Source organism: Acidobacteriota bacterium (assembly GCA_016196035.1).
In the GTDB taxonomy this organism is placed as follows: domain Bacteria; phylum Acidobacteriota; class Blastocatellia; order RBC074; family RBC074; genus JACPYM01.
On sequence record JACPYM010000123.1, the window covers coordinates 57,672 to 139,620 of the forward strand.

66 protein-coding genes (1 of these 66 running past the window's edge) are annotated in these 81,949 nt (G+C 56.4%); 17 read left to right on the forward strand and 49 right to left on the reverse strand.

Annotated elements, in window-relative coordinates; all coding sequences use genetic code 11:
- Together HY011_34215 and HY011_34220 are read left to right on the forward strand one after the other, a co-directional pair.
- Window positions 1–720, forward strand: partial view of a hypothetical protein gene (locus HY011_34215; GenBank protein MBI3428007.1) — the 3' portion only. It extends 93 nt beyond the left edge of the window; 720 of the gene's 813 nt are visible here — the last part of the coding sequence; its start codon lies beyond the left edge, outside the window; its stop codon occupies window positions 718–720.
- Window positions 721–881: 161 nt separating this feature from the next.
- Entirely contained in the window at window positions 882–1,106 is a 225-nt protein-coding gene (locus HY011_34220; GenBank protein MBI3428008.1) for a hypothetical protein, read from the forward strand.
- Between the two features lie 64 nt (window positions 1,107–1,170).
- On the opposite strand, the gene HY011_34225 is transcribed toward HY011_34220, so the two are convergent.
- From HY011_34225 to HY011_34285, 13 genes are all read right to left on the reverse strand, one after another.
- The gene (locus HY011_34225) at window positions 1,171–1,893 is read right to left on the reverse strand and encodes a zinc ribbon domain-containing protein (protein ID MBI3428009.1); all 723 of its coding nucleotides are present in this window, start codon (window positions 1,891–1,893) and stop codon (window positions 1,171–1,173) included.
- A 617-nt stretch (window positions 1,894–2,510) separates the two neighbouring features.
- Window positions 2,511–2,894: a hypothetical protein gene (locus HY011_34230; protein ID MBI3428010.1), complete on the reverse strand. Its 384-nt coding sequence runs from the start codon at window positions 2,892–2,894 to the stop codon at window positions 2,511–2,513.
- 35 nt (window positions 2,895–2,929) lie between these two features.
- The gene (locus HY011_34235) at window positions 2,930–3,274 is read right to left on the reverse strand and encodes a hypothetical protein (GenBank protein MBI3428011.1); all 345 of its coding nucleotides are present in this window, start codon (window positions 3,272–3,274) and stop codon (window positions 2,930–2,932) included.
- Window positions 3,275–3,352: 78 nt separating this feature from the next.
- The gene (locus tag HY011_34240) at window positions 3,353–3,697 is read right to left on the reverse strand and encodes a hypothetical protein (GenBank protein ID MBI3428012.1); all 345 of its coding nucleotides are present in this window, start codon (window positions 3,695–3,697) and stop codon (window positions 3,353–3,355) included.
- Window positions 3,698–3,785: 88 nt separating this feature from the next.
- Entirely contained in the window at window positions 3,786–4,226 is a 441-nt protein-coding gene (locus HY011_34245; GenBank protein ID MBI3428013.1) for a hypothetical protein, read from the reverse strand.
- Between the two features lie 28 nt (window positions 4,227–4,254).
- The gene (locus HY011_34250) at window positions 4,255–8,247 is read right to left on the reverse strand and encodes a hypothetical protein (protein ID MBI3428014.1); all 3,993 of its coding nucleotides are present in this window, start codon (window positions 8,245–8,247) and stop codon (window positions 4,255–4,257) included.
- 115 nt (window positions 8,248–8,362) lie between these two features.
- The gene (locus HY011_34255; GenBank protein MBI3428015.1) at window positions 8,363–8,854 is read right to left on the reverse strand and encodes a hypothetical protein; all 492 of its coding nucleotides are present in this window, start codon (window positions 8,852–8,854) and stop codon (window positions 8,363–8,365) included.
- A 231-nt stretch (window positions 8,855–9,085) separates the two neighbouring features.
- Window positions 9,086–9,565, reverse strand: coding sequence for a single-stranded DNA-binding protein (locus HY011_34260; GenBank protein ID MBI3428016.1), 480 nt, complete (start codon window positions 9,563–9,565; stop codon window positions 9,086–9,088).
- Window positions 9,566–9,820: 255 nt separating this feature from the next.
- Entirely contained in the window at window positions 9,821–9,961 is a 141-nt protein-coding gene (locus HY011_34265) for a hypothetical protein (GenBank protein MBI3428017.1), read from the reverse strand.
- Window positions 9,962–9,964: 3 nt separating this feature from the next.
- A complete protein-coding gene (locus HY011_34270) occupies window positions 9,965–12,784 on the reverse strand; it encodes a bifunctional DNA primase/polymerase (GenBank protein MBI3428018.1) in 2,820 nt (939 codons plus the stop codon).
- Window positions 12,785–13,070: 286 nt separating this feature from the next.
- Window positions 13,071–13,316 carry a hypothetical protein gene (locus HY011_34275; GenBank protein MBI3428019.1) on the reverse strand — a complete coding sequence of 82 codons (246 nt, stop codon included), beginning with the start codon at window positions 13,314–13,316 and terminating at the stop codon, window positions 13,071–13,073.
- Between the two features lie 211 nt (window positions 13,317–13,527).
- Entirely contained in the window at window positions 13,528–14,436 is a 909-nt protein-coding gene (locus HY011_34280) for a hypothetical protein (protein MBI3428020.1), read from the reverse strand.
- A gap of 30 nt (window positions 14,437–14,466) precedes the next feature.
- On the reverse strand, window positions 14,467–15,597 hold the full coding sequence (locus HY011_34285) for a tyrosine-type recombinase/integrase (GenBank protein MBI3428021.1): 1,131 nt from the start codon (window positions 15,595–15,597) through the stop codon (window positions 14,467–14,469).
- 546 nt (window positions 15,598–16,143) lie between these two features.
- On the opposite strand from HY011_34285, the gene HY011_34290 reads away from it, so the two are divergent.
- The gene (locus HY011_34290) at window positions 16,144–16,698 is read left to right on the forward strand and encodes a BON domain-containing protein (GenBank protein MBI3428022.1); all 555 of its coding nucleotides are present in this window, start codon (window positions 16,144–16,146) and stop codon (window positions 16,696–16,698) included.
- A gap of 387 nt (window positions 16,699–17,085) precedes the next feature.
- Window positions 17,086–17,667: a hypothetical protein gene (locus tag HY011_34295; protein ID MBI3428023.1), complete on the forward strand. Its 582-nt coding sequence runs from the start codon at window positions 17,086–17,088 to the stop codon at window positions 17,665–17,667.
- Window positions 17,668–17,769: 102 nt separating this feature from the next.
- On the opposite strand, the gene HY011_34300 is transcribed toward HY011_34295, so the two are convergent.
- The 7 genes from HY011_34300 to HY011_34330 form a co-directional block, all read right to left on the reverse strand.
- Window positions 17,770–18,816 carry a dihydrodipicolinate synthase family protein gene (locus HY011_34300; GenBank protein MBI3428024.1) on the reverse strand — a complete coding sequence of 349 codons (1,047 nt, stop codon included), beginning with the start codon at window positions 18,814–18,816 and terminating at the stop codon, window positions 17,770–17,772.
- The gene (locus HY011_34305; GenBank protein MBI3428025.1) at window positions 18,816–19,832 is read right to left on the reverse strand and encodes an NAD(P)-dependent oxidoreductase; all 1,017 of its coding nucleotides are present in this window, start codon (window positions 19,830–19,832) and stop codon (window positions 18,816–18,818) included. Before HY011_34305 ends, HY011_34300 begins: the two co-directional genes overlap by 1 nt.
- Window positions 19,833–19,901: 69 nt before the next feature.
- Window positions 19,902–20,756, reverse strand: a complete 855-nt coding sequence (locus tag HY011_34310) for a GNAT family N-acetyltransferase (GenBank protein MBI3428026.1) — start codon at window positions 20,754–20,756, stop codon at window positions 19,902–19,904.
- A gap of 117 nt (window positions 20,757–20,873) precedes the next feature.
- Complete coding sequence (locus HY011_34315) at window positions 20,874–22,157, reverse strand: MFS transporter (protein ID MBI3428027.1); 1,284 nt, start codon at window positions 22,155–22,157, stop codon at window positions 20,874–20,876.
- 41 nt (window positions 22,158–22,198) lie between these two features.
- A complete protein-coding gene (locus HY011_34320; GenBank protein MBI3428028.1) occupies window positions 22,199–23,350 on the reverse strand; it encodes a hypothetical protein in 1,152 nt (383 codons plus the stop codon).
- A gap of 29 nt (window positions 23,351–23,379) precedes the next feature.
- A complete protein-coding gene (locus tag HY011_34325; protein ID MBI3428029.1) occupies window positions 23,380–23,769 on the reverse strand; it encodes a four helix bundle protein in 390 nt (129 codons plus the stop codon).
- Between the two features lie 28 nt (window positions 23,770–23,797).
- Entirely contained in the window at window positions 23,798–26,044 is a 2,247-nt protein-coding gene (locus tag HY011_34330; GenBank protein MBI3428030.1) for a response regulator, read from the reverse strand.
- 186 nt (window positions 26,045–26,230) lie between these two features.
- Here HY011_34330 and HY011_34335 point away from each other — a divergent pair, with 186 nt between their 5' ends.
- Window positions 26,231–26,902, forward strand: a complete 672-nt coding sequence (locus HY011_34335) for a Uma2 family endonuclease (GenBank protein MBI3428031.1) — start codon at window positions 26,231–26,233, stop codon at window positions 26,900–26,902.
- A 255-nt stretch (window positions 26,903–27,157) separates the two neighbouring features.
- Here HY011_34335 and pdxH read toward each other — a convergent pair whose 3' ends face one another.
- Window positions 27,158–27,799 carry a pyridoxamine 5'-phosphate oxidase gene (gene pdxH, locus HY011_34340; GenBank protein MBI3428032.1) on the reverse strand — a complete coding sequence of 214 codons (642 nt, stop codon included), beginning with the start codon at window positions 27,797–27,799 and terminating at the stop codon, window positions 27,158–27,160.
- 127 nt (window positions 27,800–27,926) lie between these two features.
- Window positions 27,927–28,346, reverse strand: a complete 420-nt coding sequence (locus HY011_34345; GenBank protein MBI3428033.1) for an RNA-binding protein — start codon at window positions 28,344–28,346, stop codon at window positions 27,927–27,929.
- A gap of 454 nt (window positions 28,347–28,800) precedes the next feature.
- On the opposite strand from HY011_34345, the gene HY011_34350 reads away from it, so the two are divergent.
- On the forward strand, window positions 28,801–30,255 hold the full coding sequence (locus HY011_34350) for an amidase (GenBank protein ID MBI3428034.1): 1,455 nt from the start codon (window positions 28,801–28,803) through the stop codon (window positions 30,253–30,255).
- 36 nt (window positions 30,256–30,291) lie between these two features.
- The gene (locus tag HY011_34355; protein ID MBI3428035.1) at window positions 30,292–32,232 is read left to right on the forward strand and encodes a S9 family peptidase; all 1,941 of its coding nucleotides are present in this window, start codon (window positions 30,292–30,294) and stop codon (window positions 32,230–32,232) included.
- Between the two features lie 11 nt (window positions 32,233–32,243).
- On the opposite strand, the gene HY011_34360 is transcribed toward HY011_34355, so the two are convergent.
- Both HY011_34360 and HY011_34365 read right to left on the reverse strand, forming a co-directional pair.
- Window positions 32,244–33,536, reverse strand: a complete 1,293-nt coding sequence (locus HY011_34360; GenBank protein ID MBI3428036.1) for an MFS transporter — start codon at window positions 33,534–33,536, stop codon at window positions 32,244–32,246.
- A gap of 78 nt (window positions 33,537–33,614) precedes the next feature.
- Complete coding sequence (locus HY011_34365) at window positions 33,615–34,901, reverse strand: hypothetical protein (protein MBI3428037.1); 1,287 nt, start codon at window positions 34,899–34,901, stop codon at window positions 33,615–33,617.
- 151 nt (window positions 34,902–35,052) lie between these two features.
- Between HY011_34365 and HY011_34370 the strand changes: the two genes are divergently transcribed.
- Both HY011_34370 and HY011_34375 read left to right on the forward strand, forming a co-directional pair.
- Window positions 35,053–35,877 (forward strand): glucosamine-6-phosphate deaminase, encoded by an 825-nt coding sequence (locus HY011_34370; GenBank protein ID MBI3428038.1) that lies wholly within the window; start codon window positions 35,053–35,055, stop codon window positions 35,875–35,877.
- Window positions 35,874–36,869 carry a Gfo/Idh/MocA family oxidoreductase gene (locus tag HY011_34375; GenBank protein MBI3428039.1) on the forward strand — a complete coding sequence of 332 codons (996 nt, stop codon included), beginning with the start codon at window positions 35,874–35,876 and terminating at the stop codon, window positions 36,867–36,869. The genes HY011_34370 and HY011_34375 overlap by 4 nt, the downstream gene beginning before the upstream one ends.
- A gap of 136 nt (window positions 36,870–37,005) precedes the next feature.
- Here the strand turns inward: HY011_34375 and HY011_34380 are convergent, their stop codons facing one another.
- Window positions 37,006–37,524: a hypothetical protein gene (locus HY011_34380; protein MBI3428040.1), complete on the reverse strand. Its 519-nt coding sequence runs from the start codon at window positions 37,522–37,524 to the stop codon at window positions 37,006–37,008.
- A gap of 202 nt (window positions 37,525–37,726) precedes the next feature.
- Between HY011_34380 and HY011_34385 the strand changes: the two genes are divergently transcribed.
- From HY011_34385 to HY011_34400, 4 genes are all read left to right on the forward strand, one after another.
- On the forward strand, window positions 37,727–39,589 hold the full coding sequence (locus HY011_34385; protein MBI3428041.1) for a trypsin-like peptidase domain-containing protein: 1,863 nt from the start codon (window positions 37,727–37,729) through the stop codon (window positions 39,587–39,589).
- A gap of 63 nt (window positions 39,590–39,652) precedes the next feature.
- Entirely contained in the window at window positions 39,653–40,903 is a 1,251-nt protein-coding gene (locus HY011_34390) for a serine/threonine protein kinase (protein MBI3428042.1), read from the forward strand.
- Window positions 40,904–41,233: 330 nt separating this feature from the next.
- Complete coding sequence (locus HY011_34395; GenBank protein ID MBI3428043.1) at window positions 41,234–42,055, forward strand: hypothetical protein; 822 nt, start codon at window positions 41,234–41,236, stop codon at window positions 42,053–42,055.
- A 419-nt stretch (window positions 42,056–42,474) separates the two neighbouring features.
- Window positions 42,475–44,133, forward strand: coding sequence for a protein kinase (locus tag HY011_34400; GenBank protein MBI3428044.1), 1,659 nt, complete (start codon window positions 42,475–42,477; stop codon window positions 44,131–44,133).
- Between the two features lie 56 nt (window positions 44,134–44,189).
- Here HY011_34400 and HY011_34405 read toward each other — a convergent pair whose 3' ends face one another.
- The 22 genes from HY011_34405 to HY011_34510 form a co-directional block, all read right to left on the reverse strand.
- Window positions 44,190–45,479 carry a glycosyltransferase family 4 protein gene (locus tag HY011_34405; GenBank protein MBI3428045.1) on the reverse strand — a complete coding sequence of 430 codons (1,290 nt, stop codon included), beginning with the start codon at window positions 45,477–45,479 and terminating at the stop codon, window positions 44,190–44,192.
- A 32-nt stretch (window positions 45,480–45,511) separates the two neighbouring features.
- Window positions 45,512–47,107: an alginate lyase family protein gene (locus HY011_34410; protein ID MBI3428046.1), complete on the reverse strand. Its 1,596-nt coding sequence runs from the start codon at window positions 47,105–47,107 to the stop codon at window positions 45,512–45,514.
- 209 nt (window positions 47,108–47,316) lie between these two features.
- A complete protein-coding gene (locus HY011_34415) occupies window positions 47,317–49,452 on the reverse strand; it encodes a bi-domain-containing oxidoreductase (protein MBI3428047.1) in 2,136 nt (711 codons plus the stop codon).
- Between the two features lie 7 nt (window positions 49,453–49,459).
- Window positions 49,460–51,412, reverse strand: coding sequence for an asparagine synthase (glutamine-hydrolyzing) (gene asnB / locus HY011_34420; GenBank protein MBI3428048.1), 1,953 nt, complete (start codon window positions 51,410–51,412; stop codon window positions 49,460–49,462).
- An 8-nt stretch (window positions 51,413–51,420) separates the two neighbouring features.
- A complete protein-coding gene (locus tag HY011_34425; GenBank protein MBI3428049.1) occupies window positions 51,421–52,353 on the reverse strand; it encodes a glycosyltransferase family 2 protein in 933 nt (310 codons plus the stop codon).
- Entirely contained in the window at window positions 52,350–53,537 is a 1,188-nt protein-coding gene (locus HY011_34430; GenBank protein ID MBI3428050.1) for a glycosyltransferase family 4 protein, read from the reverse strand. The genes HY011_34425 and HY011_34430 overlap by 4 nt, the downstream gene beginning before the upstream one ends.
- Window positions 53,538–53,566: 29 nt before the next feature.
- On the reverse strand, window positions 53,567–55,159 hold the full coding sequence (locus tag HY011_34435; protein ID MBI3428051.1) for a glycosyltransferase family 39 protein: 1,593 nt from the start codon (window positions 55,157–55,159) through the stop codon (window positions 53,567–53,569).
- Entirely contained in the window at window positions 55,152–56,552 is a 1,401-nt protein-coding gene (locus tag HY011_34440; GenBank protein MBI3428052.1) for an O-antigen ligase family protein, read from the reverse strand. Before HY011_34440 ends, HY011_34435 begins: the two co-directional genes overlap by 8 nt.
- Window positions 56,549–57,748, reverse strand: a complete 1,200-nt coding sequence (locus HY011_34445; GenBank protein ID MBI3428053.1) for a glycosyltransferase family 4 protein — start codon at window positions 57,746–57,748, stop codon at window positions 56,549–56,551. Before HY011_34445 ends, HY011_34440 begins: the two co-directional genes overlap by 4 nt.
- 33 nt (window positions 57,749–57,781) lie before the next feature.
- The gene (locus HY011_34450; protein MBI3428054.1) at window positions 57,782–59,359 is read right to left on the reverse strand and encodes a hypothetical protein; all 1,578 of its coding nucleotides are present in this window, start codon (window positions 59,357–59,359) and stop codon (window positions 57,782–57,784) included.
- A 30-nt stretch (window positions 59,360–59,389) separates the two neighbouring features.
- Complete coding sequence (locus tag HY011_34455) at window positions 59,390–60,346, reverse strand: glycosyltransferase family 2 protein (GenBank protein ID MBI3428055.1); 957 nt, start codon at window positions 60,344–60,346, stop codon at window positions 59,390–59,392.
- The gene (locus tag HY011_34460; protein ID MBI3428056.1) at window positions 60,339–61,295 is read right to left on the reverse strand and encodes a glycosyltransferase family 2 protein; all 957 of its coding nucleotides are present in this window, start codon (window positions 61,293–61,295) and stop codon (window positions 60,339–60,341) included. The genes HY011_34455 and HY011_34460 overlap by 8 nt, the downstream gene beginning before the upstream one ends.
- Window positions 61,292–62,200 carry a glycosyltransferase family 2 protein gene (locus tag HY011_34465; protein ID MBI3428057.1) on the reverse strand — a complete coding sequence of 303 codons (909 nt, stop codon included), beginning with the start codon at window positions 62,198–62,200 and terminating at the stop codon, window positions 61,292–61,294. Before HY011_34465 ends, HY011_34460 begins: the two co-directional genes overlap by 4 nt.
- A 9-nt stretch (window positions 62,201–62,209) precedes the next feature.
- Window positions 62,210–63,295, reverse strand: coding sequence for a glycosyltransferase family 4 protein (locus HY011_34470; GenBank protein ID MBI3428058.1), 1,086 nt, complete (start codon window positions 63,293–63,295; stop codon window positions 62,210–62,212).
- Window positions 63,296–63,298: 3 nt separating this feature from the next.
- A complete protein-coding gene (locus HY011_34475; protein ID MBI3428059.1) occupies window positions 63,299–64,195 on the reverse strand; it encodes a glycosyltransferase in 897 nt (298 codons plus the stop codon).
- A gap of 11 nt (window positions 64,196–64,206) precedes the next feature.
- Window positions 64,207–65,115: a glycosyltransferase gene (locus HY011_34480; GenBank protein MBI3428060.1), complete on the reverse strand. Its 909-nt coding sequence runs from the start codon at window positions 65,113–65,115 to the stop codon at window positions 64,207–64,209.
- A complete protein-coding gene (locus HY011_34485; GenBank protein MBI3428061.1) occupies window positions 65,082–66,377 on the reverse strand; it encodes an ABC transporter ATP-binding protein in 1,296 nt (431 codons plus the stop codon). Before HY011_34485 ends, HY011_34480 begins: the two co-directional genes overlap by 34 nt.
- Entirely contained in the window at window positions 66,377–68,284 is a 1,908-nt protein-coding gene (asnB, locus tag HY011_34490; protein MBI3428062.1) for an asparagine synthase (glutamine-hydrolyzing), read from the reverse strand. The genes HY011_34485 and asnB (HY011_34490) overlap by 1 nt, the downstream gene beginning before the upstream one ends.
- A gap of 280 nt (window positions 68,285–68,564) precedes the next feature.
- Complete coding sequence (locus tag HY011_34495) at window positions 68,565–70,901, reverse strand: polysaccharide biosynthesis tyrosine autokinase (GenBank protein MBI3428063.1); 2,337 nt, start codon at window positions 70,899–70,901, stop codon at window positions 68,565–68,567.
- A gap of 154 nt (window positions 70,902–71,055) precedes the next feature.
- Window positions 71,056–72,153 carry a polysaccharide biosynthesis/export family protein gene (locus HY011_34500; protein MBI3428064.1) on the reverse strand — a complete coding sequence of 366 codons (1,098 nt, stop codon included), beginning with the start codon at window positions 72,151–72,153 and terminating at the stop codon, window positions 71,056–71,058.
- A gap of 384 nt (window positions 72,154–72,537) precedes the next feature.
- Complete coding sequence (locus HY011_34505; protein MBI3428065.1) at window positions 72,538–72,939, reverse strand: group II truncated hemoglobin; 402 nt, start codon at window positions 72,937–72,939, stop codon at window positions 72,538–72,540.
- Between the two features lie 234 nt (window positions 72,940–73,173).
- Window positions 73,174–75,132 (reverse strand): acetylxylan esterase, encoded by a 1,959-nt coding sequence (locus tag HY011_34510; protein MBI3428066.1) that lies wholly within the window; start codon window positions 75,130–75,132, stop codon window positions 73,174–73,176.
- Window positions 75,133–75,843: 711 nt separating this feature from the next.
- Between HY011_34510 and HY011_34515 the strand changes: the two genes are divergently transcribed.
- The 3 genes from HY011_34515 (at window position 75,844) to HY011_34525 (ending at window position 79,349) form a co-directional block, all read left to right on the forward strand.
- Complete coding sequence (locus tag HY011_34515) at window positions 75,844–77,151, forward strand: serine/threonine-protein phosphatase (GenBank protein MBI3428067.1); 1,308 nt, start codon at window positions 75,844–75,846, stop codon at window positions 77,149–77,151.
- 165 nt (window positions 77,152–77,316) lie between these two features.
- Window positions 77,317–78,390 carry a tRNA (adenosine(37)-N6)-threonylcarbamoyltransferase complex transferase subunit TsaD gene (gene tsaD, locus HY011_34520; GenBank protein ID MBI3428068.1) on the forward strand — a complete coding sequence of 358 codons (1,074 nt, stop codon included), beginning with the start codon at window positions 77,317–77,319 and terminating at the stop codon, window positions 78,388–78,390.
- A 119-nt stretch (window positions 78,391–78,509) separates the two neighbouring features.
- The gene (locus HY011_34525; protein MBI3428069.1) at window positions 78,510–79,349 is read left to right on the forward strand and encodes an ABC transporter substrate-binding protein; all 840 of its coding nucleotides are present in this window, start codon (window positions 78,510–78,512) and stop codon (window positions 79,347–79,349) included.
- 25 nt (window positions 79,350–79,374) lie between these two features.
- Here the strand turns inward: HY011_34525 and HY011_34530 are convergent, their stop codons facing one another.
- Both HY011_34530 and HY011_34535 read right to left on the reverse strand, forming a co-directional pair.
- On the reverse strand, window positions 79,375–80,433 hold the full coding sequence (locus HY011_34530) for an acyltransferase (GenBank protein ID MBI3428070.1): 1,059 nt from the start codon (window positions 80,431–80,433) through the stop codon (window positions 79,375–79,377).
- A gap of 585 nt (window positions 80,434–81,018) precedes the next feature.
- A complete protein-coding gene (locus tag HY011_34535; protein ID MBI3428071.1) occupies window positions 81,019–81,504 on the reverse strand; it encodes a hypothetical protein in 486 nt (161 codons plus the stop codon).
- Here HY011_34535 and HY011_34540 point away from each other — a divergent pair.
- On the forward strand, window positions 81,486–81,949 hold a 464-nt coding region (locus HY011_34540), incomplete at its 3' end, for a transposase family protein (protein MBI3428072.1). The genes HY011_34535 and HY011_34540 overlap by 19 nt on opposite strands.

The following is an 81,949-nucleotide window of genomic DNA, read 5'->3' on the forward strand; positions in this document are numbered from 1 at the left end:
CTTTTTCTTCTCATTGGCGCGGCGATCAGCGCGGGCGCGAGCTACTTCATTGGCCACAAGGGCATGGCGGGCAATGATTTCTACGAAAGCACCATCGGCGCGAAGAATGCAGCTTGGCTGGTCGTGTTTGCGTTGGATGGCTCATTTCTCGCGCTGGTCTATGGGATGGCCTCGTTTCTCAAAAGCAGCGAGCAACGCGAACTGGCTGGCCGTGCGTTGGTCGTGTTGAAGGTTATCTTGTGCCTGAACATCCTCGCCGCTTTCCTGCTGATTCAGCGCGCCAACGTCTTACCGTGGATTGAGAACTATACGGTCTACGGTTCCCCGCTGGTGATCGGCGCGGTGCTTTGGTTGTGGTCATCGCTCTACGCGAAACGACGCCAGAACGTGATGATGGCGAACGCGCTCGACACGCAAGCCACGCGCGACGCGGCATGGGCGCAACAGTATCTGAATGATCAGGCCCGCAACCGCGAAGCCTACGATCTGGCTGCCAATTCACCCGCGATGAACGCGCTCCGCAATGCCGCTGCTCGACGGAAAGCCATTGAGGCTGTCGCGGCTGAATTCGCGCTGCCCTTTGCCGAAGCGGAGCGGATATACAGCGAGGCCGAACACGCGCGCATCACGCCGCAGTCAACAGCGAAGCCTACAGCCGTCTGGCGCGGTGGCCAGCAAGTAGGCAACGGCGTGGATTGGGACTCAGCCCCAAAAGTCTAAGGCCGGTGATGGATGCCCCGCCGCCTTCACCCGGTGGCGCATCACTGGCGCTAATCTCGACAACGGCCGCGCCTGTCCGAAAAGCCGAGACGAAGGCTCCAACGGAAAAACGTGGCGGTAGCGGGTCAACGAAAAAACGTGGCGGTAGCGGGTCTGATTCGTTGCCGCCGCTGCCTGCGATCCAGTGGGAGAAGAGAACCGACCGGCCCGGCTTCAGTTGCTGGCACGCGCCAGACGGCGCACAGGCGCACCGCCAGACCAAAACCTACTTGGGATATGTCAGCAGGAAATTGCTGGCTGAATGGCTGGCGTTGCCGAAAGCTGAACTACTGGGCACCGTCACCGCATGGGTGGCGGATCGGCGCACAGAGAAGGGGATGGACTAACTGTTAGATCGTTGGCGAGGCTGAGCACCAATCCGTCCTCGTATTGAGTTCATACGTATTTAGATCAAGAAGAGGCTTTCACGACTTGATTGTTCTGAATCAGAAAAGTGTAGGCTTTAATGACCTTAGCGCCAAAACCATTCTTTGCTCGCAGAGTCAACTGGACTGTCCAATAGGTGATTCCTTTTTTCTTTATCTTGGCAGGACCACGCCACTCAAGATATTCGGCGCTGTCGTAGTCGTTGAGAACTCGTTTCAGATAATAATCCACGCAATAAACTTTGCCATCATAGTTCCTCCGGGCAGGGATTGGTCCGGCAGCTTCTTCGTATAAAAAGGTCTGTCCTGCTTGTTTCAAAAGCCGCCCGGCTTCTCTGTATTCACGGGCCTTTTCGGGGATAACAGACAAATGCTTCATAGCCAATTCGTAATTCTCTTTGTCATAAGAGCGGCCAATTAAAGTCTTGGCTTCTGCGAGATGGTCATTTGAAGAAAGTTCCGGCATTGGACTTGGTGAGGGGGGAGGCGTGGTTGCTGTGGTAGGGGTGAAAGCAGTATCAGTTGCTGGATAGGAATTACTCTGAATGGAATGGTTTAGCGGCCAGTTAGAAATGAAGACGATAATCCGGAGTCCTAGAAATAACAGTAAGAAGGCAACAATAACTTTCGCAGAACTGAATTTCGGTTTGCTTGGGGCCGCCTCCAAGATGAACGAGAGTGGCTGGCCGCAGTTACTACAGAACTTTGCTTGTTTGCTATTTTCAAACTGGCAATGAGTACAAATCACGGGTCGAACCTTTCCGGGGCACGGCGAAGTTTGATAGTGCTGTGTTTCTATTCAGGGCTTTCCAGTGAGTCACACAGGACGTGCGGCGGCGGGAAATTACGCCTGACCACGAGAAAGGTCAAGTGCGAGATGCTAACTGTAACCCATTCTGGAAGCACGAGATTCTACCGGTCAACCGGTCGGTCAACCGGTCGGTCAACCGGTCGGTCAACCGGTCGGCTAACAAACCGGCAAAACGACAAAACGACCGACGTTACAACTGGTAATCAGGCTTTCAGGCCATCTGGCAATTTGGCAAGCCAGCTAGCTGGCTTGCCAGCTAGCTGGCTCCAACCGGCTTTGCAAGAGCCCAGGCCAGGGCACTGCTGGCTGTTGGGGCCTCGATCAAAGTTACCGTCTGGCGTTCGATCAGCTTGCCGTCTGCGTCATAGAGCGCGCCGCATCTGCCACAGAAGTACGCGCCACGATCCACCTGAAACGCACACTCGCGTGCCGGGTGCAACGGATAGCAGCGAAGCCATTGCGCTGGCTGGGCGGTTTCGATTCGGAGCAAGTTTGATGACGGGCGACGTGGCATGATTGAAATCCTGAAATCGCGAAAGCCTTTAACCTCAAAATCACGTGGTTTTCTTTCCAGCCAATAGGACCTCTTCCAGCGCTGACAAACGATCATCCAACTCCAGTGCCTCCCGTGCTTTTAACGAGAATTCAAGGATGGTGCGTGCGGCTGAAACGCGCGCTGGCGCTTGTGCGAGTGGGTCCGTGAGTGTTTCGTGGAGAGTTTTGACCGCATCAGAAGATACGTGCTGCAAACGGGTCAACGTGGTTTCGAGTAAGCGCGATCGAGCTGACTTATATGCCTTGTCGAAGGCGGGGTCGTTTAGCCAACGATAGAGCGATGCCTCGCCCACCCCTGCCGCGACAGCCGCATCTGCAATAGTTCTTTCAGACAGAAGCGCTTCAATTGCGCGAACTTGTTTTGCGGTGAGTTTTATTCCCATTAGCTCGAAAGCCTCTCAAAAACTCTCAAAAACTCTCAAACCTTGTCACCAGAAATCGCCAACCATTGATCGAATAGGCGGACTGAGATGATGCGCTTGGCGTCTTCACCAACAGGAAGGTCCTTTATTTTTCCGGGCAATGCTTTCACGTATGCCGCAAATTTATTATGTGATTTGTCCCTTAATTCTATGATGTTTTTGTAGCCTGATGGCAGCGGCGGCGCGACTCCCAATTTGATGAAGTTTTCAAGCAGAAATGCAGCAAAGGCGAAGCTCTTTTTCGCAGGTAGCGCATGTGTTTGCTTCAAATACGCGATTAATTCTTGCTCTCTTTTTTTGAAGTAGGCATCAAGCCTGTTTGCTCGTGTGCTCAGGTTCATAATTTTACTCCTTTGGTTATTTGTCTAGCTTGCTTCTTGGTTGGCTTTTTCTTTTGTGTCGGCACTCGTTACCTCAAATCAAAGTTTCTCACCAGTGTGCAATAGCCACTCTTCAAAAAGCCCAACCAGGATGGCGCCTTCCGCATTTTTGCCACCTACCGGCTTGCTTACTATTTTTTGAAAGTTGCTCAAATACGTTTTGCACTCCTGCACTGACCGATCCCGCAGCTCCCCCATCGTTCGGCACCCAAAGGGGAACGGGGGGAGGTAACCCAGTCGGATCAAGCTCTCAACCATGAAGGCTCCAAGGCCGAACTGCCTTTCGGTTGACCAGGCAGCGGATTGATCAAGGTATGTCAGCCACTGAGATTCACGAGCTGACAGGTAGTCAGGAAATTGAGATATTTGGGTATTGGAAAGCATAGATTCGCCTCAGAATCGCCCCAGATTGCATAGGCTGCGCCGCCGCCAAAACGTTTAACAGCGGCAGCGCAACGTAGGCCATAGGCCATCAGAATCTGGCGACGTGTTGCTCATAAAGACCGGGATTCTGGCGCACGGCCAAACCCAAGGCTTCGGTGTACTCCATCGCCCCGCCACTTTCGCTCATCAGCTTGCGGGCCTTAGCGTCGAGCAGGCCAGTGGCTGTACCTGCCGCCGCCGTTGGATTGCCGAAGCCGATTGAAGGGAAGGGATTGGGATGGACGCCGTGTTTAGCCAGCGTTTTCTGGTCGGCAATATAGGTATCAACCTCTACCGAATTTTCGCCAAAGAGTTTGGCGAGTTTTTCCAAGTGCTCCAGGTGCTTGGCGTGGTTGCCAACCCAGCGGACACCGCCAATCCGGTTGCCCTGAATCTCATCCGTAAACCGCTGTTTGCGCAGGGAATTGTTCGAAGCAACAATTTGTTCTTGGGCGCGCTTCAAAATGAGTTGGTTTTCGATTGATGACATGGTTCAAATCCTCCGTGGTTGTCAGTGGTTAAAGTTGATCTCGAAACAAAGCTCGCTTTGCGTCGGGGTTATTCCGCAGGTTTTCTGCGATGGTTTGCGCGCTCTCTCGACCCGATTCCCGAAGTCCGGTCATCACCACGTGCCCGGCAGGCCGGGTTTCCAAGCTTTCGAGCGCCGCCGTGTTTCGCTCAATTGCGGCGGCAACAATTCGCTCGCCCATTGTTGGCGCACCGCTCGCGCGTGTTGATGTGGTTGCGGGGATTCGTTGGGCTAAGCTCGTGGTGAGACGTTCAAAGAAGTCATCAAAGGGGAAGATGTTGCCATTTGTTTGGGGCACAAAAATTTCAGCCCCGCTGCCGACGTTGATTCCGCGCAGGCCGTCGAATACTTGGTCTCCGGCGCTGACCGGGCCGCCAAACAGCCTCCGGGTAAAGCGATTGGCAGAATTGAATTGATCTTGGAGTTGCTGAGTTTCGCGCAGTTGCTTGACCAAGCGGCTGTTGGTTTGGCCGGTGGACTCTGCGTAGGCGGCGAGCAGTTCTTTGGCCTGTTCGTTGCGGATCGTGGTGAGCATGTTGTTTTTGAATTGGCCTTTGCCATACAACGATTCGCCAAGTTGTTTAATCTGCTCGAACACAGCCTTACCTGACTTGCCATCCACGCTGACATCGTATTCGTCTTTGACGGTTTTTTTGAACTTGCGAAAGTCCTTGCCGCCAAAATAGTTAAAAAGCAGCGCACCACCGACCAGTCCACCCGCCACAATCGCCGTGATTGGATTGCTGAACAGCGCCGGCAAGGCCGACCCGAACGCGCCACCAAAGATGCCCGCGCCCGCCGCCGTGCCGCCCAGCGCGCCCGCCAGCACACCAGCGCCCAACGTCCCGCCGAGGCCACCAAGCAGTTGACCAATCTGTGAACTGCCGCCTGCCTTTTGGCCCAACAGTCCGCCGCCCAACAATGCACCGGCTGCGCCCAGTCCGCCCACTGCCGAACCAGCCGCCGCCACGCCGCCACCTAACTGCGGGATCGCTACGCCAGGTATCTTCGGTAAGTCGCCCAATGCGCTTGTGGCCGTCCCCGCATAACTGCCAAATCCACTGCGGCCAAATAATCTACCCAAGGCGGGAATGCGTTGCAGGATGCCGCGAATGTTGAAGCCACCATTGCTTACTGCACTGCCACCACTGCCCGCACCCGGAATTGGTGCGCCAGAATAGGAAGGGGTCAGAAACCCGCCGTATCCGCCACCGCTGCCAGTCAAAAAATTGGAGGCTGAGTTCAAAAGCCCGCCGCCCGTTGTGCCAGTTGGCGAGGTGGTGCCGGTGGACGTGGCTTTTGGGTTAAAGAGATTGCGCAAAACCTTGATCAATTCAGACGTGAGCAAGTCCGCTGCCAACCGCTTCAGCAATTTGCCGAACGAGAGGGAAGCGCCCGCAAAGCCGTCGTCAAAGCCTTGTCGGATCGTGTCGCGCAGGCCACCACCAAGCCCCTCAAAGAAATCGCCCGTGGTAAATTCGCTGCCCAGTCCTTTGGCGAACCGGCCAGTGTTGTTGAGTTCTTTGCCAAGGGTTTTGAGTTGCTCGATCTCAACATCCAAGTTTGCTAGTCCGATTTCTTTGGTGAGCGGGGCTTTGCACAAAAAGTCCCGTTTGCACAAAAAGTCGAGTGATTGCGTAGAAGCGCGCGCAAATCCAAATGACTTATCGCCGCTTTTTTTCAACCTGCACAAAAAGTCCGTCATTTTTAGAGGTTTTTGTGCAAAGCCGGTGAGCGGGTCGAGTTGTGTGGCGCGCACCAGTTCCTTTTGGGCTTGGTAGGCTTCGATCAGTTTGTCGCGATATTTCGTTTGCACGCCCAAGAGTTCGCGGCGACCTTGCGTCTCACTCACGACGCCTTGTGTGGTGCGCGCTTGTACCTGCTCCTCGTCACGACGCAATTGTGCCTGCAACAATTCCGCTGCCGCACCTCGTTGCCGCAATCCAGCTAAGGGGTCTGGAACTTCACCCAGTTTTAACTCTGGCGGCTTACTGGCCAACTCTTTGAAGTAGTCAAGATTGATGATGGGCTTGAGTAGCTTCTCGCGTTCGTGAGCGCGCAGACGCTCAATCTCAAGCAAGTCGCGCTGCTTGATGGTTTGCTCAGTCAGCAGGTCGTTCAGCTTTTCTTCCAGCTTCAACCGTTCGGGAGTCTCTTTCCTGATCAGGGCAATCTGTTTTCGGGTTTCTTCCGCCAGGACTTTCTGGCTGGCGATTTCAGCCTCAACGCTGGCTGTCTTGATGGCGGCACGCTGCTGAATGTACTCGTACTCGGAAGTCAACCCTTCTTTGTGTGATTCATCCAGTAAATCTTGCTGGCGTTTGTATTGGTCTTCGAGCAACTTTAGTTCATTGTCACGTTCGGAGCGCAACAACGAGAGACGGGCTTCCGCCAGTTGCTGGGCCGCGTGCAATGCGCTCTTACTGGCCGATGGACGCGCTGGCGTATGCCCGCTCAGCGTGGCGGGCTTACCGGTGCGCGGGTCTACTTCCACCGCATTCCCAGCATCAAACACGCGCGCCTTGTAGGCACGTAAATCTTCCAGATTGCGTGAATTGATAAAACCCTGATCAAGCCGGTTCACTTGAAAGGCGTTGTTTTGCCGCAGACTGTCCAACGCCTTTTGTATGCCGGGAACTTCCTGGCCCAACAACTTTAACGGCTCATTGATGAGGTTGAGCACGGCGATCCCGATACCATCCATTGCCGCCGCGCCCGCCGCGCCCAATAGTTCAAACCAGTCGCGCAACTCAGTCACCGCTGACGTGGTGTCTTGCAAAGTAATTTTTATTTCCTGCAACAACCGTTCTTTACTGGGCAGGATGTCAAGCGAACCGCCGAACCCGACCACCGAATCAATCAACTGATCAAACTCGCCGACAATCTCAGTCAATAACTTCTTCTGCTCGCCAATCTCTTTGAGTTGGCGAATGAAACCGTCTGCCGCGTCAAAAAGCCGACCGGAAATAAGCGTGGCGATGTCATCAATAAAGGCCAACAGCGGTTTCAGTTTGGCGTCAATGTCCAGCGCTTTCGGGTCGAACAGCGATTTGGTCAACTTGTCTAAGCGCTGCGTAAATCCGGTAGTCAGCTTTTCCGATGCGCCCCCGCCCAGCACTTCAACTGCTTCCTGAAAGTTCGAGGTCACGCCATCAAACGTCTTCGCTACTTCCGCGCCCGATGCCCGAAAAACCGCTAGACGTTTATTGAGTTCGTCAGCCAGCTTGTTCTGCTCGCGCCAGCTCTTGACCATTGGATTGGTCAGGCCCAACGCCTTGGCCACACGCGCATTCTGGTCAATATCACCGGAAAGGATGGCGCGCGTTTCCTGCCCAATCTCGCGCAAGGGCACGCCCAACGCGCTGGCCGCTTGCGTCAGGTCAATCGTGATCTGGCGAATTTGATCGAGGTTGAGCCCAGCAGACAGACCTGGCCCTAAACTGGTTTGAAAGCCTTCGATGAGTTGGCGTGTGGCGGCGGCCGTCTCAAGACCCGCGATGCGCAACTTTTTGATTTGGTCATTCGCCAGCGGGATGGCTGCTTTCAAGGCGTCTGCGCCCAAGAGCTTTTGCCCAGATGCGTTTTTAAGTTCGCCCAGCGTGGCAATCAGCGAGGCGATGCCCAGCTTTGAAGTTTGAATCGTGGCGTTGAATTCGACACCTTGCTTGAGGAAGGCGGCAAACAGGCCCGCGCCACCGGCCAGCGCAGCCAACGCGGCCAATTGAACGTAGAGCGATTTGACCAGCCCCGTGAGTTTTCCAACTATCCCGTCTGCGCCTTTGAAGAAGCTGCCAAAGCTGGCAGCAGATGCAGCCGGGCCTTTCTGGAATCGGCCTAGTTCGTCACGTAATCGTTCAACTTGTTTTTGGGATTCTTTGCCACGCTCAAGGATTTCCTTGAAGGCTGAGACGACGCGCTTCGCGCCAGCGGCAAAATTGCTGTCATCCAAGGCATACCCAACAACGGCGTTATCTACAAACATTTGCGGCCTCTCAGTTTGGCAATTACCGAGAAGGCTGTTGCAGGGCTGGCCTGCGGCGAGTCGGTGGGATAATTTCAGGGGGAGTTTACGGTTTTTACTGATAAAAGCCAGTGAATTATATGGCGGCAGTGGTTGGCGTCAGCGATTCTCGCGCCTTTTGGAGTCGCCATTTGACCGCCGCAATTTCGCCCAGCGTCGCTGGCAATTCGCCGGAGCGCTCACCCTTCTTTCGCAACCGCTCAAGCTCGGCTTCTGCATCCTGAACTCGTTTTTCGAGCGTCGGACGGTTACGTTCAATCTCCAACACTTGGCTGGCTTCTATCGCCTCACCTTTTGCGTGCTCACAGGCTGCTTCAGCTTCCCGAAACTGCGCGACTGCGGTATCGCTGGTTTCACAGACTGTTACAAAACGCGGATCGTTTTTTGCGAGCAGTCCCAATTGCACGACAAATTCAAAATCACGTTTATTGATGACCGCGTTAATTGCTGCGGATTGAATCGGTCCCAGTGCTTTGGTCAATGCTGTTTCTTTGTCCTGCGTTTCGGCCAGTCGCGCTTGGGCGGCTACCAGCCGGTCGTCAACAAGTTGCGTTTGTGCTGCTGCCATAATTTCCTTTCAGTTTTTCAGTTAATTCCACGGGTGCCCCACAAGGAGTAAGCGAGGCACCCGCCTAGCCAAGCACCGCCGCGCCTGGCCTTTACCGCTCGCCTCACTGCTGGTCTGCGGCAAAGTTTTCAAGAAGCGAGCGCGGCACCAAAGAAAGCTGCTAAAAAGTGCTCTGCGCCCGCTTCATTGCCCTCACGTCTATGCCAGCGAACCGTGAGGACAAACTCAAAATTAAAACGGTATTTCGTCATCACCCAGGCTTGGCGGTGCTTGCGCTTTCAACGCAGCACGGGCCGCAGCTTTGTTCGCGCCAGCATTGCCGGTCTTCGTCTGCGATGGTGCCGCTGTTTCCGTCTGGCTTCGCTCGTCTCCGCCTTCGCCCTTGGCTCCCAAGAATTGGATGTCTGAGGCCGTCACCTCCAAAGCTGTGCGGCGGTTGCCATCACGGTCCGTATATTCAGTCTGGCGCAGCCGGCCTTCGACGTAGACCTGTTTGCCTTTTGAAAGGTACTCGTTGGCAATCTCAGCTTGCCGCCGCCAGACGGTGATCTTGAACCAGGTCGTTAAATCCTGGAACTCGCCGGTGACGTCTTTGCGCCGTTCTGTTGTTGCAACTGAGAAATTGCAGACGGCTTCGCCGCTTGGCGTGTAGCGGATTTCGGGGTCGCGGCCCAAATATCCGACGATGATGATTTTGTTGAAGCTTGCCATGATGATTTCTCCTTTTTGCTCAATGTCGGGAATGTCGGGTTTTATCCACGAGAGCAACCCGGAGCATTTCGCATTGCTGAATTCATTCGACTTTCGTTCTCCAACCGCTCCATTTGCCCGCCCAATGTCGGGAAATGTCGGGTTTTGATGTCGGGTTTTTGCGCGGCTTTTGAAAAACCCGACATCAGAAAAGCCTGGAAAACTCTCTGAGCCTCTCTAGTGCGGATAAAACCCGACATTCCCGACATTGGGCACTTAACCCATTGATTCCACTGGGCAAGTTGATGTCGAAAAACCCGACATCGGCCCAAAAAACCCGACATCAAAACCCGACATTAGCACCCGCAATTCGCCCTCGATGTCGGGAATGTCGGGAATGTCGGGTTTTCTCCACAAGACCTACCCTCCCCATTTTTTCGCGCTCAGGTGAATGACCGACTGAGACCGGTCGCCGATCACCCGGCGCACCTTCAGCGTGTCGCGTTTTTCATCCACCGAAGCCAGCAATCCGGCTTCCTTCAAACGCTTCCACAGCGTCTGCGCTGTGATCGTCAGCCCCTCACCATTGCCGCCCATCGCCTGCGCCAGTCTGAACGCAGCATCGGGTTGGAGGTAAAGATTGTCACCCTCCAACCAACCGATCCGGTCGCCTTGCGCTTCGCCGCTACGCCAGCCCCAGGCTTCCCGATCTTCCGGTTGCCCACCGTCCAGCGCCGTCAGATGCGCGCGTCCGCTGGCAAGCGCCGCTTGCAACAACTCGACAAAGCGCGTGGCCGGATTCTCACTCGCGCAAAAGCCCTCTTGCGCACGGCCCAGCGTATCCAGCGCGGTCATCACGGCCTCGCGCAAACCGGTAATCTCTTCGCCGTCCAGCGCGCCGCATTCCGCCACGAATTCAAGCCACACATTCCAGGCCCTTTGCAGATAGGCCAGCGTCGTAGCTGAGCGTTTGTGCGCGTTCACGCCGCTGCTCAACCATTCTTCGCGCAGTTGGCCGATGTGGCCCGAAGCCCCTGCACGCAGCTTGCCGATGCGTGCATCCGTCGCCAGCCACCGCAAGAAGGCGCTCATGGCTTCGGCGTACAGTCCCGCGCGGGCCTGGTGTTGGCATTTGGTCAACTGTTCCCACCTCACCGCATCTTTCTCGACTTGCAGGATTGCCAGCCGCGCCCGCAACGATTGGCCGCGCGGCAAATCCTCGCCCGTGCCGACTGCTAGGCCGCGCGGCGGTTTGGGCGGCCGCACGCTACCATCCGTCCGGCAACGCGCCCGACCCGAATGGTTGCCCTGCGCGCGAAAAACGCGGTCAGCCGCGACGTGCAACCGGGCTTGCTCTTGCGCCGAACCGAGCGGGCAAAAGTCGTCAATCACCAACACGCAATCCTTCGCGGTGTGGGCAATAGCTTCCAGCGCATTGGCCGAAGAAGACCACGCGGCAGGCAGCGTCTTGGCGTTGAAGCCGCTGCCAAAAAACGCTTGCACCAACGCCGCCAGTTCGCTTTTGCCACTACCCGTGTAGCCGACCAGGAACAGCGAGAAATCCGGGTCTGTGAGCACCGCCGCGAACGCTCCGCCCAACAGCGATAACGTCACAACTTCCGGCGCGACTTGCGGCAAATCGAACGCCACCGCGCGCACAACCTCACGCAACCGCGCGCCTGTTGGCGGCGGGGGCAAGCGGCAAAGTGCGAATTGTGGCGACAACTCAACTTCAGCTTCGATCAACCCTTCGGAGCTGATGGCACCGCCCGCGTGGTAATAGCGCCAACCCTCGCCGTCGTCGCGCCAACCCGTGTGCGCAATCACACGCCGTGCCTGAATGCCAGCCGACAGCAACCGAATCGCCACGCGCGTATGCTCGCCCTTCGCCGGATAGACCACGGCCCGCGCTCCCAGAATCGTGTTGAGCCAGCGCAGCGAATCGAATTCCTCTGCGTTGACCATGCCTTTGCGCGGCTGGCCGTCTCCCGCCAGATTGGCAGTGATTTCGTAAACGCGGTTGCTCTCCGTGCCATCGTCGCGCTCGATGTCCGCCGTAATCGTGGCATTGAAATTCGTGAGCAGCACTTCCGTTTTGTTGTCGTTACGGCTGTCTCTGTCGAAGACCGGCTTGAGCCAGATCAACCCACGCCCATTGGCTTTGTATGGACAATCGCCCGCATCGTCAGCAACGGCTTCTGCTTCAGTGGTGGGTTCGGAACTGATGATCGCCTGCTGTTTTGCTTTCGGCTGGCTCTTCAGTTTGGCTGGCTCGCCGTAGCCCTCCGCCGCCAGCGCCTTCGCTGCCGCCTGGAAATCGCCACCGTATTCAAGCAGCGCGCAGACTGCGAAAGGCGAATAGGCGCGGTCAAACTCAAACGGCGCGGCATTGGTGCTGAACAGGTAGAGGTGGCCATCATTAAATAGTGTGGCGCTTGGTCTGGCGCCGCCTGGCCGCTGCCAGCGTTCGCCCGCGCTGCTCTTGCCGCGTTGCCGCCAACCATGCTTTTCAAGCAAGGCGCGCACATCACCACGTTGATTGAAGTCCTCGCCGGGTTTCAATCCTTTCGCCTTCGGCTGGAGTTCAGGCGCGACGTGCTGCGACGGTTTGACGTATTGATTGAATGAGCGGGCACAACTCAACAGGATGTCGCGTTCCTGCGGCGTAATCATCGGGATCGCTTTCAAATCGCCGTTGATTAACTTGTAGGGCTTACCAGATGAATGGCAGGCCACAGGACTGCCCGCCGTCACCACATAACCGCCCTCGCCGCGCGTCTCGATCAGGGTTTCGATTTTCCAGTGCTTAAAGTTGCGCTTGATGCTGCCTTTGACATCCGACGCGATTTCAACTTCATGAGTCGCAAGTTTCTGATTGGCTCCAATCGTCTCGCAACGATAGAAGACGTGCAACCCGCCTGCTGGCGTCTCGACCTGTGGTAACCGGCCGAGCAAGCCGGGCGCAGCAGCATCAACCAATTCGCGCCATTCGGGGACAAGTTCTGGCGCATCGTGGTCCAGGATTTCCAGGCCCCCGCTGACTGCGCCACCGATGATCGCAATGCCCGGACGCTGGCCGTTGCCAAAGGCTTTGCGCAGCTCAGCATCGTTGGCCTGGCGTCGCTCGAACTGTTTCCAAGTAGGGAGCGCAGGCGCTTTCGAACCGTCTGTCTTTATAGGAATGAGTGAGAGTCCGGCGTCGCGCAAACGCCGGACTCCTTCAAAAAGTGAGAGGCTCATGCTGCCCTCCTCTCGCCCGCCTCTGCGCGCAACACACAAAACACATTTCGAATGCGCTCAAAACAGTGAGTGCAGAGCGGGCGAAAATCGTCGCCGCTGCTGGCCAGATTGCGCACGGCCAGCAGTATGACCGCACGCGCGGTAGAGTGGTGAGCACAGAAAAAATTGCGTTGGGTAGTTGGTAACGACTGAGACCGTGATACTATTGGCGCGTTCAAAAATTCGATAGATTCGGAATCGGCCCGTGAGTGTTGCAAGCGCTCGCGGGTCGCGTTGTTTTTGGAGTTCACTGGCCACCTCCCTCAATCCAATTTTTGACTGCCGCGCCCTTCAGGAGCACCTTGCGCCCCACGTAGTTGGCGACTAACGCACCAGATTTCAGTGCCCGAAAAATTGTCGCCGGACTCACTGTGTAGTGAGGCGAGGTGCGATCAGTCAGCTCGCGGATCGTGTAGTAGGTGTCTGGGTTGAGCGGTTGTTTGTCGGTGTTGATTTGCGGTTTGCGCACGCGAGTAATATTGCGCGTGCGCAATTTGTGTTGCGTAGAAAGCGCAGTCATAATTTATACGATCCCTTTCCTGCCAATTGGCAGAGTTAGTGATTAACCCAGCCCGTCGCGTCGGCTCCAATCGTTGCGGCGGGCCTCTCTCTTGCTGACTCAGGCTATCAATAATTTTTGGTCTGAACTACTCCCGAAACGCGAGATATTTTTAACCTGGGTTGTTTTCGTTTTTGATTTCACCCTAGGTTGGCTCAGACTCAATGGTAATGAGCGGATCAAGTGGAAACAGCCCTTCCCTCAATAGATAGCTGAAAAAAATCCCAGCCTCACTCACATGTCTCACCTTTAGAAATTCACGTACTAAGGGCTCAAGCGTAGCCACCGGAATTGGCTTGATACTCTTCTGCTGTGCTTGTTTTGCGTAAATTCGCTCTGCCATTCTCTGGAGCGTGTTCATTTTTCCTTTAAGCATATTGGCCTCTGCAAATTTGGCGAGCGCGGCATTATCAAAACTGTTGTCATCCCTGAGCACAACCGACTCATTGTGTTCGATCCCGAAGAAGGCAAATGCCTTCTGACCTGGAGCCACCTCCACAAGATGCTGTCCATATCTTTTTTTGGCTTTGGGCCGAACAACACTTTCAAGTTGCTCAATCACGAAGTAGATAAAAAAGGCGTGTGCTCGCTTCTGAATCTGTTTGCCTTCGAGTTTTAGCTTGGCCAGCTTTTTCAGTGTGGTTGTCTCGACCTCCAACTCATCGCTTTCCAAGATTCGCTGAATTGCTTGTAACTTTAACTTTGCACGCGCATCGCCACCTCCTGCCATCGCCATCAACTCGCTCATGTCATCTATGATTTGGAGCAATGCTGGAAGTGCTGTTTTCGGTAAATAACCTAAAACGACTCCTGGGTAGGTAGCGAAAGCTGCCGTTAAGTTGCGAAAATTCTGTCTTGCCCGAATACCACCTGGCTCAATTTTCAAACCAAAACAATCAACCAAATCCTGGATCAGTTGGGTCAGTTCACCAGAGTCGAAGGACATACCTTCTGACTTGCTTTTCCTGCGCATATTGGGCCTCTCTGTAAGCCTCTCTGGTTGTTTTCCGGCTTGCCCTGCTGCACCAGAGAAATTGCAGCCTACGCGGTTCATGAGGCCGCGCAGTGGGCAAGCCGAACTCGATCAATTTACATACTCATTCAACGTGGGCACCTCTGGCATATACAGATTATCCAGTGCTTGGGCCGCACGCCGCGCTGTCTGCTGGTCTACATTCATGTACCGCAAGAAAGTTGAAATCTGCTTGTGCCCTGTGATCTTCATCACTTCCATTGGCGGCATTCCGGCACGAATCATGCGCGTGGTGCCAACGTGCCGCAGGTCGTGGAAATGCAGATCATCAAGCTGAGCTAAGTTGCGCGCCGTTGTGAAAGAATGCTTGACGTTGTTGGTCAAGCCAAACACCAACTCATCCCGGTTACCAGTTCCCCGCTCCCAAAGACGTTGCAGTTCAGTACTCAAACGCGTAGTCAAGCCAATGGTACGAGACTCCCAAGTCTTCGTCGTGGTCTTCCGCACGCGGATCACGTTGGCCTCAAAATTAACATCAGACCATTTAAGCTGGAGCAATTCACCGTGACGCATCGCTGTGTCAATCGCTGCGATGATCAGCGGACGAAGATGAGCACGACGGCCATCACACACCGACAAAAGCCGCGCTTCCTCGTCTTCTGTCAGGATGCGGTCGCGGCGGTTTTCGTCAGCGTGGCTGATAAGTGACTCGCCTTGTTCAAATGGGTTACGCGTAATCCACCCGTTGCGCCGCGCGAAATTCATCATCGCTCGCATCAATGACAGTTCCCGGTTGACGCCGGTGATGGTGCGCTCTTTTCCTCTGATTGTGTTTGTCTGAAGCCGCGCAGCGCGGTATTTTTCCAGGTCGGAATGGGTTATGGATTGAATGCGTTGTTTGCCGAAAAAGGCAGAGAGGTTTTTGAGATAACCAAGCTGACATTGCCATGAACGCAATCCGGCGATGCGCGTCTCACCTTTATAAACGGGCGGGATCAATTTTTTGTCAGTGTATTTCTTGGCGAGTTCGTTGAAGGTCAGACGTGCTCCATCAACGCTGCGGCCACCATGATCATCAAGGGTTCGTAAAAGCCGCTTGAGTTCCCTGCTCGCATCGGTTTTGGAAGCTGCTCGCCGCCTGAGGTCATGTCGCTTCCCTTGCTCATCGTGGTAGGTTACCCTTACCACGAAATCATTTTGATCTTTATTGAACTTTATACTGCCGGAACGTTCTCTAGCCATTGCCAAAATCCTCCGCTGTGCAAGTGCCACATTCGACGCCACATTGCTTTGAGAGCAAGAGAGCGTAAGCGATAGCACAAGACAGCAATAAGCCCTTTATTTCCAGGATTTTAGCAGAAAGGCGAGAGACTGAGAAGGGGGCAGATAGTACGGTTGCCAAGACTCCTAAGCAGTAGGCCGCTGGTTCGAGTCCAGCCAAGCGCATCCCTTCAAAACGGGCATCTTTGTTGATGCCCGTTTTGTTTTGTGCGGAGACACCTCCATAACGCATTTGCCTGCAACGACAGTATCCTTTCAATTTTCACCCAACTTGCACGCCGTCAATACTCACCACGTAATGTGCCGGTACACAAAATTCTTTTGTTTGCCTAACGTACTTACTCGGCCACGGTCGCGAACCGCTTGCTGCTTCTCCGTAAGTAACTCAATAAAAAGGACGAAGCCCGCCGCCGCTGGTTCTTGCTTTCATGGTTGGCGTCAAACTTGCTTATTTGGGTGCAGCTTGGCGGTTAACCAACCAAGCTCATTACAAGAGGAGAACTAAGTATGAAAGTGATACCGACAATATTGCTGACGATTATGGCTTTGGTGTTTGTTGGCTGTAATGCGCCACAACCGGCGGACGATTCCGGGATCACCACCAAAGTAAAAACCAAGCTTTTCGCTGACACGCGCACCAGTGCGGTCAAGATCAGTGTTGAAACCGTAAACGGAGTGGTGACGCTGACGGGAACGGTGCCCACCCAGGCCGAAAAAGCGGCGGCGGGAGAGATCGCCAAAAATACTGAAGGCGTGCAAAGAGTTGATAATCAGGTCACCGTCAATCCGAATTCCCTGGGTGCCAGCAACGCCGGTGAAAAGGCTGGCGAAGCAGTCAGTGAGGCCGAACAAATGGTCGGAGACGCGGGAACCACGGCGAAGATCAAGGCCAAGTTCATCGCGGCGGGCATCATTGGAACCAATGTTGATACGGTCAACGGCGCGGTCACGCTGCGCGGTCATGTGGACAACGCCAAGGAAAAGGCGTTGGCTGAAATGCTGGCTAAAGAGACTGAAGACGTTAAGCGTGTGAAGAACGAATTGGTGATCGAAAAGAAATAATTGATTCAGCAAGGTAAGATCCTGCCTTAACGACTACAACTGGCGAACGTTTGGTCGCTGGTAGGCCCGCAAACCCAAAAATAACCTGGGAGCCTGTGTTGAAGGCCGCTAATGTTAGCGGCCTTTATTCATGGCAGCATATTATTTTGCCCTCGCTAGAGCGCGAAGAGTTCTTGTCACTGGTATGGTGTTACGGCTAAACGTTTCCGTATGAGAATTGCTCTGGTTTCGCCCCGCTCTCGCGCCGGTAAATGTGCATGCTGAATGAGCGCAGCACTTAGCGTTTTAACCAAGGTGTGGCCCGCCAAATGCACTACTGACCACCCGAAAGGGAACAGGTTATCAGTTGCAATGACGCAGGCTGATATACTGACGGGTAGAAAGAAAATGAACATCCAAAATCTAAAAAGCTTCGCGTTTACCACGGCGTTTGGTCTGGGCCTCATCATTGCACCTGGCCTGTCTAACCTGTCCAGCGTGCAGGCCCAAGACCGGCGTCACGAGCAAGACGAACGTCGCGATCAAAACCGCAGGAACGACGATGATCAAAATGATCGTTGGCATCAACGGCGTGATGTCCGCGTGGATCGCAACCGGGACGGCGTGGATGACCGTTACGAACGCAACAGAAATGTTGACCGCAATCGTGATGGCGTGAATGACCGCTATGAAAACAACGGCCGTTATGACAATCGCGGCTACCGGAACGATGGCTATTACGGCAATGACGGCTATTACCGGAATGATGGCTATTACGGGAATAACGGCAACTCCGGCTATCGCAACGAAGAGCAAAAAGGCTATCGCGACGGGCTGCAACGCGGCCGCGAAGATGCCCAAAGCCAGCGGCGCGCTGACCCGAACAATTCCAGCCACTTCCAGAATGGCAGTCAGGCGTATCGGGAAGGCTTTCGCCGGGGTTTCTTTGAAAGCTATCGGCAATACAGTGGTGGCCGCAACCGCTGGTAAGATTCGGCGCAGCTAAGCCGCTCAACATAAAAAAAGCCATCCGGTAAAACGGATGGCTTTTTTTGCGTCAGCAGAAATCTTGGTTGCTGCGCCATCAGGCAGCTACGCCAGCCAGCTTTCCAAATGCTCGGCCACAAACGCATCATCATTCAACTGCGGATATTGCGCATACAGTCGGTCAATCTCTTCCATCTGCCCGGGCGAAAGGTCTTCGCGCGGATCCAAGCACCAGCGCCCGACAAGCAATCCTTGCCGCCGCAAGACTTCGTGCAAACCGGCGATGCAGCCCGCGAAGTTGTGCGCGGCGTCGAAAAGTACCGCATTCGCATCGGTGATTTCCGCTGCACGGGCCAGCAGTTCAAACACTTGTCCGTTGATGCGCGCGGCTTTGATTTCGGCCAGCAATTCAACGGCACGGCGCGTCCAGACGGCCCAGTGGCCGAGCAGGCCGCCCGCAAAATGTAACCGTTGCCCGGCGACGCGGAATTCGGTCAGCAGGTCAGCGACGATGTTGTCGTCGTTGCCGGTGTAAAGCGCGACTTCGGTGTGCCGCCCGCTCTCGGCCAGCGCGCGCACGACATCCAGCGTTTGATAGCGGTTGAAGGGCGCGACTTTGATGGCGACGACGTTTTCGATTTCGAGGATGGCGCGCCAGAAATGGTAATCGAGCAGGCGTCCGCCCACCGCCGGTTGCAGGTAAAACCCGAAGAGCGGAATGATCTCGGCGACGGCGCGGCAATGGGCGATCAATTCTGCGGTTGTCGCGAGAGGTAATGCAGCCAGGCTCAGCAAGCCGAGGTCATAACCCAAGCCGCGCGCGAAACCGGCCTCGGCACAGGCTTGCGGCGTTGGGCCGCAAACACCCGCAACTTTGATCAACGCCTGGCCTCTGCGTTGTTCGTGCTCGCGCATGGTTTCGAGCGCCAGTTGCAGCACGGGTTCAAACAGGGCGACGCGTGGATCGCGAATGGCGAATTGAGTAGTGTGCACGCCGACGGCAAGACCGCCCGCGCCCGCCGCGCAGTAATAGCGCGTCAATGCCCGCTGGCGGCGTTCATCAAGTTTGCGTTCAGCAGTCAGCGCCAGCGGATGCGCGGGGATGACTGCGCCGTCGAGCAGGCGTGTGCGCAAGGCGGAATCCATCATCATCAGAAACTTCCATCTGTGACTTCAAATTTCGTCGGCTTGTTCAGACTGACGCCACCGCGCTCAACCCAGTGCGCCACCAGTTCCAGCAATTCGCCCAAGGTGACTTCAGGATAGCCGAACAGACGATGGCAGAAGGTCGCATTGTTCAGCAGCGCCACTTCGCCTTCCGCGCCTGCAAAGATAGCCGGGCGGTTGAAGCGAGTCGCAAAGAATTCAGCCGTGTGCCGCACCGACACGGTTTCCGGCCCGGTCACGTTCAGAATGCGCGGCGGCGCTTCGCACAGTTCCAACGCACGTACTGCATACGCATTCGCGTCGCCTTGCCAGATCACGTTGAAATTGCCCATCGTCAAATCAATCGGCTGACCTGTGTGTACCTTGCGCGCGATGTCCACCAACACCCCATAACGCAAATCCAAGGCGTAATTCAGGCGCAGCAGCAAACAGCGCGTGCCATCTTCGCGCGCAAAAAATTCAAACAGGCGTTCGCGGCCCAGACACGATTGCGCATATTCGCCAACCGGCGCGGGAGCATCCGTTTCCACCGCTCCGCCTCGTTTGATGTTGACCAGGGGATACACATTGCCGGTCGAATAGACCACGATGCGCGCGTGGCGATGGCGCTGGGCAACCAAGGCGGGCGCCAGCGTATTGCTGGCCCAGGTCAAATCGCTGCGTTCGGTCGAGCCGAATTTGCGGCCCGCCAGATAGAAGACGTTTTCGGCTTCGGGCAATTGATCAACCTCATCACGCCGCAACAGATCGCAGACAAGCGTTTCGATACCCACACGCTCGAGTTCGGCACGCACGGCGGCATCATTGAACCGCGAAACAGCAATCACACGTTTGTATAAACCGGCGGCCTCGACCGCGCGCTTGACGCGGCGCGCCAGCGATGGCCCGATCTTGCCGCCCGCGCCCAGCAAAATGATGTCTCCCGACAAACGGCCCAGCACCGCGATTTCGTTTGGCGTGGGCGCGGAAAGCGCGTCTTCGAGTTGGGCTTCGGTTTCGATGAGTTGCATAGCTTTCGTTGTAGAGCTTTTGTTGCAGAGCTTGCAAGGAGTCGGCAGACAGCTCTCGTTTCAGCCGAACTCCGGCCCCAGAATCGCGAATTGATTTTCCAGCGCACCATAACCGGACGCGCGGCCCGGCTGCTGCCGAAACCACATGCGAATGAGCGGCCGTTGTTCACGAAAACCTGCCGCGCTCAGCCATTGCAGCCAATTTATTTGCTGCTGCGGCACATCCAAAATGACCGGCGCGCCCATGTGGCGATGCAAACAAGCCGCGACCAATTGGCGCGCGGTTTCCTCATCCACCGCAACCAGCGGGCCAAGGTGCGTGAAATTGAAACCGTGCCGCCCGCAAACGAACCCGGCCAGCGCCGCGCCACGCCGCACAATCCAGGCCAGTTCCGGCGCGCCTGCCCACAACCATTCCAGCAACACGCGCCGCGGCGCGCCAAAGGCAGGTTCATCCAGCGCGCAGACCTCAGCGAAATCAGCGGCCCGCAGTGGTTGTGCTGGGTTCTTTCCAACTTCGGGTTTGAATTGCGCGGCTTCCAGCCGACTCAAACGATACTCTTCCACGAAATTGAGTTTGCGATAAACGGGATACCCGGCGGGCGTGGCGTCTAGGCGCAGGCACGGTTCAGCGTGCAAGACGGCAAAGGCCTCGCGCAAGAGCTGCGTGCCGATGCCCTGCCCACGCTCCGCCGGATCAACCAGCACCATCCCGATCCAACTGAATCGTTGTGGATAGCGCACGGTCGTCACGGTGCCGATGACGCGTTCGTCCCGCACGGCGACGCGGCAACCTTGCGGGCTGAGGCGCAAAAACAATTCCCAATCGCGGCGCACCTGATTCCAGCGGCTGGCGCGGCAGAGTTGCAGCCCGGCTTCAATGTCGGCGGAATTCATGGCGCGGTATCGAATCATTGCTCACAGCTACCAGTAAAATCCCGCCGCAGATAACCGCTGATGGACACGGATCACGCTGCTTTCTATCTGCGCTAGTCCGCGTCTATCTGCGGCGAAATCTATTCGCATATTCATTTAAATCGGATTGACTATGCCCGCCTCGGTCGCGCGATTGTTGCGCACCAGCATCAAGACAGCGACGACGGCCAGCAGCGGAATCAAACTCGCCGCGATCAAAATCGGTTCAAACGAATAACGATCCGAAACCACGCCAGTCAGGTAAATCGCGGTGATCGTGCCCAGTCCCGCACCCGTGCCGCTCAGGCCGCTGACTGAAGCGACCGAGCCAGTCGGATAGATGTCCGCAGGCAGATTCAGCACCATCGTCGAGAGCGCCGCATACGCCAGCGTCGAAATCGCAAAGCAGGCGACCAGCCAGAAATACGAAGTCGTATAAACAGTCGGTATCAGCAAGGTCATGCCCAGGCCGCTGATCACGACGACAAATTTGCGCGCCGTGCCGACTGACCAGCCACGGTTGATCAGCCAACTCGACAAGCCGCCACCCGCAAAGTTGCCAATGTCGGCGGCCAGAAACGGCACCCAAAACGCGAGCAGGCTTTCTTCCAGTTTGTAGCCTTTGCTGACCAGATAGATCGCAAACCAATCGGTGATGAAAAACCAGACCGGATCGGTCAGCGTCTTGCCGATGATGATGCCCCAGGTTTGCGGCAAGCGAAGTAATGTGTTGTAGCTGAGCCGCTGCCCTTCTGTAGTCTGGCCGGTGTCGGCGCGATTTTTCAAAATGTCGGCGCGCTCTTTCGCCGACAAACGCGGATGGTCTTCGGGCCGCTGATAAAAGGCGCGGAACAGCAGCAGCCACAAAAAGCCGAGCACGCCGGTCACGATGAAGGCGGGCCGCCAACTGCCAAAGATGCGATAGGCCCGCAACACGATGAACGGCGCGAGCGCGCCGCCAATCGAAGAGCCGCTGTCGAACAACGCCACGGCCCAGCCGCTTTCGCGTTTGGGGAACCATTCGCTAACGGCCTTGGTCGCGCCGGGCCAGTTGGCCGATTCGCCCGCGCCCAGCAGGAAGCGGAACAACTGAAAGCTGCGCAAGCCTGTCGCCAGCGAAGTCAACAATGCTGCAATCGAATAAAACGTCACCGCCAAGCTCAACCCGCGCCGCGTGCCGATGCGATCCAGCCAGCGGCCCGACGCCGTCTGGCCCAGCGCATACGCGATGCGAAAGGCGATCAGCAACTGCGCGTAATCGGTGTTCGTCCAGTGGTATTCGGTCTTGATGTACGGCGCGAGCACGCTCAGCGTCTGGCGGTCAATGTAATTGATGACCGTCGAAAGAAAGAGCAAGCCGCCGATATACCAGCGCAGGTGTTTGAGCGGTGTAGCTTTCATTGAAGTTGTTACGGTGATGCGGCGGAGAGTGTAAACCAGCCTTAAGCCGGTTGTGTCTGTTGCTTGTATTCCTTGCGAATCAACTGCGCCAGGGGATTCCACGGGCGCAGTTGCGAGATGAAATCCAGCGCTTGCTCGATGCCTTTTTCGTGCACGAGTTTCTGCAATTCGCTGGCTTGCGGATCATTGGCTGGATTGAACGCAAACGCCGCGGCGCACCCTTTGATCAGGTGGGTTGATTCGATGCCGTAACGATAGGCCAGTTTGACCGGGCCGATCAGCCGGTCATCGGCTTGTAATTTGCGCACCGGATCGCGGCCCACGCGGGCGATGGTGTCCATCAAGGCGGCGTTGCAGAAGCTGGCCAGAATCTCGTTGATCATCCCGGCGTAATGCAGCGAGCGCCCGTGTTTCATATGCAGCGCGCGTTGCGATTCGAGCATCGCGCCGACCACCGCGCGATTGATCGCCTCATCCGCCATCGCTTCATGAATGTAGGTATAGCCTTTCAGATGGCCGAGATAGGCGCACACGGCGTGGCCGCAATTCAGGATATAGAGTTTCTCTTCAATGGAAGCGGGAAAGTTATCCAGCCCTTTGAAGGGCGGCAGCACGTCGAAATGCTGTTTGAGTTGCAAGGTGTCGAACAGCACATCGCCTGACACATCCGCCGTGATGACCTGCCGCCCGTGTTCATCGGCTTCCTGCGAAGAAACGATGCGGTCGGAAATCGCCGCGTTGAAGCCGACACGATCCTGCACATCCTGGGCGTACTGGAACGGCAGGTTGGTGAAGATCAGCCGTTCGAGTTGCGAACCGGCGTTTTTCAAATTCTCGCAACAGAACACATCCAACGGCTGTTTGACGCCCGACTTGATGCGATAGAGCAAAGCTTCGGCCAATTGCGGCGCGACCCACGGCAAGTTGTCCGGGCGGACTGAGGTGTAAATCTGATCGGCGCTGCCAACTTCCTGCACGAATTCCTGACTCGGCGTTTTGACCGCGCGCACGCCACGCACTTCCAAGCGCGTCTCAATCGCGCCTTTGGTCAGCACATCGAAGCCCAGCCGCGCGAGCGAATTGACCAGTTCATCACGCCGCGCCGCAAAGACAAGCTCGTGCCCCTGCAACGCCAGCGCAATGCCCAGCGCACCCAATCCAACGCGGCCTGCTCCGATGATGATTATTTTCATAGCTTTTTGAAGTAGTCAGTAGTCAGTAGTCAGCATTGATTCGCCGCCAGCATTGAGCGCATGTATGCATCAAGCAGGCGTCCGATTTCGTCTAGGTCTGCGGCCAGTTGTCGCGTATCGGCGTAACCTAAATCTTTAGCCAAAATAAGGTAATAACGGCATTCTTCGAGCGAACCTTGGGCAATGTTATAAAACCTGGCTTTGTCAGCCGGGCCTTTCTTCCTAAACCCTTCGGCGATATTGGCTGGTACCGACACTGCTGCCCGCCGCAATTGCGAGGTTAAACCAAAAAGCTCGTGCTTCGGAAATGTTTCAGTCATACGATAAATCCCAAGCACCCAAGCGTGAGCCTTCTTCCAAACGTCAAGGTCTTGAAAGCTTCTCGACTTGTTCGTCTTGGCTGCTACTTGGTCATTCATCATAGACCTACTGACTACTGACTACTGACTACCTTAACAACGCTTCCATCTTTGCCAGCAATTCCTCGAAGACCAGATTCCGTTTGCTCAGGAAATCATCAGCACCGGCTTGCAGCGCTTCGATTTTGTCTTCGATGCCCTGGCGGCCGCCGAGCAGGATGACAGGCGTTTCGAGTTTCGCTTTACGCAGATCGCGGCAAACATCGAAGCCGGATTTGTGCGCCAGCAAGGCATCCAGCACCAGCATGCCGAAGTCGCGCTCTTTGTTGAGCACCTGTTCGTATGCAGTCTTGCCATCCTGCGTTTGTTCGACGACGTAGTTTTCGGCTTCCAACCCGCGCGCCAGCAAACTGGCGAGTTCACCGTTGCCGATCGCCAGCAACACGATCTGCGGCGCGGCCAGCATCGTCGTTGCGCCCATTTTCGCCAGCGGGCGCGACATGGTCAGATAGGCCGTTTTGGAAATGCCCGGCCCTGCCGCAGTCATGGCACCTTGCACGCTGGCGAGCGCCCCGGCAGCCAGGCGGACTTCAATGCGGCGCATTTCGCCAGTCGCGCCGAGTTTGGCGAAGATGCTTTGCGCCTGTTCCAAATGCGCGCGCGCTGATTCCAGGCGTCCGACGTGCGTGCGCAAATCGCCGAGCGCCGCTTCGCACAAGGCGGTGCGGAATTGATCGCCGATGCTTTGAAAGATCGAAAGGCTCTGCGCAAAGCTGCGATTGGCTTCGGCCACCTGCTGTTGCGCGGCGTGCACGCTGCCGCGCACATAAAGCACACGGCCCGCCAGACCCAGTTCAGGATCGAGCGCGGTGATGGCTTCGGCGGCTTCGAGCCGAGTTTGCGCTTTGGCGAGATCGCCCTTTTCCAAATGCACCAGCGCCAGTTCCAGTTCGAGCAGAATCTGCTCTTCAAAGGCCCCCTTTTCGCGGGCGACTTGCACGCCTTTCTCCAACGCTTCAATCGCTTCGGCGCGTTGCCCGCGCGACATCAGCACGCGGCCCAGGATGCGCTGCGTGCGCGCATACACTGACTGCCCGTGGCGCTGGACGGCGGCCTGAATCGCATTCCAGGCCGTCATCAAATCGCCCTGATACAGTTTCAATTCCGCCAGATCAGTCAGCGCGACGGCTTCGGCCTTGACCAGCTTGTGCTGCTGGGCCAATTGCAAGCGCTCTTCAAACAAGCGCAACGCCGCGCCCCACGAACCCAGCCGCGTCAGCACGCGCGAAAGCCCGCTTTGCGCCTTGAGCAGCAAGCGCGTGTTACCGATGGCTTGAATCTGCTGGATAGCTTCTTGATAGACAGGCACGGCGTCTTTCAACTTGGCTTCGGCATAGAGCACGAAGGCTTCCTGCACTTTGACGCGCGCGCGTAAGACCTGATCGGTCGTCGTTTCAGCCAGCCGCGAAGCGCGCAACCAGTGATAGCGCGCGCCTTCAAAATCGCCTTCCTTCCAATCCACCCGGCCCAGCATGTAATGCAATTCGGCCAGCAAGCGCGTATTGCCCGCGCGCCGCGTAGCCAGCAAAGACCGTTGCAAATGCTGGCGCGCCTCAAACAGTTCGCCGCTGCCGATCAGGGCGCGCGCCCACGCGGCGTGCGCGTCGGCGCTGCCGGCTTCATCGGCGGACTGGGCATAGCAATTCAGGCTCTGTTGCAAGGCCTCCAATGCCATGTCGGTTTGCTTGCCCTCGCAATAGGTGCGCCCGAGCGTCAACAGCACTGAAGCGCGAAACGGCAACGACAAGGCGCTGAGCGTCGCCGGATCGGTGTATTTGTTGAGCAATTCCATCGCGCGCGCTGCCTGGCCCTGGTTGAGATGCTGCTCGGCCAGCACACAGCGCAAGTTGGCCTCTTCGCGCGGGTCAGCCGGCATCGCATCGAGCATGCGGCCTGACAGCGATTGAATCAGGCTTTGCGTCGTGCTGCGCGGATGTTTGGGAGCACCGTCAGTCGGCGCATCGCTGGCGACGGCGCTGAGAATTTTGAAATTGACTTCCGGCCCGCCGTGGCCGAAGCGCAGATGGTCGCCGTCGTTGAGCATCTGTTCGGCGACGCGCACGTTGTTGACATAACTGCCGTTGGTCGAACCCAGATCGCGCAACAGGAAATCATCGCCCAGCCGGATGATTTCGGCGTGGGCGCGCGACACGACGCCGTGCGGCAGGCAGAGCGAATTTTCCGTCCCGCGCCCCACGGTGAAGCGCGGCGTTTCGAGCGGAAAGATTTTGACATCATTGTCGGTCAGCAGGTGCAACTCGCCACGCGTATCCATCGGCGGTGTGTCTCCTCAACGGGATGCATTGGGGGTGTAAAACGGCGGGGAGTATAGCAGAGATACCGCGCGGCGGGTATGGTCAGCATCGTGACTTTGGCTGACGGCTACGCTTGACACAACCCCGGCTTGCATTGCCTAACTGCGGCGCGGCGTAGAAAATGACGGGCAAGTAAGGAGGAAATTATGAGTACACAATCAGGTTCCGCACTCGCCGTGCCCATCCTATTGGAACGTGCCGAAGCACAGCTTCAGCCAACACCATTCTATCTGCCAAAAGGTTTTGACTATCTGCTGCTGCGGCTCGCTGAGGGCCGCTTTACACCCGCCGACTTCGCGGCCTTTGCCGCAGAAAATCCCGATCTCAGACTCGAAATGAATAAGGAGGGGGAAATGATTGTGATGATGCCCGTTGGCCCCGTGGGGTCAAACCGCAACGGTAGACTTACGGCACGGTTGTTTAACTGGGCCGACCTGGATGCCACCGGAATCGCCTTTGACGCCACGGCTGGGTTCAAGCTGCCCAACGGCGCGGAACGTTCGCCCGATGCCTCGTGGATTCGGTTGGAGCGCTGGGAGGCGTTGACGCTGGAAGAGCAGGAAACCTTTTCGCCCATCTGCCCGGACTTCGTCGTCGAGTTGCGCTCGCGCAGCGACCGCTTGAAAACGCTGCGTGCGAAAATGGAGGAATACCTTGAGAACGGCGCGCAACTCGGCTGGCTGCTTGATCCGCTTAAAAAGAAAGTCCATGTTTATCGCCCCGGCGCGCCCGTCGAGATACTCGACAACCCCAGCGAGGTTTCGGGCGAACCGTTATTGCCGGGCTTTATGCTGAAGCTGGCGGGGATTATTGATTGAGGCAGCACAACCGCAATTGAGACAGCTAACCCTGCGAGAAGCTTTCAACTATGTTTCGCTGGTAGTGGCTCAAAGAGGAGCGGTCTTGCCGCGGGTGAACGCTGGAAAACGCGGATCAGTCCTGTTAGCCAATTGAATTGCTCTGCGTCGGTCGGCGTTGATCTGCGGCGTGGCTCTCTCCCCATTGCCCCACTACCGGATTTCAATCACCTTTTGCGTCTCTTGCGCTTTTTTGCGGCTGAACTTGTTATTGTTTTAGGGCGCGAGCCGCAGCCTGCGCCACTCCCTGCCTTGCAATGAATAAACAATGCGGTCGTGCAAGCGACTCTCGCGGCCCTGCCAAAATTCGAGGTAATCGGGGCGCAGCAAATAGCCGCCCCAGAAAGGCGGGCACTGCATCGGCGCGGTTTCAAACCGCTCGGTGAACTCGGCCACGCGCTGTTCCAATGAGGCGCGGTTTTCCAATTCCCTGCTTTGCGGCGAAGCCCAAGCGCCGATCTGACTGCCGCGCGGGCGCGTTTGAAAGTAATTTTCGGACTCTAGGCGCGCGACCTGTTCGACTTTGCCTTCAATGCGTACCTGCCGGTTGAGCGTGTGCCAATAAAACGTCAACGAAGCAAACGGCTGTTGCGCCAACTCTTGCCCTTTGCGGCTTTCGTAATTGGTAAAGAAGACAAAACCGCGCGCATCGCATCCTTTCAATAGCACAATCCGGCCTGAGACGCGTCCGTCATTGGCCGCCGTCGCCAAGGTCATCGCTTCGACATCCGGTTGTTCCGCTGTTAAGGCGTCGTGAAACCAGTGGTTGAATTGTTCGAGTGGATCAGCGGCGACTGAATCTTCCGTCAACGGTTGCGAAACATAATCGCGGCGGCGTGCCAACAAGGCTTGGGTGATATTTTCCATGGCGCAAATTATAAGCCTGCCCACTAACTAAAAAACAATGGGCTGAAAAACAAACGGGCCGAGAAAACTCAGCGTCTTCTCAGCCCGTTTGTTTGGCTCACTGGGGAGTGAAATTGAGTTAGTAGCGATTGCCGCCGCGATCGCCGCCACGGCCGCCACCGCCGCCGAAGCCGCCGCCACGACCGCCGCCGCCGCCACGACCGCCGCCGCCACCACGACCGCCGCCGCCGCCGCCAAAGCCGCCACGACCGCCGCCCCCCCCGCCGCCGAAGCCGCCGCCACCGCGGCTTTCACGCGGGCGGGCTTCGTTGACGGTCAAGGCGCGGCCACCGACTTCGCGGCCATTGAACTGGTCAATCGCGGCCTCGGCGGCCTCTTTCGAGTCCATCTCGACGAAACCGAAGCCGCGGGAACGGCCCGTGTCGCGATCAGTCACGATGTTGGCCGAAGTAACGGTACCAGCTTGCGAGAACAAGTCTTCAAGCTCGCCTTCTGAAACGTTGAAAGACAGGTTGCCGACATACAATCTAACGGACATAGAATCTCCAAAAAGCAAAAGAAGCAGGCAAGCTGTGTCGGGAACGGTTTCCGACCGGCGCAATCAAGCAATAGCAAGTAACAGAGCTGCTTCCGTGGTCTAACATTAACCTGCTCTCGAACAACTGATCGCGCAAGCCGGAACTACTGACTAACAGCGCATCACCGTTGATGCTCACAGAGTAGGGATTGCTGGAAGGAGAATTTCGCGCTCCGGATCTAGGGGACGGGAATCACGCAGGTTCGAGCCAGCGAAGTGAGCGCCGTTTCCAATCAAGAGGTGACCTTCCATCGGCGCGCACTATAGCACAGCAATTTCCAATTTATGTCCCGGTTTTTTTTCGGTAACGCCAACTTTTCGCTGTATTGGCGGGACATTTTTCACATTGCCTTACCATTCCGGCGGCCCCTGTGCATAATGCCGCTGCACACAAATCCTTCAGGAGCTACTCAACATGGCGCCCTTCAACGAACTCACCTGGCTCGATGCCACCGCGCAAGCCGCACTCGTGCGACGCGGCGAAGTCACACCGCTGGAATTGGTGGATGCCGCCATCCGCCGCATCGAACAGATCAACCCACAACTCAACGCCGTCATCACGCCGATGTTTGATTTGGCGCGCGCGGCGGCGCAACAACCCCCGTCGGTGATGCCGCAAGGCCCTTTTACCGGCGTGCCGTTTTTGCTGAAAGATTTGCAGGCCGCCTACGAAGGCGTGCCCATGAGCGCTGGTTCACGCTGGTTGCGCAACTTCAAACCGAACGGCGACAGCGAACTCGTCAAACGCTACAAACGCGCTGGCCTGCTTGTCGTCGGCAAAACCAATACGCCCGAATTCGGTTTGTTGCCGACGACCGAGCCGGAAGCCTTTGGCGCGACGCGCAATCCCTGGGATGTGACGCGCACGCCCGGCGGTTCGAGCGGCGGTTCAGCGGCGGCAGTCGCGGCGGGCATGACTGCGTTTGCGCATGCCAATGACGGCGGGGGTTCAATTCGCATTCCGGCGGCTTGTTGTGGCCTGTTCGGCTTGAAACCGACGCGCGGGCGCAATCCGTTGGGGCCGCATTTCGGCGACATATTCGGCGGGCTGGTGGTCGAACACGCGGTCACGCGTTCGGTGCGCGACAGCGCCGCCTTGCTCGACGCCACCGCTGGCTATGATCCCGGCGATCCTTACATTGCGCCCGTGCCCGCGCGTCCGTTCCTGCACGAAGCCGGTGCGCCGCCCGGCCAGTTGCGCATTGCCTTCAGCACGCAAGCCTACACCGGCGCGCCCGTGCATCCCGCTTGCGTCGCCGCCGTGCAGGACGCCGCCAAACTCTGCACTGATCTGGGCCACGAAGTCACCGAAGCCGCGCCGCAGTTGCATGGCGAGATGTTGTCGAAAGCTTTCTTCACGGTTTGGGCGGCGGGTTGCGCGTGGACAATTGACAGCTATTCCTTCGCCGTGGGCGGCAAACCAACGGCGGAAGACATCGAACCGCTGACGCGCGTGATAATCGAACTCGGGCGCAAGCGCACGGCACCCGAATATCTGCTGGCCGTGCAAACGCTGCAAATCTTCGCCCGGCGCGTGGCGCAGTTTATGGCATCGTATGATGTTTTCCTGACACCCGTGCTGGCCGAACCGCCGTTGCCGTTGGGCACGCTCGCGCCAACAGCAGAGGACGCAATGGCCGGGATGAAACGGTCGGGTTTATTCACGCCCTTCACCGCCCTGCAAAACATGACCGGGCAACCGGCGATGTCGGTGCCGCTTTATTGGCCCTCGGACGGGGACGCCGCAGGCTTGCCGTTAGGCGTGCAATTCGCCGGACGTTACGGCGACGAAGCGACGCTCTTCCGCTTGGCCGCGCAATTGGAAGCAGCGCGACCGTGGGCGGATAAGCATCCGCCCGTTTCTGCCTGAGCACTAGAAAACTGGTTTCTATTCCCCGTAAAAGCTATGGCTACGACCTCCTCCTTCGGTTCTTGGAAATCCTCTGTCACGGCGGACTTGATCGTTTCAGAAAGCATCGGCCTTAGCGCTATCGCGCTCGATGGCGCCGATGTTTACTGGGTCGAGATGCGCCCGGCGGAAAAAGGCCGCTACGTCATCGTGCGCCGCACGCCGGATGGCCGCTGTGCTGATTTCACGCCGCCCGAATACAATGTGCGCACGCGCGTGCACGAATACGGCGGCGGTTCTTATGTTGTCAGCGAGGGCACGGTTTACTTTTCCAGCTTCACCGACCAGCGACTTTACGGCCAGCGTCAGCCAACCTCGCCGCCCGTGCCTTTCACGCAAAAGACCGCGTTGCGCTTTGCCGATGCCGTCATTGATCGTCGCCGCAATCATTTGATCTGTATTTGCGAAGACCATCGCACCGCCGGCAGTGAGCCGATCAATTCGATCATTGCCTTCTCACTCGATCATCCGATTTCCAGCCTGACGCCGCCCAGCAAGATCATCACACTCGCCGCCGAACATGATTTCTTTTCGTCGCCGCGTCTAAGTCCGGCGGGCGATCAATTGGTTTGGCTAACCTGGAATCATCCGCACATGCCGTGGGATGGCACGGAACTGTGGCTGGCTGACGTCAACGCCGACGGCGCGCTCAGCAATCAGCGTGTGATTGCGGGCGGCGTGAATGAGGCCATCTTTCAGCCGCAATGGTCGCCCGATGGCACGCTCTATTTTGTGTCTGACCGCACCGGCTGGTGGAATCTGTATCGCTGGCGCAACGGCCAAGCCGAAGCTCTTTGCCCAATGGAAGCCGAATTCGGTTTGCCGCATTGGGTCTTCGGCATGTCCACCTATGCTTTTGCCTCGGCGGAGCAAATCGTTTGCTCGTACATGAAAGACGGCTTCGCGCATTTAGCCTTGCTGGACACAAACACCCAGCAGCTTGAAAACATCGCCACGCCGTACTCGCGCATTGACAACGTGCGCGCCAATGCGCAACGTGCTGTCTTTCTCGCCGGTTCGCCAACCGAGAGCACCGCCATCGTCAGCTTCGATCTGGCGACGCGGCAGTTCACGACCTTGCAACAGGCGAACAAGCTGGCGCTCGATCCTGGTTACATCTCCGCGCCGCAAGCCATCGAATTCCCCACCACGAATGGCCTGACCGCGCACGCCTTCTTTTATCCGCCAAAAAACAAAGATTGCGCCGCGCCCGCTGGCGAACATCCGCCGCTGTTGGTGATGAGCCACGGCGGGCCGACCGCGATGGCTTCGCCGACGCTCGATCTCGAAACGCAATTCTGGACGAGTCGCGGCATCGCTGTGCTCGACGTGAATTATGGCGGCAGCACCGGCTTCGGACGCGCTTACCGCGAACGCCTGAACGGCAATTGGGGCGTCGTGGATGTGGATGATTGTGTGAACGGCGCGCGCTATCTGGCCGAACAAGGATTAGTGGATGGCGAGCGTCTGGCGATCACGGGCGGCAGCGCGGGCGGTTACACGACGCTCTGCGCGCTGACCTTCCGCGACGCCTTCAAAGCAGGTGCGAGCCATTACGGCGTCAGCGATCTGATCGCGCTCGACGAAGACACGCACAAATTCGAATCACGCTACACGCAAGGGCTGGTCGGCACGAGCCGTGAACTTTACATCGCACGCTCGCCGATTCATCACGTAGACAAACTCAACGTGCCCGTCATTTTCTTTCAAGGCTTGGAAGACAAGATCGTCCCGCCCAATCAGGCTGAAAAGATGGTCGAGGCATTGCGGCGCAAAGGACTGCCCGTGGCGTATGTGGCGTTTGAAGGCGAGCAGCACGGCTTCCGGCAGGCGGCGAATATCAAACGGGCGTTGGAGGGCGAGTTGTATTTTTATGCGCGCGTGTTCGGCTTTGCGCTGGCGGATCAGATCGAGCCAGTACCGATTGAGAATATGTAGCAATCGTTTGCTCACCCGCGCGTTGCAACGCTTGCTGGCACTTGCCGAATCGTCCCCAACCGGCCAATTAACAAATGCACCAACAACAGCGCTAGCAAATACATTCCCGCGCACGCCGCAAAGATCGGCGCGAATGATAGCGTATCCACTACGCGCCCGATGTACTTTTGCGTCAATGCGCCCATCAACGCGCCCAATGCGCCGCCCAAGCCCGTCACTGTCCCGATGGCGTGACGCGGAAAGATCTCGGCGGGCAACGTGATGTTTCCCCAAGCCGCGTGACCAAACATCATCCCCGTCACGACCGCCAACGCCAACGCCGGACTCGCCACCCGCGTCACCAGCAAACACAACACCGGCATCGCCAATGACACAAAGAGCATGGTGGTCTTGCGCGCGCGATTCAGTTCCCAGCCCCGCGCAATCAACCAGCGCGGCATTGCCCCGCTAAACAGATTGCCCAGCGCCAACGCGGCGAACGGAATCCAGACGAACAGGCCGATCTGCTTCAAATCAAAGCCGCGCTCTTTTTGAAAGTAGAGCGGAATCCAGAAATTCAAGAAGTAACTGATCGGATCGGTCAGCACGCGCGCCAGCACGCAGCCCCACGTTTCTTTCATCCGCAGCAACACCCACAACGACGCGGGCGCATTGTGCTCGCCTTCGGCCTGCTGGTCGGCCTGAATCAACTCGCGCTCCTCTGCGCTCAAACGCGGATGATCTTTGGGTAGAAAGTAAATCACCGTCCACGCCGCGACCCACACGAAGCCCAATGAACCCGTGAACACAAACGCCGCACGCCAGCCGAATTGCAGCGCGATAAACGAAACAATCGGCGCGGCCACCATCGAACCCAGCGCTGTGCCCGCGTTGAAAATGCCCACAGCCATTGCGCGTTCTTTGATTGGGAACCATTCAGCGACGGCACGCACGCCACCGGGGAAGCTGCCCGGTTCGAAGACGCCCAGCAACCCGCGAAAGAATGAAAACTGCCCGACCGTGCGCGCCAACACATGCAAGACATTCGCTAGCGACCAGCCCGAAACAAAAAACATGAAGCCGCGTCGCGTACCAATAGTGTCAATGACACGCCCGCTGACCAGATACATCACGCCGTAACTCAACAAAAACCACGCATTGATGTCCCCGTAATTGGCCGAACTGAGGTGGAGTTCTTCCTTGATCGTACCGATCAACACCGCCAGCGTCTGCCGGTCGAGATAATTCAACTCCGACGCCAGACAGAGCATGATGGCGATGTACCAGCGCAAATGTTTGATGGGCGGTTTGGGTGAAGTGGGCATTGGATGTGCTCCTGATTATGAAGGATAAACTGCGGTGCGGCGCACGTTGAATCGCTTGACGGCAGCGTGACGCTCGCATCACCGCGTCAGCAAGACACCGCTGCCATCGCTAAAAATCCCCGCCACACAACCTGTCATCAATGTCGCCAACGTTGCGGCCAATAAAGCGCGCAAACCAAGACTTGCCAGATCATCGCGCCGCGTCGGAGCCAGCGCCGCTGTGCCGCCCACGAAGATCGCCAGCGAAGCCACGTGCGCAAACCCGCACAGCGCATAACTCAAAATCACCACCGTGCGCGGATCAACCAATACGCCGTGCGCGGCCATCTGCGCCATGTCCTGATACGACACGACCTCGGTCAGCAACACACGCTCGCCCAACAGACGTCCGGCTTCGGCCCAATCGGGTCGCGCGATGCCCAGCAGCATGGCGAAGGGATAGAAAACCCAACCGAAAAGTTTGACCAGCGTTAACGGCTCGCTCATTCCCAGCCAATGCGTCGGGAAGAGTGAGAGCGCTTTGTCGAACAGCGCCACGATGCCGAGACCGGCGATGAGCAAGGCCGCGATGCCCGCAGCCAGTCGCAGCCCGTCCATCGCGCCCGCAATGATCGCGCTCATTAGATTGCCCGCGCGTTCCTCTTCGTTATCGGGCGGCAGCGTGCCTGCTGTTTCAGGCGCGCCGGTTTCGGGCAACAGCAATTTGACCATCACGACGGCGGCGGGAATCGAGATGATCGAGGCCGACAGCAAATGCCCGGCAATTTGCGGAAAGCTCTTGCTCAGCATGAACACGTAAATCCCCAGCGTGGTCGAGGCCACCGTCGCCATCCCGCTCGTCAGCACCATCAGCAATTCCGATTGCGTCATGCGATCTAAATAGGGCCGGATGACCAGCGCCGATTCGACGCCGACGAAGATGTTGGCGGAGCTGCACAATGCCTCAGCGCCGCTCAAACCCAGCGTGCGGTGGAAGAGGCGCGCGAAGAGCCGCACCACCGGTTGCAACAAGCGCAAATGATAAAGCGCCGCCGCAAACGCCGAGACGAAGATCGCAATCGGCAAGGCCTGAAAGGCCAGCACGAACCCAATCGAACCGGGTTCACCAGGCGCGGCGGCCAACGGGCCGAGCAGAAAGTTCGTCCCGCTTTTTGAAGCGTCGAGCACTGCCATCACGACGTCGTTGAGCCAGACGAAAGCCTGCCGCGCGCCGGGCAAACGAAAGACCAGCAACCCGATGGCCAATTGCAACCCCAGCCCCCAGGCGATTGGTCGCCAGCGAACTTGGCGGCGGTTGGCGGAAAGCAGCCAAGCCAGCGCGGCGAGCACAAAGAAGCCGAGCAGGGAGGTCAGATGTTGCAGCATGCGAATGCTCCTCGTGATGACAGATGTACAGCAAGCTGCCAGCTTGCTGCGGCATTGAACTGAGACGCAACCGCTTTGACTGCGTCTTTTGCTACAGCGCAGCAGGCTGGCAGCCTGCTGTACAATGAGATGATTTCTTGCAATGTGATTGATGACTGTGGGAAGCTACGGCGCATTCGCAATACCGCTTAACTCTACAAACACACCGAGGCAAACGCGCGTGATTCTAAAGGTCTTCCACGACAAAAGCCAATTGGGCCAAGCTGCCGCTGCACAGGCCGCCGCCAGCCTCAACAACGCCATCGCGGCGCGCGGGCAAGCGCGCCTCATCGCCGCAACCGGCATGTCGCAATTCGAATTCTTGCAAGCGTTGACGCAAATGCCGGGCATTGATTGGTCGCGCGTCGAGCTGTTTCACCTGGATGAATACGTCGGCTTGCCGCTCACGCATCCGGCCAGCTTTCGCAAGTACCTGCTCGAACGGTTCATCGAACCCACCGGAATGACGAACCATCACTTGCTGGATGGCGAGGCCGATGCTGAAGCAGTTTGCCGCGCAGTCGGCGCGTTGATTCAAGCCGCGCCGATTGACGTCGCCTTTGTTGGCATTGGCGAAAACGGGCATCTGGCCTTTAACGATCCGCCCGCCGATTTTGAAACGGAAGCGGCTTACATCGTCGTCAACCTCGACGAAGCCTGCCGCCGCCAGCAAGTCGGCGAAGGCTGGTTCGCCGGGCTGGATGACGTACCCAAGCAAGCCATCTCGATGACGATCAAACAGATTTTGAACGCCGCCGAGATCATCTGCATCGTGCCCGATGCGCGCAAAGCACAGGCGGTGAAGGACTGTTTGGAAGGCGAGATTTCGCCGCTCGCGCCAGCTTCGGCGTTGCGCCCGCACGGCAACGTGACCGTCTATCTCGATCAACATTCATCCGCCTTGCTCAACCCCGACTCCATCAACGAGACACTATGAAAACCATCATCCGCTGCACGCTGCTCTTGGCGCTGTCCGGTTTCTTTGCCGTACACGCCGCCGCCCAGACTGCTGAAATCAAAATCGGCATCATCGGCACCGACACCTCGCACGTCCCCGCCTTCACCAAACTGCTCAACGACAAGAACGACCCGAACCACATCCCCGGCGCGCGCGTCGTCGCGGCCTTCAAAGGCGGCAGCGCCGATGTCGAATCGAGCCGCACGCGCGTTGATAATTACGCGGCAGAGATCAAAGAGAAATACGGCGTCGAGCTGGTCAATTCGATTGAAGAGCTTTGCCAGCGCGTGGACGCGGTGTTGCTTGAAAGTGTGGACGGACGGCCCCACTTGAATCAGGTGCGGCCTGTGCTTAAAGCGGGCAAGCGCGTGTTCCTTGATAAGCCCTTCGCCGCCAGTTACGCCGATGCGCGCGAGATTGTGCGCTTGGCGCGGGCTGCGAATGTGGCGTTTTTCAGTTCATCGAGTTTGCGTTACAGCGCCGATGTGCAGGCCATCCGCAACAGCGACAAACACGGCGGCATCACGGGCGCGTTTGCTTACGGGCCGGAAAATTTCGAGCCGCATCACCCAGATTTATTTTGGTATGGCATCCACGCCGTCGAGATGCTTTACACGCTGATGGGGCCGGGCTGCGAAACGGTCACGCGCGTCAAATCAGAAGGCGGCGATACCGTCACCGGCAAATGGAAAGACGGACGCCTCGGCACCATGCGCGGCATCACGCAGGGCAAACAGGATTACGGCGCGGTGGCATTTGGAGTGAAAGCGACGCTGACGACGCCATCGCCACTGAAGGTGGATTACCGCCCGCTACTGGTCGAGATCATCAAGTTCTTCCAAACGGGCGTACCACCAATTCAGCCGGAAGAGACGCTGGAAGTCATGGCGTTTATGGAGGCGGCGGATTTGAGCAAGGCGCGCGGCGGTGTGCCGGTGCTGTTAAAAGAAGTGACGGAGCAAAAGAAATAAATCTGGGTACGCACCGCTTCCAGCGTGCAGGCGTGGCGGAGAACAGGCAAAGGCCGAAAGGAAATCCCTTCGGCCTTTTTCATTTCTTTGACATGCCTGCACGCTGGAAGCGGTGCGTACCCAGGTGGCCTGATTCCTATTTAGGTTGCTTGCGTGTCGGCTGATGTAGTCTTTCAGGTAAAACTGATTTCCCCATCTCCCCTATCGGCAAAGACTCCGGTTCCACCTGCCGTTCCGCTGGATTGGCTCCAATGCCGCCCATCACCACAGGCTTGGGACTGACCACCTCCACCAATCTCAGCACGGGCTTCAAACTGCCCAATCCCAATCCACCCAACAACGCCAAGCCCATACCCAGCAATACCTGTCCGGCCCACGCGACCCGGCGTTTGAGCGCGCGCAATCCGACCGGGCAATTTTGGGTCAAGACCGTCCCATCCGCCCGGCGATAAAACCGCACGCACAAGCGGCCCTCGGTGCGCGCGAGCAAGGCGCTGGCCTCGGTGCGCGTCATGCCCGACAGGTTATAAACGTTCAGCTTGCACTGCGAACAGAAGCGCACGCGCTCGCCTTCAAACGAAAACATCTCATCCCAATTGGCCTGACAAGGGGCGGCAATTTTCACGCGGTCGAGGGTGTCATTGAATTTAGCCATAGCTACTCCTAGCTGATTTCATCGCTGATTCCGTGAATAGGCGTCAGGGGTTGAACGCCACAATCCGCTGGCCGTTGCATTAAATCCCCGGCGGCCCGCCGCAAAAAAAATTCTCCAAAGCTGAGCCAATCCTACCGCGCTTTGCGCATTGCTGAGTGAAGGTCGAAACACAACGCTTTCTCTGCACCGTTAAGGAGGCCCTATGTCGCACATTATGCTGAAACATCTGAGCGGTTCGCGCGCCGGACAAACATCCGAATTCCCCCTGCCCCAAACAACCGAAATCACGCTGGGCCGCGATCCGGCTTCGAGCGTCTCGTTCGATCCGGCCAAGGATGATCTGGTCGGGCGGTATCACGCCAAAATCACGCCCGATCATTTGTTGCCAGGCCAATTCACTGTCAGCGACCTGAACAGTCGCAATGGCACCTTCATCAACAAACAGCGCATCAGCGGCAGCGCGCGCGTCACGCCGGGCGATGTGATTCAGTTGGGCGCGGGCGGGCCGGAGTTTGAATTTGAAGTGTTGCCGCGTCCGGCGCCATACCTGCAACCAACCCGCGAAGCCTCAGCCGTGGGCGCTGTTGGTGCAACGCCCAGCGCCACCGTGCCGTTTCCGCTGCCGCCCACCACGACGGCGCCCACGGTGGATGCGTTTTCAACCAATCAAAACAACGGCAATCGCAAAGTCGCCACCAACGCGACGCCGCCGCCGTTGGGGCATTTGAATGCGCCGCGCCAAGCGTCCTACCAGCCGCTTAACAATCAAGCGGTGCCGCCCTCTCCGTTTAATGCGCCCTCAACCAATGCGGCCCCGCTGCCGCCGCGTCCGGCGGGCGTAGGCCAAGCCACGGTCGAACGCCTGATCACGCAAACGCGGCGCGACATGGGCAAGCTCATGCTCATTGGCGGCGGCGCGCTCGTCTTGGTGCTGGCGCTGGCCGCTTGGAAGTTCTGGCCGAATGCACCGGCGGCGAGCCTGTTGCCGCTGGGCGATCCGACCTTGCTGACGCCGGGCCAGGTTGCCGAGAAATACAGCGGCGCGGTCGTTTCGATTGATGTGCGCTGGAAACTGATCAACACGAACACGGGCCGCCAGATTTCGCACGTCTACGTGCCTAATCGTTGGAAAGACAAAGAAGGCGTCGAACGCCCGATCATCAACGATGGGCGGCGCGAAGTGGCGACGTATATCGTGCTGGATGGCGGCGCGTATGAACCGACGCTGGATGACCGGGGTGGCGCGCACGCCATCGGCGGCGGCGGCGGCGGTTCGGGTTTCGTCGTCAGCAGCGATGGTTTCATTTTGACCGCGCGCCACGTGGGCGCAGGCTGGATGAGCCGTTATCAATACCCGGCGGACGCTTCGCCAGGTGTGGTTTGGACGCAGGGTGCGAATGGCTGGACGTTGCGCACCAACCCCGAAACCGGCATGCCTGTGACCTATTCCATCCCCGCCAATTGGGCGCCGTCTGAAACGCGGCAATTCGGGCGCGACGGCTATCGCTGGGCTGTCGAAGGTCGCCTGGACTTTCTCAACGTCACCTTCCCGCAAAACAAAACTTCGATCCCGGGCAAGCTGGCGCGCGTGTCCGACCGGCACGACGTGGCGATGCTCAAGATTGATATGCCCGAAGCCGTGCCTAAAACCGAGTTGAATGACAATTACGACACGATCAAAGTCGGCGACCCAATCACGGTGCTCGGCTACCCGGCGGCTTCGCCGATTTCCTGGGGATTGGTCAATTCGATGGACGCCTTCAACCGCGAATCGCAGATGAAAGTCGTGCCCGATCCCAGCCTCACCACCGGCAACATCGGGCGTGTCTTGCGCAGCCAGGAAAGCGGCAAAGACAAAACGACCAATGAATTCGGCGACGCGTATCAGGTCACGGCCAATCCCGGCGCTGGCAATAGCGGCGGCCCGGTCTTCGACGATCACGGGCGCGTGGTCGGGATTTATTACGCCGGGCGCGCGATTGGAGCGGGTGGCGCGCAAGGGCAGGTTTCGTTCGCCGTGCCGATTCGCTTTGCGCGCGAGTTGATGACGACGACGCCGAAGTAATGGCAGTTGGCAGTTGGCAGTTGGCAGTTGGCAGTTGGGGATTCAACCCTGGCGAGACAAATCATGCAAAACAATCCGCAATCCGCAATCCGCAATCCGCAATCCATCGGTGAATACCAGGTGGCCGAACTGCTGGGGACAGGCGGGATGGGCGAGGTCTATCGCGCCGTGCACGTCAAGATCAAGCGCGTGGTGGCGATCAAGCTGCTAAAAAACGTCAGCGGGCCGCTGGTCGAGCGTTCAATCAATGAGGCGCGCATTCAAGCGGGGTTGCAGCATCCGAATATCGCCACGCTTTACGATTTCCTCGAATGGCAGGGCAAGCCCTGTCTGATTCTGGAATACGTGGATGGCCAAACGCTGGCCGAACACCTGGAAGCGCGCGGCAGGCTCGCTCCGGCGGAAGCGCTCGGCATCTTTCAAGCCGTCGTCGAAGCCGTGGCTTATTTGCATCGTCACGGCATCATTCACCGCGACATCAAGGCCAACAACATCAAACTCAGTTCGGCGGGCGCAGTGAAGCTGCTCGATTTCGGCATCGCCAAAGACGGCACCGCACCGCAACTGACGCTGGCCGGACACGTCATCGGCACGCTGGTCTGTCTGGCGCCCGAACAATTGCAAGGGCACGCCGACGCGCGTTCGGATGTCTGGGCGCTGGGCGTGCTGTTGTATCAAATGGTCACCGGGCGCATGCCTTTTGCCGCGCCGACGCTCGACAAACTTTACGAACAGATCAAGCAAGCCAGGTTCGACGCGCCAACAACCTTGAATCCCGCCATGCCGCGCGAACTCGAAGCCGTCATCGCGCGCTGTTTGAAAAAGCATCCGGCGGATCGTTACGCCTCGGCGGTTGAGTTGTTGTCAGCGGTCAAAGACTTGACGACACCTGCCGCTGAAGCGCGCCCAGCCAACCCCGCCGCGTCTGTGCGCGCGGCCAAGTCCGCCTCATCCGTCACGCCACGTTGGCGTTCGGTTTATGCCCTTGCCGCTGTCGCACTGGCGCTCGTCATCGGCGCGATTCTTTTTTGGCCGCTGCCCGCGCCCGATGCGCTTCAAATCAAATACATAGCGCCCACACCGGCGGCGAGCGGCAGCACCACGCCGGAGCTTTGGCGCACGATTCAAATTGATGCCGTGGATGGACGTGCTGAGGTTTATCAGGCAGGCCAACGGCTCGGTACCACGCCGCACGAGTTGCGCGCCCGCGTGGGCGAATCGGTCACGCTCGAATTACGGCGCGACGGCGCGGCGCGGCAGGTCGAATTCGCGGTGACGGAAAACCGCAAGGGCTATACCTATTCGGTGAAGTGAATGGCCCCAGGCCAAAGCCTATGACGCGCAAGTGAAAGACAGCCTGATTTTCAGGAACGCTGGCAGGGTCTGCCTGAACTGCTGAGCGCGCGTAGCGTAACCTGCCGAGGTGGCGCGGTTCGGCCAGTCCGACACTCGCCGAACCGGAAGCCGCGTGCGAGCAATTGATCGCCTTAGCCAAACAGCGCGGCGGCCACGACAACATCACGGTCGGCTTGGTGCGCTTAGCGCCCGCAATCTGAGCCTGCAATTTTTCCTGAGCCAATCCCCCGCCGCTTTGCGCATTACCAGGTGAGGCGACAAATTCAAATGCTAACCAAGGGGGAAACAATGAAAACACAATCGCAAAGCCACGTTGAACAGGAATGGCGCGGAATGGCGCGCCGCAATTTCATCTGGCAAGGCAGCGCCGGGCTGCTGGGTCTGACGCTCTGCCCGTCCCAAACTGTGCTGGCCGCACCCGCGTGGCAAGGCAATCTGTTTCTGAAATTCGTCGGACGGTTTGCCGAGAACGTGGGCTTCAACCTGATCAGCAGCTACATCTACGATCACATCAAAGAGTATTTGAACCGGGAGCAGGGCGCGTATGTCGCGCCGAAGATTCGCGAGAAGGAAGACAAGGGTTTATTCACCAGCCCTGATTGGAGCAAGGTTTACGGCCCGTGGCAGCCGCAGCCGCCTGTGTTCACTAGGCCAATCCCTTTTCCGCAACCCACACCAACGCCCACGCCCACCCCGGCGCCATATTTTTTCACGCCGCTGCTCAAGCGGGATGGAACCAATGGGGCCGCGCAATTTTTCGATCTCCGCCAACCGCAGCGGCAGCAGTATTGGGCCGGGACATTGGCCGCGCCAAGCTTGGTGGGCTTGGGCAAAGCCGCGCCGGAAATGTTGCAGAGAAGAATTGTCACCTCGCGCGAAGCCTTGCAAGCCGCGCTGTTGCCCATCAGCGGCGGGCAATATGCAATGTCCTGCGGCTGCTTCGAGAATTCGTATGACGCGCCCGACAGCTATTACTCGGCCCTGGGCCGAGTCCAGCTTGATTACGAACGAACCAGCCGCAACAGCGGCGTCGTCAACATCAAGGTATACGACCGAAACGGACGCCAGCGCTTTGCGGCGGAGTATTGCACCTGCCCTGAGATGTATTAACGGCAGGGGCCTTGGGCGCGCGCTCGCGGGCTGGCCCGCTTTATAGCGGTTTGCAGTTGAATGCGACCGCACAACGTAGGGGCAGACCTGTGTGTCTGCCCCGATCGCGTCAGACGGAATCGAAGGCTACAGATGCCACCGGGGCAGACACACAGGTCTGCCCCTACGTTGCGTGTGGTTGCCGCAGGTCGCATTCAACTGCAAGCCGCTTTAAGGCGCACGCGATAGACCTAAACTGCTGGACGCGCGTAGCGCAACCTCGGCGGGTTGCGCTACGCGCCTGAAGCGCATTTCATTTTCGCAGCGGTCTTTTTTCAAAATGTCCAGACATCTGCTTCCCCCCATTTTTGCTGAGCCGATTCAGCGCCGCTTTGCGCATTACCGATTGAGTGAACAATTCAACCCTGCGAGGTGACCCTATGAACGAAAACGTCATCGGCAACTACCAGATTCAAATGCTCATCGGCGAAGGCGGCATGGGGACGGTCTTCAAAGGCCTCGACCTGATGCTCGAGCGCGAAGTGGCGATCAAAGTCTTGCGCCCTGAACTCGCACGCCAGCCGCAACTGGTTGAACGCTTCCGCGCCGAAGCCATCGCGCTGGCGCGGCTCAATCATCCCTTCGTCGCCACGCTGCACACCCTGCTGCGCCACGACGAAGACTTTTTGATGGTGATGGAATATGTGCGCGGCGAAACGCTGGAGGGCATCCTGCGTCGCAGCGGCGCGTTAACGCTCAGTCAGGGGCTGCGCCTGTTCGGGCAAGTGCTGGAAGGTATTGCCCACGCGCATCAGCTCGGCATCGTGCACCGCGATCTGAAACCCGCCAATCTGATGCTGACCGAGGGTGGCACGATCAAAGTGATGGATTTCGGCATCGCGCGCTTGCTGGGCAGCCACCGCATGACGCGCACCGGGCGCATCGTGGGCACGCTGGAATACATGTCGCCCGAACAGGTGCGCGGGCTGGAAACCGATGGCCGCAGCGACATCTATGCGCTGGGCATCGTGCTCTATGAAATGCTGACGGGACGCGCGCCGTTTCGCAGCGACAGCGAATACGAAGTGATGCACGCGCACCTGGAAATGCCGCCGCCACCGCCGCGCCAGTTTGCCCAGCACCTGCCGCCAGTCATCGAACAAATCATCTTGCGCGCCCTGGCGAAAGACCCGGCAGAGCGCTTTCAATCGGCGCTGGACTTTCACGCGGCGTTGATTGACGCGACGCGCACGGCGGGCTTGACGCCCGCCACGCTGCCTTCTGATGTGACGCCTGTGGTGATAACGCCTCAGCTTACAATCACGCCTTCACGCCCTTCTGCCCCATCGCAACCCGGCGCGGGTAGAGGCAGACAGTCCACCGGTTCGCGCATCACCCCGCCCGCAGGCTTGGCCGCGCAATTGATTCAAGCCACGCGCGTGGCGCAAGCGTCCGGTGCGCCAAGTTCGCCCGCGCTGGCCGCAGCAATACCTCTGCGGCAACGATTCAACTGGAAGCAGGCAGCGGCGGTAGCGGCAGCGTTAATCATCGGCGGCGGCGGCATCTGGTTGAATGGCAGGCGCACGAGCGTCACACCCAGCACTCCACCGGTTGCGCTACAAGCAACACCCACTCCGAACGCCGCGCCGGCAGAAGCACTTGTGGCGCCGTCCTTCACGACACCGCCACAACCGGGCGGGCCAATTCCCTCCAGTCCGGCAGACGCGCTGAATCTGCCGACGCTGGCGCAACCAACACCGGCCAGCGCCGCCGCCAATTCAGTGCCGGTGCAACGAACGGCTCCCAAACGCCGCACGCCCAATCCTGTGGCACCCGCGCCCGTCTTTGTGCCCGCCAATCCGCCTCCGGCTTATGTCAACCGCCCGCCCGTCATCACGCGCTCCGCGCCTGTCAATACAGCCGCCGTGCTCGAAGAAGAGCGCCGGCAGGAGAAAGAACGTCTGAAGCGCGAAGAGAAGGAACGGCAGGATGAGCGCGTGCTCAAAAACGTGGGCGGCATTCTGAGCGGCGCCAAAGACATTTGGGGTGCGCTCAAAGGCGGCGAGAAGAAAAAGGAAAAAGAGAAGAAGCGGCAGTGAGGCTGAACAAGGCGGCCACTGGTCGTAGCCAGTCGGCAGGACGTTGGTTGCTGCCGTTAGTTGCTAATGGTGGGTTGTTGTTCGGCGGCTTTGGGCCGTTGTTTCGCCGTTGCCAAAGGCCGGTTTTTCACTTCGGCCAGGGCTGTCAAAAAATTATCCGCCAGCATCGAACGCAGGTAGTAAGTGGTGACGAATCGTTTGCCGTTCTCGCCCAGGCGTTGCCGCAAGGGCGCATCGGCGTGCAATTGGCGAATGGCTGCGAGCAAGGCTTCGACGCTTTCCGGTTCGATGCACACACCGGCTTGAGCGCGTTTGACCAGAGCGGCGGCTTCGCCCTCGACGCTGCAAATGATCGGGCAACCATTGCCCATCAGTTCAAACAGTTTTGAGGGCAGCACTTTTTGAAAGACCGGCAGGCGGCGCAAAGGCACCAGGCTGACATCGCTGGCGCGATAGAACGAGAGCAGGCGTTCGCGCGGCTGGGCATCCATAAACGTCACATTCGGCAATTTCAACCGCGCCGCCAACTGTTTGAGGTCGTCTTTGTCAGCGCCTTCGCCAATCAGCAGAAAATGAAAGTGCGGCTCGTGGCGCAATTTGTCCGCCGCGTGCAAGGCGACGCTCAAGGCATGCGAGATGCCGTGCGTGCCGATGTAAGAGATGATGAATTTGTCTTCCAGCCCCAATTCGGCGCGCGCCTGCGCCGAGGTCGCACTGGGCAGCGCCAGATATTTGGCGTCAATGCCGTTGGGCACGATTTTGATCTTTTCGGCTGGAATCCCTTTTTCGATCAGATAGGGTTTGGTGGATTCAGCCACCGGAATAATCACGTCGGCTTGGCGATAAAGAAACATCTCAATCGCTTCCAACGCGCGAATCAGCCAGCGGTTTTTCAAGACGCCCAACTCAATCGCCGATTCCGGCCAGATGTCGCGCACTTCAAACACAAAGGGCACCCGCTTGATGCGGCTTAAAATCCACGCCGCCACCGCACAGAAAAATTGCGGCGAAGTGCCCACCACCAAATCCGGTCGTTCGGTTTTGAAGACACCAAAAAACAGCGACGAGGCAAAAAATGAAAGGAAGTTGAGAATGCGTTTGGCGAAGCCTTTGTTCGGCGTGACGTAAATGCGCGTGCGCAACAGTTCGATGCCCTCGACCGTCTCGCGTTTGAACCATTGATTGCGGTAAGCGGGATGAATGACGCCGGTCGGATGATTGGGGAAACCGGTGATGACCGTGACTTCGTGGCCGTTCTCGACCCAGTACCGGGCATGTTCATAAGTGCGCGCGGCGGGTGCGCCCATCTCGGGCGGAAAGTATTGGCAAAGAAACGTGACTTTCATGGAATTGCAAGGACGCGAAACGCCTGGCCCGGTCACGTGACCGTTCTGATCCTGTACCCGAAAGCCGTTCCCATTGGTGGCCGGTAGCGGAAGCAAATGACCGGATTCGGCTGTGCGCTGCCGAAGGTCGGGAAGTACCACCCCTGAGCCTGTTGCTGCGCGCGCCGGGTCGCTGGAATGGTGCTGCCCCGCGTCAGCGAGACGCTGGTGACGTCGCCGAACGGTTCGATCAGGATGCTGCGCGTATCGGTTTGGCATTCGATCACAAAGCCATCAGCGTGCCCTTGCCGCACCTGTATGGCTGGGTGGATATGGATAAAACTCTCCGCTTCGTGCACCACGCTTCCCTGCGCAGTGTCGGTCACAACCCATTCGCCAGTTCCCCGCCGTTGAATGAGCCGTTGATGTGTCAAGTTGCGGTCGTAATAAGGACGGTAGGCGCCCCGAAACTGCCAGGCCGTAGCGTCCCCCTGGGCTGCGGCGGCAAGTACTTCGGCACGTCTTGCCAGCCGGAAAGTGCCCCACAATTCGGACTGTTCACGCTGGTCGAATTGTACCGTATTGTGGGCGCGCGTCGCACGGCAATAAGCGCGGAAAGGGTCGCCGCCATAACCGTGAACACCTGTGTCCACAATAAACGGCTTGCCGTCAAAGCGCAATTCGTAGCTCAACAAATCACAATGCGCATGCGCCGTGTTATAGGCCACTGACGGCGGCCCCGCATCCACGATCAGCTTCTCGCGGGCATCACTGGACTGCCAGACGAAATAGCCCGTTTGCGGAAACGCCGTGGGCGCGGAACCCGCCGCGTAACCACAAACACGGGCAGCCGTCGCCAGCAACGGCTGTGGCCGCGTCTCGGCTGTATTCGCCGAATCGTTGAAGAGCGCCAGCGTATTGTCGGTGTAACTGGCAGCCTCTAAAAACTCCGCCATCGCGCGCAAACGCTGGGCAATCTCAGCTTTGTCTTTTGCCAAAGAGCCAAACGCCTGTAATAAGGCGAAACACTCCAGCCAGTCGCCCAGTGTTTGCGCGTGATACATCGGCGCGCGTTCATAATGCCCGCCATCCGGCAACACCTGTTCATCGAATTCGCGCCAGAGCAACTGTTGCCCCGTTTCCAACCAATGCTGGCCTTGCCGGTCATGCGCGAAAAACAGTCCGCCAAGCACCAAGGCTTTTGCGTTTTTTAGCAAATGGTTCGCGAGCAAATGATGTTCCAGGTGGCGGCTCAGAAAGTCCAGTTGCTGATAGATGCTCGTGCGCCAGCGCGTCTGAAACTCGGTTCCGGCTTCGTGTTCCGCCAGCAGGCAGTAGGCATAGATCCAATTGACGATGCGCAGCGAAGTCGGATAGGCGTCCCAGCCATCGCTTTGCCCGGGCCGCGCCTGCGCCAGCCAGCTTTCAATCAAGGCGCGGCAGGCTTGCCAATAGCGTGGCTCGCCGCGTTCGACCCAAACCCGCGCGCACCAAACCGCAAACTCAAAATAATGAAGCTGGTAGTTCCACAGATGGCTTTCGTAACGCCGGTTCCAATCGGGCGCTGGCAAATGCAGCGTGCGATTCAGAAAGGTAAAGCGGTTTTCCGGCAGCCCGGCCCAACGCACCGCCGCCGTGTCTAGCGGCACGCACAGATGCGCTAAAGCTGTTTCAAAGACCTGTCGGAATGTTGCAATCGTTGGTGGGGGAAGAAAAGGTGCGTCTTTATCGGCTGTTGTCCACCTTGCTGTCAAGTGCGGCCAGACGCGGTACAGGGAAAATTGCACCGCGCGCCAAGGCCGGTACAACACCTGTTCCCAGCGCAAATACGGCAGCGTGCGTAAGGCCAGCGCCAGATTCAATGAAGCTGTTCCGGTTGCCCGCTGCGCAACGCGGCCTCGATTTTCAACGTTGCCAGCGTTGTTAGATACAAACTGCGCCATGCAATTGGCATCGCGGTGCCGACGCGCACGGCAGCCACAAAAGCCGCCAATTCCTGGTCAAATCCCTTGTCCTGCGCCAGCCGCTTCGTGACCTTGCGCTGGCCGTCGCGCCAGCATTCCAGCACGCGGAAATCATCCAGTACCGCTGCCCGCCCGCCGCCATAGACTTCGATACGCTCTTTCGGGAAGCTGCGGTCGCCGGTCGCAAAGTAGTTGATGTTACCGACCGAGCCATCACTGAGTTTGAGAATAATGCTCAAGGTGTCTGCGCTTGCCGCATAAGCAAATACTTCGACCGGTTCGGCATCGGTCAGAAATTGCAGGGTATCCACGAAATGGCAAACCTCGCCGACGATGCGCCCGCCGCCCTCTTCGTTTTGAATCCAACTCTCTTTCGGCACCGCGCCCGCGTTGATGCGGTACGTGATCGCCAGCGGCCCGGCATGCTCAAAGTGTTGTTTCAGCGCGACCGACAAGGCTGAAAAGCGCCGATTGAAGCCGACCAGCAATTGTCCGCCCGTTTGCATCACCGCCTCGGCGACTTCCTGCAACCCTTCCTCGTTGATGGCGAGCGGTTTCTCGACATAAACCACTTTGCCCGCCCGCAAAGCCTCCGCTGCCATCCGCGCGTGCGTGTCGTGCCGCGTGGCGATCAGCACCGTGTTGATCTCGGCGCGCTCCAGCAACTCGCGGTAATCGGTCGTGCAAAATCCGAAGCCATACTGTTCGCCAATTGCTTTGGCATTCCGCCCCGTCGCCGTCACCAAACCAACCAAGCTCACCCCCTCAGCCTTTGCCAGGCGCGGCAACAACACGCTCTTGGCGAAATTGCCCGCCCCAATTACGCCTAAGCCCACGCCCAGATTGACGGCGGCAGCGTTGCGCGTCGTTTGTTTCAATGTCATCAGCCGCGTACTGGGCGCGACACTTTCGGGATACGTCAGCAGGATGCCCATGTACGGCCGCGGGGTCTTGCCGGTGATGATGTCGTAAGCCTGCCCGGCCTGCGCAATCGGGAAGCGATGCGTGATGAGCGGTTCCAGCCGCACAACTTTGACCGCCACCAGCCGCAAAAACTCCTGCATATTGCGGCGTTCCGTCCAACGCACATAGCCGATGGGATAATCCACGCCCTGTTCTTCGTATTGCGCGTCGTAACGCCCCGGCCCATATGACCGCGAGAGCCGCAGTTGCAATTCCTTTTCGTAATAAACCTTGCGCGGCACGTTCATCCCGACCGCGCCCACCATCGAAACAATCGCCCGGTCGCGCGCGATCACGCCCGCCAATTCAAGCGGATCGTTCGTCGCTGCCGCCGCCGTGATGATGACTGCATCCACACCATAACCGCCGCTGAATTGCGCTACCGCCAATTCGACATCATCACCGCGCAACACCGCCGCATCCGCCCCCAATTGCTGCGCCAACGCCAGCTTGCCTGCATCCAGATCAATGCCCAACACACGGCAACCCGCCGCCTTCAAAATCTGAATCGTCAACTGCCCGAGCAAGCCCAAGCCGATCACCGCCACCGCATCACCCAGCTTCACGTCCGCCGTGCGCACGCCCTGCAACGCAATCGCACCCAAGGTCACGCAAGCCGCTTCGTCAAAGCTCACTCCTTCCGGCAGTTTGACCGTCAAATTCTTCGGCACAAACACAGTCTCGGCGTGCGAGGCATAGTTCATCCCCGCACACGCCACCCGATCACCAACCTGAAACTCTTCGGCCCCCTGCCCCACTTCGCACACCACGCCCGCGCAACTGTAACCAAGCGCTAACGGCGCATCGAGCCGCGCCTTGACCGCGTTCAACGTAGCCAGCAATCCATCGCGCCGCAGCTTGCCCAACACTTGCTTGACCAGATCGGGCCGCTCTTTGGCTTTGCCGACCAGCGAACGTTGCGCCAGATCCACCGCCATCTTTTCGGTGCCCGCGCTGATCAAGGAAGCCACGTTGCGCACCAGCACGCCGCCGCGTTTGACCATCGTCTCAGGCACCTCGTCTATCTTGAGCACGCCGGAGCGGAAATTTTGAATTACCTGTTTCATTCGTTTGCTAGCCAGCAACTCGCGCCACGCGTACCCTGTCGCCTGTCGGATTTAACTTGCGTGACAGCGTTCCAGTCACATACCGCCGATACCAGGCATCAAACATCAAGATCGCAAATAGCTCATATCCATTATCACGCCGCCCCCGTTGATGCTCTGCGCGAAGTAACTGAATGCAATCGTAATTAAAGACGCCTTCGCGCTCGACATAGCTACGCGGTAGCAATTCGTCGAAATAACGATCCAGCTTGGTGCGCATCCAGTTTCCCAGCGGCACGTTAAAACCTTTTTTCGGCGCGCGTTGATGTTCCGCCGGAATTAAGTCTGCGAATGCTTCCCGCAAGATCACCTTGCTGCCGCGCCGGTTCAGCTTGGTTGCAAAGGGCAAGCGGAATGCAAATTCAACAACGCGCGGATCAAGATAGGGCACGCGTAATTCCAGCGCCCAGGCCATGCTCATCTTGTCCGAATACTCCAACAGGTTGTCGGGCAAAAAGGTTTGGACATCCAACAGCGAAAAGCGGTTCCCGTCTTCCAGTTCACGCGGCATCTCGCGCAGATGCTCTGTCAGGATGCGTGCCGCCGGTCGCATCCCGCCTGGGTGCGATTTCAGCAACTGATCTTTGCGCTCTTCACTTAAGTAATAAACCCATTGCAAATATTGGGTCGCCTCATCGTCATCCAATCCACCCAGCAAGGCGCGGATACGATGCAAGCGCCGGTCGGCAAAGTGGTCAGGCAAATGCGTCAGCGCTGCCAATGCGGTTTGCGCTACACCGCGCGGCAAAAACCGCAGCCAACGCGCAGCCTGGACGGCGCGGTAACGCGGATACCCAGCAAATAACTCATCGCCACCCGCGCCAGACAGGGCCACCGTGACGTGTTCGCGCGTGTATCTGGATAACAAATAAGTTAGATAAAACGTAGTGTTACCAAACGGCTGGTCGAAATACTCGACTAACTCAAGCATTTCTTCCGGGTGCGACAGGTCAACCGATAACTCGTGATGTTCCGTTCCAAACTTATCGGCGATGCGGCGCGCTTCAACGCGCTCATCGTAATAATCCAACTCCGCACCTTCAAATAACACGGTAAAGGTCTTAACGGGCCGTTGTGCCTGGCTCGCCATCAGTCCGACAATGATGTTTGAATCCACGCCGCCCGACAAAAACGCGCCCAATGGCACATCACTCACCATCTGTTGCGTCACTGCCTCAGACAGCAGCCCGCGTAACTCCGCGCGTAACTCACTTATATCCGGTTGATGGGCAGGCGTGCTGCTGACGGCTGGTTGCCAATAGCGTTCGATGCGCACGACCCGGCAGCCGCGCAGGTCATATTCCAGCCAGTGCGCGGGCGGCAGTTGAAAGATGCCGCGCCAGATCGTGTTCGGCGCGGGCACAAACAAGAAAGAAAAGTAATCGCGGGCAGACTGCCAATCCACTTCCGGTGTGAAGCTGTTGGCCGCCAGTAAAGCTTTGATCTCAGAACCGAACAGCAGTTTGCCATCAGTCTCGGTGTAATAAAGTGGCTTGACGCCCAACTGATCGCGCACCAGAAACAAGCGCGACCGTTCAGCATCATATAAGGCCAGCGCGAACATGCCATTGAGCGCCTTAAACGCCGCCGGGCCGCGCTCTTCGTACAAGTGCAAAATAACTTCGCTATCAGTTTCAGAAACAAACTGATGACGGGCAGGATCAAGCGCAGCTTTTAACTCGCGGAAGTTATAAACCTCGCCGTTAAAACTTAGCCAAACCGTGCCATCCTCATTACTCATCGGCTGACGACCTTTAGGTGATAGATCCATCACGCTCAAGCGCCGATGGCCCAGCGCTAATTTATGCAGTGGGAACAGAGCCACACCGCTATCATCCGGGCCGCGATGCGCCAAGCTAAGCGTCATCCGCTCGACCACCTCGTGCTCACTGGTTCCGACGATACCGCAAATTCCACACATAAACTGCTTCAACGCTCCAACGACGTCTCAACCTTGTTACGCGATGCTTGTAATTTATCTTGGGCCGGCAATAACGTTTGCTCATAAAGTTTCGCCCCAATCACGGCCTCATGCATCGTCATTAACGTGCAAAAGATCAGGCCTGGCTTGCCATCGAGAAAGCCCAGACGAAAAACATACATCCACAAAAATCTGAGTATGGGGCGGCAGGGCAGCCGCGCCCACCATTGTTTGATCAACCGTTTGCGCTCTAAAGGAGAGCCAAGCAGAGCAGCTCCGATGCTACTTTCGCCACGCTGCCCGCGCGCAAAGTTGGCGTATACCCGCGCTTCCCAATTCGAATACCGGTTATGCCGTTCAATGAAATGAAAGATGCTTTTGAAATCTTCGTGCAATAAGTCATGTTTCAAATAAGCAGCGCGACCAGCTAAAACCACATGCTCGTGTACCTCTACATCGCCTGCCTGTTCAACATCCTCGGCAGCAAGTTTTTCGTAGCGGCCCAACCTGTGTTTGAATAGCCGCATGTTCCAGCTTGGATACCAGCCACAATGCTTAATCCAACGTTCTAAAAAAATCAGCTTGCGATTGATGTAATAGCCATCGGCGATGTTTGGGCCATTAAGTAACGCGCGTATCTCAGTTTCCAACGCCGGTGTTACACGCTCATCCGCATCGAGTAATAACACCCATTCATTCCGCAAAGCTAAATTCGCTAAAGCCCAGTTCTTCTTCTTGGGAAAGCCGCCTGCATATTCAAATTGCGCCACCTGCGCACCAAGTTGTTTGGCTAATTCCACCGTCCCGTCAGTGCTATGCGAATCCACTACCCAGATTTCGTCGGCCCAGGCCACGCTGATTAGGCAAGCAGCAAGGTTCTGCGCTTCATTTTTGACCGGTACGATAACTGAAAGGGGCAGTTTGTTCGTCTGCTCGTTCACGTCACACAATCCCGAATCAATGCTGTCAATTGCTGGCAATGCTTGTCCCAGGAAAATTCCTGAGCGCGCCGCCTCCCTCTTTCAACTAGCACGGCACACAATCGAATATCTGTCAGCAGGCGGGTGCATTGTTCAGCCAACGCCCGCGCATCAAAAACGTCGAAGTAAAGCGCGGCAGTGCCACATATTTCCTGATGAACTGGTAAATCAGCCGTAGCCACGGGCAACCCCGAGGCCATTGCCTCGACCAATGGATGACCAAAACTTTCGGCATAGGACGGACAAACATAGGCATCACACAATTGGTAAAGCTGATGCAGTTGTTCGTAAGGCACACCGCCCAACATCGCAATGTCAGCGCGCACGCCTAACTGATCAATCAAACTCGAAGCCGCAGACGCATCATATCCGCCATAAATTGCGCCCTGCTTCAATTCAGTTGTTAGCACAAGTTGCAATTGCAACCCGGCACGCTCACGCAGCGTGCGCTTCAATTCCGGCAAGGCGCGCAACAGGGTTTCGAAATTGCGAAAATAGTTATAGTGACTGACGTACAACAATCGGCGGCAATTCGGTTGAAAGTTGAGTTTGTCAGTTATTTGAGCAGCGAGCGGTTGCGAATCGGCAGTAAATTGTTGCTGATCGAAGCCGAAAGGAAGTACGGCAAACTGAGGCGGCTGGGAGCCTAACAAGGCTTGAAGCTGATTGAGGAGGGCAGCAGACGGCGCGACATTAATGTCCGCCGTTTTGATAGAAAGTCGCGCCAACCAGCTTTTAACCTGGTGGTTGAGCCAAGCGCTATATTCGCCGCGCGCCTGCAAATCGCGCGCAAACTCAGGCGAAAAATACAGCGCATTACGGTTAAAAAGAATCTGTGGTATCGCCGAAGTCAATAACGCGAAGTTGCCGAGCGAAACCAGCACATCGATTTGCCAGGTCTCGATAAAATCTCGCAGGCGGGTCTGTTCCCACCAAATCCGCGCCCATGTTCCGCTGGAAACAGAGACCTTTTCGATCTTCAGGCATGGGCCCGCTAAACGCCGATAATTTTCCGACTGTTCGGGCGGCGTCAAAACATAGTATTGATGTTCATGGCTGTGGCTTAAACGTGGCAATACATTTCGTAAGTAAGTCAATCCGCCGCCTGCCGTCGAAGCCAAGGCGTTCAACAAGACATTTGCCACCGTTCAAATCCCAAACATCAAATTGCCTGTTACGGTGTGGTGTTACTCACGTTGATACGAAAGATGGCGATGGTATTCTCCGCCGAGGCAAGGCGCTTCACCACAGAGCAACGTTTGAGCGAAAACGCGCGCGCCGCGCGCACTTCATCCGCGCGACTGCGCCACGGTTCGACGGCCAGCATCTCTTCCAGCGGGAATTCAGGGTCTAAAGCGCGCTGCAAATTCCCGTGCGCTACGATGTATTGCCAGCCCAGCTTTTGCTGCTCAACCTCCCAGCCGGTCGGCCCGGTTTCGGGATAGAGTTTCGCTTCCAATGCACGAAATGAAAGATAAGGCTCGTGCGTAAAATTGCGATCCCAATAGGCAAACCACAAATCGGCGCTAGCCAACACTGGCGCACCAGCCGGGATGGCCGCGCGTAACTCGGACAACCGCATTGACAACGGTATTTCCTGCCGGGCTTTCCAATGCCACAAACCAAGATTGAATAGATAGGCCACGATCAACAATCCGACAGCACAATCAGCCAGCCAACGCGGTTTAAGCAATTCAATCGCTCTAGCCAGCCAGAGCGCGAACAACGGCCAGGCAAAGATCAAATACCAGCCAAACACATTGCTCATCAAAGCCGCGGCAATCAAAAACAATACCAACCAAACTCCGACTAACATACGTCCCGTCCGCCTATCACGCCGCCATAACAACACCCCGCTTAGTAAGACGGCCACCCCTTCGGGCAAATGGCGATGTCCGCGCGCATACCAGAACCAGTTCAAATACCGTTGCAACTCCGCGCCAATAGCGCCCCACAATCCATGATCGAGAAGCTTCACGCCGTGTGTGGCTAAACCATGCAGTGTATTTTGCCTGCGAAAATCGGCAGGTTGTGGCAAGTAATGACTGGCTAACCAATAGGCAATCCCGATCAGCCCACCCAACCCATAAAGCAAAGTAACACGCCAAAATAAACTCCAAGTTGGCCTGCGTAACAACACCCAGCCAACCCACGGCAGCGGTGCCAGCAGAAACCCGTTGGGATGCACGTCTCCGCTCATCCCCATCACCAACCCGGCTAATAACAATCGTAAGTATGGCCGCTCAACAGGCGCCGAGACCGTCAACCACATCGCCGTTAGCAAGAAAAGCGTCACTAACAGATCCGGGCGCGCTGAATGCGCCGCGCTGAAAAAAACTCCTGACAAACTGAGCAACAAGGCAGCGAGCAATCCGGTTTGCTCGCTCCATAGCTCTCGCCCTAGCAGAAAGACCATAACTAACACAGCCATACCAACCAACACCGAGGGTAACAACGCAGTAACTACTCCGACCCCGGCCAATTTCATAAATACGCCTTGCACCCAGGCTCCAATATGACCAAGCAGGTAAATGTCACGACCCATACCGACAACGTCTTTGTACCCTGCCACACCTGGCTTGCCCGTTTGCCAGATTTGATAGCCAGCGGCGGCATAAGCCCCGTCATCATCAGTGGCATAAGCCGGGACACGCCCGATAGCAAATAACTGGTACCCCATTACCAACACAATGATTGCCAGTAATTTCCGCTTGACTGACAGGTTCGTCCGGCCTATCTCGCGCTCACCGTCGGCCAACTTATTCATGGCCAAGTTGTGGCCGCAATCCGCCACTCGCATAATCGCCTTTCAGGCCCATAACAAGCTCCGGTTCAATGACATTTCGTTCGCGCCCGACCCACTGCGCCACGATACCAGCCAAAGGCCCCCAAAAGATCAGCGAAATCAGGTTGCCAACTGAAAACATCCAACTCTCAAAAAAAGCATTCACTGCGCCTGCCGCAAAGATCGAAATAAAGACAGCATTGATATTTCGTTGTAATTCGTAGTCGCGGCGATGCAATAAGGTAAGGCCGTGCGCAGCGACCCGGTATAAAATCAGTAACAAGAGCAGAATGCCCGGCAAACCCAGGTCACCAAATAATTCTAAATAACTGTTATGGACATGCCGGCCTGCTTCTTTGTCAGTCGTAAAAGCAAACGTCAACAAATGCGAAGAAGCAAAGCCATAACCAGTCATCTTCTCTTTCCAGTAAAGCGGTAACACACCAGTCCACATGCCGTAGCGACGTTCCTCAACAAGTTGTTCACCGACATTTTTCACCTCGGCGCGTTGAACCGTATCTTTGCGAATGAACGAAGTGACCGTACTTTGCAATTTCGGGAAAACTGCAAAAATCACTATAGCGCAAAACACAAGTGCGAAGATTTTCAAGCGGCTCTCAAGATTCACCGTAAAAAAGTAGCTAGCAACAGCGATTAGCGTCGACAATAAACCACCACGCGAATTAGACAGCCAGACGCCAGAGAAAATCACCGCCAACAACCCCGCGTCTAACCACCACTGCCAGCGCTTGGTCGCTTCCATCTTCCAGTGAAACAATACATACGGCGTGATTAAAGCGGAAAAAATCCCGAATAAGTTCTGATTGCTAAAAGGCCCTGCATACTGACTCATCAATACTCCCGCGCCGTATTGGCTGAGCCCTGTCAGGTACAGAATCATGGCCGTGGGTAGCAAACAGAGCGCGGTGTAATAATGCAGGCGAATAAAAGACAGGCAATTCGCCCGCCAATACAGATAGAAAACAAATCCGATCATTATGGCAACAGCCATTAACACAAAACTTAAAGCCCGCATTAAAGCATAGCTTTTGTCTTCCGCATAAGTTGTCGAAACGAGGATATCGAGTAGAAACACCCCAACGATTGCGCCTGACATGACATCCGTGCGCATTGCTTGTGGCCTACGAGCACGTAACGACACCACTACTAAAATGCCCAGGGTGAGCCAGCGCAAGAGGCTCATAGGGCTGCTAATATCTGTCGAAAAGAATGATGTCTCAGCAAGCGAGCCTTTGTTCACCACAAAAAATAACAAAACCAGAAAGAAGGCTCCATAAGCGCGGATGAATCGGTCCTTTAACCGAAAAACGAGCAACCAGCATATTGTGCCCAACAGAACACCAGCAACGATCATCGCGTTTTCTCCAAATCGCTTGCTACGGGCGAGGGTTGCACAGCAACTCCTTTTGGTTGCCCGGTTAACTCGACGGCTTGCCGGATGGCTAACGCCGCGTGCTCAAAGGACCAATGAACGATCTTCTCGCGTGAACATGCTTGCATTGCTCTTACTTTTTCCTGCGCGCTGGTGAGTTCATTGATCGCCCTGGTTAGTTCCTCCACAGTAAAGCTGTGCAATACAACGCCATTGTCGTCGCCAACTAAATCAACTGCCGCACCGCATTGCCAATGCGCAATAATAGCCAGACCACATGCCATCGCTTCATTAATAACCAATCCCCAAGGCTCCGTTTGCGAAGCTAGTACCAACACCTCCGCTAAGGCGTAGTAAAAAGCTAATTCCTGCTGGCTGGCGTTACCAACAAATGTGATACGCGGGTCGCCTTCAGCTAACGTTTCTAAACCTGCGCGCTCATCCCCATCCCCAACAATCAGTAAGACAGCTCGATCCGATCTTACCTGTTGCACCGCACTAACCAACAAATCTACATTTTTTCGCTTGATCAGGCGGCCGACATACAAAAAAACCAGCTTGTCCTGCCATCCTTTTTGCCTTCGAAAAGCCTCTGCCTTGGCATGTTGCCGCCGGCTTTCTGCGGCAAACCAATCATTGTCTACGGCAAACAGCGCCTCAAAAATTTGTTCTGGCCGGGCTCCATAAGCTTCCCAAAACATGCGGCTGGCTTTGCCCACGACTAAAACCGCCGCAGCTTGTCGCGCAATGAAGCCAAGCCAGCCTGCTTTAAAAAATCGCCGCGCTCCTCGTGCATTATCAGCGTAATAAGTCGCATCTCCGGCAATCGCAAAAGGGCAGCGAGTAAGGAAACACCAAGCCAAAGCGGCAAGTTGCGGCACCCGGGTATAGCCATAAATTACTAAATAGTCAGGCCGTTGTTGCCAGAGTTTTTGCAATAAAGCTAATGCGGCCGCCCATTGTGAACTGAAGCGTCTGAGCCATTGCCTTTCTTCATCCAGCACCATCTCGCCATTCATTACGTAACCACAGGCTTGCGTTTCAGACCAACCAACATTTCTGTTCCAGCGCGAAACGTAACAAATCAGCAACTTCCAGCCAGCGTCATGAGCAAGTTTATTGAAAAGTGGTGTTAGATAAGGTGAGGGGACATTGCTTAGCAACAATACTTTTTTCATTGGCTAACAAAAGTGAGGAGATGTTTGTGACAGCTATCGCACAGGTGCAACGCGTTGCCATTTTTCGTCAACTAGGTAAAACGACCCGCCAACGCTAACATCTATTTTTACTGAGCGATAATCTGGGACACGTATCGCTACCTGTTGCTGCTCGCCTAACGGCGCGTGGGCATAAATCAACCATTGCCGTTGCGGCACTTTTCCCTGGGTTAGCGCGAGCGCATAAACCGGTAGCTGAGTGCCTAATTGCCAGGGGCGCGCTGGATCAAGCGAGGTATCCAGCAGAAACCAACGATCAACACTCTCATACTCTACCGGTACTATGCTTTGATAGGGGTGTTTGTTAGCCTTATTTGCAACAAGCTTACCCTTTTGCCAGAAATCCCGTAACACCACCTGATTATGGACACGTTCGACGGATTCGACCAGGGGCAGAAAATATGACTCAAAATCCGTTACTGTCTCAAGCCAGCTCCGAAACTCCCTCACCAGGCGTGGGCGTAATAACCACATACCAAATTGGGCCATACCTTTATACCGTTCTGGCGAGTAACTCTGCCCTTGCTTCAAATAACCCGCCAGTTTATCACTGGCATCCCCTGGCATGTTCCCATTCCACACCGACATTTCAAACCAAAACTCCGGGTTCTGACGCCGAGCCTCAGCTTGCATAAAAACCCAGTTCATCGCTTCGATTTGCGGGCTAAAAACGGTGTAATCAGTAATTGCGCTCCAATTAAAAACATAATACGGCACTGAGCATCCATCCCAAGCTAAAGCGGCAGGGTCAATTCGGCCTCTGTTATAAAGCGAATACTCTTGCCAACCTGCCCAACGCGCAAAATGCGCCGGCCCAAAGGCGTTGTAACCGATAAAGATGGCTTTGGCCCGCCAGTTTTCGTTGCTTAGGCCTTCTCTTAACCCTTCTTGAATCGCTCTGTAACGCTCGATCCAGCCCTCAGCAGTAACTTGCCGCTTAAGTTCATCGCTCCGATCTGCGCCGTATTTTTCAACATAACGTCTATCTTCTTGCAAACGATTCCAAGGCAGCTTAACGTGCTCATTATTCGACACGAACAGAATGTAGGGAGGATCAGGGTATAGCTCTTGCAACTTCTTCATTATCCGGCTATCAGTCCAACGCCGCCCCAGGTCACGCCAAGCTCTAACCCCTCCCACAGGCGAAACTTCGCGGCTAATTTTCCCATCCAGAGTAACTACATTTGGATTTTCATTGGCAGGTAAGGACAGATAACGGTCTTCGACTGAGAGCCAGATTTCCCATTGCGTGCTAACGAGAGCAATCGGAAGTTTTAACACCGCAGCTTTCTTGATGGCCGCTTCGTAATACTCGACCCAATAAGGATTGTCCGGCTGAATATTCCAATTCGCCAGCAGAAACCAGGGGAGAATATGCTTGCCCTGCTCCATCAATTTAATTTGATATGTAGGGCTGAATCCGTTTGGCGCTTCCCCGAGGTTCCAATGCCCCACCAGAGGCAATGGATAACCTACCCCCTCATTCGTTTGCGCCGAGGCTGTAAGCACCCGCGTACCCGGCAATGCCAAGCAGCCAAATACTATCAAAATATTGATAACACACTTTTTCATCTAACACCTTTCCGGGGCACCAGCCAATCACTACCATTCACTATAAGGAGGCCCAAACGAGCGTCCCAGCTTTTGCCCGAACAAAATCTGGCAGTAGGCAGCCACCAAACGCCTGCAAAAACGCGTGTATTCACCGGTTTTCTCCGAATTAAAACTCAAATAAGCACGTAAGTACAAAATCGCCAGCGAAAATGCTGCGTATGCCCAAGCCTCAAAGCGTTTACCGATCTTATAAAGATAGTACACTGAGTTCCTGCGCAATAAAAAGCTAACCATACTTGTCATATGGTATCCGTTCATTTGCTGCTCATGCACAATACTATCAATCGGCAAATATTGTACTTTCCAGCCCGCAGAGCGCGCACGATAATCAAAATCAGCATCTTCGATATACATGAAGATTGCTTCATCAAACAAACCGACTGCGCGTAAACAGGAACCGCGCAAAAGCACGCATACGCCATTCAAGACTTCCGCGTCCACTATGCTATCCTGCGACTTCATGAATGCTGCCGGCGCCAAACGGTAAGCAAACCAGTTCCATAAATTCCGCCAAAAACCCGGCGCGTAGAGCACTGTGTTTTGCACGTTATCGCTAGCCCGCAAATAAACTCGCGGCCCAGCCACGCCTATCTGTGGATGCAACTCACAATAGGCAACAACATCCCCGATAAAATCGGGATTAAGCACGACAGTGTCAGGGTTGAGTATCAGGACATATTCGGCTTTTTGCGCTAATGCATAAGTGATACCCAAATTATTTCCGCCGGTATAGCCCAAATTTGCCCCCGACTGAATAAAAATCGCCTGCGGAAATTCAACCGTCACTTTAGTTTCAACATCGTCCGCCGACTTATTATCTACTACAATTACTTGGTAATTTGAGTAGCTCAGCTTATTCAGGGAAGTTAGGCAGCGAACCACTTTCTTGGTGCAATTGTAAGCAAGCACAACAATTGCAACCAAAGGCTCGGCAGATTCACCCATTCAAGTCACCCAAATAATTATTACGAATAACTCGGCTAGCATAATTCGCAAAGAGTGCTTTAGGAGTCACCCAAATTATCGCACCAACAGCTTCCACCAATCCATAGAACGCTAACACACACGAAGCAATTGGTCTCACGCGGAACCATGACAAAGCTTTTCTGAATTTAGCCGTAGGCAATACCAGACTAGCCAAGAGCGCAACTCGTAACCGTGGATGATTAACTGGGTATTGACGCCACGCCAAATACCCATATCGAAATCCCATGATCAGAACATATTCCCAATGACGTAATTTTTTTAGCACCCCTTGCATAGTCAAAGGCCGTTCGGGGTGAATCACAACAGCCTCTGGTTGCCAGACAATTGACCCGAATTGTTGTACCCGTGCCGCCAATTCCGTATCTTCATAAGCAGCATATGGAAAGGTTTCATCAAACCCGCCAGCCTTTAACAACACATGACGGCGATAAGCACAATTGCAGGTTAAGTATACACCGCCAACTTTATTTGTCGGCCCCTCACCCAAGGGGCCAAACTCACCTTCGTTTTGGGCATATACCCGGCCTTCTACGGCAATGGCCTCTGGGTGATTAAGTAATGCTTCCCAGATTTTGGTCAGCCACTTAGGGTCTGGCACCGTATCGCTATCGGTCATGGCAACAATTTTTCCGCGCGCCTGCCGGATTCCAAGATTGCGTGCAGCGCCCGGCCCTTTTGCGGGTTGCTTAAGGTACACCCAATTGCCACCGGCTTGACTAAACTCGCTTACCAAGCCTCCTACATCCTCCACAGAACCATCATCGCAAACGATGATTTCATAGCTTTGTACTGGAAACTCTTGCTGACAAAGCGCAACCAAACATGTTTTCAATGCGCTCAGGCGGTCACGCGTAGGGATCACGACAGAAATCTGAACTGATTGTTCTGAAATTTGCGGGATATTCATGCGATCAATACCTGATCACGCTTCCATTTGTTATAAACATTTAGGCCGTTGGCAACCAGAAATACTTGTATCTGAACCAAAGTAACAAGTCGGTCAATATTAGGCGGCCAGAGTAACTCTTTCATTTTTGTACCAAGAGTAATTAGCCACCACTTCAGATTTCCCCAGATAGTACGGCGCGGATCAGTCATGCTGTAGATGAATTGGCCCCGATCACACAAATAATCTCGCTGCCGATTCTTCTGTATGTTCCAAGTTCCACCTCGGTGATGATGGATACGGCACTTAGGTACCAAAGCGATTTGATAACCGGCGCAAGCAGCACGGCGGCAGAAATCAATCTCTTCGTAAAAGGAGAAATAAATGGGGTCAAGATAACCTAGCCGCAGGAAAATTTCGCGTTTCACCGCAAAACATGATCCTTCTACCCAATCCATCGCCAACCAAGCAGGGCACGCATTTGCTTGTTCAGATTCAATTAAATGCGGTGGAACAGCGCTCTTTGTCCAAGTATTAAACTCGTTACTCGCATAGTCATATTGGAGCGGGCCTAAAATCCCCACCAAGGGTTCATTCTCACCAATTTCGACAATTTCAGCTAGCCAATTTGCAGTAACTTTCGTGTCCGGGTTTAACAAAACAACATAGTCGGCCCCGGCGTTTAAGGCACGCTTAATCCCGACATTATTGCCTTCCGAGAATCCTAGATTAACTTCATTTTCAATAATTTCGACTTGCGAGAAAGCTGCCCGTACCATGTGCACACTGTCATCCTGAGATCCATTGTCTACTAAAATCACCCGAAAATTGCCATAAGTTGTATCGCGTAATGAAGCAAGGCAGGTGTTTAACCAGCCTGCCCCATTATAATTCAGCACAATCACATACACTAAAGGTACATTCATAACGACCGACTATTCGATGTCAGTTATAGCTTGTGTTAGTAATAGCCTTTCAAATGCGTTTGCCGCCCGTTCCCAGGTATACCCCGCTATTGTGATGCGGCCTGCTTCCGCTAATCGCTGGCGAAGTCGTGGATTTTTTAGAACGGCCAGCAATTGGCTGGCTAAGGCTAAAGGGTTCTTCACTTCAGCCATTAATGCGGTCATGCCATTTTCAGCATAATCCAAAACGCCGGGATTGGCCGCCGCCACTAATGCGCAACCGCACGCCATGGATTCTGCTGGCGGCAACGGCCAGCCTTCGGCCCAACTCGGATGCAAAAAAACCGCACAGGAATTATAAAGCTCAAGCAATTCTGCCGGCGTTGGTTTCTGCTTGTACTTAATCCAGCTTGGCACCTCGACGGGACGTGGATGCGTTCCAAATAAAGTGGCTTGTAACCTGGGTAGATGTTTGTGCACTTCAGTTAAGGCAGTAATACCATCTAAAGTTCCCTTCCATGCGAATGGGTGCGCGAGCATCCCTACGCGTAAAGGGCGGCTGGCGGGCGGGGTCAGAACACGAAAATGCGAAAAATCCAGGCCATTAGGAATATAGGTAGTACGCTCTTTTTCACCAAAGCCTTTGGCGATTTCCCAGAGCCATTTCGCAATGACAATTTTATGCAAGGGTAACTTCCAGGTGTGGTTCACTTCGACTTCGTTGCCGTCCCAAGTCTCATAATGTTGAATCAAATAGTATTTCCGCCCTTTCTGTAGGGCGTAGCGGGCGACCCAAAACGCCGTGCTATAACCTGTTGCCACAATCGCATCACCAGCAGGGATATTTTTTTCTCTGAGGTCAGTCACCAGTAAAACCCGAACACCAGGTTGTAAGCGAAACCAGGGAACGAGTGTGCCGTCGCGCCAGTGCATGCGCAGAGGCCATAGATGACTTTTCATTTGCTCGATGGCTCCAACAGCAGGTTCGATGTTGCGCGGATGCACAAGCGTTACGTGATGACCGCGCGCCTGTAAGCAATTCGCATATTCATAAACAACTTTGAATCCACCTGCCGGATAGTTCAAGTAAAGCGGCAAGACGAAGGTAATCCGCATATCTTATGACCAGCGTGGCAACATAGCCGCAGCTACCATCCAACGCCAAACACGCGGGTGCCAGCTTTCATTTAAGGCCGCTTTGTATTGGCCGAAACAGCGCAGCCAGGCTCCACGTTGTTTCCAGGCAAACCCTGCCCGGATATGCATACGAGCGAAGAGTAAATCCCGCTTCACTTCACATTCAGCCCAAACATCGGGGTATTGCCGCTCAAACTCTAACAGCGCCGCCAGCGCATACTTCAAACCCTTTTCAATATCGTGTCCGCCACCCAGTAAGTTATTTTCGTGAATGCGGTAGTAGGCCAATGTCCGATTGATTCCAGCCAACGGGTAGTTTTTGGCAAATCGTAGCCAGAACTCAAAATCTTCCGCCACCGGCAATGCGGCGCTTTCTTTCATGTAGCCTATTTCTTCCACACATTTCCGCCGGAATAACACGGTCTGAGCTGGGATAAAATTGCCGAATAACAAAGCTTCTAACGTTGGCGACTGTGTGTGTCCAATTGTATTTCCATATTGGCGGGCGCGGCCTATCTGTTGATACATTATCGCTTTTCCATAAACCAGTCCGATGGCTGGATTATTGTCTAACAATTCAACTTGCTCTGCCAGCTTATCTTCGACCCAGGCGTCATCACTATCCAGAAAGGCAATGTATTCACCGCCGGCTTGTCGCATGCCAGCATTCCGCGCTGAAGCAGGGCCACCGTTGCTCTGTGCGATCAGCTTGACGCGCGGCGTATGGCTTAATGCCACTTGATGCGAGTTATCCGTCGAGCCATCATCAACGACCAAAATTTCGAAATCCCGATAGGTCTGCTGTAGCACGCTTTCAATTGCTTCGGGCAAATAGTACGCGGTGTTATAAACTGGAATAACAACTGACACTTTAGGCATAAGGTGGGTAACTATTTCAGTCTCAGTTTCTCTAAAATGGGGCGGATCGTCCGATACTTAATGGCCGAAGCCTGCATTTCCCAGAAGTCTGGCTTCCAGATCTGGCCCCAGTAAGAAAACCGGTGATCCCACATGTTTTGCTGCGCTTTTACACAATTATCGCTGGTTTTGGCGGCTGGATGCCAGGTACAGTAAGACAAAACCTGATCTACATTGGTAAATGAAAAGTGCTCGGCGATGCGCGCCCAGTAATCAAAATCCATAATCAGATGTAAGTCCTCGCGTAAAAGGCCGGTCTTCTCAAACACCTCACGCCGCCAAAAAATAGACGCTTGATGCATTTGATAGCCTTTCCAAAACTTCAATAATCTCAGGCGGTTTTCATACCAGCCCTTTACTATTGCCGGCGATCTGCCATCACAAAACACAACCACGGCGTGCCCGGCCACAGCCGTATGGCCTGTCGAGGCTCCCAGTAATTTTGACACTGTCCAGAGCGTATTCGGGGCAAAATAATCATCGCTATTCAGCCAACACATAATCTCGCCAGTACTGCGAGCAAAACCTTTATTAATGGCGTGGCTTTGCCCACGATCCGTTTCGCTCACCCAAAAAGTAAGCCAGGGTTCGTATTTGCGTATAACCTCGACGCTACAGTCCTGACTGCCGCCATCAATGACGATGTATTCGAGGTTCGGGTAACTTTGCAGTAACACCGAGCGGATTGTTTGTTCTAGAAATGCACCTTGATTATAAGATGGAGTAACTACACTAATTTTCGGCAGCCCATTTTTTTCTCGATCAGAAACCGATGAAGTAATATGCCAGGGCCAGCCTTGTTTGTCCGGTGGCGGCGCTGGTAATTCAAGTTGCGACAAAATCACTGTCAAGACTCTCGGCTCTCCGCCGCCATCAACCATTGATGTGGTACTAAAACACCCTTGCCATGCCAGCCGGGAGGGTAAAGCCTGCCGGTGCCATAAAAATCGCCGTCAATTACTTCTAGTTCAATGGCATTTTCGATCCAGTCCTCAATTTCGTGGTTGACCTGTAAAAACAAGGTCAACAAATACTGACCTCGGCTAAGCGGTAACCGTGGGATCACACAACGCAATTCTCCCCGGGGCGCGAGCGTGACCGGGTTTTGAATGACCAGTTCGCTGGAACAATTGAAGAGCGGTTGGCCCAGTAGGTCGAAAAACGTCACAGCGGCACGGCAATTCGGTAACGATTGCGTTTGGCCCAGATGTTCGCATTGATATTTCAACTTAACCACCAGCGGTTGACCCGACATACCTTGCTCAACCGGATTGCCATCTTCATCCTCAAAAAACACTGCGGTAAAGCGCACCCGGCCCTGGCCTTGCCGTTCCTGGTGGTTTGATAAATCCCAAGGTGTAGTTACTCGCAAGTTACTCAAGTAGCGTTGAATTACTGTTTCGATCTGAGCGTCGGCCATAATCTGCCCATGCTCAAGCAAGATGCCGCGCTGACAGAAAGCCAACAGCGCGGCGGTGTTATGACTGACAAATAACACCGTGCGGCCATCCCGCGCGACAGCGGACATTTTGCCAAGGCATTTTTTTTGAAAGGCCGCATCACCGACGGCTAAGACTTCATCCACTAACAAGATTTCCGGCTCCAGATGCGCCGCCACGGCAAAAGCGAGGCGCACATACATGCCGCTGCTGTAATGTTTGACGGGTGTATCGAGAAAGCGCTCCAGTTCGGCAAACGCGACGATTTCATCGAATTTGCGCTCGATGTCGCGGCGCGTCATGCCCAGGATTGAGCCATTGAGATAAATATTTTCGCGTCCGGTCAGATCAGGGTGAAAGCCCGTACCGACTTCCAACAAACTGCCCAGCCGGCCAAAGACTTCGGCGTGTCCGTGGGTGGGTTCGGTGATGCGGGCAAGTATTTTCAGCAACGTGCTTTTGCCGGCACCGTTGCGCCCGATGATGCCGACAATCTCGCCGGGTTGAATGCTGAAACTGACATCTTTAAGCGCCCAGAATTCTGTTCCGGCTGGCGTGTGCCCGCCATTGCGGCCATTCGCCAGCGGGTTGAACCGGCGCGCGGCGGCCATCAGCGTTTCGCCGAGCGTGCGGTTGAGTGTTTCGCGCGCGCCCAGCCGGTAGCGTTTCGACAAACCTGCGGCTTTGAGTGCAAAAGATGGCATCAGAGATTGCGGCGCAGCCATTCGCCGAGCACGAATACGCTCCAGACGCGCGACCAGGTAACGCGGCCTTGCAAAAAATCCTGCCAGAGCGCCTGCACGCCTTGCGGCTGGAAGAGACTGTCGAAGCCGGGAGCGGTAAAGGACTGCTCAACCTGTTCGCGCAGTTCACCCAACAGCCAGTGTTTGAAGGGCAATTCAAAACCGCGTTTGGGGCGATTGACAATTTCTGGTGGCAGATTGCCCACCGCGTCCACCAATAATTTTTTGGGTTCGTGCGGGCGCATTTTCAAGGCGCCGGGCAGCGCCAGCATCCGTTCGACCAGCTTGTGATCAATCAAAGGAACGCGTACTTCCAGGCTATGCGCCATGCTCATCGTATCGGTATCGCGCAACAGGGTATTACTGAGATAGCCGCACATTTCCATGATCGAAGCCTGGTTGACGGCATCCGCCGTCGCGCAACCGGCGCGCTGGTGCGATGTCCAATCCGCCAACAGCGTCCAGTCACGTTGATAGGTCTCGCTGGCGTAACCGTTGGCGGCCAGCAAGCGTTGTTGTTGTTCCCGCGTGAAAAGCCGGCGATGCAATTGCACCGAATGTTCATGCAGATGTTCGCTGCGCAATAACAGGCTGAGTTTGTTGGCGCGATGGTTATGGGAAAGCGTACCGAGCGCGCCAATCGCCGTCGAAGCGGCGCGGCGCAAACCTGTCGGCACCATCTGCACCTGGGTGCGGCGGCGTTCGCTTTGCTCCACGGTGCGAAAGAAATCGTAGCCCGCGAAGACCTCGTCGCCGCCCAACCCTGAGAGCGCCACTTTCAGCCCGGCCCCGACAGCCGCTTCAGAAACGATGAAGGAGTTGAGGCCATCCACCGCCGGTTGATCCAACGCATTCAATGCGCGCGGCAGCTTGGTCAGGACTTCGCGCTCCGAAAGAAAGACCGAATGATGATCGGTCTCGTAAGCTTGTGCGACCCGTTCAGCATAGACGCGCTCATTGAAATCGAGTTCTTTGAAAAAGACCGAAAAGGTTTTGACCTCGCTGGCCGTCGCCCGCCGCAGCAACGACACGAGCGCGCTGGAATCAATGCCGCCACTCAAAAACACGCCGACGGGCACATCAGAAACCAAGCGCAACCGCACGGCTTCGAGCAACAAGGCGGCAATCTCTTCGGTAACGGCAGCTTTATCCTGAGGGGCGGCGAGCAGCGCGGGAGCACTTAATCGCCAATAGGGTTCGGTGCGAAGCTGGCCGTTGGCGAAGGTCAATAGATGCCCCGGCAGCACCGCGTAAACGTTCTCGATGATTGTCAGCGGCTGCTGGACTGAACCATAGGCCAAGTAACTCTCGACCGCCACGCGCGACAGTTTGCGCGGCACCAGCCCCGTCGCCAGCAAGGCGCGCACTTCCGAGGCGAAGAGAAAGTTTTGGCCGTCGTAATAGTAATAGAGCGGTTTGATGCCGAGCCGGTCGCGCACCAGCACCAATCGTTGCGCGGCGGCTTCCCAAAAGCCGAGCGCGAACATGCCGCGCCAACTCTCAATGGCAGCCTGGCCTAACAGCCCATAGCTTTTCAGCAAGACTTCGGTGTCACTGTTGGATTGGAAGTGGAGACCACGCGCTTCAAGTGTTCGCCGCACTTCCTGAAAGTTGAAGACTTCGCCGTTGTAGGTAATCCAATTCCCGGTGGCGGCTTCGTGCATGGGCTGATGCCCGGCAGAGGAAAGATCCAGGATGCTCAGGCGGCGATGTCCGAAGGCGGCGGTGAGCGGCGCAGAGTCGGGCGTGAGGAAATCCAGCCCTTCGTCATCAGGGCCGCGGTGCGTCAGGGCGCGCGTGGCGCGGGTGAGCGGGGGCAGGATTTCGTGTTTTGGCAGCGGCGCGATGATGCCGCAGATTCCGCACATGCTTACTTGTAGCGTTTTGATTGAATGTACAGCAGGCCGCCAACCCACTGTAGCAATGGCCTGAGGCATGGTTGGTTCAACTCTGTCACCACCTCAATCGCAGCAAACTAGCAGATTGCCATACTGCGCGCGTCTTAAACACACCACGACCCATTGACCAACCGTAAAGGAAACCTCATGACGAGGCAGCATTCGATTGTCGCCTGCAATTGGTGGGAAGAGAGAGGAGCCGGAACCGGGGCCAGAGCCTGAGACGCCGCGCTAACACCAATCGCAACAATTAACCATCTTGCGCCGCGTCCTGCTTTTCACCATCGCCCGAACCGTAGTAATAGCGGCTGTAATACGTCGAATAGTAATAATAATCGTGGGGTTGCAATTTGATCTGGTTGACGACGACGCCCAGAATTTTAGCGCCGACCGATTGCAAATGGGTTTTGGTGCGTTGCGCCATTTCGCGCGGGGTAAAGCCGCTGCGAATGACGATGATCACGCCTTCGACGAGCGCCGAGAGGATCAGACTATCGGCAAAGGACGAGACGGGCGGCGAATCAATGATGACGTAATCGAAATTAGCCGAAAGCGTTTCCACGACTTGCTTCATCTTGACCGAGCCAAGTAATTCGGCAGGATTGGGCGGCAACGGGCCGACCGGCAACACATACAAATTGGGCATCGCAATCTGGATCAGCGAAGCCAGTTCGCAATCGCCCGCCAGGTAATTGCACAGACCGGCGTTGTTTTTCAGGCCGAAAATCTTGTGCACACGCGGGCGGCGCAAATCGGCATCCACGATCAGGACAGCCGCGCCCGTTTGGGCCAATGAAATCGCCGTGTTGACGCTGGTGGTGGTCTTGCCTTCGGCGGGCTGGCTGCTGGTGATCAGCAGCGTGCGCGGCGCGTGTCCCGCCGACGACAACAGCAACGAAGTGCGCAACTGCCGGTAGCTTTCGGCGATAGACGAATTGGCTTCGACCTGGGTCAAGATCACGCTGCCATCGCCGCTCATGACGCCGTTTGTCGGTACCAACTCCTGGCCGGTCAAGCTGCCGTCAACGAGCGACTTGCGCGTTTTGTTTGTCTCGAAAATGGGTATGACGCCCAGCGCCGGCAATTTCAAATGCCGGTCAATGTCTTCGACCGATTCGACCTTGTTGTTGATGTAATCGAGGAAGAGCACCAGCCCGATGCCGCCCATCAGACCGAGCAACAAGCTGAGCAGGATGTTCTGCGCGCGTTTGGGCGCGACTGGTGAACGCGGCATGGGCGAATATTCCGTGACGCGCAAATTGGGTTTGATCAACCCAGCGGCTGAGACTTCGACGCTGCTCTGGCTTTGCAGCAATTTGTCGAGCATCTGCCGGTTCGTGTCCACTTCCTGCTGCAACATCTTGGCCGAAATCGCGCCTTCGTTCTGTTGCATGGTTTCAGAACGCTGCTGGGCAAACGAAGCTTTGAGTTGATTTTCTTTCTCCACAGCGGCGCGGTATTGATTTTCCAGCGAGCCGAGAATGCGTTGCTGGGCGGCGCGCAATTCGCCTTCGACCTGCGAGACCTCCTGATTGATCTTTTTGACTTCGGGCCACTCTTCGGTAAATTCCACCAGCAATTGCTCGCGCTTCTGTTTCAGATCGCCCAGCTTTTTGATCAACTCCTGCACGAGCGAGTCTTTTTGAATTTGGGGCAGCATGAAAGGGTCGTTGGCGGCCTTGCTCATCTCATAAGCCGTCTGCAAAGTCTTCCGTTCATTTTCAGCCGTCAGCAGCAAGCTGTTGATCGCATTCAGACGATCCGTCACCGTATTTTGCCGTTCGCCAAAATCCAGCACCTGATGCGAGACACGATAGTTTTGCAGCTTTTCCTCAGCCTCGCGCAATTTCACCCGGTAATCGGCAATGCTGCGTTCGAGGAATTCACCCGATTTTTTGTTCGCGTCGTAGCGACGATCAAGGTCGCTTTTGATAAAGACATCGGCCCAGGTGTCGGCAACCTTGCGCGCCAAATCTTTGTCCTGATGCTGATAGCGAATCTCGACCAGGCGCGTGTCGCGCACAGGCCGCACATCCACATTGCCTTGCAGGATGTCGGTGTACCGAATCAACCGCTGCATCTCAAGCTTTTCGTCACTCTCGCCATTGCTGACGGCGAGGCGGCCTTCTGTTTGCGAGCCGGACTGGGGCTTGTCTTTACTCGTGGGCAGGAACGCGCCGTTGTGTTCCAGATCAAGCGCCTTCACGACCAGATAGGCGATGCGCGGGCTTTGCAGGATTTTGAGTTGGGTGTTGATGTAAGCCGAATCGTCGCCGCCGCCGACATTGATTTGCAGGTCTTTGAGATTGACGACGTGGTCTTCGCGTTCGACTTCGATCTTGGTGACGCCTTCATAAATCGAAGGCAGGCGCAGGTTGTAAATCGTCGTCAACGTGACCGCCAGAATCACGACGCTGAGGGGCACCCACAAACGGCGGCGAATAATGCGCCAGTAATCGCGCAAATGCGTTTCTTCGGTTTCCGCCGCGCCGCCGCGTCCGTAGCCATAATCGCGCCGCAGCATATCCAGCGCCGCCGCCGCCTCATCAACGGTCATTAGCTTGTTGTTGCGATTCTCTTCTTGCATTTAGGGATGAATCCGCGCTGCGAACGAGGCAGGCTAGCTTGTTTGGCGCTCATTTGCAGCTTCATTTTCCTTCAATACACGAGAAACTAAGTTATCTCGTGTATTGAAAATTGTTTTTGCCGCGTTAGCGGCGGTTGAATTTAGCCGTGGGTTTTCAACCCACGGTATCCGCGCCACAAACCCGCGTCGCGTCAGCGACGCTTGAATGGTCGCGTGTTTCAAGCGTCGCTGACGCGACGCGCAACCCCATGCTTTTGGCGGTCGAACTGGGCACTTCGATCAAATCATTCGCCAGCAAAACCACGTCTTTCGCTTTGCGCTTTTCGATGGCCTCGTAATCGTAAATTTCTTCCTTGCGCTCTTGTGAACCGGGAAGCTGGCGCAAGATGCGGATACGTTTTTTGGCCGCATCGGGATAAAACCCGCCCGCGATGCCAATGGCCTGTAACAGCGTCGTCGCCTGGCGCAGCGGAATCGGCCCCGGTCGCATCACGCCCCCCGTCAAAAAAACCTGATCGGCTTCCGGCACAGTGATGATGTCCCCCGGTTCGATGTAGATATTCGCGGCATTGGCGGAGGGTGTCCCACCCAACAGATCGTGCAGGTTGATCGTCACAAATGAACCGTCAAACAACTTTTCGGAGTCATCCCCCGCTGCGCCTGCCTGCGCCGCGTCTTTGCTCGGGCCGGGCGTTTTATCCACTGACCCAGTTGCCATCGCGGTGGCCGGATTGGCGCAGAAATCGTAATCCTTGCCGCGAATCAAATTCAGACTGCCGCCGGCATTCGTATTCGCGCCGCCCGCCAGCGCCAGCAATTCCAGCAAGCGCACGCGCCGTTGCAGTAAAAACCGCCCCGGATGCGAAACCGCACCCATCACGGCGACAGGCTGGCTTTGATAATCCTTGATCAGCACGTCTACCTGCGGGGCGCGCAAGTATTTCTTCAGCTTATCTTCGATGACTTTTGAGAGTTCGACCTCGGTCAAACAGGCGGCCCGAATCTCATCCATAAAGGGGATGCGAATGCGCCCGCCATTGTCCACGCGCGCCTCGCGGCCCATTTCAGGATGGCCAAACACGCGAATGTCCAGCAGATCGCCCGGCCCGATGCGATAGCGTTGCTCGCCCGCCGCGCTGGCCCGCAAGTCGCCCGCAACTTCAGCACTCGGTTGCTGCGCCCGCAACCCGCCCGCCAAAACACACAGCGCCACGCTCGCGCGCAACGCCGACCACGTCACTTTCTGCCACATAAACGACCTCTGGTTTTCTCGGCCTGTCGGCCGGGTTTCGCTTCAAGAAACCGGAAAACACCTCTTGCAAACGGCACTGGCAAACGACACTGGCAAACGACACTTGTAGGAGATGGAAGGAACTTGAATTCGCCTGCACCAGCAACGCCAGCTTGGGGCCAATTTGGGGGAAAAGCCCAGCCGCGCGGACGGGCACCCATCCGTCCTGCTCACCCTAAAAATCACTGCGCAGCCCAGGCCCTGAATATCCCTGACCAACACGACTTAACTGTAATGAACGATTGGCTAAACAAGGTGAGTCAGTATCGCTGAACGGCCTGGGAGTGTCAATTAATGCGGTGCGGCGAAGAGGCTCGGCAGAACCGCGGCACTCAGCCTTCCCGCTCAACCTTCTTGATTGCGCATGAAATCGGCTGTCTGGGCCAATGAATGCGCCAACTGCTCGCGCAAGCCGACGTCTGGCACAAATTCGTCGAGCGCTTTGAACATGCACCACAACCATTCATCGCGCTCGCGCTCGGCAATCGGAAACGGCAAATGCCGCGCCCGTAAGCGCGGATGCCCGAAGCGTTGCACATACAGCGGCGGGCCGCCCATCCAGCCGGCCAGGAACAAAAACAGCTTCTCGCGTGACGCGCTCAAATCTGCCGGATGCAAGGCGCGGATGCCCGCCGCCAGCGGTTCCACCTCCATCAAATCGTAAAAACGATCCACCAGTTGCCGAATGACTGTTTCGCCGCCAATGCGCTCGTAAAGAGAGGTCGTTGGTTGTTTCGTGATTTCCATTGTGCGTTTCGTTTGAAGTCCTGAACAAGCTGCCCGCGCGTTCCTTGCTCAAATTATCACTCCAAATTCAGAAGTCCAAACACTCACAAGGTTCGGTAGTGTCCTAAAGCTGTGTCGCTGACACTCCGAGAAAGTTCATCCACGCAGACACACGCAGGGGCACGAAGAAAAACCTCATTCTCTTCGTGCCCCTGCGTGTGCCTGCGTGTGCCTGCGTGGATGAAGTGCGGGGGGTTATTGCAAATACCGAAAGCCAAACCACACGCCGATATGCCGGAACAACGTCCAGTTATTCGGGCTGTAGGTTGTGCTATCGGTTTGCCAGGTCGTATCGCCCAGGCTGCTGGGCGTAATGCGCGCAGGCACGCGCAACCAAGCTTCGGGCGCGTTCAAATCGCCGACGCGGAAGTAATGGCCATCGTTGTGCAGGTAATGCAGCAGAAACCGCGCGTCGGCGCCATAGGCCGCGCGCGCGCGTCGCGCCACCTGTTTATCACCGGCAAAAAACGCCGGTGAACAGGCGTAGATCGGATCGAGCTTACCCGTTTCGATAATCATCGGGCGCGGCGCGACCAGGGCGAGCAGGTCTGAGGCATCAATGTATTCGCGGATGTCGGCGTAAGACCAGTTCCAGCAGCCGTGGCTGAAGTTGTATTTCAACACGTTCAAATCGGGCGAAAAGCCCGCGCTGATGCCCACCGTCACGCGCGGATCGAGCGCCGCGATGTAACTGGAAATTTCGCCGCCCAGCGAAAGTCCCGCCACGACGACGCGCGCGGCATCCACGTCGGGGCGCTTCAAGGCGTAATCCAGCGCCCGCATCGCGTCCCAGGCGCGTTCGCCGTCTTCTTCCCAATCGGTATAGAGCGGCGCGTCTTGCGCGACCGGCGGCAGGGCGGGTTTGATCGAAGGCTTCACGACATTGCCATGCGCCGGGTCATCGCCCTGCTCATAGCCGCCGTCGTAACCGAGGCTTTCGCTGAGCACCGTGCCGTAACGGATGCGATCCTGTTTCGGGCGATGTGAAATGTCCACGGCCAACACGATGTACCCCTGCCGCGCAAAAGCATCGCCGTACCAGAAAAGCTGCGAACTCGGATCAAAGGCTTGCCAGGCGCTGCCGGTGTGACCGTTGACGACCAGCGCCAGCGGATACTTGGCCGTGTCACGGCCCCCGCCGCGCGTGCCGTTGGTCGGCTTGGCCAGATAACCGTGCCCCAGGCGTTCGAGCTGCGCGCCGCCGTTCGGGTTGGGCAAAGTCCAGCGGAAGGAGAGTTCGGTCAGCGTGTAGGTTTGCGGATAGGATGACGCATTGTCATCGCGTTTTTTGTCCGGCACGCCCAACAACGGCGGCAACTGCGCGCGCGTCTCGCGCACTTCGCTCGTCAGCGCCGCCGGGTTGCCCGCGAGCGCCAGATGATAAAGTTGCTTGCGCGCCCGCAGTTGCCAGCGGCTGCGTTCTTCCATCGTTTTTCCGGCAAACCCGTAACTCAAGACTTCGGCCCGCGCGCCGCGAAACTGATAGACCGGTGCGCCGGTTTGTTGCAGGGTGCCGGTAATCGTGCGCCCGCTGACCGTGCCTTCATACGTTTGCCCTTTGACCGTGAACCGCAAGAGCGTGCCGTTCCAGCGCTCGATCACAAAGTCTTCTTCGAGTTGTTCGCTGCACGATTCGTTCACGGCATAGACTTTCAGGCGGCCCTCAAACCCGCTGGGCGAACTGGTTGACCGGTCAATGTGCAGGCGCGCCCGCACGCCGGTTTGCACAATCTGTAGATCAAAGGCTTGCGGAGCCAGCGCGGGCGTGAGGTATTCGTGATTCCAGCCGGTGAGGTGCCATTTGTACGCCAGCCAATCAGTGGGTTTGCTGGCCAGCGTGGTGGTGCTGGAATAGCGCATATTCAACAGCCCCTCGACGATGCGCCCGCGATACCATTGCCAGTTGTTGCCGAGGGTGCGGCGAAATTCCAGCGTGCGCGTGCTCGCCGTCCAGCTTACGTTATCGAACTGCTCGATCACTTTGTTCGCATCGTCCAGCCGCACTCCCAGATACGCGGCGCCTTGCTGGTCAAAGCGGAAGGTCATACGCTGACTGCCCGACAGCACATACCAGCGGCCCGCCGGATTGCTGGTGTCTTGCGCCCAGGCGGCGCCGCACAGCCACAAGCACGCCACGACAAGTTGCGCCGCCACCACGGCGCACCGTTTCCCACAAGCATTCATAGTGTAAATAACCTTTGGCGAGTCTCACGGCACGGCTAAATTGCACGCCGCGCGGAGATATTAAGTACAGGAAGCTAACGGGGAGCTGCGAGTTTTGAGGAAACTCAAGTGTGGGTGCTGCGCTTACGCGGGATGCGTCAAGGTACGGGGCTAAGCATCTAAAAGCGACCAGATCAACAGCCAGGAAAGTCGGTTCGCGCGCGGCACCAAAGACAAGAGCACTGTCTTCGGCGCTAAAGATGGCGTATTTCAGGGGCGCAATGCAAGCAGAAAATTTGGCGAGGAAGGTAACGCAATTGTGTTTATAAAGGAACGGGCGGCTTACGCGCGGGTAGCGCAACCCTGCTGAGGTTGCGCGGCTTCAGGCACTCCAGCCTGGGTTGCCAGTGATGCGATGACGAAAGCCGCGCAACCTTGGCAGGGTTGCGCTACCCGCGCTTCGCTGGCTTTTGCCCCGTTGTATCGCCGCCCCACGTAAAATTTACGGCCACCCTCGGCCCGACCGCGTTTTGCGCAACCTCAGCCTGCTGCGGTATCTTACGCTATCAAATTTTCACAGAATCAATTCACCCAACGGCAAGCAGGCAAGTGCATCAACCCCGCGCCTGTTGCGGTTCGACGCGCGCCGTTTGCCGCTTGATTTCACACTGGACAGCATCGTCCGCTAAAAAAAACCGCCCTATGAAAAAACTGAAAGACAGTCTGCCGCCGCAAGCAGATCAACTCTTAAACCAGCACGCCGCCGAAACCGAAAGCCTGGCGCGTCAAGTGCGGCTCGGCTTGGCGGTCACATCACTCGCCGCCGCGCTCTGGACATGGCAATACGCGCCGCGCGTCACCCGCATGTATCTGTTCATCACCGCGCTCTGGGGCGTCGCCTATTTCGCCGGGAAGTTGCGCGCGAAAAATGGCGCACAAGACATGATGACGCTGATTGACATCACGCTCGTGCACGTCTGTCTGTTGGCCTTCATCGTGCAGGGCTTTTTTCCGTATTACGGTGGCGGCCTGGTGCTCTTTTATTTTCCGCTGCTCGTGGCTGCCGCGGCGCGCTACAACGCCGGGTTGGTGCTGAAGGCCGGCACTTACGCCGCGTTGGGTTGCTTGGCCTTGTCGCTTTATGGCGGCAGTCCACCCTGGTTCAAAGTCGCCACGCTCGCACTCTCCACCTTTGTCGGCTTCAACACCGCGTTCAGCCCCAAAACCTTGCTGACAAAACTGGCGCAGCAAGCCGCCGAGCAGGGCTTCGCGCTCGGCACGCAGCAAAAAGAATATGAACTGACGGCGCAGATTCACCAGCTTTTCATGCCGCCGCCGATTGTGGATTTGCCGCAGGTTTGGTTCTCGTCCAAACACGGCGCGGGCACTGAGACGGTCGGCGATTACTTCCACATCTTCAACACGCCGCGCGGCCCGTTGCTGATCGTCGGCGACCTGCCGGGCCGAGGCGTCGAAGCGTTGGGCCACGTCGCGCGCATTCACCAGCAACTGCTGCTGGTCGTCAATCGTGAACCCGCCTTGCCGAAAATCGCCGCCGAATTGAACAACATCGTGTACGAACTTTACGGCGGCCAGCGCCCATTCACCTGCGTGCTGGCCGAGTGGGCAGGCGAAGAGATGCGCTATCTGAACGCCGGGCACTTGCCGATCATCCAGCGCACCAAGTCGGAACAAATTCAATTACCGGTCAACAACGCCCCGCTCGGCCTCAGTCCCGACGCAACGTTCACGGAAAGCACTGTGCCCTGTGCCGCGCGCGACCTGCTGCTGTTTTTCACGGACGGGCTGTACAGCAAAGTCACCAGCGACCGCGAAAAAGGCATCGCCGAAGTCGCACGCCTGGCCAACGAATTCCAGAGCGCCGAAGTCACCACGCTGTGTCATCGCATCTTTGATTGTGCCCAACCAGGTTACGACCCGTTGAAAGACGACGCGACGATGGTCGTAATTCGGCGGCAACCGGCAGCGGTGGCGGCAGCGGCGGGGTAACAAAGTCTGAATGGCGACAAGCAAGAGGAGCAACCATGAAGAGACGAAGAGCATGAAGTAGGCAGGAAGCAATGCTGGGAACCTTATTTACCTTCTTCATCTTCTTCGTACCCTTCGTCTCTTCGTGGTTGCTTTTTTCTTGGCGTCTAAAGTTTGGATTGATGAATGCTGATTTTAGGAATTGAAAGCTCCTGCGATGAAACCGCCGCCGCCGTCATCGAAGACGGCACGCGCGTGCGGTCAAACGTCATCTATTCGCAGATCGCCACACATCAACGCTACGGCGGCGTCGTGCCCGAACTTGCCTCGCGCGAGCATCTCGAAAAGATTGATGGTGTCGTCCTCGAAGCGTTGCAACAGGCGGGCGTCACGCACCAAACCATTGACGCCATCGCTGTCACCCAAGGGCCAGGGCTGGTCGGTTCCCTGCTCGTCGGCATCAACTTCGCCAAAGGCGTAGCCTTCGCCGCCGAAAAACCCTTTCTCGGCGTCAACCACATCGAAGGCCACGTCTATTCGGTCGCGTTTGAATATCCGCCCGTCGAATATCCGGCGCTGGCGCTGGTTGTCTCAGGCGGACATACGAATCTGTTCCTGCTGCCCGAACCCGAGCGCTACAAGCTAGTCGCGCGCACCCGCGATGATGCGGCGGGCGAAGCCTTCGATAAAGTCTCAAAACTGATCGGCCTCGGCTACCCCGGCGGCCCGGTGATTGACCGGCTGGCCGCGCGCGGCAACAAACGCGCGATCATCTTTCCGCTGGCCGAGATCAAAGACCAGCCGCTCGACTATTCGTTCAGCGGCTTGAAAACCGCCGTCTTGCGCTACGTGCGCGAGCACGGCATCGAACCGGTCGCCGATCCGTCCAATGCGTCCGCACAAATCCTCGACCTCTGCGCCTCGTTCCAAAACGCCGTCGTGCGCGCACTGGTGCGCAGCGTGCGCAAGGCCGCGCAGATTTATCATCCGCGCACCTTGCTGCTGGCGGGCGGCGTCGCCTGCAACAGCGAACTGCGCGCGGCCATGCGTGGGTTGGCTGAAGAGTCACACGTACCCGCCTACATCCCTTCACCGATATACACCACCGACAACGCGGCGATGATCGCGGCGGCGGCCTATCCGAAGCTGTTGCGCGGCGAACATTCCGGCTGGGAGATGTCGGCGGATGTGAGCATGCGCTTGCCCAATGTGGACGTAGAAGCGGCACGGACGGGCAAGAAGGTACGGTATCGGCTCTAACGAATCGCTACGGACACGCGCGCAGCCATTTATCAACCAACGGCCTCTCGTGCTAAGGTAATGACCCGAAGGCGCAGCAAACGGCGCGTTCACATCCTGAAATCCATACATCACCAATTATGACCAAACGCGAAATCAAAGTTGCACATAGTCCCGATTCGGACGACGCTTTTATGTTTTACGGCCTCGCCACCGACAAGCTCGATACCGGCGAATTGAACTTCACGCACGTGCTCAAAGACATCCAGTCGCTCAATCAGATTGCGATGACGACGCGCGATTTTGACGTGACCGCCGTCTCGTTCCACGCCTACGCCTACATCGCTGAGCATTACGCGCTGTTGCCGCACGGCGCGAGCATCGGCGACGGGTACGGCCCGCTGGTCGTGGCGCGCGAACCGTTCCCGGCCAGCGAACTCAAAAACAAACGCATCGCCATTCCAGGCGAATTGACCAGCGCCTTTCTGGCCTTGCGGCTGCATACGCCGGAATTTGAATACGTGGTCGAACCCTTTGACGGCATCATCGAACTCGTGGCCGAGGGCAAATACGACGCGGGCCTGCTGATTCACGAAGGCCAATTGACCTTTCACGAGCAGGGCCTGGACAAGATCGTAGACCTGGGCGCGTGGTGGCTGAAAGAAACAGGTTTGCCGTTGCCGATGGGCGGCAATGCGATCAAACGCGACCTTGGGCCGGAGTTGCAAAAACAGGTTTCGTACTGGCTGCACCGCTCGATCCAGTTTTCGATGGACAACCGCGAGGACGCGCTCAATTACGCCATGCAATTCGCCCGCGACATGCCCGTCGAGACGGCGGACAAGTTCGTCGCGATGTGGGTCAACAAGAGCACGCTCGGTTACACCGACCGTGACCGGCAAGGTGTGCAGTTGTTGCTCGATGAAGGGTACCGCAAGGGTGTGATTCCACGGCAGGTGACGATTGAGTTCGTAGGCTAGGGCGTCTGCCAAGTGTGGTGGAAGGTTAGTATTTGGCCCGATGCCCAATCCGTTGGAGCGGGAGTTCAAACCACTGCAATGAAAGCCACGCCAGCGACACGCTGAGAGCAAATGCAATTAGAGAAATGGCTGCATCTTTCAGCCGGTACACAGCAGGTGGCTCTTTGCGCACCCAGTAATAGACCAGCCCGATCACTGCCTGGTGCACCATGTACAACCCATAAGAGATTGCACCAAACCAGCGCAAGACCGAACTTTGCAAAACTGCCCGAAACCAGCCTTGATTGAGTAATGCGAGTAGTAACGCCAGCACATAAAATGCCGCCAACCAAAGAGGCGTAAGCGGACCAAGAAGCGGCTCTACTGACAAATACACGGTCCCAAGCCCAAGTATTAATGCGACCACCATCAGTCCAAGTTGGCGCTGCTGGTAAATTTCAAGAAAGCCTGGCTGCCGAATCAACAGCGCCAGCAGTACCCCGCTCATCAACGCATCGCCGCGCCACGGAGTAAGCACAAGCGCGTGAAAGCCTGGCCAGAGCCAGCGCAGCAAGGGCGCGGCAGCGATGAGCGCAACCACAATCGCCATTAGTGCGCGGCGCGGCAGCCAGTAAACCAACAAGGGCACGGCGAAATAGAACTGTTCCTCAACCGCAAGCGACCAGGTGATGCCCAGCCAGTTCGCGCCGTGCGTTTCGCGCAAGGACATGGCGATGTTTTGTGTGAATGTGGCGTAACTCCAGAGCGGCATGGGGCGCGCAAAAAGCCAATCGGATGCAATTACCGCTTGGAAAATAGGGAAAAGCGCGAGCAAGAGGAAATATAGTGGGAAGATGCGAAAGATACGACGCGTGTAAAACGCGCGAAAGTAGCGTTCAGAGTCCCGGTTATCTAAAAGGATCCCGCCAATCAGAAAGCCACTCAACACAAAGAAAAGATCCACGCCACTCTGACTGAAAAATAACAGGCGAATGCTGTAGGCCGGTAAGATCGTGACTTGGCAGACAACATAATGCCAAACGACCACCATCAGCACGGCGATGCCGCGCAGACCGTCAAGTTGGGGGATTCGTTGCTGAGACATGGCCGCGAATGCTACGCACACCTTTTTTATTTGGCAAGCCTCTGCGGGCGGTTGGCAGCGTTGAAAAGAAAAAGCTCTTTCCAATCTGTTGCGTTGGCGCGCCTCCATAAGTAACGACGCCCGTGCTTCCGATTTTCATAACGAAAAGGCTGGCAAAGTTTGCTACTGCAACTTTGCCAGCCTTTTTTTGCCTGACAACGTTTCACTAAACGTAATTGATTAGTGGGTGCCGCGCCCGCCAGAGAGTTAGCAGATCGCCCGCCGTGACGGAGAATCAAAATCAAACAACTAAGTTAACCTAACTTGCCAAATAAATGCCTTGCTCAAGGCAAATGCAATGACGAACAAGGTCGCCTTGAGCGGGCAGCCTGACGTGGTGACAGCGTGAATCCGTTGCGGAAACCAACTGGTGATTTCGCTGAACACGGTTTCAACCGGAGGCCGGGTCCTTTGTCTGCACAGGAATTCAGAAAGCGTGTCACGGCGTACCGAATTGCCATTGCCGGCCACGGCAAAGCGGAGGCCATCGGCCGCCCACGCGTCGTCTTCGGTCTGGTAATCGGTGTAGCCCGCCTCCTTAAAGACTTAGCTCGCTGATGGCAAAGCGCAGGGTAGTACGTCTATCCTGCGCACATCATTCGCGTGACCGGGCAGAAACACTAACTCGACGGGACGCCCGCCGCTGTGATGAGCAACTTGCCCATTGCGGTAACCGTACTCCCTCTGCGGGCTGCCCGCCGCGCCACTCGCTGCATATTCGGCCAGTAACTCACCGCCCAAACCGTAGACCTGCCATGTCTCGATGCCGTTGACCACCCGCCGCACGCGCTTGCCATCGCCATCGTAAAAATAGCCGCCATAGACGATGGTCAAGGCATCGTTCAGCACCTTCTTCAGCCGGTTCTCAGCGTCGTAGCTGAAACGCGCTGGGCCGTTGCTGGGCGTGAATGTATCGCGCGTCTGATTGCCCGCCGCGTCATATTCCAGCGCGCCGCTCTGCCCGACGGGTACGCCCAGCCGGTTATTGGTTGTGGAGGCCGCATAGACCAGATTTGCGTCATTCGTTTCCACGCTACCTGAATCTGGTCAAGGAACCGGAAATCGTCCGCCCCGAGCAGGCTTGGGTAGCCGACATCACTTACGTTCGACTGGGGGACGGCAGCTTCGTTTACCTGGCGATCTTGATGGATGGTTTCACGCGCATCATTCGCGGCTGGGCGCTCTCGCCTGGGCTGGGCGTCGAACTAACGCGCGCCGCACGCGCACTGTGCAACGCACGACCGGAAATCCATCACTCGGATCAAGGCGTGCAATCCGCCGCCACTGATTACGTGGCCGCGCTCAAAAAACGCAACGTGGCAATCAGTATGGCCGCTGTCGGCCACGCGGAAGAAAACGGCTTCGCCGAACGGGTCATCCGAACCATCAAAGCGGAAGAAGTAGCTTTGAACGAATACCCCGATCTGCTGTCAGCGCAGCTTCACCTGAGGCGATTCATTGACGACGTCTACCATAC

What these genes read in the sequence shown, in the direction of transcription:
- HY011_34230 (MBI3428010.1), bottom strand. Translation starts at nt 2,894, where the DNA reads ATGGGAATAAAACTCACCGCAAAACAAGTTCGCGCAATTGAAGCGCTT.
- HY011_34235 (MBI3428011.1), bottom strand. Translation starts at nt 3,274, where the DNA reads ATGAACCTGAGCACACGAGCAAACAGGCTTGATGCCTACTTCAAAAAA.
- HY011_34240 (MBI3428012.1), bottom strand. Translation starts at nt 3,697, where the DNA reads ATGCTTTCCAATACCCAAATATCTCAATTTCCTGACTACCTGTCAGCT.
- HY011_34245 (MBI3428013.1), bottom strand. Translation starts at nt 4,226, where the DNA reads ATGTCATCAATCGAAAACCAACTCATTTTGAAGCGCGCCCAAGAACAA.
- HY011_34250 (MBI3428014.1), bottom strand. Translation starts at nt 8,247, where the DNA reads ATGTTTGTAGATAACGCCGTTGTTGGGTATGCCTTGGATGACAGCAAT.
- HY011_34255 (MBI3428015.1), bottom strand. Translation starts at nt 8,854, where the DNA reads ATGGCAGCAGCACAAACGCAACTTGTTGACGACCGGCTGGTAGCCGCC.
- HY011_34260 (MBI3428016.1), bottom strand. Translation starts at nt 9,565, where the DNA reads ATGGCAAGCTTCAACAAAATCATCATCGTCGGATATTTGGGCCGCGAC.
- HY011_34270 (MBI3428018.1), bottom strand. Translation starts at nt 12,784, where the DNA reads ATGAGCCTCTCACTTTTTGAAGGAGTCCGGCGTTTGCGCGACGCCGGA.
- HY011_34280 (MBI3428020.1), bottom strand. Translation starts at nt 14,436, where the DNA reads ATGAACCGCGTAGGCTGCAATTTCTCTGGTGCAGCAGGGCAAGCCGGA.
- HY011_34285 (MBI3428021.1), bottom strand. Translation starts at nt 15,597, where the DNA reads ATGGCTAGAGAACGTTCCGGCAGTATAAAGTTCAATAAAGATCAAAAT.
- HY011_34290 (MBI3428022.1), top strand. Translation starts at nt 16,144, where the DNA reads ATGAAAGTGATACCGACAATATTGCTGACGATTATGGCTTTGGTGTTT.
- HY011_34295 (MBI3428023.1), top strand. Translation starts at nt 17,086, where the DNA reads ATGAACATCCAAAATCTAAAAAGCTTCGCGTTTACCACGGCGTTTGGT.
- HY011_34300 (MBI3428024.1), bottom strand. Translation starts at nt 18,816, where the DNA reads ATGATGATGGATTCCGCCTTGCGCACACGCCTGCTCGACGGCGCAGTC.
- HY011_34310 (MBI3428026.1), bottom strand. Translation starts at nt 20,756, where the DNA reads ATGATTCGATACCGCGCCATGAATTCCGCCGACATTGAAGCCGGGCTG.
- HY011_34315 (MBI3428027.1), bottom strand. Translation starts at nt 22,157, where the DNA reads ATGAAAGCTACACCGCTCAAACACCTGCGCTGGTATATCGGCGGCTTG.
- HY011_34320 (MBI3428028.1), bottom strand. Translation starts at nt 23,350, where the DNA reads ATGAAAATAATCATCATCGGAGCAGGCCGCGTTGGATTGGGTGCGCTG.
- HY011_34325 (MBI3428029.1), bottom strand. Translation starts at nt 23,769, where the DNA reads ATGAATGACCAAGTAGCAGCCAAGACGAACAAGTCGAGAAGCTTTCAA.
- HY011_34330 (MBI3428030.1), bottom strand. Translation starts at nt 26,044, where the DNA reads ATGGATACGCGTGGCGAGTTGCACCTGCTGACCGACAATGATGTCAAA.
- HY011_34335 (MBI3428031.1), top strand. Translation starts at nt 26,231, where the DNA reads ATGAGTACACAATCAGGTTCCGCACTCGCCGTGCCCATCCTATTGGAA.
- HY011_34345 (MBI3428033.1), bottom strand. Translation starts at nt 28,346, where the DNA reads ATGTCCGTTAGATTGTATGTCGGCAACCTGTCTTTCAACGTTTCAGAA.
- HY011_34350 (MBI3428034.1), top strand. Translation starts at nt 28,801, where the DNA reads ATGGCGCCCTTCAACGAACTCACCTGGCTCGATGCCACCGCGCAAGCC.
- HY011_34355 (MBI3428035.1), top strand. Translation starts at nt 30,292, where the DNA reads ATGGCTACGACCTCCTCCTTCGGTTCTTGGAAATCCTCTGTCACGGCG.
- HY011_34360 (MBI3428036.1), bottom strand. Translation starts at nt 33,536, where the DNA reads ATGCCCACTTCACCCAAACCGCCCATCAAACATTTGCGCTGGTACATC.
- HY011_34365 (MBI3428037.1), bottom strand. Translation starts at nt 34,901, where the DNA reads ATGCTGCAACATCTGACCTCCCTGCTCGGCTTCTTTGTGCTCGCCGCG.
- HY011_34370 (MBI3428038.1), top strand. Translation starts at nt 35,053, where the DNA reads ATGACTGTGGGAAGCTACGGCGCATTCGCAATACCGCTTAACTCTACA.
- HY011_34375 (MBI3428039.1), top strand. Translation starts at nt 35,874, where the DNA reads ATGAAAACCATCATCCGCTGCACGCTGCTCTTGGCGCTGTCCGGTTTC.
- HY011_34380 (MBI3428040.1), bottom strand. Translation starts at nt 37,524, where the DNA reads ATGGCTAAATTCAATGACACCCTCGACCGCGTGAAAATTGCCGCCCCT.
- HY011_34385 (MBI3428041.1), top strand. Translation starts at nt 37,727, where the DNA reads ATGTCGCACATTATGCTGAAACATCTGAGCGGTTCGCGCGCCGGACAA.
- HY011_34390 (MBI3428042.1), top strand. Translation starts at nt 39,653, where the DNA reads ATGCAAAACAATCCGCAATCCGCAATCCGCAATCCGCAATCCATCGGT.
- HY011_34395 (MBI3428043.1), top strand. Translation starts at nt 41,234, where the DNA reads ATGAAAACACAATCGCAAAGCCACGTTGAACAGGAATGGCGCGGAATG.
- HY011_34400 (MBI3428044.1), top strand. Translation starts at nt 42,475, where the DNA reads ATGAACGAAAACGTCATCGGCAACTACCAGATTCAAATGCTCATCGGC.
- HY011_34405 (MBI3428045.1), bottom strand. Translation starts at nt 45,479, where the DNA reads ATGAAAGTCACGTTTCTTTGCCAATACTTTCCGCCCGAGATGGGCGCA.
- HY011_34415 (MBI3428047.1), bottom strand. Translation starts at nt 49,452, where the DNA reads ATGAAACAGGTAATTCAAAATTTCCGCTCCGGCGTGCTCAAGATAGAC.
- asnB (MBI3428048.1), bottom strand. Translation starts at nt 51,412, where the DNA reads ATGTGTGGAATTTGCGGTATCGTCGGAACCAGTGAGCACGAGGTGGTC.
- HY011_34435 (MBI3428051.1), bottom strand. Translation starts at nt 55,159, where the DNA reads ATGAATAAGTTGGCCGACGGTGAGCGCGAGATAGGCCGGACGAACCTG.
- HY011_34440 (MBI3428052.1), bottom strand. Translation starts at nt 56,552, where the DNA reads ATGATCGTTGCTGGTGTTCTGTTGGGCACAATATGCTGGTTGCTCGTT.
- HY011_34445 (MBI3428053.1), bottom strand. Translation starts at nt 57,748, where the DNA reads ATGAAAAAAGTATTGTTGCTAAGCAATGTCCCCTCACCTTATCTAACA.
- HY011_34450 (MBI3428054.1), bottom strand. Translation starts at nt 59,359, where the DNA reads ATGAAAAAGTGTGTTATCAATATTTTGATAGTATTTGGCTGCTTGGCA.
- HY011_34455 (MBI3428055.1), bottom strand. Translation starts at nt 60,346, where the DNA reads ATGGGTGAATCTGCCGAGCCTTTGGTTGCAATTGTTGTGCTTGCTTAC.
- HY011_34460 (MBI3428056.1), bottom strand. Translation starts at nt 61,295, where the DNA reads ATGAATATCCCGCAAATTTCAGAACAATCAGTTCAGATTTCTGTCGTG.
- HY011_34465 (MBI3428057.1), bottom strand. Translation starts at nt 62,200, where the DNA reads ATGAATGTACCTTTAGTGTATGTGATTGTGCTGAATTATAATGGGGCA.
- HY011_34470 (MBI3428058.1), bottom strand. Translation starts at nt 63,295, where the DNA reads ATGCGGATTACCTTCGTCTTGCCGCTTTACTTGAACTATCCGGCAGGT.
- HY011_34475 (MBI3428059.1), bottom strand. Translation starts at nt 64,195, where the DNA reads ATGCCTAAAGTGTCAGTTGTTATTCCAGTTTATAACACCGCGTACTAT.
- HY011_34480 (MBI3428060.1), bottom strand. Translation starts at nt 65,115, where the DNA reads ATGGTTGATGGCGGCGGAGAGCCGAGAGTCTTGACAGTGATTTTGTCG.
- HY011_34485 (MBI3428061.1), bottom strand. Translation starts at nt 66,377, where the DNA reads ATGCCATCTTTTGCACTCAAAGCCGCAGGTTTGTCGAAACGCTACCGG.
- asnB (MBI3428062.1), bottom strand. Translation starts at nt 68,284, where the DNA reads ATGTGCGGAATCTGCGGCATCATCGCGCCGCTGCCAAAACACGAAATC.
- HY011_34495 (MBI3428063.1), bottom strand. Translation starts at nt 70,901, where the DNA reads ATGCAAGAAGAGAATCGCAACAACAAGCTAATGACCGTTGATGAGGCG.
- HY011_34500 (MBI3428064.1), bottom strand. Translation starts at nt 72,153, where the DNA reads ATGTGGCAGAAAGTGACGTGGTCGGCGTTGCGCGCGAGCGTGGCGCTG.
- HY011_34505 (MBI3428065.1), bottom strand. Translation starts at nt 72,939, where the DNA reads ATGGAAATCACGAAACAACCAACGACCTCTCTTTACGAGCGCATTGGC.
- HY011_34515 (MBI3428067.1), top strand. Translation starts at nt 75,844, where the DNA reads ATGAAAAAACTGAAAGACAGTCTGCCGCCGCAAGCAGATCAACTCTTA.
- tsaD (MBI3428068.1), top strand. Translation starts at nt 77,317, where the DNA reads ATGCTGATTTTAGGAATTGAAAGCTCCTGCGATGAAACCGCCGCCGCC.
- HY011_34525 (MBI3428069.1), top strand. Translation starts at nt 78,510, where the DNA reads ATGACCAAACGCGAAATCAAAGTTGCACATAGTCCCGATTCGGACGAC.
- HY011_34530 (MBI3428070.1), bottom strand. Translation starts at nt 80,433, where the DNA reads ATGTCTCAGCAACGAATCCCCCAACTTGACGGTCTGCGCGGCATCGCC.